Raw genomic sequence first — 115,343 nt, forward strand, 5'->3', positions numbered from 1 at the left:
CCCAATTCCACATCTTCCTATGTCTCTTCACTTAAATATTTGGCCATGTAGGTCAAAAGAATTCGCTGGAAGACTAGTAAATAAATCGCTACCTGCAATTGCTGTTTTTAATAATGTTAAAATTTATTCAAAAAAATCTAAGATATGAATATACTTTCTTTCAACCCAGGACATGATGGTTCAATTGCTTATTTAAAAAATAACAAGCTAATATTTTCAATTGAAGCAGAGAAAAATTCAAATTACCGATATTCACCAATATCTAGTCATGATGTGATTAATATTTTAAGTGAAATCGAGGAAGTTCCTGATGTTATTTGTACAGGAGGATGGTGGCCAAGAGAGGAACCGATACTTGGTTCGGTCCAGCATGTAGGATATCGTGGTATTGATAAAAATGGGATCATGATACGTCAGCAAAGAATGTTAGGAAAAGATATACATTTTTTTTCATCTTCACACGAAAGGTCACATTTGTTTTCTGCTTTTGGCATGTCAAATCTACCTAAAGGAAGCCCCTTTTATGCTTTAATATGGGAAGGAGCAATAGGAGCATTTTATGAAGTTGACTCAGATTTGAACATTAAACTGATTTCAAACGTATTAAATGAGCCCGGTAATCGATATACTGCAATATATGGTCTAGCAGACCCAAGTTTTCCTAAAGATGCTCCTTTTTCCAGGTTTTCTGATGCAGGTAAGTTAATGGCACTATCATCTTTTTCTAAACGAAGCATTCCCTCAGTAAGTGAAGAAAAACTGATGGATTTTCTTTTAGATTCTCCGCACGTTCAATTAAGTTTATATAATAATCTCGAAAACTCGCCATATTATAATGTAGGAATTGATGATGAGGAATTTAGAAATTTTGCGGGTATTTTTAGTGATAGAATTTTTAATATTTTTTATGGATTTGCTAAAAATAACTTGAAGAAAAAATTACCACTTGTTATTGCTGGAGGATGTGGATTAAACTGTGATTGGAATACGAAATGGAAGCAAACAGGTCTTTTTTCTGAGATCTTTGTACCTCCAGTCGCAAATGATTCTGGCTCAGCTATAGGAACTGCCATTGATGCTCAGTTCTATTTTACTGGAAACCCTAAAATTGATTGGGATGTATATTCCGGACAATATTTTGATATTGATTGTAAAATAGATATAGAAGAATATGACATTTTTGAAGCCACTAATGAGAAAGTAGCTGACATGTTAGCAAATGACTTAATTTTAGCTTGGATTAATGGTAAATATGAAATAGGTCCTAGGGCACTGGGAAATCGCTCAATTATTGCAGCTCCATTCAAAGAGGCAACTAAGACAAGACTGAATGATATTAAGCAACGTGAACAGTTTAGACCAATTGCTCCAGTTTGCTTGGAAGAAGATGCTGCTCGATGGTTTGGTTGCGAAAATCCGAGTCCATATATGCTTTATACATATGTTACAAATACTGACGCATTAGCTGCTGTTACTCACGTTAATAAAACAGCAAGAATACAAACAGTTTCACCCACATCAAATATCAACATGTATAATCTACTTATGGCTTTTAAAAATCGAACAGGTTATGGCATTTTATGCAATACATCTTTAAATTTTAATGGAAGAGGTTTTATTAATAGGCTCAGTGATCTTACATTATACACTATTCAACATAAGTTAGACGGTTTTGTAGTAAATGGAAAGGCTTATATTTTAAAGTCATCTCCATTTTACAAAAAATATCAAGAAAAAAACTCTGCTTAAAATCACTTGCTTTTCTATTCATATTTGGAATTTAAATACAATACAAGAATTTTTACCAAGTTTAAGAATCCAATACTCTGAAATTTTTAAAATGATTTTGTTTCCTTTTTAAGAAGCGGTCCCAAAAGCGTTTTCTCTTGACTCATTATCCGATAAATTTTGTCACTTAGGAGAATATCTGAGAATTAATTTATCTTTTGAGACTGCCTCTTTATTTTTAGTTTAATAATGCAACTCTTCCTTTTACAGCTAATTTGCTAATCATTATGTTTATACTTTACAGTTTTCCCTTCAAAACCGCCATATCATCACTCACTTTCTTATCCAGAATCTTCGCATAATGCTGTGTCGTTTTTATATTCGTATGCCCAAGCATCTTACTTACACTTTCAATAGGAACACCATTGGACAAGGTAACAGTTGTCGCGAAAGTATGCCTTGCGATATGGAACGTTAAATCTTTATTGATACCGCAGACGCTCGCAATTTCTTTGAGATAAGAATTCATTTTCTGATTGCTGAGAACAGGAAACAGGACATTTGAATTGACGCATTGCGGATGGTTCTCATACTTTAAAATCAGTTCCTGAGCAACAGGCAATAAAGGAACTCTCGTTGATGTATCGGTCTTTTGACGGTGGGTAAAAATCCATTTGTCGCCATCAATGCCGACATTGATATTAGATTTTGACAGTTGCTTTACATCCACATAGGCCAGGCCGGTGTAGCAACTGAAAAGAAAAATATCGCGAACCTGGTTCAACCGGTCAGATGCAAATTTCTTTTCGTAGATCATCTGAATTTCTTCTTTAGTAAGATATGGACGTTCTACAGCTTTGATCTTTGCTTTGTAGCCCAGAAAAGGATCTTTTGTGATCCAGCCGTGCGCCATACACAAACGGATGATCTTTTTGAAATTCTTGAGGTATTTCACAGCCGTATTGTTTCCGCATTTACGCACACTGCGCAGCCAGAAATCATAATCACTGACAAAACCGTGATCGATTTGCGTGATATCAATATCAGAAACTTTATATTTCCAATTAATGAATTCCTGTGTGTGCTTTAAAGATGTTTTATAACGCTCCAATGTTCCTGGAGCAAAATCCTGACCGACTAAGGCTTCCACCTTGTCATTATGTTCCTGAAAGATGGGAATGAGCATTCTTTTCTCAATATCCGTTCCAAGCAGTTTAGATTTTAAACTCTCTGCAGTTACAACAACTTCCTCTTTCAGCATCAAAAAGTGGAAATCATATACTTGTTGTTCTAAAGTTTTAAGATAGGAGTTCAGTGTCTTAGCTTCTTGGCTATTACCTACAGCTTTCTGTGCTTTATTATCCCATTTCTTTGGGTCTATATACCTTTTAGCCGCAATCTCTGCTGCCTTGCCGTCTATCGTGATTCGTAAATAGATAGGAGCGGTTCCGTTTGTTCTGATCTTATTCTTTTTGATGTAGAATAACAGGTTGAATGTTTTGTTCATTGTGTGATAACTTTAATGGTTTAATAATTTACTTTTTGTTACCACTTTTTGCAAGATGTACAATCTTTGGACTGCCTATTGGTCGGGTTTTCCGAAGATTTCAGTGACCTCTTTTTGATATTTTTACAATAGGTCACTGAATAGGTCACTTTTAATATGGCCTTTTTTGTTTTTTTTGATACCAACGCTAAAACAAAAAACGCTGTAAACATTGATGTTTACAGCGTTTTAGCTTATTTTGGTTTCCAACCTGGCGGAGAGAGAGGGATTCGAACCCCCGGACCTGTTACAGTCAATAGTTTTCAAGACTATCGCAATCGACCACTCTGCCATCTCTCCAAAAACTCCGATTCGTTGTTTTCAGTGGTGCAAATATAGAATGTTTTTGAATTATTACAAAATATTTTTACTACAAATTTTAACAAAAATTAATAATGTACTAAAAATCAGTCTGATTATTTTTTGAAATATTGATTAATACTACAAAAATTAAAAATAAAAAAACGCATCTTTCGGATGCGTTTCATATTCTAACTATACGTAAAATTAATGTAATTCTGCCAGATATTTTTCAGCATCCATTGCAGCCATACAACCGCTTCCAGCTGCTGTAATAGCCTGTCTATAGATATGATCCTGAACATCGCCCGCAGCAAAAACTCCCGGAAGATTAGTTCTGGAAGAACCTTTTTCAGTTTCAATATATCCGTTCTCATCTAAATCGATCTGACCTACGAAAATATCAGTGTTAGGCTTATGACCAATAGCGATAAAAATCCCGTGAACATCAACTGTAGATTTCTCTTGAGTCTGATTATTGATAACAACTGCTCTTTCTACCAAACTGTTTTCACCTTCAATTCCGATTAATTCGTGGTGGAATTTCACTTCAATATTGGGTGTATTCTGAACTCTGTGAATCATCGCTTTTGAAGCTCTAAATTCACCTTTTCTCACCAACATCGTCACTTTATTTACCAATTTTGAAAGATAAGTAGCTTCCTCCGCCGCTGTATCACCAGCTCCGACTACCACAACATCTTTGCCTCTGTAAAAAAATCCGTCGCAGGTAGCACATGCAGAAACTCCTCCTCCATTGTACTTTTTCTCGTCATCAAGACCTAAATATTTTGCAGTGGCACCCGTAGAAATAATCACAGATTTAGCAAAAATTTCTTTATTTCCCGCATATAATTTATGAATACCGCCCACTTCTTTAGAAAACTCTGCCTTGGTAATCATTTCATAATGAACTTTTGTGTCGAATCTCTCGGCTTGTTTTTGCAAATCCATCATCATTTCAGGACCTGTAATTCCTGCCGGATATCCTGGAAAGTTATCAACTTCTGTAGTTGTAGTCAATTGTCCACCTGGCTCTAATCCTGTGTATAATTCAGGTTTTAAGTCTGCTCTTGCCGCATAAATTGCCGCTGTAAAACCAGAAGGTCCAGATCCAACGATCACACAATCTAAAATGTTTTGCTCCATAATTTGCTTTTCAAAAAGATTTAAAAATTTACGAGTGCTAATTTCGTCAATTTTAATATTTAATTAAAGTTATTTTAATGATACTTGTCAATATTTAATATATGAATAGTTAATAGTGAATTTCCTTCATGTGTGAATGTTGAATTTAACGAAGTTTTATTTCCTAAAAAATTCACAAGTCTGACTAATTAACCCTTAACCTTATCACACTTTCATTTTAATTTTATCGACATTAATGATCTTGTAAACCAATTCCTTAATCAATTCAGCTTCATTCATATTAACAGCGCCCAACCCTTTTCCTTTCATATCGAATTCCCTTAAAATAGAAATTACCCTTGTGGCATGCTTTAAAGGATATAATCTCCCCGATTCTGCGTAATCTTTAATGAAATAAGGATTAACTCCCATTTGCGAAGCGATAACCTGCGGTGGCTGACCTACCATAGTCTGATAAATAATAACGTTGGAAAAATAATTATACAGACTCGACAACATCATTACAAATGGATTATTCTTGGGATTTTTGCCCATAAAATGAGCAATTTTAAGTGCTGCATTGGCATTTTTTGTTCCTAATGCTTTTTGTAGTTCGAAAACATTATATTCCTTACTGATACCGATGTGTTCTTCAACAATTTTCCCGTCAAGAAGTTCTCCGGGTTTCAGAATGATTTTTAATTTATTCAGTTCATTGGCGATTCTGGAAAGGTCGTTTCCAAGATATTCTGCCAACAAATGAGAAATATTCGGGGCAGTTTTTATACTTAATTTAATGCATTCGTCGGCAATCCATTTGGGAAGTTGATTTTCTTTGATTGATTCGCTTAAAAATAAGGCGTTGATTTTATCTAAAGATTTCGTAACCTTTTTACGACTGTCTAACTTCTTATGTTTGTGCGCGAAAACTAAAACTGTTGACGGAACAGGATTTTCAACATATGTTTCCAAAGCCTTAGTTTCAGGTTCATTTAATTTTAAATCCTGCGCCTCCTTTACGATAATTACCTGTTTGTCTCCCATCATCGGAAACTGCCTTGCCAATGAAAGAATTTCCTGGTACGTGGTATCTTTTCCATAAACTACCGTTTGGTTAAAAGCTTTTTCGTCTTCGGTTAAAAAGTCGTGTTCAAGAGCTTTTACAGCAAGATCTATAAAGTAAGGTTCTTCTCCGTGGAAAAAATAAATCGGTAAAACTTCTTTATTTTTAATATTTTTGAGGATTAAATCTAATTCTTTCATCTTATAAATGGAACTTCCAAAACTGAATTTTCAGGAAACTTTTGATTTTAAATTCAAGAAAGACAAAGATAAGTTTTTTATTTATGATTTGGTTCGTAAAACTTACCTTTTGCTCACCCCTGAAGAATGGGTGCGCCAGCATTGGGTACATTATTATCTTACGGTAAAATCCTATTCTACATCGGCTTTAATTACTGAAAAGAAGATCGTTCTAAATGGTTTAACTAAAAGAATCGACCTTTTAGTAACCGAAAAAACAGAACCGATTATTTTGATTGAATGTAAAGCACCACAAATTAAATTATCTGAAAAAACTTTTGAGCAGACAGCAAGATATAACTCGATAATTGGTGCCAAAGAAATTATTTTAACAAATGGTTTGCAGCATATTAATGCGTATTATGAAAATGGGGAATATCAGTTTTATAGACCTAATTAAGGTTGAAAATTTATATTTTATTAATATTCTTTCTTATTTATTTTCATTAATTTAGAAGAAATTGTTTACTTGTGAAAAAGTGAAAATCCGACAAATGCCTAGCCCCGATTGCAATGAAAATCCTTTTTTGAAAAAAAAGATTGTAATGGAAAGCGGGAAATAGCTTCAAATAAAAAATTAACTTACAAAATATGATACGTTCAATATTATTATCCGCATTTTTAATGGCTTCAGGAACAATTTTCAGTCAAAACCTCAAAACAGTTTCCTATCAGGACGGTTCGCAAAAATTAAATGGTTTAGTGACTTCCAACGCAGGAAAAAAGCTTCCGGGCGTTTTGGTTCTTCCGGCTTGGAAAGGAATTGATGATGAAGCTAAAAATGCAGCTTTAGAATTAGAAAAACAAGGTTACGTAGCATTTGTTGCAGATATTTATGGAGAAGGAAATATTCCGACAGATAATGACTCTGCAGCTAAAACAGCGGGATATTACAAGAAAAATTATGACGCTTATCAGAAAAGAATTTCTTTAGCATTGGAACAATTGAAAAAAAACGGAGCAATTTCCAGTAAAATTGCCGTGATTGGATATTGTTTCGGAGGAACCGGAGCGTTGGAATCTGCGAGAGGAAGCCTGCCTGTTGTCGGCGTTGTTTCGATTCATGGAAGTATCGGTAAAGATCAGACCAGAAAAAACAATCCTATTTCGACGAAAATTTTAGTTGAAAATCCTGCCGATGATAAAGGAGTAACTCCGGAAGATTACAATAATTTGATTAAGGAAATGAATGATGGTAAAGCAGACTGGCAAATTATTACGTATGCCAATTCAAAACATACTTTTACCGACCCAAAATCAGCAGATTATAATGAAGTAATGGCAAAAAGAGCCTGGAATCATACGTTGATGTTTTTGAAAGAAATTTTGAAGTAATTAAACTAAAATAAATAGAAACAACCTCAGTATTTGAGGTTGTTTCTATTTATAAATCACTGATTTTATTACAATTATAACACCACCAATATTCTTTTTCCTTATCTTTCAATTTAGTTTTTGTATTCTTCTCACAATTTTCACAGATACATGTATCACTCTCATTTTCTTTTGCTTCATAATCGCAATTAAAACAACTCCAACTCGTTACATGAGATTTTCCGTTGATAAACCAAGTAAAAGAACTTTCTTTACACTTTGGACAAATTTGTAATGCCATATTTAAATTATTTCTTCTTCTCTATTCACCAACTCCATCGAAAACGCCGGAAGACAGATCGCAATATATTCACAAGGTTCAGAAAACGGATTACTGTAACGGACCCTTGCTCCTTTTTCGATCAGAATGCTTTGTCCTTTCTCTAAAGTAACCATTTCTCCGTCTATTTCAAATTGCTTTTTTCCTGAAATGATTAAGGTAAATTCATCAAATTCAGGAGTCTGATGCGGTTCACTCCAATCCGGTGGTGCAACCATATGCGCAATTGAAATATTTGAATTTCCTGTTGAGTTCCCCCAGTGTTCTTCAATTAATTTCCCATCTGTTGTTGGAACGACGAAGGGCGATTGTTGAATTTTATATTTTTTCATAGTAATAATTTTCTTTTTAATTTCGTACATAAAATTAGTTCTCGTTGGTTCCCCGAAATAAGCAACTTCCTCTTCGGCAATTTTTTGTCCGCCCAATCTTTCTAATGCAATTTGAGAACGGGAATTTTCTTTCCCTATATGAAAATGCACCGTATCTACAAATTGAAAAATATAATCAAGCATCAATTTTTTGATCTGAGGATTAATTCCTTTACCCCAAGATTTTGTTCCGTAAAAAGTATATCCAATGAAAATGCTGTTTTTATCTTCATCAAAATCATAAAATCGGGTACTTCCTAAAACATCTCCAGTTGCTTTATCAACAATTTTAAAAGCACCTCTACTTTCAATCGCCCCTTTAAAAAAGTTTTCGAAAATTTCTCTCTGATAACGATCTTTATTAGGATGCTGTTCCCAAACCTTCGGATCCGAAGCCACTTCGTATAAAGACTCAAAATCCCCTTGCTGTAAGGGGATTAATTGATATTCTTGATTTTCTAAAATAGTCTGAATAGAAAAATTCATTTCTTAACCTTTTGATTTTGCAGCGTCAGACTCAATTTTTTTGATCTCCTTTAATTTGTCAGCAATTTTAGTAACAGCATCCGGACTTGAAGGTTTTAAAGCCACTTCAGCCTGAGCTGTATCCCATTTGATTACCAAGTTTCCAGAATTTTCACCTGTTGGGTTGAGAGTAATTTCAAACCACTCCTGCTTATCTGCCAATTTATTAACAGGAACTGTAACATCTAAAACATCCTGTTTTGCATCATATGTATACGCTCCCCATTGCTGGAAATCTTTATTTAAGATTACTTTCCATTCTTTCTCTGTAGGAACGATAAATAATCCGTAAGTTCCTGCAGGAACCACTTTTCCACCGAAATTAACAGATTGTCCGAAAGTGATTTTTGTAGATGAATTGGCACCCGCTCTCCAAACCTGTCCGTAAGGAACCAATTCTCCGAATATTTTACGTCCCTTCACACCTGGTCTCCCGTAGTCGACAGAGATTTTAGACATTGAAAACTGCTGCTCTACTTTCTGACGTGGACTTGCTGCCGGTACCGAATAATCCTGAGCAAAAGATAAGGTTGAAGCTGATATGCAAAGTGCAAATAGTAATTTTTTCACGTGTAAATTTTTATCCAAAATTACAAAATCCAAACAGAATAGCCTTCCAATTTCAATAATTTTTCCTTTTTAAAAATCCATTTGAATAAGGTAATAATTAGTTGTATGAACTAATAACAAATGAAATAGTAATCTCAATTAACTACATTAAATATTAGAATTTCTTCTTTAGCAAACTCTAAAATTTATTTTCTTTTGTAAATCTGTCTCAAAAATAACGGTAAATTTAAAGGCTAAAAGAATAACCAATGATTAAAAAATCAATTTTATTACTTTGTTTAATGTTCATTTCTTTAGTTGTCAAAGCTCAGGAAAAGATTCCTTTTCGACTCACAAAACACAATAATATCATCATAAAAACTTTAATAAATGATACAGACTCTCTGGATCTTATGTTTCAAATCGCCATGGAAGATGCATCAATTTCTCCAGAACGAAAAAGAAAAGCAGATCATATTCTATTTAAAAATGACGTCAGCAAAGATAATACTGTAAAAATAGGAAACAGAAAATATGACGGCATCAGATTTTTCAATAACGAATTGACAGGTCATGAAGCTGACGGGAAAATCGGAACCGGAATTTTTAAAGGAAAAACGTTTAAGATCGATTATAACAACAATCAATTCATCGTCTACGATAAAATGCCTGATCTAAAAGGCTATGAAACGATGCCTTTATTTTCAGAAAACGGACAATTTTACATCGTTGCAGACAATGTGATTGACAATCAGCAACAGGAAGTTTATTTTCTTCTACAGTCAGGATATTCCGGTGGATTGCTTTACAGTAATACATTTGCAAACGCAAAAAATTTAGATAAAAAATTGAAAATAACAGGTGAAAAAACCATGAAAAACTCTGCCGGACAAAGTATTGTAACAAAACAAGGTATTTTGCCTTTTATGAAGATTGGCAATTTTGTGTTAAAAGACGTTACCGCAGGATTTTTTGCAGGAGATCCTAAAACTCAAAAAGTAAATTATTTCGGAGCAGATCTGCTGAGAAGATTCAACTGGATTTTTGATGCAGACAGAAACAGGGTCTATATTCAGAAAAGCAAATATTTTAATGCGCCTTATTATAAAACAACTTAGACAATTTTCTTCAAACAACAAAAAAGGTTTTCCATTTGGGAAGCCTTTTTAATTTAAAAATACGTTAACAAATCCTTAATAAATATGAATAATAACTAAACTATCTTGTACTATCCTGCTCCTTCAATTTTTATTTTATAATTTTTTTATACATTTAAAAATCATTAAATGTTTAAATTTTGAATAAGTAAAGTGAATACGAAATTAAATAAATTCACTACATAATAGACTCATTTCATCATTAAACAAAAAAGATCATCAATTATAAATAAACAGATCAATGAACAACATCCCCTCCGAAAGCTCAGTTTCTTCTTTATCAAGAAAGAGAAATTATGGTCTTCCATTAATTCTTATCACGAGTTTATTTTTCTTTTGGGGATTTATTCATAACCTCGATCCAATCCTAATTAAACATCTTCGAAGTGCTTTCCAATTAAATCATTTTCAGGCTTCGTTGGTAGATTCATCAGTTTTTGCAGCATATTTTTTATTGGCAATTCCGGCAGGAATCATCATTCAGAAATATGGTTACAAAACTGGAATTTTAGTCGGGTTATTTTTCTTTGCGGCAGGTTGTTTTCTATTTGTTCCTGCGGCAAATACAGTCAGTTACCCGTTTTTTCTTGGAGCTTTATTTGTTTTGTCTTGTGGATTGGCAATTCTTGAAACGGCAGCCAACCCTTACATTACAGTTTTAGGTCCACCTGAAAAAGCAACTCAACGATTAAATTTCGCACAATCTTTCAACGGTTTGGCAGCATCGATTGCTCCCATTATTGGCGGAATTTTTATTTTGGCTGAGGAACCAAAATCGCAGGAAGAACTAGCAACTTTATCTCAAGCAGCTAAAATAGCCTACATTCAAGCAGAAACAGCTTTGGTAAAAGGTCCGTATATTATTTTAGGGCTTATTCTTTTATTGGTAATGATTTTATTTTTATTCATTAAATTACCAGATGTCACTGAAAGCGAAGAAAAATCAACAAAAAATTATCTACAGGTTTTGGGAGTAAAAAATGTAGGTTGGGGAGTTCTCGCACAGTTTTTTTACATAGGTGCCCAAATTTATATTTTCAGTTTTCTGCTCGTTTTCGCGGAAGATGCAATCAATATGAAAGGTCAGGAAGCTAAATATTATGCAGGCGTTGCAGGATTTTTATTCATGATCGGACGTTTTGCAGGAACTTTTTTCATGAAATATATTCTACCTCAAAAATTATTAAGAATCTACAGTATTATCAGCATTATTCTCAGCATTTATGTCGTTGCAGGAACGGGAATCACCACTTTATATGCACTTGTAGGGCTTACCTTCTTTATGTCTATCATGTTTCCGACAATCTTTGCTTTAGGAATTGAAGGCGCAGGTTCCGAGACAAAACCGGCATCAAGTTTATTAATTATGTCAATCGTGGGAGGTGCAATTATTCCGCCGATTGCAAGTAAAATCACAGATATATCTGGGAATATTCATTTTTCTTATATCGTACCTTTACTCTGTTTTATCATCGTATTTCTGTTTTCATTAAGATTCAGAAATAAAAAATCTTCATTATAATTAAATACGTTTGTGTTCTTCGTTAAAAGAAATGCCTTTGCGGATTTAAAACAATTAATAGTTAAAAAAACTTTGCGGACTTTGCGTTAAAAAGCACACAACAAAAACTAAAAATGAGCAATTTAATTTTAAAAATAAACAATAAAGACAATGTTATGGTCGCTTTGCAGAATATTCCAGCAGCCACTGAAATCATTTTTGAAGGACTTCCTTACATTACTTTAGAGGAAATTCCTGCCAAACATAAATTCTTTATGAATGACATGAAACAAGGCGACGAAATCTTTATGTATGGCGTTTTGGTAGGTAAGGTTCAATACGACTTGGCAGCAGGAACCCGCATGACCACTGAAAATACAAAGCACGCCGCCGAACCATTTTATTATCGCGATGTTGATTACCAATGGACAAAACCTGATGTTTCAAGATTTCTACACAAAACATTTAAAGGATACCACCGTCCGAATGGCGATGTAGGAACGGCTAATTACTGGCTATTTATCCCTACCGTTTTCTGTGAAAACCGTAATCTCGATATTATTAAAGAATCACTTTACAATGAATTAGGATATGCAGTAGACGAAAAATATAAAAGCTACACCCATCAATTAGTAGAAGCTATTTCAAAAGGTGAAAATTTGGACGAAATTGATTTTTCACCATCAAATATTCCTAAAAAAGAAAGAGTTTTCAAAAATATAGATGGCATTAAATTTCTCAATCATACAGGTGGTTGCGGTGGAACGAGACAAGATGCAGATACGCTCAGCAAATTGTTGGCTTCTTACGCAGACCATCCCAATGTTGCGGGAGTTACGTTGTTGAGTTTGGGTTGCCAGCATCTTCAAATTGAAAATTTTAAAAAAGATTTATTTAACCGAAATCCTGATTTTTCTAAACCTCTGCTTGTTTTTGAACAGCAAAAAGCGGTAAGTGAAGAAACTATGATTAAGAATGCTATTTTTGAAACGCTGAAAGGACTTTTAGAAATCAATACAATTGAGCGTGAAGATGCACCGCTAAGCAAACTTTGTGTTGGGGTAAAATGTGGCGGAAGCGATGGTTTCAGCGGAATTTCAGCGAACCCTGCGGTGGGACATTTGGCGGATATTCTTTCTGTTTTGGGAGCTAAAGTTTTATTGGCAGAATTCCCTGAACTGTGTGGAGCAGAACAGGAATTAATCGACAGAGCTGTAGATCAGGCAACTGCAGAAAAATTCATCAGATTAATGACAGAATACGACGAATTGGCTCATGCCGTCGGGTCAGGATTTTATATGAATCCGTCTCCGGGGAATATTAAAGACGGATTAATTACCGATGCCATAAAATCTGCCGGAGCCGCGAAAAAAGGAGGTTCCTCACCTGTTGTAGACGTTTTAGATTATACAGAACCTGCCACTAAACCCGGGTTAAGTCTTGTTTGTACTCCTGGAAATGACGTTGAAGCAACCACAGGAAAAGCAGCGTCCGGAGCAACTTTAATTTTGTTCACAACAGGTTTGGGCACACCAACAGGAAATCCGGTTTGCCCTGTAATAAAGGTGTCGACGAATACAGTTTTAGCTGAGAAAATGTCGGATATTATCGATATTGATACAGGTGCAATCGTAAGGGGTGAAAAAACCATTCAGCAAATGGGTGAAGATATTCTGGATTTCTGTATTGAAGTTGCGAGCGGAAATATTATTCCTAAAGCAGTTGCTTTAAATCAGGATGATTTTATTCCCTGGAAAAGAGGAGTGAGTTTATAAGTAAATTTTAAGTAAAAAGTAAAAGAGCCATGTTCAATACTAATTAGTTAGGTATTATAATAAGAAAATCTTAGTGTCCTTTGCGTCAAAAAATATATAAAAATTTAAACAACAATTATAAAAATGTTTTCATTAAAAAATAAAAAAGCCGTTGTAACAGGTGGAGGAAGCGGAATCGGGCAGGCAATTGCCATTCAGCTTGCAAAAAATGGTGCAGAAGTTCACATTCTTGAAATTACAGAACAGAACGGACAGGAAACGCTAGAAAAAATACAGTCATCAGGTGGAACTGCTAAAATTTATGCTTGTGATGTATCAAAACAAAAAGATGTCGTAGCCGTTTTTGATCAAATTGGTGCAATCAATATTCTTGTCAACAATGCAGGAATTGCCCACATCGGAAAAGCAGATACCACTTCTGAAGAGGATTTTGACAGAATTTATAATGTCAACATCAAAGGAGTGTACAACTGCTTATTTGCAGCAATTCCACAAATCAGAAAGTCTGGTGGCGGTGTCATTATTAATATGGCTTCGATTGCAGCATTGGTTGGAATTCCTGACCGTTTTGCGTACAGTACGGCAAAAGGTGCGGTAAAAGCAATGACGATGAGTGTTGCCAAAGATTATATTGGTGAAAATATCCGTTGTAATTCGATTTCCCCGGCTCGTGTACATACACCTTTTGTAGATGGATTTTTAAAGAATAATTATCCTGATAATATCGAAGAAATGTTTGATAAATTATCTAAAACACAACCGATTGGCAGAATGGCTCAGCCGGAGGAAGTAGCTTCTTTGGCACTTTATTTATGCAGTGACGAAGCATCATTTATTACAGGTGTAGATTATCCTATCGATGGTGGATTTACTACTTTAAATAATTAAAATTTGTAAATTAATCTAAACTTTTGATTGAACTACACTACCCTAGCCCCGATAGAAACGGCATCCTTTTTTAGGATTGGCGCAGCGCAGCGGAGACAAACCCAAAAAAGATATAGTGGATAGCGGGAATAGCTTCAAATAAAAATGTAGATTCTAAAAAATAAAAAATAATATGAAATTAATAAAATTCGGAAAACCAGGACAGGAAAAACCTGGTGTAATTATCAATGATAAAAGATATGATGTTTCTCATCTGGTGAAGGACTATGATGAAAACTTCTTTTCGGGTGATGCTGTTGAAAATTTAAAATCGGAAATCAATACTCAAAATCTACCTGAAGTTTCTCAGGATGAAAGATTGGGAGCCCCGTTGGCGAGACCTTCGAAAATCATTTGTGTGGGCTTAAATTATAAAGACCATGCTGCCGAAACTAACGCTCCAATTCCGCAGGAACCGATTCTGTTTTTTAAAGCGACTTCAGCCATTGTTGGTCCGAATGATGATTTGATTATTCCTAAAAACAGCGTAAAAACCGACTGGGAAGTTGAATTAGCCGTTGTTATTGGGAAAAAAGCGAGTTATGTTTCAGAAGAAAATGCATTGGAACATATTGCAGGATACGTTTTGCACAACGATTATAGTGAAAGAGAATTTCAGCTGGAAAGGAACGGACAATGGGTAAAAGGAAAAAGCTGTGATACGTTTGCGCCGATTGGACCTTTCATTGCGACACCCGATGAGATTGAAGATGTTCATAATTTGCGTTTGTGGCTAAAAGTGAATGGAGAAATTTTACAGGATGGAAACACCTCTAACCTTATTTTCAATATCCCTTTTGTTGTGAGCTATATCAGTCAGTTTATGACTTTGCTTCCGGGTGATGTGATTACGACGGGAACGCCTGCTGGTGTTGGTTTGGGACAAAAACCTGAGCCTTGGTATCTGAAACCGGGAGACGTCGTGGAGTTGGGAATTGACGGTTTGGGAAGCAGCACACAAAAAGTAAAAGCATACGGAGAATGAAAAAATATTGTTTAGCCCTTGATATGGTCGATGATCCAAAATTGATCGCAGAATACGAAAGATATCACGAAAACGTGTGGCCTGAAATCAAGCAAAGTCTTTCGGATTCGGGAATTCAAAACATGGAAATTTATCGTGTTCAAAATCGATTGATAATGATTATCGAGACTGATGAAAATTTTTCTTTTGAAACAAAAAAAGAAATGGATAATAATAATCCGAAAGTTCAGGAATGGGAACAATTGATGTCAAAATTTCAGCAACAGCTGCCCAATTCGAAGCCGGGAGAAAAGTGGCAGTTGATGGATAAAGTATTTTCATTGTAAATTTCATTTCATAAAAACCTGAACCAAATGATTATTGATTCTCACGTTCATTTTTGGAAGTTTAATCCAATTCGTGATGCTTGGATTACGGAAAACATGAACGCTATCCGAAGAGATTTTCTTCCTGAAGATTTTTCACTATATCTTAATGAAAATCAAATTGATGGCTGCATTGCCGTTCAGGCTGATCAAAGTGATGAAGAAACTTCTTTTTTGTTGAATTTAGCTAAAGAAAATTCTTTCATCAAAGGCATTGTCGGTTGGATTGATTTGACTTCTGAAAAATTGGAAGAAAAACTTGAAAACTATCAGTCAGCTAAAATAATCAAGGGATTCCGACATATCGTTGAAAGTGAAAAAATTGGTTTTTTATTACAAAAAAATATACTTGAGGGAATATCTAAACTTCATCATTATGGCTATACTTTCGATATTTTATTGAGACAACATCAACTTTCGGATGCGGTTAAATTTTCTGAGAAATTACCAAATAAACCTTTTATTTTAGACCATTGCGGAAAACCAAATTTGACTACAAATGATTTAAAAGATTGGAAAGCAAATATTTCAGAACTGGCGAAAAATCCTAATGTTTACTGCAAAGTTTCAGGACTTTTAACGCAAGGAAATTTGAATACGATCAATGAAAAATCAATTTTTGAAATTCTGGATTTTGTTTTTTCTCAATTTGGAATTGATCGAACAGTGTTCGGAAGCGATTGGCCCGTGATGCTGTTAGGAGGAAATTATCCGCTGTGGCTGGAATTGATTTCAAAATATGTCAATCAGTTTTCCAAAGAGGAACAGGAACTTTTTTACTCTGGAAATGCAGTGAAGTTTTACAACTTATAATTATTTTTTTAGCATTAAGAATTAAACTTATAATTAAAAGAACATATATTCAAAATATGAACTTAAATTTAGATAACAAAATCATCATCGTAAGCGGCGGTGCAAAAGGTATCGGAAACGCTATCGTGAAAACTTTAGCCGAAGAAAAAGCGTTTCCCATAATTATCGGGAGAAACGAAAATGACAACAAAAAAGCCGTTCAGGAAATTATAGATCACAGAGGAAAAGCAGATTTTGTGACCGCCGAACTTTCTCAACCCGAAGAATGTAAAAAAGCCATTGATGAAGTCATAAAAAAATACGAGATAATTGATGGAATCGTCAACAATGCCGGTGTAAACGATGGTGTTAGTTTGGAAAACGGCTCTTATGAAAAATTTTTAGAATCGTATCACAAAAATGTGGTGCATTATTATCTTTTGGTACATCATGCGCTTCCCTATCTCAAAGAAAGTAAAGGTTCGATTTTAAATATCGGAAGCAAAACTGCAGAAACCGGACAAGGCGGAACGTCAGGTTATGCCGCTTCAAACGGTGCCAGAAATGCCTTAACAAGAGAATGGGCCGTCGAACTTTTACCTTACGGCATCCGCGTGAATGCGATTATCGTTGCAGAAGCATGGACTCCCCTCTATCAATCATGGATTTCTACTTTTGAAAATCCTGAGGAAAAACTGAAAAGTATTACTTCAAAAATTCCTTTTGAAAACAGAATGACAACTTCGGAAGAAATTGCGAATATGGCTACATTTCTTTTATCTGAAAAATCTTCACATACCACAGGACAGCTGATTCATGTGGATGGTGGGTATGTGCATTTGGATAGGAGTTTGGGATTATGAAAAGTATAATTTTATTAAATTCAAATAAATTTATAAATTTGTTTAAAACAAAAAAAGATGGAATCTGCCACATTAAAAAGCATCAATAAAATTCTTAAAGAAGCTCCAGAAAATATTTTGGAGAGAATTTTAGGTTATATTGAAGGAATTTTAGAAGAAGAAAACACTGATTTTGAGCTTTCCGATGAGCAAAAAAAAAGTCTTCAAGAAATAAAAAAAAGATCTTACGAACAACATACAGAAATTGACACTTTTCTTAATGAAATGAGTTCAAAATATGAAATTTAAGATCATCATCTCTGAAGAAGCAAAAGCAGATGTTGAGCATTCTTATCTTTACTATAAAACTAAAGTCACTCAAAAAGTTGCTGATCAATTTTTCAAAGATTTTAAATCTAATTTAGGAACGATTTCCAAAAATCCCTATTTTAAAATTTGGTTTGAGGGTTTTCATGGAAAGTTAATGAAGAAATATCCCTTTCTGATATTTTATACAATCGATAAAATTGCTAAAATCATTGTTATTACAAGGGTTTTTCACACCTCACAGAATCCAGAAAAATATTCATAAAAAAGCGGAAGAAAAAATCTCCCGCTTTTATTACTTTATCTCAATTCGAAAACTACATCGTTTCCATCTTAAAGCTCATGCTTTCAATCACTTTCAAGATTGCTTCTACCGTATCCATTGATGTTAAACAAGGAACACCGTTTTCTACACTCATTCTTCTGATCTGGAAACCGTCTCTTTCGGCTTGTTTTCCTTTCGTAGTCGTGTTCACAACGTACTGAACTTTTCCTTTTTGAATCAAATCAATCAGGTTGACGCTTTCCTCTCCGATTTTGTAACCTATTTTGCAAGGAATACCTTGTTCAGCGAAGAATTTTGCAGTTCCTTCCGTTGCCCAGATTCTGAAACCAACTTCATGGAATCTCGCCGCCAAATCAGCAGCTTCCTGCTTATGTTTATCAGCAACCGTGAACAAAATTGAACCGTGCATCGGAACCTTCATTCCAGCTGCAACCAAACCTTTGTATAAAGCTTTTTCAAGGGTAGTATCTTTCCCCATTACTTCACCTGTAGACTTCATTTCAGGGCCTAAAGTGATGTCAACTTTCGTTAATTTTGAGAATGAAAATACGGGAACTTTTACGAAAACTCCTTCTTTTACTGGAACCAGTCCGTTTTTGTAGCCTAAATCTTCAAGCTTTTGACCTAAAATAGCTTTTGTAGCTAAATTTGCCATCGGAACATCAGTGATTTTAGACAAGAAAGGAACCGTTCTCGATGAACGCGGATTTACTTCAATTACATATACATTTCCTTCGAAAAGAACGTACTGAATATTCATTAAACCTATCACATTCAATCCTTTAGCTAATCTCTGTGTGTAATCAACCAAGGTTTCGATTTCTGCCTGAGAAACATTCTGTGTAGGATACACCGCAATCGAGTCTCCCGAGTGAACTCCAGCTCTTTCGATATGTTCCATAATTCCCGGAATAATCACTGTTTCGCCATCGCAAATTGCATCAACTTCAACTTCTTTTCCAGTGATATAACGGTCAACCAAAACAGGCTGATCCGGACTTGCTTCTACCGCAAACTCCATGTAATGAGCTAATTCTGCTTCAGTGTAAACAATTTCCATCGCTCTACCTCCTAAAACGTAACTTGGACGAACCAATACCGGATATCCGATTTCGTTGGCAATTTTTATTGCTTCTTCTTTTGAAGTGGAAGTTTTTCCTAAAGGCTGAGGAATTCCCATCTCCTGAAGGGCTTTTTCGAATTTATCTCTGTTTTCGGCTCTGTCTAGATCTTCTAATGTCGTTCCTAAAATCTGAACACCGTGAGCTGCCAATTTATCAGCCAAATTAATCGCAGTTTGTCCGCCAAACTGTACCACAACACCTTTTGGTTTTTCCAGTTCGATGATGTCCATTACATCTTCTTCCGTCAGAGGCTCGAAGTATAATTTATCTGAAATGGAGAAATCTGTTGAAACTGTTTCAGGATTATTATTGATTATAATCGCTTCATACCCCATTTCTTTGATTGCCCAAACTGAGTGAACCGTTGCGTAATCAAACTCAACGCCCTGCCCGATTCTGATTGGACCAGAACCTAAAACGATAATTTTTTCTTTATCTGAAGCGAAAGATTCGTTTTCCTCTTCGTAAGTTCCGTAGAAATATGGTGTCTCAGATTCAAATTCTGCGGCGCAAGTGTCTACCATTTTGTAAACCGGCATTATTCCGTTTTCTTTTCTGAAGTTGAAAATCTCACGTTCTTTTACATCCCAAAGAACCGCGATATTTATATCTGCGAAGCCTAATTTTTTAGCCTGAATTAAAGTTTCAATGTCGAATTTATTATCAGCGATAACTTTTTCGAAATCAATTAATTTCTTGATTTTCCAGATGAAGAATTTATCGATTTTACTCCATTCTACGATTTGTTCCCAGTCGTATCCTCTTCTTAAAGCATCTCCGATGATGAATAATCTTTCGTCATCACAAACTCTGATTCTTCTTTCGATCTCTTCTGCTGTAAGCGCTGCAGCCTGTTTAGTTTTTAAACCGATATGTTTGATTCCAGTTTCAAGAGAACGGATGGCTTTTTGTAAAGACTCTTCGAAATTTCTTCCAATGGCCATTACTTCACCCGTTGCTTTCATTTGGGTTGATAATCTTCTGTCTGCCGTTTCAAATTTATCGAAAGGGAATCTTGGGAATTTAGTCACCACATAATCCAAAGCTGGTTCGAAACAAGCGTAAGATGTTCCCGTAACCGGATTCATGATTTCATCTAAAGTCAAACCAACCGCAATTTTTGCAGCGATTTTCGCAATTGGATACCCCGTTGCTTTTGAAGCTAAAGCTGATGAACGGGAAACCCTAGGATTCACCTCGATGATATAATATTCGAATGAATGTGGGTCTAAAGCCAACTGTACGTTACATCCTCCTTCAATTCCTAAAGCTCTGATAATCTTTAATGAAGCATTTCTCAACAGCTGATATTCTCTGTCAGAAAGTGTCTGAGATGGCGCCACAACGATTGAATCTCCTGTATGAACCCCAACCGGGTCAATATTTTCCATGTTACAAACTACAATTGCGTTGTCGTTTGCATCACGCATTACTTCGTACTCAATTTCTTTGAAACCTGCGATTGATCTTTCAATCAGACATTGTGTAACAGGACTGTGTTTTAATCCTAATTCAGCAATTTCCTTCAATTCAGCCTCTGTAGAAGCAATTCCACCACCTGTTCCACCCATTGTGAAAGCAGGGCGAACGATTACGGGATACCCGATTTCGTTAGCGAAATTTAATGCTCCTTCAACCGTATTTACAATGTCAGATTCAGGAACCGGTTCGTTCAATTCTCTCATTAATTCACGGAACAAATCTCTATCCTCCGCTCTGTTGATCGCTGAAAGTTTCGTTCCCAACACTTCAACTTTACATTCTTCAAGAATTCCTGAATTTTCCAATTCTACCGCCATATTCAGTCCGGTTTGTCCACCAAGAGTCGGTAAAAGTGCATCTGGACGCTCTTTTCTGATGATATGACTTACGAATTGAAGTGAAATCGGCTCGATGTAGACTTTGTCTGCGATTTCAACATCCGTCATAATCGTTGCAGGATTTGAATTAATCAAAATTACTTTGTAGCCTTCTTCTCTCAAAGACAGACAAGCCTGCGTTCCTGCGTAATCAAATTCTGCCGCCTGACCGATGATTATAGGTCCTGAACCGATTACTAAAATTGTTTTTATATCTGTACGTTTTGCCATTTTTTTATTTAGATATGAGATGCTAGATGTCAGATTTCAGACTTTTAGCACTAATTCTTAAGTTAGATTTAATTTTTACACATTATCATTCTAGATTTACTGAGATTCTTCCTTAATCAGAATGACAAACTGAATGTTTTATTTATTCTTGAAATCTTCCATTAACTGAATGAAATCATCAAACAAATAATTCGCATCTTCAGGACCTGGACTCGCTTCCGGGTGATACTGAACTGAGAAACAAGGGTGAATCTTGTGTTTCAAGCCTTCGTTTGTTCTGTCGTTCAATGCGATGTGCGTTTCAATTAAATCTGTATCTTTTAAACTTTCCTGATCAACTGCGTAACCGTGATTCTGAGAAGTAATTGCCACTTTATTTTTTTCTAAATCTAAAACCGGGTGATTTCCTCCTCTGTGTCCGAATTTTAGCTTGAAAGTTTTTGCTCCACAAGCCAAACCGATTAATTGGTGCCCTAAACAGATTCCGAAAATTGGAACTTTTCCTAATAATCCACGGATCATTTCTAAAGCCTGCTGATTGTCTTCTGGATCTCCGGGACCATTTGACAACATAATTCCATCCGGATCCATCAACAAAATTTCTTCCGCAGTTGTGTCATGAGAAACAACCGTGATGTCGCAGTTTCTTTGAGATAACTCTCTGATAATTCCTAATTTAGAACCAAAATCTACCAATACAACTTTCAAACCTCTTCCTGGGTTTGCATACGAAGTCTTTGTAGAAACCTGCTCCACCTGATTGGTTGGGAAAGTTGTACCTTTTAATTCTGCAACAACTTCATTTTCATCAGCTTCAGCATTTACAATTTTTCCTTTCACCACTCCTGAATTACGAAGAATTCTTGTCAGTCTTCTTGTATCAATTCCAGAAATTCCTGAAAGTTTTTTCTTTTTAAATAATTCATCTAAAGTAATCTGAGTACGGAAATTGGAAGGCAAATCACAGAGTTCTTTTACAATAAGTCCTTTGATAGCCGGCTCAATACTCTCATAATCATCTCTATTAATCCCATAGTTTCCGATCAGCGGATAAGTCATACAAACAATCTGACCGCAATATGACGGGTCAGAAATCAGTTCCTGGTACCCTGTCATTCCGGTATTGAAAACCACCTCTCCTGCAGTTTCCAATTCTGTTCCGAAACCTTCTCCATGAAACACTTCACCGGATTCTAGTATTAACTTTTTCTTCATTTTTTAAATTAGATATTAGATTTTAGAAATTAGAAGTTAGACTTCTTCATTCTGTTATTTTTATTTCTTTCTATTTTACTTTTTAACCACCCCGTCAAAAATTCTTTGAATTTTCGCCACCCCTCCAGAGGAGGGGAATTTGCGGTTGGTTTTCATTTAACTCTTAAACCCGTATCTCGTTTATTTAAAAGTATACCCTTCTTTTTCCAGGGCTTCTTTTAAAATTGCCATTCTTGCGAAAACACCGTTCTGCATTTGTTTGAAAACTCGTGAACGTTCGCATTCTACCAAGTCTGTGTCAATTTCAACTCCTCTGTTGATTGGAGCCGGATGCATAATGATGGCTTCTTTTTTCATAGCTTTTTCTCTTTCTTTCGTCAAACCATATTTTCTGTGGTAATCCGAAGCGGAGAAACTCATTTTTGCATCGTGTCTTTCGTGTTGAATTCTTAATAACATTAAAACATCTACATCTTTAATCAATTCATCTACTGAAAGATAAGTTCCGTTAATTAAAGCGCCTTCGTCAAACCACTGTTCTGGTCCTGAAAAATATACTTTTGCGCCTAATCTTCTTAATGCTTCTGCATTTGAATTGGCGACCCGGCTGTGTTTTACATCTCCAACGATTCCCACTTTCAAGCCTTCAAATTTTCCGAATTCCTGATAGATCGTTAATAAATCCAACATACATTGAGATGGATGATTTCCCGTTCCGTCGCCTCCGTTGATGACAGGAATGTTGATATTATTTAATTCATCAAAATATCTGTCTTTTTTATCTCTGATTACGACCAGATTTACTCCAAGACTTTCAATCGTTTTTACCGTGTCATATAAACTTTCTCCTTTGTTTACGGAACTGTTGGAAGCATCAAAAGGAACAACTTGCAAGCCTAATTTTCTTTCGGCAATATCAAAACTTGTTTTTGTTCTTGTACTGTCTTCGAAGAAAAGATTGGAACAAAAAACTTCTCCTTCTATTTTAGCAGTTTTTCCGTTTGCAAAAGCTAATGCTTCTGTTACTATACTGTTGATTCTCTCGGTGCTTAGTTCTGTAATCGTAAACATAATATTTTAATTTTTTTACAAAAAAAAAAGCGAAGAAACATCTTCGCTTAATATAAATAAATATCGTAAAGGGCGTCTACGCCCGGTAATTCTAATGATATAAATACTGTGTTATTCATTAGGTGCAAAGATATAACATTTCATTGAATTGACAAAACCAAAATTTGATTTGGCTAAAAAAAAATAATCATACCATATTTTAATTTTTAAATACTATTTTTGTTTCAAACTCAAGCTTATTTTTATATGGATTTAAAAGACAAAATGATTCTCAGTATCATTCAGGAAGACTCTACGCATTCTGTAAAAGAAATTTCAGAAAAGATTGGTCTTACCTTTACTCCAACGTATGAACGTATCAAACAATTGGAGAAACAGGGAATTATTGAAAAATATGTTGGTCTTCTAAATCGTGAAAAATTAGGTTTAAATATTGTTGTGTACTGCAATGTCCGTCTGAAAGAGCAATCCAAAAAAGTGCTGGAAACTTTCGAGAAAAATATTATGCAACATGATGAAGTTCAGGAAATTATCAGTCTTTCCGGAGAATATGATTATATGCTGAAAATTATCGCCAAAGATATTAATTCTTACAATGATTTTACTGTGAATGTGATTTCAAATATTCCTAATATCGGGCAGTACCACAGTTCTATCGTGCTTCACGAGGTAAAGAAATCTACAAAGTTTAAAATTGATTTAGATTAAGCTGAACCATTAAAAAATTAAGGGTTTAAACTCACAGCAATTACCCCATCAACTTATTTTTCAATTTATTAAACTGATATTCTATTTTATCCAGACAAAGATTTCCGATGCTTCCCTGATGTGTATGCTTTAGATTTCCAATCTTAAACTCAAACTCATGATTTTCAATCTCCTGCCCTACTTTTACATAGGCATCTCGGAATGAACTTCCGTTTTTCACCTCTTCATTTATTTTTTCAACACTGAAAAGATATTTGTATTTTTCATCTTCAAGAATCCCATCTTTTACCTGAATATTGGGTAATGTATAACTTAAAATCTCCAAACATTCTTTCAAAGAATCAATTGCGGGGAAAAGAACTTCTTTCGTCAACTGCATGTCTCGGTGATAGCCTGAAGGAAGATTGTTGGTCAACAAAATAAACTCATTCGGTAAGGATTGAATTCTGTTGCAACGTGCACGAACCAACTCAAAAATATCTGGATTTTTCTTGTGTGGCATAATGCTGCTTCCCGTGGTAAATTCTTTAGGAAAACTTATAAAATCAAAATTCTGACTTAAATACAGACAAACATCGTAAGAAAATTTGCTTAAAGTTCCCGCCAAAGTTGCCATTGCCATTGCTAACATTTTTTCAGACTTTCCACGCGTCATTTGAGCATAAACAGAATTATAATTCATCAACTGAAAGCCTAATTGAGACGTTGTACTTTCACGATCAACAGGAAAAGATGAACCATAACCTGCCGCTGAACCCAATGGATTTTTATTAATGATATTTTTCACAGAAAACAACATTTCAACATCATCCAATAACGCTTCTGCATAAGCTCCGAACCACAATCCAAATGATGAAGGCATCGCAATCTGCAAATGGGTATATCCCGGAAGCAGAACATTTTTGTACTTTTCCGCTAATTTAATCAGTATTTGAAAGAATTCATCTGTCAAAGAAGTAATTTCACGGATTTCATCTAATAAATAGAGTTTAATATCCAATAAAACCTGATCGTTTCTTGAACGAGCCGTATGAATTTTCTTTCCTGTATCTCCTAATTTTTCAATTAGAATAGATTCAATCTGCGAGTGAATATCTTCTGCACTTTTATCAATTTTAAAAGTTCCGTTTTCTATTTCGTCCAAAATTTCTTCCAAAACAAAAAGCATTTGCATTGATTCTTCATTGGAAATAATTCCGACTTCTGCTAACATTTTACAGTGCGCCATAGAACCTTTAACATCGTATTTTGCCAAACGTTCATCAAAATCAAGATCTTTTCCTACTGTAAATTTATTGACTAATATATTTGTGGCATTATCGTCTTTTTGCCATATTTTTTTCATAAAATTTCTTTTTTATTTTAAAATTTTCTTTTGCCTTGAAGCAAAAGAAACAAAAGTTCAAGAATGGAAACTCCGGCTAAAAATTGAAATTGAATCCTAAAATTCCCAAAACTTGCGTGAATTCAAAACTTATTCTTCGGTTCAAAATTAATGTAGCGCTTCAAACAATGTGAATTTTTTAACGGACTAAATTTCACTCTTCTTAACGCCTCTGCTTCCTAGTTTTATTTATAGGATTTTCTCAAGGATCTTAATATAAACATCAATCCCCTCTTCTATTTCCTTTATATATATGTATTCGTCTGCGGTGTGGGAGCGTGTACTGTCACCTGGACCGAGTTTCACCGATTTACATGGAATAATTGCCTGATCGGATGAAGTTGGCGAACCGTAAGTTGTCCTTCCAATTTCTAATCCTGCTTCTACAAACGGATGTTCCATTTCTATTTTTGAAGAATTTAGCCTGAAAGATCTTGCCGTCAAATTTGATTTCATCTGCGATTGGATGATTTCAAATGCTTCCTGATTGGAATATTCATCCGTAACTCTAACATCTAACGTAAAAGAACATGATTCCGGAACGACATTATGCTGAACTCCGGCATGAATTCCCGACAAGGTAATTTTAACTTCACCCAAATAATTTGAAACTTTGGGAAATTTAAAGCTCAAAATACTCTGCAAGTCTTCCATACATTTCACAATCGAGTTATCATTATTGGGATGTGCGGCATGAGAAGGAGTTCCTTTCATTTCCCCATCTATCACCAAAAGTCCTTTTTCGGCAATCGCCAGATTCATCTGCGTTGGTTCCCCTACAATGGCGAGCTCCACATTCGGAAGCTGAGGAAATAAAGCTTCGATCCCATCAAACCCTGAAATCTCCTCCTCCGCCGTCAAAGCAATCACTAAATTATATTTTAAATCTTCTTTATCAAAAAAATGCAAAAAAACCTGCGCCATCGAAACCAAAGAAGCACCCGCATCGTTACTTCCCAATCCGAATAATTTTCCGTCTTTTTCAATCGCTAAAAAGGGATCTAAAGTGTATGCTTTGTTCGGTTTTACGGTATCATGATGCGTATTCAGCAAAATTGACGGTTTGAAAACATCAAAATTTTTATTCACTGCCCAGATGTTATTTTTAAAACGTTTTGTAGGAATCTGGTGTTTTTTGAAAAAATTTTCAATTTCCACAGACGTATTAAATTCATCTTTGCTGAATGACGGAATTTCAATCAGTTTTTTTAATAATTCTACTGCATTATTCAGTAATTTTTCTTTACTATAAACAGATTTCAGTTCCTGCATGATGATTTTCTATATGGTTTTTTAGTTCGGTTTCTTTAATTAAAAATACTTTATTCACTTTATTTTTTACGGCTCCCAAAGCATTTTCCAGCTTGGGAAGAATTCCTTTATGAAGTTTTCCTTCTTCTTTTAAGATTGAAAATTCTTCTTCAGAAATATTTTTAATAACAGATTCAGGATTTTCGACATCTTCCAAAACTCCTGATTTATCAAAACAATACAACAATTCAACATCGTATTTTGAAGACAGCGCTTGAGCAATTACCGAAGCAATTGTATCCGCATTCGTATTGAAAAGATGTCCTTTTTTATCGTGAGTAATAGCCGAAAACACAGGAACCAATTCAAGTTTAAGCAACTTTGAAATCAGTTTTTTATGTACACTCTTCTCCGTAATATCTCCTACAAATCCAAAATCAATTTCAGCGTTTTCTCTTTTTTTAGCTTTAATTAAATTCGCATCAGCTCCGGAAAAACCCATGGCTTTGCATTTTTTATGCTGAAGTTTGGCTACAATATTTTTGTTGATTCCTCCTGCATACACCATCGCCACAATATCTAAAGTTTCTTTATCTGTAATTCTTCGTCCGTTGATCATTTTTTGTTCAACGCCTAATTTATCAGCCAATGTGGTGGCTAACTTTCCGCCTCCGTGAACTAAAATTTTCTTTTCTTTAATTTCAGAAAACTGCTCCAGAAATTCGTTTAACAATTCCTCATCATCAATTAAAGCACCGCCGATTTTTACAACAAAAAGCTTTTCCTGCATGATTTAATTATTTTGAATTCAATTCATCTAAAATTTCAGAGAAAACTGCCTGTGCGGAGAAAATTCGGTTTTTAGTCTGCTGATAAATGATAGAATTTTCACCATCCATCACCTCATCGCTTAATTCTACATTTCGACGAACCGGAAGACAGTGCATCACCTTTGCCTGATTAGTATTTTCCAGTTTTTCGTTCGTCAACATCCAGCTTTCTTTCACTTCTGGCATCGCCGCATAGTCATCAAAAGACGACCAGTTTTTTACGTAAATAAAATCTGCATCTTTCAACGCTTCATCCTGATTATGAATTACTTTTACATCTTTTGTAAAGTTTTTATCCAAATCATAGCCTTCGGGATTAGCGATTATCAATTCCACATCCATTTCCTGCATCCATTCTACAAAAGAATTTCCTACCGCATGAGCAATTGGTTTGATATGAGGAGCCCAAGATAAAACCACTTTTGGTTTACGCTCTTCTTTCCAATTTTCTGTAATTGTGATGCAATCTGCCAAGCTTTGTAAAGGATGGCGCGTTGCAGATTCCAACGAAATAACCGGAACTTTTGCGTGTTGCTCGAACTGGCTTAAAATGCTTTCGTTAACATCATCTTCCTTACTTTTCATTCCTGCAAAGCAACGAACTGCAATAATATCACAATATTGATTTAAAACCTCGATCGCATCTTTGATATGCTCAACGGTATCACCGTTCATTACTGCTCCGTCTGCGAATTCCAAGTTCCAGGCTTCTTGAGCTGCGTTTAATGTCAAAACATTCAGTCCTAAATTTTGCGCTGCAATCTGGCTGCTTAAACGGGTTCTCAAACTTGAATTTAAAAATACTAATCCGATGGTTTTTCCTTTTCCTTTCTCGGTTTCCGAAAGAGGATTTTCTTTAATTTGTAAAGCTTTTTTTATAATATCCTGTAAGTTTTCAACATCACTTACAGAGGTGAATTTTTTCATTTTGAATTGATTTTAAAGATTTTCTAAAACATTTTTCAAAGCACTGATGAATATATCAGTTTCTTCCTTTTTAATGGTAAGCGCCGGAAGAATCCTCAACACAGCCTTATCATTAGAATTTCCAGTGAAAATATGATGATTGTACAACAGGCTGTTCCTCACTTCTGAGCAATCCCTGTCAAGTTCAATTCCAATCATCAAACCTTTCCTTCGGATGGTTTTAATATGTGGAAAATCTTTCAATTCATTTTCAATATAAGCGCCCATTTCCTGAGCATTTTCGATTAGATTTTCATCTTTCATCACATCCAATACCGCAATCGCCGCAACACAAGCCAAATGATTCCCTCCAAAAGTAGTTCCCAACAAACCGTTGCTTGCCTTAAATTTCGGGTGAATTAAAACACCGCCGATTGGAAAACCATTTCCCATTCCTTTTGCTATGGTGATAATATCAGCCTCAATTCCGAATTCCTGATGCGCAAAAAAATATCCGCTTCTTCCATATCCTGACTGAACTTCATCCAAAATCAAAACAGCATCATGTTTTTCACATAATTCTTTGATTTTAGTTAAAAATTCAATCGTTGGAATCATAATTCCGCCAACGCCCTGAATTCCTTCAATAATAACGGATGAAATTTCACTTCCTTGTTTTTCAAAAACTTTTTCAAGCTGTTCGATATTATTCCATTCAGATTTAATGAATCTTTCGTCATAATTTACCGGAGCTACGATTTTCGGATTATCCGTCACCGAAACTGCCGCCGAAGTTCTTCCGTGAAATGAACCTGAAAAATATAGCACCTTATTTTTCCCATTATTGAAAGAAGCCAGTTTTAAAGCATTTTCGTTCGCTTCAGCTCCTGAATTACACAGAAATAAATTATAATCTTCTAAACCTGAAAGTTTTCCTAATTTTTCAGCTAGTTCAGTTTGTAATTCATTCTGAACTGAATTTGAATAGAAAGATATTTTATCTAATTGGTTTTTTAATTGAGTTTGATAATGTAGATGGTTGTGACCGATAGAAATCACAGCGTGACCTCCGTAAAAATCAAGATATTTTTGTCCCTTATCATCCCAGAGAAATAATCCCTGAGCTTTTATTGGATTGATGTTGAATAATGGATATACTTTGAATAAATTCATTTTTTAGTTGATTGTTGTTGGTTTGCAATTCGAGTTTTTAAAATTCATATTGACTTATTGACAGCTTAATCTTATTTTTTATTAATTTCTTTTGCCTTGAAGCAAAAGAAACAAAAATTCAAGACTTGGAAACTCCGGCTAAAAATTTAAATTGAATCCTAAAATTCCCAAAACTCGCACGAATTGAAGATTTGCTCTTCGATTGAAAATTTGTCTCGTGCTCAAACAGTGGGAATTTTTTAACGGATTAAATTTCAATTTTCTTAACGCTCCATTTTCCTAGGTCGGTTTTACTTTGAGATTAAAATTCACGATTGGCTTACTGACTATTCACATTTAAAATGCAATCGGCTTTAGATTTAATCCTGAATTTTCTTCCCAACCCATTGAAATATTCATATTTTGAACGGCTTGTCCGGAAGCTCCTTTCAACAAATTGTCAATCGCTGAGTGAATTACTGCTACATTTCCACTCTTTTCTATATGAATCACACAGCGATTCGTGTTGACAACCTGCTTCATATCAATTGCTTTTTTGCTTACCTTTACAAAAGGCGCATCTGCATAAAAATCCTGATACAACTGCTCAATATCCGAAAGATGTAAATCCGTTTTTACTGTAGAACTTGTAAAAATTCCTCTTGCAAAATCTCCTCTCCATGGAACAAAATTCAGACTGACTTCATTATGATTAAAAGAAATTAACTGCTGTAAAATCTCATCCACATGCTGATGTGTCAAAGTTTTATACGCCGAAATATTATCATTTCTCCAGGTAAAATGCGTAGTTGCCTGTAAAGACTGACCTGCGCCTGTTGAACCCGTAATTCCCGTTGTGTAAACTTCATTCAATAAACTTTTTTGAGCTAACGGAAGCAAAGCCAGCTGAATAGCCGTTGCAAAACATCCCGGATTGGCAATACTTTTTGCTCCTAAAAGTTGTTTTTTGTTGATTTCAGGCAACCCGTAGATAAAATTTCGGTTTCCGAAATTTCCATCTAAACGAAAATCATTCCCTAAATCGATAACTACCGTTTCTTCTTTTATGGGATTTTGAGTCAACCAATTTTGACTCTCTTTGTGAGGAAGGCATAGAAATAAAATATCTACTTCTTCCGACTGATTTGTTAAGGTCATATCACAAATCGTCTCTAAATCCGGGTACAAATCTGAAATTTTCGCACCTGAATTCGAACGGCTATATAAAAAACTTAAAGACACATGAGGATGAAAAGCCAGCAGACGAACCAGTTCGCTTCCCGTGTAGCCATTAGCTCCAATAATCCCTACTGTTTTCATACATTTATTCCGTTAATCTGATGGTATATATTTAAAGAATTGCTTACAATTTTTGTGTAGCCTTTCACATCATCGCCTGTCCATACTCTGTTCGCTTCGCCGTAACTTCCGAATTTATCAGACATTAAATCGTGTGAAGATTCAATTCCATTCAAAATAAATCGATAAGGATGCAGGGTTACAAAAACTTTTCCGCTCACGGTTTTTTGAGAATCAACTAAAAAGGATTCGATATTTCTCATCACAGGATCTAAGAAAAGTGCTTCATGAAGCCAGTTTCCGTACCAATCGGATAATTGGGATTTCATCATCTGCTGATATTTTGAAAGCGTATGTTTTTCCAACAAATGGTGCGCTTTGATGATCACAGATGCCGCAGCCGCTTCAAATCCTACTCTTCCTTTGATTCCTACAATCGTATCTCCCACATGAATATCGCGACCGATTCCGTACGAAGAAGCCAATTCTTCGATCTTTTGAATTGCATACACTGAATGTTTAAAATTTTCACCATTTACCGCTACAACTTCTCCATTCTTAAATTCAATTTCAAGTTCTGAAGGCTGAGTTTCTTTAATTTGAGATGGAAAAGCTTCTTCCGGCAAATAATTTCTTGAAGTCAAGGTTTCTTTTCCACCCACCGAAGTTCCCCACAATCCTTTATTCACAGAATATTGTGCTTTTTGAAATTCCATTTCGTAGCCATGACTTTTCAAAAATTCAATTTCTTCTTCACGGGATAAAGACATATCACGAATTGGCGTAATAATTTCTACATTCGGACACATTACCTGAAAAATCAAATCAAAACGAACCTGATCATTTCCGGCACCTGTACTTCCGTGAGCGATCGCATCGGCTCCAACTTCAATAGCAAACTTTGCAATTTCCTGCGCCTGAATTGTACGTTCAGCACTTACAGACAGAGGGTAAGTATTGTTTTTCAAAACATTACCAAAGATCAGATATTTCACACAAGAATTATAATAATCTTCCTGAGCATCTATGCATCTGTATTCTTTAACCCCAAGATTAAAGGCCTTTTTCTCCAGTTCTTTTTCCTCTTCTTTAGAAAAACCTCCGGTATTTACAGTGACGGCATACACCTCATATCCAAGTGTTTCACTCAAATATTTGGCGCAGTAAGAGGTATCCAACCCTCCACTAAATGCTAAGATTACTTTCTTGCTCATTTTGATATTGATTTTCGGGTTGTTTATCTCCAACCTCATTTACTTTATTATTTTCAGGAACGAAAAGCATTGCCGTACAAAGGCAATTTTTACGTTCTTTTTTCATTAAAATTTCATAATTAACACAACTTTTGCAGCCATTCCAGAATTCATCATCTTGTGTTAATTCAGAATAGATAACTGGCTTATACCCCAAATCACTGTTAATCTTCATCACAGCAAGACCTGTAGTTAAACCAAATATTTTCGCATTGGGAAATTTCTCTCTCGATAAGGCAAACACACGATCTTTAATCAAAGTTGCAATTCCACCGTGTCTGAATTTGGGAGAAACAATTAATCCTGAATTAGCCACAAACTGACCATGTGACCAGGTTTCTATATAACAGAAACCCACCCATTCTCCATTTTCAGTGGCAACCACAGCATTGCCTTCTGAAATCTTTTTACTTAAATATTCGATGGACCGTTTGGCGATCCCCGTTCCTCTCCGCTGTGCAGAATCATACATTTCCTGCTGTATTTCACTCACATACATCAAATGTATGGATGAGGAAATTTCTATTTCCATTTATTTATCTGAATTTTTTGGCAAATTTAAAACATAATAACTTTAAAAAACAAATTAAAAAGATAATTTTATTGAATTAAATTAATATACAGGTAATTTTATCTTTACACTAATTTAATATTTTGCTAAATTATTATATATTTGCTAAAAACCTATATAGGTATGGAAAATAACTGTCCGAGGTGCCAAAGCAATAACATTGTAAAAAGCGGAATCATCAATGAGAAACAACGTTTCCATTGTAAGGACTGTAACTATTATTTTACCGTGAAAAAACTCGGAAAACAGATTGATGATTATTACGTAACAAAAGCATTGCAATTATATCTTGAAGGCCTCAGTTATCGTGAAATAGAACGTATTATAGGAGTTTCCCATGTAACGATAAGTTCCTGGATCAAGAAATACAATATTGTAAGACCTCCTCATTCAGAATTTCATCCGGTGTATAAAATTTTAAAGCAAAATGAACTCATTGAATACATGAGTAAAGAGGAAAATATTAAAAACTCAGGATTAATTATTACTCAGTTTGCAGATAAATATATGTTGATTAAATGGGAAAGATTTAAAAAATAAATTTAAACAACTAACTAATAATCAATTAAATAATTTAAAAAATATAGTATTAGCAATAATATATATTAAATTTTCATAACTAAATTATTAATTACAATTTGGCTTTCACAAAAAAAACGCCAAAAATTGATAATTTATGAAGAAAATACTCACATTTATTGGATTAGCTTTAATCAGTAATTCTTTATATTCACAAGGATCTCCCGATTACGGAAGCGGCTTGAAGGTCAACTTAAATCAGCAAGGTGATAAATACGTCAGATTTATTTTATGGGATCAATTCTGGTTAAGATACACAGAAATGAATCCCGGAAGTATGGTTGGCGGAGAACCGACAGACAATTCTTGGAGTTTAGGAAACCGAAGATTACGACTCTTGGCCTACGCACAAATCTCCAAAAGATATATGATCTTAGGGCATTTTGGGATTAACAATCAAACCTTTATCAATGGAGGCGCACCCGGAACCACAGGTACAGGCGGAAATGGAAACGGCAAAAAAACACAATTGTTTTTTCATGATGCATGGAACGAATATGCAGTTCTTTTACCCGGAGAAGCAGGGAGATTCAGTTTAACTTTAGGTGCTGGATTACATTACTATATGGGACTTTCCCGTATGACAATGGCTTCCACATTGAACTTTCTTACGGTTGATTCCCCTATTTTTTCATGGCCTTTGATTGACAATTCCGACCAATTTGCGAGACAGTTGGGAATGTTTGCCAAAGGAAAATATGGAAAATTTGAATACCGTTTCAGTTTAAATAAACCTTTTGCAACAGATTTAATTCCTGCCAATGTTACAGATCCCTCGAAAGCGGTAGCAGTTGACAATAATGGAAATCCAAATTTTTCAAAAGCCGGTTATGTTGAATATCAATTTCTTGACGAAGAATCGAATACACTTCCTTTCAAGGTGGGCTCTTATCTGGGAACAAAGAAAGTTTTCAACCTGGGAGCAGGGTTTTATCATCAAAAAGACGGAACGAGAACTTCCGTTAATTCAACGATAGAAAAGCATGACATTACACTCGTTGCAGTCGATGCTTTTGCGGACATTCCTTTCGGAAATGCTAAAAATAAAATGGCGGTTTCTGCTTATGCAGGATATTACAATTATCAATTCGGTCCGAATTATATGAGAAATCTGGGCATTATGAACATCGCTTCATCTGATCCAAATTTCATTGGCGATAAAGCTATTGCAGGACCAGGAAATCTACAACCAACCATCGGAACAGGTAATATTATCTACGCACAGGCAGGTTTATTATTACCGAGCCAGGCAGAAAAACCGAAAATCAGAATTCAGCCGTTTGCCGCATACACTCATAAAAGTTTTGAAGCGTTTGAAAAATCATCCTCACAATTTGATATTGGTGCCAACTGGTTCTTAGACGGTCATCACGCAAAAATTACCACACAATACTCAACGAGACCCATTTATACAAGTCCAACGGAAAGTCCATCCTCAAAAGGAGAATTTATTGTGCAATTCCAGATTTATTTATAAAAACTCAGAAAACTTAATATCAATTTTAACTAACATCTAAATTCAATCAATATGAGCGAAAATCATCACGATGCTTACGAAAATATGACCGATAAGCAGAAAAACCGCACCATCTGGAGCGTCATCACTGCCTCCTCACTCGGCACATTGATAGAATGGTATGACTTCTACATTTTCGGAAGTTTGGCTATCGTTTTAGCAACAAAATTTTTCCCTGCAGACAATCCTACCGCAGCATTTTTGTCTACCCTTGCCACTTTCGCAGCAGGATTTGTGGTAAGACCTTTCGGAGCTTTATTCTTCGGAAGATTGGGAGATATTATCGGAAGAAAATATACGTTTTTGGTAACGTTGTTAATCATGGGATTCTCCACATTTTTAATTGGATGTATTCCGGGATACGAAACCATCGGATTTATGGCACCGGTTTTAGTTTTAATTTTAAGACTTTTACAGGGTTTGGCTCTCGGTGGAGAATATGGCGGAGCCGCGACTTATGTGGCAGAATATTCGCAGTCGCACCGAAGAGGTTATTGGACTTCGTGGATTCAAACTACAGCTACAGCAGGACTTTTCATTTCATTAATTGTTATTTTAATTACTAAAAATACACTTTCTGCAGAAGAATTTGATTCCTGGGGATGGAGAGTTCCTTTCTGGATTTCAATCTTAATGGTGGGAGTTTCTTATTTCATCAGAAAAAATATGAAAGAATCTCCGCTTTTTGCAAAGGCTAAAAGTGAAGGAAAAACTTCAAAAAATCCTCTAAAAGAAAGTTTTGGGAATAAATTTAACTTTAAGTTTGTTTTACTGGCATTATTCGGAGCTGCGATGGGACAAGGAGTGATCTGGTACACAGGTCAGTTTTACGCTATGAGTTTCCTCCAAAAAGTAATGAATATCAACTCAATGCAAGTTGACTATTTAATGGCAACCGCATTGTTGATGGGAACACCATTCTTCGTATTTTTTGGCTGGCTTTCAGATAAAATCGGACGAAAAGCGATTATGATGACAGGAATGTTGGTGGCAATTTTAGCCTACCGCCCAATCTACGACAGCATGTACAAAAGTGTAAATATCGAAGCTAAAACCGTTGCCAGTAACGGAATAAAAGAAACGAGAACTGCAGCAGTTCACAAAACAATTGCTTCAGACAGTTTGATTTTATTCCATAAAGAAACCGCTTTCACAGACGGAACTTTAGTAAAAAAAGACAGTATCGTTCATTGGTCGGCTACAGGACCGGTGATGAAAGACGGAAAAGCAGAAGAACCAAAAGTTTCAACATCGATTACATTAAACAACGATACGAGATGGTATTTGGTGTTTTTGGTTTTCATTCAGGTGATTTTCGTAACGATGGTTTATGGTCCGATTGCAGCATTTTTAGTGGAAATGTTCCCGGTAAGAATCCGTTATACATCGATGTCTTTACCGTACCACATTGGTAATGGAGTGTTTGGAGGATTGCTTCCTGCAGTTGCCACATATTTGGTTACCCAAGGCAAAGAAGCGGGTCATGCAACCTGGTATTTGGAGGGACTTTGGTATCCGATTGGAGTTGCCGCAGTCTGTTTAGTCATCGGATTGATTTATCTTAAAAATAAGAACAATAATATCCACGATTAATAGACGTAATCACTTAAAAATTTATTAATTTTAAATCTAACAAAATGGACGGATTAAAAAAAATATTAGGCATCGTTTGGATTTTAGCAGCCTTGGTTGTTGCCTATTTCGGAATAACCGTAATGGGGATCCCAAAACTTATATCAGGAAAACAAGAAGATCTTGTATTCGGGATCATCATACTTTTTGTATTGGTACCGATTGTTACAGGCGGATTGGCAATTTTCGGATACTATTCTTTAATTGGAGAATATTCAAATGACAAGCAGTAAATTATAAACGATAGATGATAATTGATGAATGATTTTGTTCATCAATTATCTTTTATCACTGATTATTCAATATTCATGAAAAAGAGACACGAACAAAAATTAATCATCCTGAGCATAGGACTTCTGATTGCATTCAGCATTCCTGTTTCATTGTTGTTTAACAGTGAAAAAGAGGTTTTTGGCTACCCGATGATTCTTGTTTATCTTTTCGTTGTCTGGATGATTTCCATCATTATTTCTTTTGTAATCGTAAAAAAATATGATGAGTAGTTTTGCATTATTTTTTGTGGTTTTGTTTTATCTGGCACTTTTGTTCTTAGTCGCCCATTTGGCGGAGAAGAAAAAGAGCAAGCTATGGATCAACAATCCCTACATTTATGCCTTGTCTTTAGCGGTGTACTGCACAGCCTGGACGTACTACGGAAGCATAGGAGTTGCTGCAACAAGCGGGCTCAATTATCTCCCGATCTACATCGGTCCTATCATGGTAATTCCCGCATGGATTTACATTAATACCAGAATTGTAAGAATCGCAAGAGTGAATAAAATAAGCAGTGTTGCTGATTTTATTTCGTTAAGATATGGTAACAGCAGAAGTTTCAGCGCCATCATCACGATTGTCTGCCTTTTGGCGATTGTTCCTTACATTGGTTTACAGATCAAAGCAATTTCAGAGACTTTCCATTTGGTGACAGAAACACCAATGTCAAAAAATATACTGACCGATAATGCTACTTTTGTAGTTGTTTTAATTGCTTTATTTGCATCTTATTACGGAACAAAATACGTTGATGCGTCAGAAAAACGTCTGGGAATAATTTCCGCAATTGCGCTGGAAAGTTTTTTGAAACTTTTTTTCATTATTATTTTAGGAATATTTGTTATTTATTTCGTGTTTGATGGATTTGAAGATATTTACCAAAAGGCAAGCAGATTTGAAGATTTTAAACAAAAAAATACTTTTAACGGAATTGAAGGCGCAATGAACTGGATGGTTCTTTGCCTTATTTCAGGGACGGCAATCTGCATTCTTCCAAGACAGTTTCATACCGCTATTGTTGAAAACAGACAAGAGAAACATATTAAAACAGCCATTTGGTTTTTTCCACTTTATTTGTTGATTTTCACCATATTTATCTTCCCGATTGCATGGGGAGGAAGACTAATTTTTAATGGGCAGAATGTAAATCCTGAGTTTTACTCTATTTTAATTCCACAATATTTCGGCGATACATGGATTACCGTTTTTGTATTTCTTGGAGGGTTAAGTTCGTGTATTTCAATGATTATTATTTCGGCAATTACCTTATCAATCATGCTGTCCAACAACTTAATTATTCCGTACGGTTTATTGGGAAAATTTAAGTCTGAAAATGAAGTTCAGAATACCAGAAACATTACCAACATCAGGAAATTCAGCATTTTTGCATTAATAATCATGGCATTTGGTTTTTATAAATATTTCATTCTTAAAACCTCTCTGGATTCGGTTGGATTAATTTCATTTGTACTGATCGCTCAATTGGCACCATCTTTTTTTGGAGCTATATTCTGGAGAAGAGGAAGTTATAAAGGTGCCGTTGTAGGATTATTGGTAGGTTTAGCAATCTGTTATTTCGGATTAATCATTCCTCAGTATTATTTCTCATATAATCAAGAACTGAAAGGAGTTTTACGTGAAATGTATGATGCTTTTGACTTCTTTAAAATTTCTTTTTTAGGAAGGATTCCACAGATTTTCTTTTGGTCGATTTTGGTAAACACAGCAATTTTCTCCATAATTTCTGTCAGCGTCAAAGGAGATTATCGTGAAAGAAATTTCGCCGAATTGTATGTTGACATTGATAAATACATTCAAAATCATGAAAATGCTTTTATCTGGCGTGGAACTGCCTATGTTTCAGACATTAAAAATATTTTGGAAAGATTTTTAGGCAAAACGAAAACCGAACAGGCTCTCAGAATTTTTAATCTTAAATACAATATTGATTCTCAGACAGAAACTGCCGATTCAAGATTCATCAAATTCTCTGAAAATCTTTTGGCAGGAAGAATCGGGACGGCTTCCGCAAAAATTTTGATTGAAGGCGTAACCAAAGAAGATAAAATTTCTTTAAAGGAAGTTTTAAACATTTTAGAGGAATCTAAAGAAAATATTACACTTAATAAAAAACTGACAGAACAGTCCGAAGAATTACAAAAATTATCTGATGATTTAAGAAAAGCCAATGAAAGTTTAATCATTAAAGACCATCAGAAAGACGATTTTTTGGATTCTGTTGCACACGAATTGAGAACGCCGATTACAGCAATTCGTTCGGCAGGAGAAATTTTGGCAGATGACGACGATATTCCTTTGGAAATCAAAAGAGAATTTTTAAATAATATCATCACAGAATCCGACAGATTAAGTGAAATCATTAATGACATTTTGTATCTGGATAAGCTTCAACACGGTGAAATTGCTTTAAATGTTCAGGAAAATAACATTATTGAAACCTATAAAAAAGCATTAAATCCGTTATTGCATTTGATTCAGCAGAAAAATATTCATTTGAGTGAAGTCAATCTTTTAAATCAGTATTTGTATGAATATGATGAAGCAAGAATGATTCAATTATTTCAGAATATTTTAGGAAATGCTTTAAAATTTACAGATGAACAGGGAACAATTCAGGCTAAATTAGCGGAAAAAGAAAATCAGTTAATCATCAAAATTTTCAATACGGGAAAAACAATTCCTGAGGAAGATCTGGAACTTATTTTTGATAAATTTTATCAGTCAAAAAACCAAAACATCTTAAAACAAACCGGAAGTGGACTCGGATTGGCTATTTCAAAAAAAATAGTACAGGCGCATGGCGGAACAATAAAAGCAGAAAATAGCGGATTGGGCGTAACTTTTACAGTCACTCTTTCCGAAAAAATAAAAGAGAATAAAAATGAAGTTGAACACATTTAAAACACAGCATGAAAAAGATAATTATTGCGGATGATGAGCACAAAATATTAATGACGCTGGAATACAGCTTTAAGAAAAACGGCTATGACGTATTTATTGCAAGAGACGGAACCGAAGTATTGGAGTTTTTAAAAATAATTACTCCTGACGTAATTCTGCTCGATATCATGATGCCGAATCTCGACGGTTACAGCACGTTGGAAATCATTAAACAAGACGAAAAACTAAAAAATACAAAAGTTATTTTTCTAAGTGCGAAAAACAATCCTAAAGATATAGAAAAAGGATTGGAAATGGGAGCCGATGCATATGTTACAAAACCTTATTCGATTAAAAAACTGATGCAACAGATTGAAGAAATGCTTGAATGAATTTTCACACACCGTCATTGCTAACAAAGTGAAGCAATCTCAAATTTAAATCATTAAGTTTTAAATTAGGAAGTTAAGATTATAAAGTTTCAATCTGCTTTTTAAGAAATTGCTTCGTTGCTTCGCTCCTCGCAATGACCAAAACACAAAAATCGACATGGATACAGATATTTTATTTAAACAAAGCATAGAAGACAAAGAGAATTTCTGGAAGCAACAGGCTCAGGAAATTTCTTGGTTTGAATTCCCGACACAGATTCTTTCAAAAGACGAAAATGAATATACCCAATGGTTTTCCAATGGGAAATTGAATATGTGTTATTTGTGTATCGACAAACATATTGAAGATGGTTTTGGAGAACAGATTGCGATTGTTTATGATTCACCTGTTACCAATCAAAAGGAAACCTACACTTTCAATCAGGCGAAAGAAGAGATTTCAAAATTAGCAGGAGGTTTAGTTTCATTAGGTTTGATAAAGGGAGATATCGCTGTTATTTATATGCCGATGATTCCGCAAACACTTTTTACAATGTTGGCTTGTGCAAGAATCGGAGTGATTCATAACGTGGTTTTCGGAGGTTTTGCGCCGAATGAATTAGTCGTAAGAATTGATGACTGCAAACCAAAAGCCTTAATTACAGCAACTGCTGGAATTGAAATTATCAAAAGAATTCCGTATTTACCATTGGTTGAAAAAGCAATTGAACTCGCTCAGGATAAGGTTGAAAATATTATTGTTTATAATAGAAAATTAGTAAATAATCAACATGAAATGTTTGATGGATTAATTGATTACGAAGAACTGGTTCAACAATCAGAACCCGTTGGCTACATTTCGGTTGAGTCGACTCACCCACTCTACTTATTATATACTTCCGGCACAACAGGAAAACCTAAAGGAATCACCCGTGATACAGGTGGTTATGCAACTGCTCTAAAATTTTCGATGAAATATATTTATGGAATTGAAAAGGGGGAAACATATTGGGCAGCGTCTGATTTTGGTTGGGCAGTCGGTCACAGTTTTTCGGTGTATGGACCATTAATTAACAGAAATACAACGATTATTTTTGAAGGAAAACCTATCATGACTCCAGATGCAGGAACGTTTTGGAGAATTATTTCAGAATACAAAGTTTCCGCAATGTTTACTGCACCGACAGCCATTCGAGCGATTAAAAAAGAAGATCCTAATGGAGAATTGGTTAAAAAATATGATTTAAGCCATTTCAAAAAACAGTTTTTGGCTGGTGAAAGATGTGATGTTGCCACTTTGGATTGGTTCGAAGAACACATCGGAGTTCCTGCGATCGACCATTGGTGGCAGACAGAATCCGGTTGGCCAATGTTGGGTTTAATGACTTTTGATGAAAATTACAAAATAAAAAGAGCTTCTGCCGGAAAACCTATTCCGGGATATGACATTAAGATTTTTGATGAAAACGGATATGAACTTAATGCTCATCAAGAAGGTTATTTAATTATCAAACTTCCACTCCCACCAGGCGCTTTACTTGGAATTTGGAACGATAATGATCGTTTTTACGACAGTTATTTATCACAATACAAAGGTTATTATTTCTCCGGAGATGGTGCCATAAAAGATGAAGATGGCTATATTTTTATTACAGGGCGAGTTGACGATGTGATAAATGTTGCGGGACATCGACTTTCAACCTCTGAAATGGAGGAAATTGTTTCGTCGCATCCAGATGTTGCAGAATGTGCCGTTGTGGGTATTGATGATGAATTAAAAGGACAGATTCCTTTCGCTTCGGTAGTTTTAAAGAATGGTTCTACAATTTCTGAAGAAGATTTAGAAAAAGATATTGTAAAAATGGTTCGTGAAAAAATCGGGGCGGTTGCCTGTCTTAAAAACGTAATGATTGTCAAGCGCTTGCCCAAAACACGCTCAGGAAAAATTTTAAGAAAACTGATCAGAACCTTATTAGACGGAAAAGAATTTCAGATTCCGTCGACGATTGATGATGAAAAAATCATTGAGGAAATTCAACAGAAAATCAATGAATATAAAGCTTAAACAAGAAATTAAACATACATTTAAATAATAAAATTTCAAAAAACGACAGGAATATGAGAAATTATCAAATAGAAGATCTACCACATTATTTTGAAGAATATAAAAAGTCTATTAAAAATCCTAAAAAATTCTGGGACAAGATTGCCGATCAAAACTTTGTATGGTATCAAAGATGGAGCAAGGTCGTAAAATATGATATGAATGAAGCCAAAATCGTTTGGTTTAAAAATGCAAAATTAAATATCACTAAAAATTGTCTCGACAGACATTTGGCCGTAAGAGGAGAAAAAACAGCTATCATTTGGGAACCCAATGACCCGAAAGAGGAAGCTCAACATATTTCTTACAACGAATTATATACAAGAGTCAATAAAACTGCCAATGTTTTAAAGGAAATGGGTATCGAAAAAGGAGACAGAGTCTGCATCTATCTTCCAATGATCCCAGAATTAGCAATTACAATGTTGGCTTGTGCTAAATTAGGTGCTGTTCATTCCGTTATTTTTGCAGGATTTTCTGCTTCTGCCGTTTCTTCCAGAGTGAATGACTGCGGTGCAAAAATGGTGATTACTTCAGATGGAAGTTACAGAGGAAATAAAGTGTTGGATTTAAAGCATATCATTGATGAAGCACTGGAAAAAACTCCGACCGTAGAATCTGTTTTGGTGGTAAAAAGAACGCATAACGAAATCAAAATGAAGGAAGGCAGAGATTTCTGGCTGGCTGATTTGTACGAAAAAGCCTCTCCGGATTTCGTAACAATCATTATGGATGCAGAAGATCCGCTTTTCATTTTGTATACTTCCGGCTCTACAGGGAAACCGAAAGGAATGCTTCACACTTCTGCCGGATACATGGTGTATACGGCGTACACCTTTAAAAATGTATTTAATTATAAAGAGAATGATATTTACTGGTGTACTGCAGATATTGGCTGGATTACAGGACATTCATACATTCTTTATGGACCGCTTTTAAACGGTGCAACCACTGTTATTTTTGAAGGTGTTCCAACATATCCAGAACCAGACAGATTCTGGGAAGTTATTGAAAAACATAAGATTACCCAATTTTACACGGCTCCGACTGCCATTCGTTCTTTAGCTAAAGAAAGTACGGAATGGGTTGACAAACATGATTTAAGTTCATTAAAAGTGATCGGTTCGGTTGGTGAACCTATTAATGATGAAGCCTGGCATTGGTTTAACGATCATGTCGGAAAGAAAAAATGTCCTGTTGTTGATACTTGGTGGCAAACTGAAACGGGAGGAATTATGATTTCACCGCTTCCTTTTGTGACACCAACAAAACCGACCTATGCTACACTTCCTTTGCCGGGAATTCAGCCTGTTTTAATGGATGACAAGCGCAATGAAATTTCAGGAAATCAGGTGACGGGAAATCTGTGTATTCGTTTTCCTTGGCCGGGAATTGCAAGAACGATTTGGGGCGACCATCAACGATATAAAGAAACCTATTTTTCGGCTTTTCCAGGCAAATATTTCACTGGTGATGGTGCTTTAAGAGACGAGGTTGGATATTACAGAATTACAGGTCGTGTGGATGATGTCATTATTGTTTCCGGACATAATTTGGGAACTGCTCCGATTGAAGACAGCATCAATGAACATCCTGCTGTAGCAGAATCTGCGATTGTAGGATTTCCTCATGACATTAAGGGTAGTGCGTTGTATGGGTTTGTTATTTTAAAAGATTCCGGAGCCGACAGAAAGCAGGAAAATTTAGTAAAAGAAATCAATCAATTAATTTCAGATCAAATCGGACCGATTGCTAAACTGGATAAAATTCAGTTTGTTTCTGGGCTTCCGAAAACACGTTCAGGAAAAATTATGCGTAGAATTCTGAGAAAAATTGCGGAGGGTGATTTCAGTAATTTCGGAGATATTTCTACTCTTTTAAATCCCGAAATTGTCGAGGAAATTAAAAATGAGAGAATAGATTAAACATAAAAAAGCGCAGAACGTTCTGCGCTTTTTCTTTATTAATTTTTAATAATTTTAATAGATTGTCTTCCGAGATTAGAATGAATATCCAATAAATAATTCCCTTTCGGATAATTAAAGTCTATTGAATATTTTTTCAGACCTTTTCGATCAACATTATCTCTTAAAATAGTTTTAATAAATTTTCCAGATGCATCAGAAAGACTTACAATAATATGATCAGAATGTATAAAATCTACATTGATTTGAAATTTCTCTTTTACTGGATTTTGAGTTACAATAACATTTAACTTTTTAAATTCTTTTTGTGTAGAAACTTCCTTAGATCCTAATGTACCTTTTGACATTTTGTAAATATTTGTACCTGCAGCGTATGCCAAGCCATCATTAATAATAAAGATTCTATTTAAAGAACCACCTACTCCAGTATCTGTCCATGTATTTCCACCATCAAAAGTTTCATAAAAACCCGAAAAATGACCACCCATCCATCCATGAGTCGGCGATGTAAAACCTACAGCTTGCACATAAGTATCTGGAAAATTTTTTGTTTCCCAAGTTATCCCTCCATCAAAAGTCTTCGCCAATTTTCCGGGCATATGATTCCAAGATTCAACAGAGCCGAAAATTGTATTATTATCAAAAAGCTGCATTTTCCAAACATATTCACCTTCTTCATTACTATTATAAATTTTATTCCAAGTCACCCCCCCGTCTGTTGTTTTTAAGATCACTGCACCATTTACATCACTTCCTGAAACAAAACCGATATTTTCACTAATAAAATTAATTTCAACCAGAGCATCTGCATAAGCAGACATGTCAATAAATTGCCATGTATTACCACTATCTGTCGATTTTATAATGTATGCTGGATAAAAGAATGCTCCGCATCCATAAATCGTTGAAGTTCCAACACAATCTAATCCACAAATGGCTTCAGGATAAGGAGAAATATTATTTACTCTTTGCCAAGACGTTCCACCATCAACAGTTTTATAGAAATTATTATCTAATGTTCCCAGAAAACCAATATCTTCATTAAGAAATTCTATATTTCTATAATATTCATTAGTTGCAGAACTTACAACCTGTTGAGTCCAAGTACTTCCACCATTAGTAGTTTTGTAAACAGCACCATTTCCGCCTTTTGCCGCCCACCCCAGATTATCGTTTAAAAAAAAGACATCATCATATCTTGAATTAGTCCCGGCTGCTGGTGGATAAGAAAAAGCCGACCATGAATATTGCGCTTGAAATAACGCTGAAAATAAAGAAAAAATAAGTGTGATTTTTTTCATAGTTAAAAGTTATTATTGTTTTTGCTTACTAATTGCAAATTTATTTTTTTTATATTAACACACAACACTAAATCAACAAATATAGATTTATTTTATTATTTTTCAATAAAAACAAAACTTAAACTTAATAGACATTCTCAAATAATTCACTAACATTTTATAGATAAAATAACTAATTTTAAATTTTATTGAGAAATAATTAAAAAATTCGGAAAATAATATTACCTTTAAATATAATTTTAAAATTCATTGCTTATGTCAAATATATTAGCTGGATTATTTGAACATCACAGCGATTACAAAAAACTGGAAACCGAACTGGAAAGTTCAGGTTTTGAAAATTCTGATTATATTGTTTATCTGGATGAAAAAAATCACCAATCACAATATATGGCGAGCGTTTCGGTAGAAAATAATGAATATACGGATAAAGCAAAAAATATCTTTACACAAAATGCTGTTAAAAAGACCTACCTGTTTGAGAATATGAATATTGAAAATGAGTCTTATGAAAAACTAAAAAGATATATTAATGCCAGAAACCGAGCTGAAATTCATAACAGTCCGGATGTGAAAATAAAAGTTTCTACACAAGGCATTGACTCCGAAGTAAAATTTTAAACCCCAAGATAAAAACTAACAACCGGAAATCCGTAGAAGATTCTACGGATTTTTCTTATTTGAAAAGTGCAAAAATTTTCGTATTTTCGTTTAAATATAGGCATTTGCACAGATGAGTTACGATTTAGAACAGGAAAACAAAGAGATCCTTGCGAGATATAAGGATCTGATTTCTAACACATATAGAACTTTGGATGAGGAAAATAATAAACTCATCCGAAAAGCATTTGATATCGCTTTAGATGCACACAAAGATCAACGAAGAAAATCTGGTGAACCTTACATTTACCACCCTATTGCTGTTGCCAAAATTGTTGCTACGGAAATCGGTTTAGGAGCAACTTCCATTGCCTGTGCGCTTCTGCATGACGTTATCGAAGATTCAGATTATACCTATGAGGATTTAAAGAAAATTTTTGGTGAAAAAATAGCAAACATCGTGAATGGATTAACGAAAATATCCATCATGAATCATCAGAATATTTCTGTTCAGTCTGAAAATTACAGGAAACTTTTACTTACGCTTTCCGAAGACTTTAGAGTCATTTTAATAAAAATTGCAGACCGACTTCACAATATGAGAACGTTGGAAAGTATGGTTCCGGACAAGCAGAAAAAAATCGCTTCTGAAACAGTTTATATTTATGCCCCGATGGCACACCGTCTGGGTTTATACAATATTAAATCTGAGCTTGAGGACTTATCTTTAAAATATAACAATCCTGAAGTTTATAGCGAAATCACCGAGAAATTGGAACTCGCAAAAGAAAACCGTGAAAGATACATCCAAGAGTTCACTCAGGAAGTTTCTCAGAAATTAGAAGAGGAAGGACTGCATTTTAAGATAAAAGGAAGGGCAAAGGCAATTTCTTCTATTTATAGAAAAATGCTGAAGCAAGGTGTTTCTTTTGAAGAAGTGTATGACAACTACGCTATTAGAATCATCTATAAATCAGACGCTAAGAATGAAAAATTCCTTGCCTGGAAAATTTATTCTATCGTAACTGATGTTTATCACAGTAATCCATCGAGGATGCGTGACTGGATTACTCAGCCTCGTTCAACGGGTTATGAAAGTTTACATTTAACCGTTTTAGGTCCTGATAAAAAGTGGATTGAAGTACAGATCCGTTCTGAAAGGATGGATGAGATTGCTGAAAAAGGGGTTGCCGCACATTACAAATATAAAGAAGGCTACAAGCAAAGTTCCGATGACCGGAATTTTGAAAACTGGGTGACCGAAATCCGTGAAGTTTTGGAACAACAGCAGAATCTTTCCACTTCGGAACTTTTGGACAATATAAAACTTAATTTATATTCAAAAGAAGTTTTTGTATTTACGCCAAAAGGTGAAATTAAAATTTTACCAACTAACGCCACGGCACTCGATTTTGCATTTTCCGTTCACTCCGATTTGGGAATGAAGTGTTTAGGCGCAAAAATCAATGGTAAATTGGTTCCAATCTCTTATGTTCTTCAAAATGGAGATCAGATTGATATTTTATCTTCTCAAAATCAAAAACCAAAATCTGACTGGCTTGAATTTGTAGTTACATCAAAAGCTAAATCTAAGATTAAGAGCTATTTGAACTCACAAAAAAATCAATTGGTAGAAGATGGAAAAGAAATTCTACAGAGAAAACTTCGTCATGCTAAAATTAATTTTAACGATGAAGAAATCAATAAACTTCAAAAATTCTTCAATCTAAAAAGTTCACAGGAATTATTCTTAAAATTCCAAAGTAACGAACTTGATGTCAGCAGTTTAAGAAAATATATTGAAAGTAAAAATGTATTTAACAACTTACTTTCAAGATTCAGAAAATCTCCAACGAAAAATTCGGTTTATATAGAACCAAAGGAGCAAAATCTGGATATGATCGTCTTTGGAAAGGACGAAGAGAAGTTAAATTATACGTACGCAAAATGTTGTACGGTAATTCCCGGTGATAAAATTTTTGGTTTCATTACCATTTCTGAAGGAATTAAAGTTCACAGTGACAGCTGTCCAAATGCGATTAATCTCCGTGCTCAGTACGACTACAGGGTAATTCCTGCCAAATGGGTGAATGCTGAAAGCTTCAAAAACAGAGTGAAAATTGAGATTGAAGGTCTTGACAGAATGGGGATGATTAACGATATTACTACCGTGATCAGCGGATCGATGGGAATGGATATGAAAAGTATGTCGATTGAATCCAATGACGGAATTTTTACAGGAAATATTATTCTTGAAGTTAAAAACAGAAGCCAATTGGAGCAAACATTTAAAAAATTGAACGACATCAACGGTGTATCAAGAATCAGAAGAATACAATCTTAGAAATGAATTTATCTATATACTTTAAGAAATTTTTACAAAGCAATCAATCTTCGGGAATCATTTTGATTTTCTGTGTTTTAATATCACTATTAATTGCAAATTCTTCTGTTGCCGAAAATTTTCAACAGCTTTTAGATCAGGAAATCGGGACAGAAATTTTTCACTTACAATACCCTGTAAGCATTTGGATCAATGACGGATTAATGGCGATATTCTTTCTATTAGTTGGTCTTGAAATCAAAAGAGAGATGTTGGAAGGCGAACTTTCATCTTTCAAAAATGCGTCATTACCAATTTTTGCAGCGATTGGCGGAATGTTGGTTCCGGCAGTTATTTATACCATTTTTAATTCAGGAACAGAATATGCAAACGGCTGGGGAATTCCGATGGCTACAGATATTGCTTTTTCTCTCGCAATTATTTCAATGCTTGGGAAAAGCATTCCGAATTCTATTAAAATTTTTCTTGCAGCGTTAGCAATTGTAGATGATTTGGGAGCAATTTTAGTAATTGCTATATTTTATACCGAACAAATTCATTGGATGTATTTATTATTATCTTTTGGTGTTACAGCTTTATTGTTTTTATTAAATTTCTTAAAAGTTACGAAAATTATTTTCTATATTATTCCCGGATTATTTTTATGGTATTTCCTTCATCATTCCGGAATTCATGCTACGATTGCGGGAGTTGTCTTGGCATTTTCAATTCCGACGAATACTTCTAATGTAGAAATTTCACCATTGGAGAAGCTGGAACATCAACTTCATTTTCCTGTAAGTTTTTTAATCATGCCTATTTTTGCTTTGACTAATACGAATATCACGTTTACTAATGATATGATTTCCGGATTGACAAGTACTTTAGGATTGGGAATTATTTCCGGTTTGGTTATAGGAAAATTAATAGGAATTAATCTGTTTTCGTTGATCGCTATTAAACTAAAATTAAGTTCTTTACCTCAAAACAGTTCGTGGACACAAATGATTGGTGTAGGATTTCTTGCCGGAATCGGTTTTACCATGTCAATTTTTATCGCTTTACTTTCTTTCAAAGGAGAAATTGAAATTCAGGATGAAGCAAAATTTGCGATTTTAATTGCGTCATTTTTGGCAGCAGTTTTAGGATTTATAATTTTAAGAATAAGTTCTAAAAAGAGTAAAATTTTACAGGAAGATTAATTTTTATTTTTATCACTTTTCACAGTAGGTTCAGAATTGGCGATATGATAATTTTCGGATTCCTTTTTTAATTCATCAGACAACAATTTTTCTATCCTCAATTTCCTAAGCGCCATATTTAATTCGTTTCCGAAAAGAAGCAAATATACATTTACATTTACCCAAACCATTAACAATATCATACTTCCAATAGAACCGTAAAGAACGTTGTAACGGGCAATATTCTTTACATACAAAGCAAAACCATACGTTGTTACAACAAATAAAACAGTTGTAAGAATTGCCCCTGGAATTGCCTGTCGGAATCTTGCAATTCTCACCGTTCCCAACCAATAAAACAAGGTTAACAGTATAAAATAGAATACCGGAAAAGAGACAAAACCAATCAGTTTGGAAAGGTTATCAACGAGCCATGAAATCTCATAAACAGGCGTATACGGTCGTAATACAACTTCTGAATAATATACACCAAAAAGAGCTAAAAACACAATACTTATAAAGCCAATGGTAATAAAAAAGGAAAGAATAAATTCTTTAACATCAGTCATTTTTTCTTCCTGATTTTCGTTGAATCCATTAATTAGAGAAAATGTTCCATTTGTGGCAAAAACCAAAGCTAAAACGATTGTTAAATTACTGATTCCTTTCATATTAGGAATAATATTAGTCTCGATATAACCTCGTACATCATTTTCCATTTTAGCAGGAAAAACATTATGGATCAGCACTTCAAAGATATAATACTGAAGCTTGTCGTAATGCGGCATATACGGTAAAATCGACAACAGGAAAAGTAAGAAAGGAAATAAGCTGATCGTAAAACTCCAGGAAATTGCCGCTGCTTTACGACCAATTTTGTCTTTGAAAACTCCTTTAATGTAGATTTGAAACATTTGCCAAAGCGATATTCCCAACAAGGGAATATGGATATCATCAAAGAATTCCTGAACTTTCAAGATAAATTTCGGAAGTTTTATAGCCATTTTACTTTATGATATTATCTATTTTATCAAAATTTTTGTTTACAAATGTAGGGGAATTAAACCGGAAACCAACTCCTACCCTAAACAACCACTGCGTAGTTGAATAAAAATTCTCATTGGAACTGTTGATCCAGTTCAGCTGAGTTCCGCCACCGAAAAACCATTTTCCGTTATCATAACCTACTCGGGCATTGGAATATAATCCGACATTAAATTCATGAAAATCATCATCTATTAATTTAGAATAATAAAATTCGGGATAAACTTCTACGATTGCATACCAATTTGCTTTGATTTTTTTCTGAACACCTCCACCCGATCGTAAAGCAATCCTGATATCTTTTGATGGAGAATCATTTTCATTTTGAGTAAAAATTTCGTTCTGATAAATCGTTTTATTAAGATCACTGAGAATATTATACTGATAAAAAAGCCCGGTACTTATTACAAAAACATCCTTCAATGGTTGGTAAGTCATATTATTAAAGCTTCTGTAATCAGTTTTATTTCCCAGCCACAAATAACTGGTTTCCCCTTTGTATGAACGATATTTTGCATCAGGAAACTGCAGATAACCTTCCTGATTAAAGTCATTTCCATATAGTAGACGCATAAATTCTTTGGTATCCTGAAAATACAAACCAGTCACTTGACTGAAATAAACATACTGTCTAATTTTTGGACCTAAAAAGAATGTAAACCCAAAGTTGAAATATTTTGATTTTCCTTTTTCCGGATCATCATTGTTGATTCTTGTTAGTTTCGGGGCAAAAGAAAAACTTACATCCAACCATCGATACCGCAAAAAAAACTCCGTGTAAAAAGCATCATTAGGTCTCAATCTGAAAATCTTATCCTGATATAATAAGCCAAAATTATTGTGGAGGTAACTCAATCCCGTAACGACTGAAATTTTCTTATCATCTTCCTTGATATGTTTTTGGATCTGATCATCATTAACTTCCTGTGCATAAGAAATTAATGAGAAATATAAAAACAGAGAAGAAAGGATTTTTGCTTTCATCGAGTTGGTGTTACCACAAAAGTAATGATTTTTTTAAACTTTAAAATGTATGAAAACTATTTCTCTAACCCTAAAGGGAATAATACATTATGACTTTCTTTAATTTATGAATATCTTTGAACTTTAAAATAACTAAAGACAGAACATGCAGATTAATTTGCTTTGTATTGGCAAAACAGACGATAAGGAAATCACTTCTTTAATTAATTATTACCTGAAACGCCTTCCCAAACACTGGAATTTTGAAATTATTGAAATTCCTGACGTAAAAAATGCGAAAAACCTTTCTCCGGATCTTTTGAAAAAAGAAGAAGCAAAACTGTTTATGAATCACATCGACAGAACTGATCTCGTGATGATTCTGGATGAAAAAGGAAAACAGTTTACCAGCCGGGAATTTGCACAGAAAATTGATAACTGGATGAATTCCTCAGTGAAAAAAATTCATCTGTTAATTGGCGGAGCTTACGGATTTTCGGAAGAAATATACACCAGAGCCAATGAAAAAATGTCATTATCTAAAATGACATTTACACACCAAATGATCCGGTTATTTATCGTTGAACAAGTCTATCGTGCCGATCAGATTCTACAGGGAAAACCTTATCATAACGATTAAAACTTCAACTAATCTAAACTTTTAAATTAATCTGTCTTTTTGCCTCACCTACCACAAACGCAACGGAATTCGCAATATTAAAACTTCTGATTAATTTTGACATTGGAATGGTCAGATGATTTTTAAAACGATCTAAAACATCTTTACTCAAACCAACACTTTCTTTTCCGAAAACAAGCCAGTCCCCATCTTGAAAATCAGTTTCCAGATAGGACTTTTCAGCGTGTGAACTCATCAGGAAAACACGGGACAAATCAGGAATAACCTTCATCCATTCATCTACATTTTCATATTCGGTAACATCAAGGTGAACCCAATAATCTAAACCTGAACGTTTCAAATTTTTATCATCAATTACAAACCCAAACGGATGAATGAGGTGCAATTTACTTTCGGTTCCTACGCATAGTCTTCCGATATTTCCTGTGTTGTTGGGGATTTCCGGTTCTACAAGAACAATGTTTAGCATGATATTTTTTTACTGACTGCAAAAATAGCTAAAACAAATCAGGTTTTGGCTAAAGCCTATTTTTATTTATAAAAAACGAAAACGGGCTAAAGCCCGTCCCTATTGATGCTTTCAATTAATTTTTAGTATAAATTAAAATTATTTTTTGATTTCACATTTAGCATATTGCTCCAGCAACAAAGGCTTTTCATATCCTAAACTTACCGCTTTATCTAAGCTCGCACATGCCTCTTTTGGTTTTGCTGTTTCAAATAAAATCAACGCTTTATTTACGTGAGCCTGAGCAAACTTAGGGTCAATTGCAATTGCTTTGTTTACATCGGCAAGAGCTTCTTTATTTTTCTTTAATTTAAAATAAACATCCCCTCTCCCGCTGTATAAAAGCGATTCAGGTTTTTCTGAGATTAATGTATTGTAATCTTTTAAAGCACCTTCCAGATCGCGGCTATTCTTTTTAAGATTTGCCAATCCTGTTCTTGCATAGATATTGTCTGGCGCAAAAGTTAAAATATGATTTAAATCTTTTGCTGCTAAATCTTTCTTGCCTAAATTTTCATACACTTTAGCACGGGTAAGATACATATCGGCATTTTCAGGCTCAATTTGAAGACCTTTGTTAAGATAATCAATTGCTGCCTGCTTATTTCCTTTCTGACCGTGAATAGAGCCTAAATTGGCATACACCGCAGCCGACATAGGGTTAGATTTTAAAGCAGATTCATAAGATTTAAAGGCAGAAGTTGTTTTGCCTAGTCTTCTTTGAGCAGTACCCAAATTATTGTAGTATTCTGACTGTAATTTTTGAATTTTTTCACTTTGAGCCAATTTAGAATATTCCTCTTCGGCACATTTATAATCTGCTTTTTGGAAGCAGTCCTCCGCCGTTTTTTTATCCTGTGCGTAGAAATTACCTGCTGTAAAAGCTACTGCCAGAATGAATAGATGTTTTTTCATATAGAATTATTTTGCTTGTTGATCACTTTTTTTGCGAGTGCGCCAAAAATTACGCCCAATAAAGATCCAACAAACGCTCCTACCAAAATATCTATCGGGAAATGCACTCCTAAATAAATGCGGCTATACGATACAACGACAGCCCACACAAATATAGCATAAGGAAACCATTTAATTTTATTTTTTAACAAAATACTAAGGTAAGATGCCAAAAGGAATGTGTTGGAAGCATGTGCAGAGTAAAATCCGAACTGTCCGCCACACTTTACGATTCTCATGTGATGCTCTAAAGTGGGGTCATGACAAGGTCTTAATCTTGCCACTCCAAACTTAAAAATACTGGCTAACTGATCTGAAACAGTAACCCCGATTGCTATGAATATCAGGATAAAAATTAATGATTTTACCTTGTAATTCTTATACAAAAAATAACATAAAATAATGTATAAAGGAACCCAGATCCAGGTGCTGGAAATGAGCATCCAAAATTGGTCGAAAGAAGAATTTCCCAAATTATTGAGAAACAAAAAGACCTTTTTATCTTCCTGAACGATCTCCTCCATGTATTATCTGCTTACAGGACCTTCGTAAGATTCGTCGTCAGAAGGCTTTAGTTTAGGAGCTTCGTCTGATATTTTTGGTTCAGAAATAACATCTTTATCAATATCTTTCATCGGATTAAAATCTTTTGCAGCATCTTTTACCTTTTCGATTTCGCGCTTAATCTCAGAAACGGGATTGTCTGTTTCTTTCATGATTTCAGTTTTGATGTCTTCCACTGCGCCACGCATTTTTCTTACACCCGACCCTAAGTCACGCGCAATCTGAGGAAGTTTATCAGGTCCGAATAATACGACGATCGCAACTGCAATCAATGCCATTTCTCCAATGCTTAATTCCATGATGTAAAATTACAAAAGATATATGAATCTGAATGTGAAATATTAATTTTTAATAAAATATTAAGTTTAGGGTAATTTTACACCTTTCTTTATCAGTTTAATACGTTTAAAATCCTTTAATAATGACGTTTATATGTATTGATACATTATGTTTATTCAACAACATCTTTCCGGATTTCTTTTTTCTTAAAATTAAAATAGGTAAGAAAAACACTTATTGCCATTAAAATAAATGCCAAAAAGAACGGCGCACCCGGAAATCTGAATGATGATGTTTTTTCACTGAAGTGATAAAAAAGATTCGTCATCAACGGTGGACCGATTGTAGAAGTTATACTCATTAAACTTGTTAAAGCACCTTGCAATTCACCTTGCTCATTCGCCGGAACACCTTTAGAAATAACGGATTGCAGCGAAGGACCGCAAATTCCTCCTAAACAATATGGAATAAGAATTACAAACATCATCCAGCCTTCTGTGGCAAACGAAAACAGCAACATTCCTATTGCATATAAAGCAAGACCGATGTAAATACTTTTATAATCACCTAATTTCGGAGCTGTCCATCGTATCAAAAATCCCTGAACAACTGCTACCAAAAAACCGACAACGCCTAATGAAATTCCGACGGTCAATTCTGTCCATTTAAACTCAGCCATGGTAAAATAACTCCAGTTTGTCTGTACGGCATGACCTGCGATATATACCAAGAAAAGCGTTAAAACCAATCCCGAAAGTTCAGGATGCTTTAGTAAAAATTTAAATGAACCGATAGGATTTGCGCGCTTCCAGTCGAATTCTCTTCTTTTGTCTTTATCTAAACTTTCAGGGAGAATAAAATAGCCGTAAAGGAAATTTATCAGACATAAAACTGCCGCTGCATAAAAAGGAACTCTTGCACCGAAATGTCCCAAAACGCCGCCCAAAAGAGGTCCTATGATAAATCCCAGTCCAAAAGCTGCCCCGATCAATCCAAAATTCTTAGAACGGTCTTTATCCGTAGAAATATCTGCGATATAAGCACTTGCCGTGGTAAAACTTGCTCCTGTGATTCCGGCAATGATCCTTCCTACAAAAAGCAATCCGATGGTGGGAGCCAAGGCAAGAAAAATATAGTCGACAGCAAATCCAAAAAGGGAAATCAGAATAATCGGTCTTCTTCCGTATTTATCACTTAAATTTCCGATAACCGGAGAAAAAAGAAATTGAGTAAAAGCATACGCAAAACCAAGCCATCCACCGTATTTTGCCGCTTCATTTACGCTTCCGTGAATGAGTTCCTCGATAAGCTTTGGAATTACCGGTATAATAATTCCCAATCCGATTACATCTATTAAAAGAGTAATGAATATAAAACCAATTGCCGCTTTTTTCTTCGAGTTTTCCATAACCTTGCAAAAATAATCAAATCCAGAAAATAATGATTCTAAATTAAGAACAAATGAAAATGTGAATAGTGAAATAAAAACAACTTACATCCACAAAAAAAGCCTTTCAATCTGAAAGGCTTTTTCTTATTTATTGTAGTATAAATTATTTTGAAGCAAGTACTTCTTTATTAGAAGTCGTTTTTCCGTGTACTTCATCTTCTTTTCCTGTTTTAAGGAAGTCGTAAGCGATTGCCGACGCAACGAAGATGGATGAATAGGTACCGAAAGCAATACCGATTAACATGGCAAACATAAATCCTCTCAGGTTATCTCCACCAAAGATAAAGATTGCCAAAATTACAAGGATCGTTGTAAATGAAGTATTGAATGTTCTACCCAATGTACTTGAAATAGAGTCATCAAACAATCCAGCCAATGTTAAAGATTTTTTCTCTCTTAAATATTCTCTAATTCTGTCGAAGATAATTACGGTATCGTTAATTGAATATCCTAATACCGTCAAGATCGCAGCCACAAAATCCTGGTTAATTTCCATGTTGAACGGCATATATTTGTGAAGCAATGAATACGCTCCCAAAATAATAACCGCATCGTGGAATAATGCCGCAACAGCACCCAATGAGAATTGCCATTTTCTAAATCTTACCAAGATATAGATAAAGATACCTCCCAAAGCAGCTACTACTGCAAGAATACCGTGAGTTTTGATGTCATCTGCTACTGTAGGTCCTACTTTTTCAGAAGATACAATTCCTGCATGTTCTTTGTCGGCAGATTTGAAATCACTTAATGTTATATTTGAAGGTAAACTTGATTTCAAACCTTCATACAATTTCTGTTCTACAGTCTGGTCAGCTTTCAGAGATTCATCTTCAATAAGGTAATCTGTAGAGATTTTCAATTGCTTAGAATTACCAAAAGTTTTAGCTTCTACAGAAGAATTCTTACCATCTTCCGTCTGGAATATTTTTACTAATTTACTTTCAACATCTTCAGCATTTACATCTTTATCAAATCTTACCACGTAGTTTCTACCCCCTGTAAAATCGATTCCGTATTTAAATCCGTGAATCGCAATCGATGCAATACAAACCACTGTTAAAACAGCTGAAACGATGTAAGCATATTTTCTTTTTCCGATAAAATCGATCCAAGTATTTCTGAAAAGGTTCTTCGTTGGAGCCGTCCAAACAGAAAGGCCTTTTCCTTTGTTCAATCTAGAGAAGATCATTACTCTTGAAAGCAATACGGAAGTAAAGAATGTCATTAAGATACCAATTCCTAATGTTAAAGCAAATCCTTTGATTGGACCTGTTCCGAATAAGAAAAGTACACCTGCCGTTAATAATGTCGTTAAGTGACCATCGACAATTGCACTTAATGCATGTTTGAAACCGTCTTTATAAGCCTCTAAGATACTTTTTCCTGCAAATAATTCTTCCTTCGTTCTTTCGTAAATAATTACGTTTGTATCAACTGCCATCGCCATTGTAAGTACAATACCTGCGATACCCGGAAGCGTTAATGTAAAGTCTCCGGAATCCATAATTCCGAAAATATAGAATAAGTTGACAATCATCGCAATTACAGCGTATACCCCTGCACCACCATAATAGAAAATGATATAAACGATAATAATTAAAAATGCAATAGCAAATGACATAACTCCCGCATCAATAGACTCTTGTCCTAATGACGGACCTACCTGAGTAGCCTGAACAACTTTTGCACCTGCAGGCAATTTACCAGCACCTAATACATCAACAAGTTCTTTCGCTTCTTCCTGCGTATAGTTACCGGAAATTCTTGTGCTTCCGTTAGGAATTACACTCTGTACATTCGGTGCACTGTATACTCTGTTATCAAGCGTAACTGCTACAGGCTTCTGAATGTTTTTCTCAGTTAAAGTTTTCCAGTCTTTCGCTCCTTTAGAATCCATCTGCATGCTAACTTCGATTCTTCCAAGTTCGTCATAGCTGATGCTTGCTTTTTCTACAGAACCATCAACCGGTGCTTTTTGGTTGATACTTCCTCTGATTGCATATAGAACCAAACTTTCACGATCTGAATCGTCCGGTTTGTAACCCCACATGAACTGAGTATATTTAATATTAGCCGGACGTAATGTCTGAGCTATTTTACTATTTAAAATTTTGTTTACAACAGCTGTATCAGACAATTTAACGCTTCCTACTGAGCTTGGATTTGCTGATTTACCACCTTGTAATAAATTCATGAAGTTTACATTTTTTGCAACTCCGATAGAATCTCCTTTCGTAGCAACTGCTGCACTTAATGATTGGAAATAAGGCGCAATTTCAGGAATCTGCTGTACTTCCCAGAACTGAAGTTTTGCAGAAGTCTGAAGCATTTTCTTCACCTTATCGATGTCCTTCATACCAGGCATTTCCACAGAAATTCTAGCGGTACCAGGTACTCTCTGAACATTCGGCTGGATTGCTCCCAACTTATCAATTCTTGTTCTGATAACTTCAAAAGCAGTACCTACAGAAGCATCAATTTTTCTTTTAACAATGCTTTTTACCTGATCATCAGGCGTATTGTACTTTACCTCAGAAAGACCAGTGTTTCCGAAAAGTTCCGGATCTGCCAATTTTAGATTTGTACCTTTTGCTTTGTTGATGGCATCAAACTGATCAAAGAAATTATCGATGTAAGCCTTGGTAGAGTTTTTCTGAACTTCATCGGTTTTGTTTAAAGCCTCGATAAGGATCGGGTTGGTAGAATAATTTGTAAGATCATTCACAAGATCTCTCTGATTAATCTCCAAAAGAACGTTAATCCCCCCTTTTAAGTCAAGACCAAGCTTCATTTCTTTGTCTTTAGCTCTTGAATAATAAAGCTTTGTAAAACCAAGATTCAGAGTATCTTCCTTCAGTCGTTTGATCTCTTTCTCGTTTCCGTTCGCAGCCTCAATCTGCGATTCAATTTTGCTGGCGTACCAGGTTGGTAAAAGCTCGTTTAAGCAGATCAACCCCAGGACAATAGCAACAATTGTAATAAGTCCTTTTCCTTGCATTTTGTTATAACTACGTTAAATTAAGTCGGCAAATATAATCATTTTATTGAATTTTATGAATTATTAACAACAGAAATCGTTTATTTTCAGATATATCGGTATTGTTATTTGGATTTCAGATTTAATAATTTTTTGAGAGTATTGTAGTGAATTTTTCAAATTTTGATTGGTATGAAATTTTCATTCAGATTTAATACACTAAATATCAAAATATTATGAAAAAACTACTTTTTATGGGAGGGATTTTTTCTTCTCTAATCCTTAATTCGCAGACAATCGCTCTGCAGGAATTTGCTACCGGGTTTACCGCTCCGGTAGAGATTGTGAATGTAAACGACAACAGGCTTTTTGTTGTGCAGCAGAACGGAATTATTAAAATTGTACAACCTAACGGAACTGTGAATTCGACTGATTTTCTAAATATCAGTTCGAAAATCACTTATGGGGGAGAAAGAGGACTTTTAGGAATGGCATTTCACCCGCAATACTCGACTAATGGGTATTTTTTTGTGTATTATAATAATACAGCAGGAAATATTACGGTAGCGAGATACACGGTAACTGCCGATGCAAATGTTGCTGATCCTGCCACCGAAAAGATTATATTAAACATTCCAAAACCTTTCGATAATCACAATGGAGGAAGTATTCATTTTGCTCCAGACGGAAATCTGTGGGTGGTAACCGGTGATGGAGGAAGTGGCGGAGATCCCAACAATAATGCACAGAATAAAAATTCTTTGTTAGGAAAAATGTTAAGAATTGATGTAAATGCTACAGGAGCTTATAATATTCCTTCGGGTAACCCTTTTGTGGGTGTAGATGGTGCTGATGAAGTATGGGCTTACGGATTGAGAAATGCCTGGAAATTTAATTTCGATACCGTTTCAGGAAATGTGATGATTGCCGACGTCGGACAGGGGCAGATTGAAGAAATCAACAGAATGCCGATAACTCAGGCAGGAATCAATTACGGATGGCGTTGCTATGAAGGAAATAACAGTTACAATACAACAGGTTGTGCGGCTCAGTCAACGATGACTTTTCCGGTTTCGGTCTATGATCATTCGGGAGGTAAATGTTCTATTACGGGAGGTTATGTGTACAGAGGCTCGCTCTATCCCGCATTACAAGGAAAATATATTTTCGCAGATTATTGTTCTACACAAATTGGAATATTAAATACAGACAATTCAATTACGTGGACGCCAGCTTTTACAGGAAATAATTTCTCAACCTTCGGAGTTAACAATCAAAATGAATTATTTGTAGCAGCAGTGAATAACGGAAAAATATTCAGAATAACCACAAGCGGGACTTTATCATCTTTAGAAACAGATAATTTATCACAGATCAGAATTTATCCTAATCCTGCTTCTGAAAAAGTTTTCGTTGAAGGATTAACAGACCAAAATATTTCCGCTGATATCATCAGTACGGAAGGAAAAATTATATTAAAATCTGCTAAAGTCGAAAATGATGGAAGTATTGATATCACAGGAATTCCTGCGGGCGTTTATTATCTCAATTTAAAATCCGGGGATTTACGATCTTACAGTCAGAAATTAATTATCAAATAAAAATATTTTCAGACATTTTTGAAAGCCTCAAACATTTGGTTGGGGCTTTTTTAATAGATATAAAATAAAAAATATCGGCAAAATCAATAGTAATCTGATGGGTAAAGAGAATCTTTCCACTTCATTATCGAACAAATAATTGGGAACAAGCGTTACAAGTAGAAAAGAAATAATAAAAAATGCGATTTCTAAATTTGATAATTTTCCTGTTTTTTCTTTTTTCATTGTAAACTTTGAACTTAAGATCCAAAAAGCCAAAAATAAAATCATAAAAGGAAATGTCCAGATTCTATAGGTATCATATGCTACCGCATGAAGCAATAAAGGAAGAATTGAAATAGCCACTACAATACCAAATAGTTGTAAATTATATTTCAGCTTAAATTCTCTAAAAATCATCCATATTGAAAATAAAATTGGAATACCATAAAAAATCGTTCCTTTTGAGAGAAATATCCTTTGTATAAAACTACTACTTTCCTCTTTGAAGTAATAGCTGAAACTTTTGGTATATGCTGAGGAAACTGAATCAGCAGTTTTTTCTGAGATAAAAGGAACTTCTTTTAAATACTTAACAATCACAGAAAAATGGATTTCATTATTAGTTTCCTGAAAAGTAGAAATTAAAATTGTCGTTGCAACGGGCAGTGCTAAAAAAAGGATGAGCTTTTTTAAAATAATACTAGAAAATATATTTTTCAAAGAAAATCTTTCAACAGAAATTTCATTGACTATTAAAGCAAAGCAACTGATTGGCAGCATCAAAAAAAATGAAATTTCATGAATAAAAATACTGAACATTGCGACGATTGGTGCAAGAAATAACTTCTTTCGTTTGATCAGAAAAATAACTAAAATCGTTAGCAAAAAAACCACATGATCCAAATATCCAATCAGATGTGCAGAAAAAATAATGTACTGTGAAAGAAAAAACATCAGAAAAAACAATATTCTGTAAAAACTATTTTCCTGTTGATAAATTTCCTTTAACGCAATATTGAAAATCAAAACATACAACAGAAACAATATTCCTGCAGAAAGAATTAAAATAGAAAATTCAGTTTTCTCAAAAAGTAATCCGAAAATTTCTCCTGCCAGCCCTCTTTTAGTAAAACCAAACCTGTAATCCATCATCCAGTGAGCTTCAGACCAGTCGTTTGGTGACCTCAACGTTTTTAAAACACTAAAAATCAGTGAATACACAAAAAGTACAAACAAGAGAACTTTCCTGTTCATCTATTTAGATTGTCATTGAGAAAATTCTCGTTTCCGGTTTGTTCCTCATCATTCTAAGATCAAAAACCATTGCTACATTTCTTGTAAATGCTCTCCCTTTTTCTGTTATCTGAATATGATGATCATTAATTTCAACCAATTCATCTTTTTCCATTTCCTTTAACATTTCAAAGGCATTTTCTAATTCAGGGAAAGAATTATTAACATCGAAAGTTGTTTCAAGCTGACACATTAAATTCAAAATATGTCTTCTTACCGTAAGATCTTCTTCATTCAGAATATGCCCTTTTACAACAGGAATTTCACCTTCTTCAACTGCTTTTTGATACTCCTCCACCGTTTTTACATTTTGTGCAAAAGCATACCAGGAATCTGAAATGGCAGACATCCCCAAACCAACCATCAGCTGGGTTTTGCTTGAAGTGTAACCCATGAAATTTCTGTGAAGCTTTTTTTGAATTAAAGATTGGTACAAGTCATCATGTTCCAAAGAAAAATGATCCATTCCAACTTCGATATAGCCTAATTCTTCCAGCAGTTTTTTACCATCCTCGTATAAACGGCGCTTTTCTTCACCGCTCGGTAAATCATTTTCATCAAAACCTCTTTGTCCAACCCCTTTTACCCACGGAACGTGTGCGTAAGAATAAAATGCCAGACGATCAGGCTTTAATTCCATTGTTTTGCGGATGGTATTTTCCATGGCTTCCCAGGTCTGGTGCGGAAGTCCGAAAACCAAATCATGACTTATTCCTCTATAACCAATTTCCTTAGCCCATTCCGTCACTTCCTTCACCTTCTCAAAAGGCTGAATTCTGTTGATGGCTTTCTGAACTTTCGGATCATAATCCTGTACTCCAAAACTCACTCTTCTGAAGCCAAGATCATACAAAGTGGTAAGATGTTCTCTCGTTGTATTATTTGGATGACCTTCGAAAGAAAATTCCTGATGTTCTGCAATATCAACCGTTTCGAAAATTCCTTCCAATAAAGTTTTTAAATTCTTAGGAGAGAAAAAAGTCGGAGTTCCTCCACCTAAATGAAGTTCCTTCAGTTTTGGTTTTTCATTGAAAAGCTTCAGGTATAGGTACCATTCTTTCAATACACTTTCAAGATATGGAATTTCAACGCTGTGCTGTTTTGTAATACGCTTATGGCACGCACAAAACGTACATAAAGCCTCGCAGAAAGGCAGGTGAATATAAATAGAAATTCCTTCTTCTGCATTCGTTTCCTTAAAAGTTCTGATTACACTTTGTTTCCACTGTTCCGGAGAGAAAGAATTTTCGTCCCAATAAGGAACTGTAGGATAAGATGTATATCTTGGTCCCGGAATATTATATTTATCTATTAAAGAATTCATTGTAAATGTAAAATTTTAACATGAACTTCCAAATGGAAATTCATTATGCAAAATTAAATATATCTGATGAATTTTGAACTATGAAATATATTAGTCTCTTTTTTCGAAATTTATAATGAGTCTAAATACTTTTATTTAATTTAATTAGCAGATTTCAGCTTCATCACGGAGATTTTATCCTTTCCTGCAAAGACAATTGTATTTCCATCAACCCATTCGCAGACAAAAAATCCTTTTTCATCAGAAATTTTTTTCCACGTTTTTCCAAAGTCTGAGGAATAACTGATGTGTTGATCGCCAACAGAAATTATTTCTTTTCCTTTAGAATTTGGTTTAATTTTAACACAAGTCGTATATCCTGCATTTTTTCCGGAAGCCTGAATCTGCCATGTTTCACCACCGTCGTTGGTCGTTGCAATATTATTGATGTTTGCCTCTTGTTTTGTGTAATCTCCACCGACTGCAATTCCGAATTTATCATCCAGAAAATCTATAGAATACATTCCCTGAGAAGATTCTCCCTGAATAATCGGAGTGTTGAAAACTTCAATTTTTCCACTGCTTAAATTCAACCTTAAAATTCTTGAAGCTTTTCCTCCTGTTGCAATCCAAACATTTTTTTTTGTTGAAGCAATATTTGTATTACTTGCAGCAAAAGCGGCTTCGCCCTGATTCAATTTTACATTATTTGAAAAAAAGCTCCATTCTCCATTTTTGTACATTATTAATTTCAATCTATTATCATCAGTATCACTAAATGCAAAAGCCAATTTATTATTTACAAAATGAAATGCATCATAAAACGCTGCTTTACTCACATCCGAAAACTTATTTTGATATTTTAAAGTTTTTTTATCAATTGTAAAAAAATAAGCTGGACTTTCAATATTTACCGTGTAAAAAGAATCCTGATCCTGTGCCAGTGTCCTAAACTGTAGTTTTTCATCAGATAATTTAATCTGTTTTTGATTTTTAGAATCTTTTAAATCAACAAAACCAAATTTAGAATCGGTTCCGCTGTACCAGACTTTGTTGTCATAGATTTCTAAAGCTCGGATGCTTATTTTATCATTTAAAATCGTTTCGAAACTTTCGATCTGTTGAGAAAATGTAGAAATTCCTAAGAATATCAATAAAAAGGGTAAAATCTTTTTCATACTCACAAAAATAAAAAATCCACAGAATTCTGTGGATTTTAAGTTGATATTTTTTAATCTAAATCATGTTTTTCTAAAGGCTCCTGTTCTGCTTTGAACGTTTCGCCATAACCGACTTTATGAAGTTTACTGTTTCTAAGACTGTAGCCGAAATAAATAACTACTCCTAAAGCAAGCCACGCTAATGAAAGGTATTTTGCTTCATGGCTTAAGTTCCAGATCAGATAAAGATTGATACAGATTCCTAACGTTGCAATAACAGGTAAAGCAGGAACTTTAAATGTTCTCGGCATATTTGGTTCTTTTTTTCTTAGGATCCATACTGCTACACACACCATTGTAAAAGCAAACAAAGTTCCGAAACTTGTCATATCCGCTAATTTACTAATCGGCGTTAATGATGCAACCGTTGCAATAATAATCCCTAAAAGCATTAAGCTTTTTGCCGGAGTTTTTCTTACCGGATGAACATCGCTGAACATTTTAGGAATTAAACCGTCTTTAGACATTCCTAAGAAAATTCTTGACTGTCCCATTATCATAACCATTAATACAGAAATCAAACCTACTGTCGCTGCAATCGTAATGATGTAACCAGCCCAACCTTGCCCTGCAATTTCAAATGCATAGGCTACAGGAGCTTTAATGGCATCAGGAAATTTCCCCTGAGGATTAAAGTCTGTATAATGCATCATCCCTGTAAGTACCAGAGAAACTAAGATATAAAGAACTGTACATACCAAAAGTGAAACGATAATCGCAAAAGGAACATCTTTCTTAGGATTGATAGCTTCCCCTGCCTGTGTAGAAACCGCATCGAAACCTACATAAGCAAAGAAAATTGCTGCAGCACCTGAAATAATTCCTTGAATTCCGTATGCTTCTTTAATATTATCACCTTCCATAACCTTTGTTACAGCAGGAATAAAAGGACTCCAGTTATCTGTATTAATAAAGAAAACACCAGCAATAATAACAAATAAAACTGCAGAAACCTTCATAATTACAATCATGTTATTCGCTTTTGCTGCTTCTTTTGTTCCTTTGATCAAAATAGAAATTACAAATAATACAATTAGAAAAGCAGGAAGATTTAGCATCAATTTATAACCAAATAATTCAGGTGCTGAATTATAGCTAGTAATAATCTCTTGAAGCTGATTAAACTTTTCAGTGCTTAAATTACTTTCTTTTATCGCTTTTGTAGCTTCTATAAACGCACCTCTTCCTGTTCCGGGATCAGTCGTTAACCATGTAGGAAGATGAAGACCGAACATTTTCAGCAATTTATTAAAATAACCTGACCAGGAAACCGCCACCGTCATAGAACCCATCGCATATTCGAGGATAAGACCCCAACCGATGATCCATGCAAAGATTTCACCTACAGTTCCGTATGCATAAGCATAAGCCGAACCTTCTACAGGCAAAATAGATGCAAATTCTGAGTAACATAATGCTGCAAATACACACGCAATTCCGGCAATAACGAAAGAAAGTGCTAATGCGGGTCCTGCATGATAGTATGCTCCTGTACCTGTAAGTACAAAAATTCCACCACCGATAATAGCTCCGATTCCGATAGCTGTAAGACTCCATTTACCGAGTACTCTTTTGAGCTGACTGCTTTTCATATCATTTTCGAAAGCACTCATCGGTTTTTTGGTCCAGATTTTAGACATATTTTATTATTTATTAAAGATTTACGAAAATATAAAAAATTTAGAAACATTAACGTTTATTGATAAACTTTAAACATTAATTTTAAATATTAAAACTTAAAAATCTGATTTTCATATTGGTTAAACCATTTTCAGAACTCTTATTTTTTGTTTATTTTTGACGTCATGAATGTATACGATCTTTTCGTAAAACCCTACGAAAGCTACACTATGACACAGATTCTCATGGAAGCCACCGCTTCAGTTTTCGGAATTCTGAGTGTTTATTTTTCTATTAAAAAAAATATATGGGTATATCCTACGGGAATTATTTCTACTTTACTTTATGTTTATATTCTTTTCAACTTCGGATTGTTGGGAGATTGTCTTATTAATGTTTATTACACGGTGATGAGCATTTACGGATGGATCTTGTGGGGCAAAAACTCTAAAGACAACATTCATGTCGAAGTAACCTGGGCTTCAAAAAAAGAATGGCTCTATGGAATTTTACTTTTTGCTTTTAGTTTAATCTTAGTAACCGTAATCTATTATTACAAACCTTATATTGATAATCATTTTTCGATGGAAGGCACAACGCTCGGATTGTATCATCTGGATTGGGGAAATTGGCTCGACGTGATTACTACCTCCATATTCTTAGTCGGAATGTGGTTTATGGCGAAAAGACGCATAGAAAACTGGATTTTCTGGATAGTAGGAGACTTTATCTGCATGCCGATGATGATTTATAAAGAGCTCGGAATCACTTCGGTTCAATATTTGGTATTTACTATAATGGCGATCATTGGATACGTCAATTGGAAAAAAAGTTTTAACAAAAAAAGTACAATAAAGTCATGAAAAATTTATTAAAAATAGCATTCAGCATTTTCACAATAGCTAGTTTAACCTCTTGTGTAGCCTATTCAGACGGATATGCAAGCGGATACGGAGATCCATATTATGATAACGGAAATTATTATGCCCCACAGGGATATTACGGGGATGGCGGATATTGGGGTAACGACGGATATTATTACAGAAATAATTACAATTATTACTATGATAGTGGTATGCCTTATTATTATCAAAACTATAATAATTCGAGAAGAAAAGTTTACATTGATAGAAGATCGAACAGCGGAACAAATTCTAACGGAACAGTTTCTGCAAGACCCAATAACGGTTTTAGAGGTGGTGTGAACGACGGAACAAATGGTAATTACAGAAACAATAGTAATTCGAATAGTGGAAGTTTTAGGAATCAGAATAATCAGGGTGCAGCGCCTGTAAGAAATCAAAACAGCAATAGCGGAGGTTTTAGAAATAATAATTCTACTAATTCTAATACCAACTCTAACAGAGGTTTCAGAAATAATTCAACAAACAGCAATACCAATACAAACAATAATTCCAACAGTGGCGGTTTCAGAAATAATTCAGGAACAAGCACACCGCAAAATTCCACTCCTCAGCAAAGTACCCCAACTAGAAGCGGAGGTGGATTTAGATAAAACGATTATAAATAAGAGAACGGGCAGCTAACACTGTTCGTTTTTTGTTTTAATTGTAGTAATTTTGCACGTTCATTTTTACACAAAAACAATATGGAATTTTATAAATATCAGGGTACAGGAAATGACTTTGTCATGCTGGACAATCGTTCCGGGGAATGGGATGATCTTTCAATCGAAAATATTCAAAAATTGTGTGACCGACGTTTCGGTATTGGTGCAGACGGATTAATTAAAATTAATTCGGCAGATGGTTATGATTTTGAAGTTGATTATTATAATTCCGACGGCTCTAAGAGTTTCTGTGGAAACGGTGCCCGCTGCTCGGTTGCTTTCGCTTTTTTCCTTGATATTTTTGAAGGCAACTGTAAATTCACTGCAATTGATGGAGAACACGTTGCCGAAATTCACAACGGCATCGTAAAATTGAAAATGTCTGATGTAAATACCATTTCTAACGACGGTGAAGATACAGTAATGAATACCGGTTCACCACATTATGTAAAATATGTGGATGATTTGGTAAATTACAATGTTTTTGCAGAAGGAAACGGCATCAGAAATTCTGAAAATTATAAAGAAAAAGGCATCAACGTCAACTTTGTTGAGAAAATTACGAACGATGAAATTTTCGTAAGAACCTATGAACGAGGCGTTGAAGATGAAACTTACAGTTGCGGAACAGGAGTTACAGCTTCAGCTTTAACTTTTCTTGAAAATAACAATCTAATCTCCGTAAAAGTTAAGACTTTAGGCGGAAATCTTAAAGTATATGCTGAAAAAAGCGGAAATTCTTTCCAGAACATTTGGTTGGAAGGTCCCGCAAAACAGGTTTTTAAAGGGAAAATTGATCTTATTTAAAAACAAAAACTTTTAATCGACATTCAATGAAAAAAGCTATTCTCATAATCATCCTGCTTGTATTTGTAGTAGGCGGATTTTTTGGATTTAAATTTTATAATAAATATTACGGAAACAATATTGAAAAAGACGGATATGTTTTGATTCCTCACAATGCGAATTTTAAACAAATCCTTGATTCTGCGGCAAAATATGTTGACGATAAAGAATCTTTCGAAGCTGTTGCTAAAGAAAAAGATTTAGAAAAATCTTTCAAAGCAGGTCGTTATCATTTTCAGAAAGGATTGGGAAACTCCAATTTGGTGAATATGATTAAAGCAGGAAATCAAAGCGAGAACAGTTTCAGAATCGGTGATTTTGGAGATATGTATCAAATGGTGGGCAAAGTCACAAAAAAAACAGAACTCGATTCTTTACAATTTGTACAAGATCTTAACGCAATTGCTGAAGAAAAAGGTTACAGCAACGCTGAGGATTTAAAGAAATATTTTTTTATTGATACCTATAATTTTTTCTGGACCGTAACTCCGAAAGAATTTTTCAAAAAATTCGACGATCAGTATAATGAATTCTGGAACAGCGAAAGAAAAGCACAGGAACAACAATCGGGTTTAACGCGAGATCAGATTTATGCTTTGGCATCTATTGTGTATAAAGAATCGGGGGGCAAAAAAGATGAAATGAGAACCATTGCAGGATTATATCTTAACCGTTACAGAAAAAATATGAAATTACAATCTGACCCGACGGTGATTTATGCTATTAATAAACAAACCAACTTTAAGGAACAAATCAAAAGGGTTTTTTACAAACACCTGAAAACTATGTCTCCATACAATACTTATGCAAATAAAGGGATTCCTCCGGGACCGATTTGTATCGTAGATAAAAACTCGGTTGATGCTGTTTTGAATGCTGAAAAAAATGACTATATTTTTATGTGTGCCGATCCTGCAAGATTCGGATATCATAAATTCACAGCGAGTGCAGAGCAACATGCAATCAATGCAAAAGCCTATCAGGACTGGCTTAATTCTAAAAATATAAAATAGAAAGTAAATTTAACTTTATTTTAACAATATAATAATTAACATTTAGCTTCACAGAGCGACATATACCTTATAAATAATAAACTTAATCTTAATAATACGAGCATAATCAATTAACACATTCGTAATATTAAGCAAAATCTTTCACGATTTTACACAAAAAAATACCTTATGAATCAGACGGAAATCATTAACATTTTTACAAAAAAAACCTTGGGGCTTACTTTTGTACTTTCGGCAGCAGCTTTTGCTTTTGCCCAGGATAAAGTGGGAACAACAGGAACTATTGTAAATAAAAGTAATCAACCGGTTCCTTATGCTTCTGTTACCTTCAGTAATAAAGCGAATAAACTGCTCAGCGATGCAACGCTAACCGACGAAAAAGGACAATACAAGCTTGAACTTACTCCAGGAAACTATGATATCATCATAGAAGCAATTGATTACAAGAAAAGTGTTATTAATAAGCAAATTACTGCAGCAGGAAACATCGGAGCCCTATCCATCGAGCCTGAAGTAAGCGCTACCAATATCAAAACAGGAGACATTCAGGGAGTTGTCATTACTGCACAAGCTACCAAACCTTATAAAGTAGAATTAGATAAAAGAACATACGACCCTTCTCAGGATATTGTAAGCAGAGGAGGAAATCTTCAGGATGTACTTTCTAACGTACCTTCTGTTTCTGTGGATACTGACGGGACTGTTTCTATGAGAGGAAGTTCCAATGTGAGATTCTTGATTAACGGAAAACCTTCTGCTCTTCTTGGAATTGATGATGGTGCTAATGCTTTGCAAAGTATTCCTGCCGATCAGATCGAAAAAATTGAAGTAATTACCAACCCTTCTTCGAAATTCGAAGCAAGCGGAACTGCAGGTATTTTAAATATTATTTTAAAGAAAAGCAAAAAGACAGGATTTAATGGAAGTGTAACAGGTACATTAGGATATTTACCTCAAACGAACTTAAATGCTAATCTTAACTGGAGAAAAGGAAATCTTACATGGTTTTTAAACGGTGGCGGTGGCTATAGAGAATCTAAAAATACCCAGAGAAATAATGCTACTTACTTTAATGCCGTAAATCTTACAGACCGATTAAAAGCAGACCAAGAATCTATTACGAAAAGTAAAAACGATAACTATAATGCTTCGACAGGTTTCGTATATGATTTTTCTGATAAAACATCAATCAATGCATCCGGAACAGTAAGAACTTTTGATAGCCAAAATGATGGAACCGTTGATTATAATTATCTTTTATTAAACGGAAGTACCCCTTTTACACTAAGAAAAAGTACCGGTTCTAATAACAATCTTGCCTTTCAGGGAGATTTTGGTTTAGATCATAAATTTGATGATAAAGGACAGAATTTATCATTATCATTAAGTTTGCAAAGAAGCAGATCGTATAACGATACAGATGTTTTACAGACAGATAACAACATTTTCACGCTACAAAATATTATTGATCAAAATACGGTTAATAAAACTTTAATCGGAAAGGCTGATTACGAACTTCCTATCGGTGAAAATTCTAAGTTGGAAGCTGGTTATAGATTAGACATCAATCAGAATACCTATAGTAATGATGTTTCACAGAAAACTCCTATTGTCAATGCTTTTTTCTTCTTGCCTGACTTTACGTATGATGCTCTTTATAAAGAGACATTTAATGCAGGTTATGTTCAGTTTAAAAGTAAAATCGGTAAATTGGGTTATCAATTAGGTTTGAGGAACGAAAATTCTCAGGTAGAAATAAAATACCAAAACTTAAATCCGCTATCGCCAATTATTGATAAATCTAAGAATTATAATAACTTATTTCCAAGTGTTTTCTTAAGTTACGAAATTGCCAAAGACAATCAGTTCTTGGTTAATTATTCAAGAAGAATTGATCGTCCTAGATCTTTCTTTTTAATTCCAAATCCAAGTTATAATGATAACCAAAACATTTTTGATGGAAATATTGATCTGAATCCTTCCTATGTAGATTCTTATGAATTCGGCTATAGTATTTCGAAAAATAAATTTACGATTAATCCTACTCTATATTTCAGACATTCTACAGATGATGTAAAAATGTTGGTTTTTGCCGCTGATGATGGAGCTTTTCATACAAAGCCAATCAATTTAGGAACAGATGATCGGTATGGTTTAGACTTAAACTTTAATTGGGATGCTACAAAATGGTTAAAATTATTAGGAAATGTTGATTTATTCGGATATAAAACGACAGGAATTTTTTCTGATCCTAATGTAGTTGACAAACCGTTATCTTTTGAAGGTTCTGGTTTCTCTACAAGAGCAAGATTAACGACAACTTTTAAAGTTGATAAAACGTTTAGTTTCCAATTTCAGGGAAATTACAGAGGAGCGCAGAAATCTCAAAATCAAGATAGAAAGGATTTGTATTCTATCAACTTTGGGGCTTCAAAAACAGTGCTGAATGGTAACGGAACAGTAAGTTTCAACATTCAGGATATTTTCAATACCAGAGCAATGAGAAGCGTTACAAAAACAGCTGATTTCGATAGAGAATCTTATATGCAATGGCAGCCTAGACAGTTTGCTTTATCCTTCACTTACAGATTCAAACAGGGTGAAAAAATAGAGCAGCCGAAGAGAAAGAAAGATGTTAATTCTAATGCTACAGGCGACGACCAACAAGGTCCGATGTAATTTTATAACATACAAACAAAAATCCCGAAATTACTTTCGGGATTTTTTTATTTTACTGTTTCGGCTTTTTCTAGTTTTGCCATTTCCGCTTCATAGATTCTTTTTCTCAAATCGCTGGAGGAAAATCTGTGGTCTCTTTTGTTATAAAAAATTTCGATTCCTTTTTCCTCACAGTATTTTTTTCCTGTGAAATCTCTGTCAAGATAGTCATCACCGATGATTCTTACATCAATTACGAAAGACTTTAAAATATCCTGAAGATCTTCTTCCGTATAGTAAGGAATAATCTCGTCTACTGCGTTTACCGCTTTTAGCTGAATATATCTTTCTACGATAGTCTGAGTCGGTTTATTTTTAGTCGGACGGTCATGAGACGGATCGATCTGCAAACCTACGATAAGATAATCGCAAACTGTTTTAGCCTCTTCAAGCATCTTAATGTGTCCCGCATGAAGCAAATCGAATGAGGAAAACGTAATACCTATTCTTTGTGTTTTCATAAATAAATTCTTTTTTAGTTTAAAATTTCGCCGAAATAAATGTTCTTTTAAAAGGGTAAAATACAGGAGATTCGGGGAAAGTATTTTTCAATTCTTTTTTGTAGTCTTCTTTAAATTTTTCTTTCAGATCTTCATCTGTAAGCTTTTCTATGTAAGGAATCATTGCGGTTCCTGAAGCCCATGTAAAAATAGCTTCTGCATCCTGCATTACGTGAGGATATACTTTTTCAAAAACCGTGATTTCGCTTCCTTTATTATCAAATAATATTTGAGCATAATCTTCAATTTTTAATACCGTATATTCTCTTGTCCAGGAATTGTAAGCTGATTTGTAAGGCTCGGTTTCAGCCACTTTTCTCAGTAACTGATGAACGATAAATTCATGATTAGACGGAATCTGAACTGCCAATTGTCCGCCTTTATTAATTTTACTGATGATTCCCGGAAACAATTCTTTATGATTATTACACCATTGAATTGCCGCATTGGAAATAATAAGATCAAAAGTATCATTTATATTCAATTGATCTTCAATGCTTCGCTGAATAAATTTCAGTCGGCTGGTTTCAAAATGATTAGCCTTCTCAAGCATTTCTGCAGAAGAATCAATTCCGGTAACTTTAGAATCCTGTAAATAATCAAGCAATTTTGATGTCAATTCACCTGTTCCGCAACCTAAATCGATTACAGAAAGATTATCTTTCGATTCAACCAAATTCAGCAGATCAACAAAAGGCGCTGAACGTTCGTTTTTAAACTCGTCATAAACTTCAGGATTCCAAGCCATATTTATTTTTTAAGAGTTTTTTGATTCTAAATATTTCTGCCATTGCCAAACTGTTCGCAAAGCTTCTTCCAATGAAGTTTCAGACTTCCAGTTGAGTTCTTTTTCAGCTTTATCTACGTTCGCATACGCAACAGTAATATCACCTTCCCTTCTTTCACAAATTTGATAAGGAACTTCCACCTTATTGGCAATTTCAAAAGCTTTTACCACTTCCAAAACAGATGAACCATTCCCTGTTCCAAGGTTGAAAATATCAATTAAAGCCTCATCAGAATTATCATTTATGAGTTTCTGTAATGCCTTAACGTGAGCTTTAGCAAGATCTACAACATAAATATAATCACGAACCGCCGTTCCGTCTTCCGTAGGATAATCATCACCCCAAATACTCAATTTTTCACGTATGCCTGCAGCAGTCTGCATTACATAAGGAACCAGATTATTGGGAACTCCGATTGGTAATTCGCCAATTAATGCTGAAGAATGTGCTCCAATTGGATTAAAATATCGTAACAACGAAATTTTTCGGTGATATGCTTTTGCAAAATCAATTAAGATTTCTTCGCCCATTTGTTTTGTCTTTCCATAAACGCTTTCAGGCATTTTTAATGGTGTATTTTCATCAATCGGCATCGTTTCAGCCTGACCGTAAACCGTGCAAGAAGAACTGAAAATAAAATTAGAAATTCCCCTTTCTTTGAATTCCTGCAAAATATTGATTAACGAAAACAAGTTATTTTCATAATAATCAACCGGTTTCAGCTGACTTTCGCCCACGGCCTTTGAAGCTGCAAAATTGATACATCCCTCAATCTGGTGCGCATCGAAAACCTGCGTCAATAATTCTTTTCTCCGAAGATCAAAAGGATAAAAAATGGGCCTTTTTCCTGTAATTTCCTCAATATTATATAAAATAAATTTCTCTGAATTTGATAAATCATCAACGATTATCACTTCAAAGCCGTTATTAATCAGCTCAACAACTGTGTGAGAACCAATATATCCTAAGCCTCCCGTTACGAGTATTGCCATTTTTTTAATTATATTTTTTAATCATTATGTGTTCCTATTGAATCTATTTCGTTTTTTGTTGGATGATGTTTACAATAATTTATAAATATTGCTGGTCCAACAACAAATAATATGCTTACAAATAGAAAAGACCTGATGTATAATCCTAAATCTGGATTTTTTCCATATTTACCATACCAAAAACAAAGAAACATTTAAGTACTTAAACATATTTCTAGATTCTTTAAAAATACATACAAAAGCAGTAATTAATAATGGCAATATTGTAAAATACAATATATAAATAGGTATTTCAAATGCAGCATAAGCCTCTTCGATTCGATAACCTCTTAATAAAATATTAAATACATGGCATATATAAAATATCATCCAACATAGAATAAATATTATTGTAAAAAAATAAGTAAACTTATTCTTTAATATTCTTTCATCGTGAAGCATATCTTTAGCTCATAAATTCCAACACAGCATCCGTAATATACTTCAACTGCTCATCATCCAATTCCGTGTGCATCGGAAGAGAAATTACCTGATCCAACAACTTATCTGTATTTACAAAATCTGCATCGTTACTTTCCTGATAATATGCTTTTTGCTTTCTCAATGCTACAGGGTAATAAATCATTGCCGGAATTTCTTTTTCCGTTAAAAATTTCTGTAATTCGTTACGTTTGCCGTTAAGAATTCTTAGTGTATATTGGTGAAAAACGTGACTTGAATATTCCGCTCTTTTCGGCGTTAGAATATTTTCGTTCTCAGCAAAAGCTTCATCGTAATAATCTGCGGCTCTTCTTCTCGCATCGTTATAAGAATCAAGATTCGGAAGTTTTTTTCTTAAAATTGCAGCCTGAATACTGTCTAATCTTGAGTTTACTCCAACCTCATCATGATAATATCTTTCATACATTCCGTGGTTTACAATTCCTCTTAAACGGTGAGCCAACTCATCATTATTCGTGAAAATCGCTCCACCGTCACCGTAGCAACCTAAGTTTTTAGATGGAAAAAAAGAAGTAGTTCCTACCGTAGACATGGTTCCTGCCTGTCTAACCATCCCATCAGAAAAAGTAAATTCAGAACCGATTGCCTGAGCATTATCTTCGATGACGTATAAATTATGTTCTTCAGCAATCTTTAAGATTTCTTCCATATTGGCACACTGTCCGAAAATATGTACTGGAATAATCGCTTTTGTTTTTGGAGTAATTGATTTTTTAATCGCCTCTGTTGAAATGGTAAAAGTATCATAATCAACATCCACCAAAACTGATTTAAGTTTCAATAAATGAATTACTTCCACAGTTGCCGCAAACGTAAAATCTGCCGTAATTATCTCATCTCCTTCCTGTAAATCCAATCCCATTAAAGCAATCTGCAACGCATCTGTCCCGTTAGCACAAGGAATAACGTGTTTTACATCCAGATAAGTTTCCAATTCATTCTGGAAAGACTTTACTTCAGGTCCGTTGATAAAAGCTGCCGAATCCATTACATTTAAAACTGCATTATCTACATCATTCTTTATCTTGTAATACTGACTTTGTAAGTCAACCATCTGAATTTTTTTCATAAACAAATATTTCTGTAAAAATAAGGAATTTAAAATCCTTTCAAAAATTTTATTGATTTTGTTTTATCTTTATACAAAATAAATACATGAAAAAACTTTTACTCTTTTGTGTCTTAGCAGGTTATTCTTCTGTTCTCGGGCAAACTTCACTTGTTTTTGTTTATTTTAATGACAAACCGAACAAGGCTGCTTTTTATGCAAATCCGTTGTCTGAACTAACTCAGAAATCCCTTGACAGACGTACTTCATTGGGGGTTTCATTAAATGATCAAGATGCTCCGATTGAACCCACTTATATTCAGAATATTCAAAGTTTAGGATTTACGGTGACTGATTATTCCAAATGGCTGAATGGTGTAGCTGTAAATGCCACTCCGGCTCAAATTACAACGCTTCAGGCTCAGACCTATGTACAATCTGTGGAAAGTTTTGCTAGAAATTCATCAACTGTTCCCAAATTTGGTCATAAAAATAAGTGGGAAAATCAAACAGATGCTACCAATAAGAACCTGACAGTTTTTGATTATGGCTCTGGCTCTGATCAGATTGATCAGATTAATCTTCGTCCGCTTCACTTAGCAGGTTACACCGGAACAGGCGTTACTATTGCGGTAATCGATACCGGTTTTCCGAATGTGAATACAGGTTCTGCTTACTCAAGATTACTTACAAACGGTCATATTAAAGGCGGTTATGATTTTGTAACAAAAAGTGCTGATATCTATAATACTTCTTTAAATAATCACGGATCGGTAGTGTTAGGAGCCATCGGCGGTTATATTCAGGATACTTTTGTAGGTTCTGCGCCTGATGCCGATTTTTATCTTTACAGAAGTGAAAATGCGACTATAGAAATTCCGGAAGAGGAATTATACTGGATTGAAGCTGCGGAAGAAGCTGACAGAAAAGGGGTTGATCTTATTACCACATCTTTAGGTTACGCTACTTTTGATGATCCAAAATATAATTATACATACGCCAATATGAACGGAAGCACTTCGTTTATCTCAAGAGCGGCAGAAATCGCAGTCAACAAAGGAATTTTTGTTTTGTTTGCAGCAGGAAATTCAGGAGCGTTACCTTGGCATTATATTTTAACTCCGGCTGATAATGCGAAAGTATTTACGATAGGATCTGTAGATGCTGCGGGAGTTTCATCAGGCTTTTCATCTTTCGGTCCTAATTCTCTGGGAGTTATCAAGCCAGACGCAAGCGCCAGAGGAACAGCAACGACTACAGTAAATAATAATTCTACGACAACCGTAAGCGGAACATCCATTGCAACACCTGTTGCTGCGGGTGGAGTTGCCTGTCTGATTCAGGCTTTTTCTTCCATGAACAGAGATTTGATGAGAGATAAACTAAGACAGACTGCTTCTCTTTATCCTAATCACACAGATCAAATGGGTTATGGAATTTTAAATTTCGGAAGTCTTTACAATTCAGTTTTAAATACTTCTGAATTGGTTAAAAATAAAAAACTGGCAATTTTCCCGAATCCTGTTAAAAACATTCTAAATATTGCTACCGAAGCAGAAGTTCATTCTTTGGAAATCTATGATAATTTAGGCAGACTGATTACTAAAATCAACAATCAGAAATCTGTGAAAGTTGAAGACTTTGCAAAAGGAGTTTACTATTTGAAAATTCAGACTAAAGATAAAATTTACTACGAGAAATTTATAAAAGAATAATAAAAAAGAGCTGTTTAAAATTTAAACAGCTCTTTTTTTATTTTACACCTTAATTAATAAGCCTCAAATTCATCAAAATCCTTAATCTCCGACAGCATAATCGGTTTCTGAGCAGGAATTTTACTCCATGATTCTTCAAAAACTTCTTCACCGCTATCAGCATTCGGATTTGTATTTTCTTTATACTGCTTTTTTCCTGTCAAATAATTAATACTTGTTTCATTATTCACCACAGGACCATGATTGTCACTTGCATCGTAACCAATTAATTGAAAATCTGCACCTTTCAGCCTAAAAGTATATTTCCAGTAGCCATATCTTCCGTGAGCATAATGTACAAAAAGATTACCTTTTTCTGCATAAACCATTAATTCAGGAGCATAATACACCCCACCTTCTTCATTTTCTGAGGAAAAACAGTTGTCATTTTCAACTATTAATCTATAATTATCATTTTTAGTTTTAAGAAGAACAATAATCCCTCTGCGGTTGCGGTCTAATTTTCCACGGTTTTCATCTACGATTATATTCTCTTTATCGGTTGCTTTGATGATTAAAATACAGTCTTTCAGTCCATCATTATTCAAATCTCCGTACACTTCTTCAAACAGTATATACTCTTTTGGTAAAAAATCAGCTGGCTTTTTCTTACTTCCTATTTCAATATGATCTTCTATTGCTTTTTCTACGGATAAAGTTTCATTTTTCGCAGCCGGAGGCAGTTGATCCTTCTTTGAATCTTTACAGCCGACAGAAAGTAACAGAATTAAGAAATACAACAAATTTCTCATACATATTATTTACGCCGAGTTCCTGCTCGCATTAATATTTCCAAACAGAGAACGTGTCACCAATTTTTCGTAGGCTTCTTTATTGCCTTCTCCTTTTTGCAATTTCATTAATGCATATTGCTGAATACTTAACAACGGCAATACAATTTTTTCACGAATTTTCACGGATTTTCTTGATAACGGATCTTCCTGTTGAAGCATTTTAAATCCAGTCAGTTCCAGCATAATTTCTTTAGATAAGGAATATTCGTCGAACAAAACATTCCAGAAAGCACCGAATTTCGGATTATTTTTAATATAGTAGGTTAAAGGGAAATATGTTTTGTTCATACTCATCATTGAGTTTAACACCAATGTTTTAAAGAAGTCCGAACCTTTATATAATTCTCTTACTTCTTCAAACCTTCCCTGCTCTTTCATTTTCTGCATGGCAAAACCGAAACCGAAAAATCCGGGAACATTCTGCTTCAACTGCGCCCAAGAACCCACAAACGGAATCGCTCTCAAATCTTCAAATTTAAGTTCATTTCCACCACCTCTTTTGGACGGACGGCTTCCGATATTGGTTTTTCCGTAATATTCCAATGTACTCATTTCCTGAAGATAAGGAACAAACATTGGATGTGCTTTCAAATCTGAATATTTCTGATAACTAATATCCGCCAATTTTATAATTAAAGCTCTTTCTTTCTCTGTTAATTCTTTCTTTGCATTTTTGAAAACATCATTCTCAACTCCTGCGGTTAAAAGTTGTTCAAAGTTATATTTTGCCTGTTCTTTATTCCCAAAAATACTGGTAATCGTCTGTCCCTGAATCGTTAATTCAATTTTATTATTGGCGATTGTTTTTCCTTGTGAAGCGTAGAAATCGTGGGTTTTTCCACCACCCCTTGCCGGCGGACCTCCTCTACCGTCGAAGAATACGACTTTAATTCCGTTTTGTTCGGAAAGCTGAGTTAAAACTTCTTTTGCTTTGTAAATTTCCCAGTTGGCTTTCAAATAACCGCCGTCTTTCGTTCCGTCTGAGAAACCTAACATAATCGTCTGCTGATTTCCTCTTTTCTGCAAATGTTTTTGGTAAATCGGGTTTTGGTATAATTCCTTCATCACACTTTCTGCGTTGGCAAGACCTTCCATCGTTTCAAAAAGCGGAACAATATCCATATTTATTTCTTCGTCCTGATATCCACAAACTTTGAAAAATGCATATACATTCATCACATCTTTTACCGCATCGGAATTGGAAATAATATAACGGTTCATACCTCTCGATCCGTTCAGTTCCTGAATTTCTGAAACCTGAGAAACTGTCAACAATGTATCTTTTACAATGTCTTCAAAATCATCAGCATTCACTTTTTCTGAGATTTGAATTAACTGATTAAATTTATCTTCGTAACTCGCTTCCTTGGTACCAAAAACTTTAGTAAAAACTTCATCAATCACCTGCTGATGAATTCTGCTGTCCTGACGAACATCCAACGTTGCAAAATGAGTCCCAAAAATTTTCACACGATCTCTGAAATCATGCAAAAGATTTACAAAAAGCGAATTATGTTGGGTAACCAAAATTTCTTCAGCCTCGTCTAACCTTTTTATAATATCTCCGGCTTCAATTTTTTCATTTCTGAAAATCGCAGTGTATAATTCAGAACTTAATATGCCTAAAACCTCTGAAACTCCTCTGAAGCTCAATCTTCTTCTGACAGATTTAAGATTATTGTAATACGCTTTCAAAATGGCAGAACGTAATTCTTCCGCTACTCTTTTAGTAACATCTGCGGTCACAAAAGGATTTCCGTCTCTGTCGCCACCCGGCCAGAATCCTAACTGAATCAAATCTTCGTGCAGATGAAAATGCTCGCTCCCGAAAGTTGACTTAATTTTAGTAAAAAGTTCTCCGATAGAATCATAATATACATATCTCAAATAGTAGATGATACTCAAGGCTTCATCAATTGGAGTTGGTTTTTCTTTATTGACGAATGGCGTTTTCCCTAATTGCTGCAACAGCATATCGATATTCGTAACAGAATCTGTTGTGATGGCATTTCTAAGATCGTGGAGAATTCTCTGAACTGAATTCGGATAAAACTGTGTCGGGTGAGCTGTAAAAACAATTTTCACACTAAAATCCTGCAGTTTTTTACGAATCTTTTTCAGTTTATGAACCTCGAGAGAACGTTCATACATATTGGTTACCGTTCCGTTATCACTTTCAGAATGAAGATTCGGAAAGGCAGCATCTTCGATACTGTCAAACAAAACCACCTGTCTTTCAATATATTGTATGATTTTAAAAAGCAGTTCCGTTTTTTGCTCTTCGGTCTGTAAATCGGTGTGATTTTTAAAGAATTCTTCAACGATTTCTTCGGGGGTTTTTCCTGCTTCGTAGCCAATCTTGCTTTCTTCATAAAGAAACGGAAGCAACATTCCGATATTCGTCATTTTATCATAAGGCAGGCTCATAAATAATGAATTATAGATCTGGAACTTATTTTCCACAATCTGCCTGAATTTTTCTGCGCGCTGGTCGTGTCTCATATAACAAATGTAGGGGATTTTGTTTTGAATTAATTAGGTTTTAATTTTAAAAATAACTAATTCTCTAAATATTTTACAAAATAAAAATAAGCTAAAGTTTAAAATGTATCTTCGCAGAAACTTTAATCATAAATGAAATTCGGAATTATTTTCTATTCAATCTTAGGAATTTTGTCCTTATTAACAGGTGTTTATTTATTACAATATTTCATTCCTCTGTCAATTATCTTCTTCATTGGTGCTTTTATTAATGGTGTTTTTATTCACAAAGAATATTCTATTCACAAAAATGAAAAAATTGAATACGATGAAAATTCAGTTCCCGATGAGGTTATTGTTAAATATTCTCGTTCGGGCAGAATTATTGCTATCGCAACTTACAGTATTTTTGTGATTTTGGGACTATTTTTTCTTTTAGGTCTTAAGTTCAAATTAAATGTAATAGCAATATTAGTATTAATTATACTTCTGGGATTTACCGTTTATTTTATTTTTAAAATAATTTCAGAAATAAAAAAAATATCACAAATTATAATTTCTATCAACATACAAGGAATACAAATAAAGAATAATTCAACATATTTGTGGAACGAAATTCAGCTTGAAAAAATTATTGTGAAACGTCTTGTAAGTCGTGAAACTAGACATGACTACAAACCCGAAGTTAACTATTTATACTTTTTTCACAACGACGAAAAAGTATAAATCAAAATTGATGATTTTGATATTACAGATTCTCAACTTGCACAAATTCTAAAAATATTTAGAGCTCGTCATAATAATTCAGGCTTATTATAATTTTGAATCCAAAATTTTATTGATTAATTTTACATCTTACACCAATCAATATCCAATGAAAAAAATATTCTTCTTTTTTATATTAACTTTTATTCTTACTGCCTGTGGTAAAGATTGCTATAATGCTCCGCAGCCTATTGCTTTTGAATTTGTGGATTCTAATGATGAAAACCTGATCACAAACGGGACACTTACGACATACTCAATTCAGGACGAAAATAATGTTGCTGTACAGTTAACCAGAACATCTGATGATCTGGTTATTTTAGAAAATGTGGGCGCTTATAATGGTGTGAAAAATTATAAATTTTATTCTAATGTGAAGAATTTAAGTTTTGCAATACACTCATCAGAATTTAAAGGCGGTTGTGATGGTTTTCAAATCAATAAATTAACATTCACAGGAGTTGGTATCGACGTTACTGACGAAAAAGGGTACTATAAAATTGTATTGCAATAAATTTTCACTTTCTTACCTTTGCAAAAACATCAGAATGAAATTATTATTTCCGATTTTATTATTCTCAGGTTTGGTTTTCAGTCAGAAAACTATTCCTAATGATTTCAAAAAAATCCCGGAAATATTAGATAATGCCGATATGCTCTACCCTTTCATTCAACCGGAAACTCAATACGAATATTGGTCGGTTCAGCGAAAAGATACCAAAGATCCGATCTATGAAAGTCAATCTCCTTTGAATATTGGAATTTACGATATTCCTTTCAACGGACAAGGTTTTTTCGACGAATGTGAACCGAATGGTTGTTTTACCTACTTAATTGCCTGCCAGAATAACCAACCTAAATATTTTACCAGCAAACAACAGTTAAGGGATTTTATTTCTACCATTGATAATCTTTCTGAAGCCATTTTAATTGCCAAAACGTATGGTTTTACCGTTGATTCATCAGACAACATTGGGAATTCATATAAAATCGATGACAAATTCGTTTCATTATATCTGTCAAAAACAAAAAATTGTCCTGAAACAAAAGAATCTTTCCTGATTAAGATTAACAGAAAAAATGGAAAACTGGAAAGTAAAAGCAATGGAGTTTATGTAAAAAGTAAAGATTGCCATTGATTAAAGTAAAAGTTTCATCCTATCTTTAATTATAACTAAAAAAACCTATATTTTTGTTTCGTTCTTAATGACAGTCTGCATATTCTTTATTGATAAATAAATCAAATTTCAATAGTTTAAACTAAATACAATCATCATAATTTTAAAACTTTCTTAACTCAATTTCTGTGATGCATTGCGTACATTTGGTTTAAAATAAATTTAAGAACAATGCTTAATTTCGAGTTTAAAAATCCAACAAAAATACTTTTCGGGAAAGGTGAAATCGCAAAAATTTCAAACGAAATCCCTAAAGATTCTAAAGTTTTAATTATCTACGGTGGCGGAAGCATCAAAAACAACGGGGTTTACGATCAGGTAAAAGAAGCTTTAAAAGATCATGAAGTTCATGAATTCGGTGGTGTTCCTGCTAATCCGGAATATGAAGTTTTAATTAATGCTTTAAGCTTTATTAAAGAAAAAAATATCACTTTCCTTTTAGCCGTGGGTGGCGGGTCTGTCATCGACGGAACAAAATTCCTTTCTGCAGCAGCAAATTATAATGGTGAACCTTGGGAAATCCTGACCAAACCTGTAAGAACATTTGAAGGAGAAGGAATGCCTTTCGGAACAGTTTTGACGCTACCGGCAACGGGTTCTGAAATGAATTCAGGATACGTAATTTCACGAAGAGAAACCAATGAAAAATTGTCGACGGGCGGTCCCGGACTTTTCCCTCAGTTTTCTGTATTAGATCCTGAAGTGGTAAGATCAATCCCGCCAAGACAGATTATTAATGGTCTGACAGATGCTTATACCCATGTTTTAGAACAGTATATGACAGCACCATCTTCGGCAGATTTGCAGGAAAGAATTGCTGAAAGCATCCTAATCAGCTTACAGGAAACAGCTCCAAAAGTATTGGCAGACGAGTTTAATTATGATGCCGCAGGAAACTTTATGTGGTGTTGTACAATGGCACTGAATGGGTTAATTCAAAAGGGAGTAATCACAGATTGGGCTGTTCATGCGATGGGACACGAATTAACGGCTTATTTTGGTATTGATCATGCAAGAACCTTAGCGATTATTGCACCATCTCATTACCGTTATAATTTTGAAGATAAAAAAGGAAAATTAGCGCAATATGCAGAAAGAGTTTGGGGAATCAAAGACGGAACTGTTGAAGAAAAAGCAGAATTAGGAATTAAAAAACTGGAAGAATTTTTTCACAGTCTGCATATTCAAACCAGACTTTCAGAATATACAGAAGACTTTAGTGGCACGGCTGAAAGAGTTGAAAAAGCTTTCACAGAAAGAAATTGGCTTGGTTTAGGAGAATATAAAAAACTGACTCCGAAGGATGCTTATAAAATTGTAGAAATGAGTTATTAAAACAGCTTTTAGGTGATAGAAATTAGTACTTATACGTATTCTAAATTATTTTTTCTACAAACATTTGTTTAAAAAACCTAAATTTCATTACGGATATTTCAAATTTATTTATATTTTAGCATATTCTAAAATTTGTGAAAATGAAAAAACAATTACTTCTACTTGCCTTTTCCGCATTAGCGCTAACTTCTTGTAAAGATGATGATGATATCCAGGCTTACGAAATGGACATGATGAAAGGCGAGTGGAAAATTAGTAAAACAGAAGTAATATCCGGAAAAGATGATAAAACAGTAATCCAGACAAGTGTTCCTACCGGTTGTTCTACAAAAGACAATATATTTTTCAGAACAGATTATTATACTTCTTATACTTCTTATGCAGGAGTGGGTGCCGACTGTCAGGTAAACGGCTCTAGTGAAGGGACCTATACGTATAATAGCGAAACTAAGGATCTAGTAATCAACTATACAAATGATAGCCCAAGACCATACAAGATCGTAATACTTACCAGCTCTGAAATGAGAATTAAGCAGATGTTTGGCAATATCGATCAGGATGGTGATCTGGTTCCGGATGTAGAATATATTTCTTATAAAAGATAAATACAGAACTCCCGAAAGATTCGGGAGTTTTTTATGAAAAAGAAATTTTAATATTAACTAAAATTATTAAAACAATGAAGAAGATGTTATCAGCATTATTATTGCTGACTTTTACCCTTTTCTTTTCACAAGAAAAAAAGCCAATGTTCTGGCAGGACATTCAGAATTTCAAACAACTGGATCAGGAAAGTAAGCCAACAAAAGATGCTATTCTGTTAATTGGAAGTTCGTCTTTTACAAAATGGACAGATGTAGCTAATTATTTCCCAACCAAAACTATCATCAACAGAGGGTTTGGAGGATCAAGATTGACTGATCTTAATTATTATGCCAATGATCTTTTAAATTATCAACCTAAGCAAATTATTATCTACTGTGGTGAAAACGATTTCGCTGATAATGATCAATTAAAGGCAGATGTTGTGGTCGACAGATTTAAAATTTTTTATAAAAAGATAAGAACAAAATTTCCGAATATCGAAGTTGATTATATTTCCATAAAATATTCTCCGAGTCGAGAAAAGCTTTGGCCTCAAATGAAAGAAGCGAATAAAAAGATTGCAGCTTTTATGAAAAAACAGCCTCATTCAGAATTCATTGACATTACAAAAGTGATGGAAGATTCCAATGGGAACATCAGAAAAGATCTTTTTGTGGAAGATATGCTGCACATGACACCGGAAGGTTATAAATTGTGGACTTCGGTGATGAATCCTTATATGAAATGATTATGTTTTAAAATATAATTCCAATATTAGCTCCCGTTTTTCGGGAGTTTTTTATTGGCAACTTTACATAATATAATTTATTTGGAGTGTTCTGTTTATTTTCATTTCTTTGCGAAAATTAATAATTTTAAATTAAACAATGAAAAAAATCTTATTTCTGGCAGTAGCTTCTACTATTGCTCTTGGATCATGTAGCAGTAATGATAGCGAAGAAAATATTTCAACAACAATTGTTGGAGTTTGGAAACCTTCTATGGAAAAGGTAATTTCCGGAAGCAACGGAAACGTACTTTCAACCGATAATTTTGATACTTGCTATAAAAAAAGCACATTCAATTTCAAGGCTAACAATACTTTAACATCCAATACATATGAAAATGTAAGTGGTACATGCAGTAATGGCGGAGAAGATACCATGTCTTATTCGTACGATTATTCAAATAAAAAAATCACAATAGATGGTGACGAATATGAAGTGATAAGCCATACACAGAACGAGTTTCAATTAGTGGGCGATTATGATGATAAAAACGGTGACAGTATTGAAGATAAAATTGTTTTGGTTTTAGCGAGATAAATTGCTTCACAATATAAAAAAGAAATAAAAATATCCCTCAGTATTTGAGGGATATTTTTATTTCTTTTTCTTAGATTTCGATATTGATTTCTGCTGAGCCCTGTTTGCTCCGAATTTCTTAGGAGCTTTTCTTTTTGAAGGTCCGCCCCAGTTTTCTTTCTTATTTTTATCCTTTTTCTCATGGAAAGCTCCTCCTCCATCATTCAGTTTTACCTGAGCAGGATTTTTCATAATAATCAAATCTTCTTCAGAAGCAATCTTTTTAGGATTAATTTTAACCTCTTCAGGGAAATCGATGTATTTTAATTCTTTATCCATCAATAACTCGATCTCAAGTGCCAAAACCTCTTCTTTCTTCGTTACAAAAGTTACTGCTTTCCCGTCTTTATCAGCTCTACCCGTTCTACCAATTCTGTGGATATATTGTTCAGGAATCTCAGGAGTTTCAAAGTTGATGACATGTGTAATGTTAGAAATATCCAATCCTCTTGCCATTACATCTGTTGTAATTAAACCTCTTACTTCCTCATTTTCAAAGCTTTTCATTGCTTTCAATCTGTAGTTCTGAGATTTATTCGAGTGAATTACATCAAACTGTTCAGGAAACAGTTCATCAATTTTAGTAAATAAAAGATCTGCATTTTTCTTATTATTCGTGAAAATCAAAACCTTAGACATATCTGTGTTTGTTTTCAATAAGTGCTCAAGCAGATTAATTTTAGTATTGAAATTCTCTACTTTATAAGCAGTCTGTTCAATTTTTTCAAGCGGAGTTCCAGATTTCGCCAATGAAATTTCAATAGGGCCAGCAAAATACTGATCCAGCATTTCATCAACAGCTTCCGTCATGGTGGCAGAGAAAAGAATATTCTGTCTTTTATCTTTCATCATTTCGAAAATGTGGGTTAATTGCGGTCTGAAACCTAAATTCAGCATTTCATCAAATTCATCGATGATCAATTTCTGAACTTCTTTTAAAGAAATAGCATTATCAATAGCCAAATCCATGATTCTGCCGGGAGTTCCTACCAAAATATCGCAACCATTGTTGAACAACAGTTTTTGCGTATTGATATTTTTTCCACCATAAATTCCTATTACTCTTGCAGTAAGATTTTCCGTCAGTTTTTCTACGATTTCTGTTACTTGAACCACTAATTCTCTTGTAGGAACCAGAACAACCACGGTAGGATTTCCATTTTTGTTATACTTCCAGGTTTTTAAAACCGGTAATAAATACGCTAACGTTTTTCCTGTTCCTGTCTGTGCAATTCCCATCACGTCTCTTCCCGAAAGAATCGGTCCGATAGTTTTTTCCTGAATGGGTGTTGGTTCAAATAAATTTAAATCTGCTAAAACATCAAGAATTTTAACCGGAAGGTCAAAATCTGCAAAAGTGAGTTGTTCCATTTTGCAAAGATAAGTAATTAATTTTTGTGGTTATTACAAGAAATTTATATGCTTAATGCTTCGACTCCGCTCAGCATGACATCGATAGAAATATCCTGTTAAATATAGAAAGATAACATTAGAAATGTCTTGTTTATCGCAGTCTAATCATCTCAAATATCATTAATTTTAAATTGATATTTTATCATTTTTACCATTCCGGAGGAATCTGAGAATTTTTATTTAATAAATCTTACTTTCTGGTGATCCTCAACAAAATTACAATCATCAACAGTATTGAAAAGAAAAATCCTAATACTGCAACCAAAGACATTTCTCCGATTCTCGGTCCGGATTCTGAAGTGAAAACAATTGCCGTTGCGATAATATTTGCGCCCAAAATCATTGCTAAAATCAAATTTACAATACTTGATTTTATTAACTGATTCGTTTTTTCAATATTTTTAATTTCACTGGAAACTGTGAATTTATTTTCATCTAATTTTTGCAGTACAGAACGTAATTCTTTCGGAATTTCATCCACATTATCCGTAAAACTCATCATTCTGTCCATTCCCATTTTTGCGAGATTCTTCGGATTGAGTTTCCTTGTAAATATTTTTTTTGTGTAGGGATGAAGACTTTTTACAATATCCAATTCTGGATTTATAGTTCGCCCAACACCTTCTATCAAACCGATTCCTTTAAATAAAAGATAAAAATAATCCTGCATATAGAGTCGGTTATCTTTTAAAACATCTTTCATTTTGTTGATAATTACATGAGGATCAATTTCTTTTAACGAAGAACTGTGAACGAAATTCAGAATATCTTCTACATCATTTTCAAACCTTTTTTCATCCGGAATCTGATAGCTCACTGCCATTTTTTTCAGATACCTAACGATTTTATGGGCATTTTTGGCTACGAAACTGATGATTAAATTTTCAAGAACTTCTTTATCGTTAGGCGGAATTTTTCCGACTGCACCGAAATCAATAAAAACAATTTTTCCGTCTTTTTTTACCAGAATATTCCCTGCGTGCGGATCTGCATGAAAAAAACCGTAATCTAAAATTTGAGATACAAAAAGCCTCAATCCAACCTCAGAAACATTCACCGGATCAATATCATGAGCTAAAAGTGAATTTTTATCCGTCACTTTTATTCCATCAATAAATTCCATACAAAGAACATTATTGTTGGAAAATTCTCCGTAAACATTTGGAACGTATGTTTCTTTATTGTCTTTAAAATTCCTTTTGAATTGTAGAATATTTTCTTTTTCGTTGATAAAGGAAACTTCTTCCAGCAAAGATTTTTCGAAGGTGGAAATCGCTTGTTTGAGATTCAGTTTTTCGCCAATCTCTGAATATGATGAAACGAGTTTTTCAAGATCTTTAATTAATAAAAGATCGTCCTCAATCAACGTTTGAACATCTGCTTTTTTAATCTTTAAAATAACTTCAGTCCCATCCAGTAAAGTTGCTTTATACACCTGCGCAATTGAAGCCGTCGCCAACGGAACTTTCTGAATGTCTGAAAAATGCTCTTCAACAGAAATATCAAATTCATTTTCCAGAATTTCCTCAACATTCATATCAACAACATCCACTTTATCCTGCAATTTCTGCAGCTCCTGAATCAGTTCTGCAGGAAGAAGATCTTCCCTGTTACTGAATGTCTGACCAAGCTTTACAAAAGTAGGTCCCAATTCTTCCAAAACCAATCGGATTCTTTCGTAAACTGTTCCTTTTGAAACAATTTCATTAGAGTTACTGGGAATTTCTATCTGCTTATTTCCGCTGTTCATTCTCGCCAACAGATCTTTAAAACCGTATTTACTTAACACGGAAATCAGTTTAGCGGATCTTTTCAATTTTCTTTGCTGCTTGTCGAACATAGTGTAAAATGTAGTTGCAAAGTAAGTCAAAAATTGTTCCTAACGACAATCAATTACACTATAAAAAGCTTTTTCCATTTTGATACTGTGTTACGGCTCAGTTTATAATGACGTGCAAGTTTGGTATTGTTCATTCCGGTCTCCTTCTGGAATTCCAAAATTTTTATAATAGTTGATTTACAGTAAGACCGATGACGTTGGTTTGATTTCACAAGATCTTCGGAAAACGGAGCAAATATCATATTATTAATGGCGATAACATCCAGCTCTGTCAATACTTTTTTATTAAGAATATTTTGGCAAGCCTTTTCCTTTTCAGGAAATTTTTTCTGAATAATATCGGTGTAAATCTTTTTAAAATCGGGTTGGGAATTATTATTCATTTTGATCAGTGTTTGTTTGGTTATACTTTTTTGTCCATCTGTGCAATGTAGACTTAGGAATTTTATATTCCTTGATGATCTGAGCCATTGTTTTTTCCTGAGTTTCTATAAGTTCTACAATGAAATCAATGACTTCACGGGTATAAATACTTTTACGGAAAGTCGGAAGCATTATTTTCTTTTCCTGTGGCTTATCAACTTTTGAAGGAGGTGAATACAGGATGAGGTGCTGGGAATATAATCTGAAGAAATCGTATTCAAGAAGTTTACTCCATCTCAATAAGACATCACTATCAATACTTTCAGATTGATACATTTCATTTATTTCATCCTCTGTACGGTTCATAAACTTGCAGATACGTTCAATTTTGATATCTGTTTCGGCTACACGAATTTTTATTATTTCACCAATGTGGATTATTTTATAGTCAAATTTCATCTTAATTTTTTTTCTATAGTGTGTAAAGAAATTACGTTAGTAGTCTAGTTTGTTTGGTAAACCGTTCATCAAAGATTAACGTAATGAATATTGTTATTTTCGTCTTTTTTAGCTCAAGAATAAAGGAAGCTATCTGTGTTGCTATTTTGATTTATTTTAAATCTATTAATCTGAAAAATTTATTATTTGCGGTTTGATACATTTTTATTTCTAACAAAAAAAACAATAATGATGACCGCTACAATAAATAATACAGGAATATAAGAATCGATATTGGCCGCATAAATTTTAGAATCTGAGGCCTGCGGTGGCGGAGGCAATACTTTATTATTCGTATTAATTATTTTATCCCTTTTATCCTGCGATTTATCTTTTTTACCAAGACTGTCTTCATTTTTATCATTACTCTTTTCAATATTCGCCAAAACAATATAATATGTCTCTTTTGAAATTGAAAATTTTCTCACTATAATAGGATTTATTAACAATAAAAATAACATAAACGCAATTACGTAAAAAATTTTATTTTTTTTCATAGACTTTGTTATTAAATGTTTAATTTTCCTTAATAAGTTTCTTAATAACAGTAGTCCTACTTAGACTATTCTTACGTGGTATAAAGCTAAGTACCAGTTTATTCATAATGAAGCAAAGAGATTTGGTATGATAATATTGTCATAAAAACCACTCAAGACATGTGAATACCATAATCATTTTTACGATGTGAATAATTCTGTATCAATGCTTTAATACGTGTTGTATTATAATTATAATTTGTTTACATTTGTTCAAAACGTAGTCTAAGTAGGACTATTTTTTTTATTAAATTGCGCTGATAATTAACATTGTAAATTATCGATAATGACATTTCAGTTTTTTCTACCCAAGAGAAGCCTCTCAAAAAATCTGTATTTAAACATCACCGATGCGTCCAGGAACATTAATTATCATTTTAATACGCATCTTTCGATGAATGAAAACGAATGGGATTTTCACCTTGAGAGACCAAAGAACATCTATCTCAAAAAACAAAAATTACTTAATGAAAAAATCAACCTTCTTAAAATTGAAATTAAAGAGTACATAGAGAAGAAAAGTACTCAGGTAAAGAGTGTAAGCCAACGATCACTCACCAAAAAAATACGTGAGATCTGTGCACGAAGGGAAAATCAATTTCCCGAAAATTCACTGCTTTATTATATGCAGGCTTATATAAAATCTAAAGAACATTTAATCTGCAAATCTACGTTTAAGAGATACAATGTTTTTTTTAAACTTCTTGTAAGATTTGAAGCTCATATGATAGAAAGAATGATGGTAGATACGCTTAATTCAGATTTCACCAAGGATTTCATCCAATTTGGAAAAAAAGAAAAATACAGCGACAACACTATCTATAGAACGATACATTTTGTAAAAACAATCTTAAACTTTGCAGAAAGAAAAGGTATCCGGACGAGCGTACGAGAAATAGTGGTAAAAAGAGAAAAACAGAATAAAGAAATGATCACGCTTACGGAAAAAGAAATAGTAAAGATCAAAAGTACCACTGTTCCGTCTGTCCTTGAAATAGCAAAAGACTGGCTGATTATCAGCTGTTATACCGGTCAGAGATTTTCAGATTTCATCAACTTTTCTTCCAAACAGCTTGTGGAAATAGAAAAAAAAGCCTGTATAAAATTTACTCAGCAAAAGACCAGGAAAAGTGTCACGCTTCCTTTACACCCTGCCGTTCTGAATATATTAAACAAATATAACGATCAGTTCCCGAGGCGTATGGATATTAATGAGTACAATATTGCCATAAAAGAGATTGCAAAACTAAGCCATCTTGATGAGTTGGTAAATACAAGGAAAAGATGTGGCTTCCGGACAAATGATATTGAGGTTGAAAAATGGAAAGCCCTCAGCAGCCATATCGGCAGAAGAAGCTTTGCCACAAACTTTTACGGAAAAATCCCTACTCCGCTTTTGATGGAAGCTACCGGCCACAGTACAGAACAAATGTTCTTAAAATATATTAATCCTGTAAACACGGACAGAATTTTATCTCTCGGTAAATATTTTGACCAAACTCATGCAGATCAAGGATTAATACCCAACTAAACCAATCCAACTGATGAAATTTTCGATAAAAAAATACCCTCTCCTAAATTGAGAGGGCAGAATATTATTGACTATTAACAAATAAGAAAATAAAAAAATTATCTTAAATAGGTTTCGTATAAATCATTTCTTCGGTCTTTCATTACCTGAACAGATCCGTGATAGTGAAGATCTTTCAGCAAATTCAAATCGACATCTACGATTAACGTCATTTCGGTATTTGGTGTTGCTTCCCCTTTTACGGCATTGGATGGAAAAGCAAAATCCGAAGGTGTGAACACTGCCGCCTGCCCGAACTGAATATCCATGTTATTAACTCCCGGTAAATTCCCTACACAACCGGCAATGGCGACATAGCATTCATTTTCAATAGCTCTTGCTGCAGCACAATGGCGTACTCTGATGTACGCATTTTGAGTGTCGGTAAGGTAAGGAACAAATAAAATTTTCATTCCCTGATCTGCCAGAATTCTTGGGAGTTCAGGAAATTCCACATCGTAGCAGATTACAAGACCTACCTTTCCACAGTCGGTATCGAAAACTTTGATTTCGCTTCCGCCTTTCATGCCGTAATATTTCCGTTCATTAGGCGTAATATGAATTTTACGGTATTCATCTACACGACCATCACGGTGGAGAAGATAACTGATATTGTAAAGATCATTATTTTCAAAGACAGGCATACTTCCTGAAATAATATTCACATTATAGCTGATTGCCAACTCTGAAATTCGATTCTTAATTTCTTCGGTAAGTTTTGCCAATTCAATCATACTGTCTCTTTCAGAAAGTTTGTTGAACGGAGCCAATAACGGCGTGTTAAACAATTCAGGGAAAAGAACAAAATCTGCCTTATAATCTCCCATTACATTCACAAAAAACTCTACCTGCTCGTAAAAAGCATTAATATCTTTGAAATGTCTCATCTGCCACTGCACCAAGCCCAAACGGATAATGCTGTCCTGCATCGTATTGGGTTTTTTGCTGTAATAAACGTTGTTCCATTGAAGAAGAACAGCATTTTCTTTTGAAGATTCATCTTCCGGAAGATACTTTTTCAGCACTCTAATCGGCAAGAAATTATTAGATAATTGAAAAGACAACACAGGATCGTAAATTTCTTTGTCTCTTACTTTTCGGATATAATCTCTTGCCGAAAGTTCATTGCTATATTTGTGATAATTTGGAATTCTCCCTCCAAGAACAATTGATTTTAAATTTAATAATTCACAAAGTTCCTTTCGGGCATCGTATAATCTTCTTCCCAATCTTAGTTCACGGTATTCCGGATCTACAAAAACCTCGATCCCGTATAAAACATCTCCTGTCGATAAGTGAGTATTAAACGTATAATTTCCTGTAATATCGCTATATGTATGTTCATCTCCAAACTCATTATAATCAACAATTATGGAAAGTGCGACCGCAGCTAATTTTCCGTCTACCGTAATGCATATCTGCCCTTTAGGAAATATTTTTGTTAGCTTTTCAATACTTTTTTTGGACCATATTGATTCTGACATTTGTGGATAGGCACGCTTCATCGTAACAACCAATTCTTCATAATCCTGAACAGTCAGAGGTCTTGTTTCTATTTGCATTTGATATAATTTTATTTAAATTTAGGGAAAAAATTACAGCTGATCAAGCATCAACAAAAACATAACTTTAATAACCGTTCGTTTCTATAAGTTTGTTAACAAATATTTTTCTTTCTCTAAAAAATGAAAATGATTGGCTTATTAATTTTGTTGTGAAAGGATAGTATTCTTTAACTTCCGCATTATTATAAATCCGTCGTATATTGGAGCCATCTGTTATTGTAATATGAATTGGAGCACCGTGTAAAACAACCATCCTTTTATCTATATTTTCCAAATCTTCATCACTACTGTTTTCTATTTTATCAATTAATTCTGTGAAATCTTTATGCTCTGATTTTTTAATAGAAAGATTGTAATAGCTATAATATGAATTACGCTCGGTAAGATCATCCATTTTTTGGATCCAATAAAAAGACTTTTTATAATGACCAGTTTTTTTGTAAACTCTCTGTTTCTTGTTCTCATATTTAAAGAATTTCTGTTCATATTTTTTATTAGATGAAATACTGTCCAAAAAAAGTATCTCAAAATTATATTGATCATTTTTATCTTCAATCTGAATTTTAAATTTTTTGTCCGGAAAAGTTTCAATTATCATTGTTTGAGCCTCAAATAAAATTGTAGTCAGAAAAGAAATTATAATAGCTAAAAAGATTTTCATAGTATCAGTTCAATTTTAAAATAACTAAACTTATTTATTGAAAATTTATTATTCATAAACAAAAAATCCCGCCCAAAGGCAGGATTTGTATTTAAAATTCAAGTCAAAATTATTCCCACTCGATGGTAGCAGGTGGTTTGCTCGAAATATCGTACGCTACTCTGTTGATTCCTCTTACTTCGTTGATAATTCTGCTTGAAACAGTATCTAAAAACTCGTAAGGAAGTCTGCTCCACGTTGCGGTCATGAAGTCGATAGTATTTGCAGAACGAACTACCGCTGTATATTCGTACGTTCTTTCGTCACCCATAACTCCAACAGATTTTACTGGAAGAAGAACTACAAAAGCCTGAGAAACTTTTTCATACAAATCATTTTTGTATAATTCTTCGATGAAAATATCATCAGCTTCCTGTAAAATTTTCACTTTTTCAGCATCAACAGCTCCTAAAATTCTGATTCCCAAACCAGGACCAGGGAAAGGATGTCTGTGTACCAAATGATGAGGAATTCCCAATTCTTCACCCACTTTTCTTACTTCATCCTTGAATAATTCTCTTAAAGGCTCCAATAATTCAAACTCCATATCTTCCGGAAGTCCGCCAACGTTGTGGTGAGATTTGATTACTGCAGAAGGACCGTTTACCGACTGGCTTTCAATCACATCAGGATAAATTGTTCCCTGCGCTAAGAATTTTGCCCCTTCGATTTTATGAGATTCTTCATCAAAAACATGAATAAATTCGTTTCCAATGATTTTTCTTTTAGCTTCAGGATCATCAACTCCCGCTAATTTTGATAAAAATCTTTCTTTAGCATCAACCAATTTAATGTTCATATGGAAATGTTCTCCATAATTATCCATTACTTTTTTGTCTTCATCTTTTCTCAACAATCCTGTGTCTACGAAAATACAAGTCAATTGATCACCGATCGCTTTATGGATCAAAACGGCAGCAACAGAAGAATCTACACCTCCTGAAAGACCCAAGATCACTTTTTGATCACCTACTCTTTCACGGATTTCTGCCACTGTTTTATCTATATAATTTGTCAGTTTCCAGTTTTTCTCTGAATTACAAATGGCAAAAACAAAGTTTTCCAACATTTTCCCACCTTCTTCTGTGTGAGAAACTTCCGGGTGAAACTGTACACAGTAGATTTTTTTCTCTTCATTCGCAATCGAAGCGATAACTCCTGATGTCGCATTTAATTCAAAACCTGCAGGCAATTGTCCAACCTCATCAAAATGGCTCATCCAGACAACAGAATTGTTGGTTACGCCTTTTAGTAAAGAAGATTCTTTTACAATTTCTAAATGAGCTTTTCCGTACTCACCTTTTACTCCTTTATGAACTTTTCCGCCTAAAAGATGTGCCGTTAACTGCATTCCGTAGCAAATTCCCAATACAGGAATTCCCTGTTCATACAATTCTTTTTCAACCAAATGAGCGTTTTCTGCGTTTACAGAGCTTGGTCCACCGGAAAGGATAATTCCTCTCGGCTGTTTTTCTAAAATTGTTTCTAATGGTGTATTGAAAGGCAAAATTTCAGAATATACACCCATCTCACGGATTCTTCTTCCGATAAGCTGATTGTACTGTGATCCGAAATCTAATATGATAATACCGTTGTTCATTTTTATAATTAATTATTTAAAATGACATCAGATGTGAGATATCAGACTTTAATCTGAAATCTTTTATCTGAAATCTAAATTTCAATTTCTTTACAAAAAAAGACCTGGATTTCTCCAAATCTTTTTTCGTGATTTTATTTTAAAACTTTCCGATGTCTTCTCTGTAGAAGCCGTAATCGAAATGTACGTGACTTGCGTCTTCGTAAACTTTCTTGCGGGCATCTTCATAGGTAGCTCCTGTAGCTACGATGTTCAGAACTCTTCCACCGTTTGAAACTACTTTGTCGCCTTTTCTGATAGCTCCTGCGTATAAAAGCTGGCTGTGCTTTAATTTATCTTCACCTGTAATTTCAAAACCGGTTTCGATATTTCTTGGATAACCACCGGAACACATTACAAGACAAACTGCTTTTTCGTCTTTAAATTTAAGTTCGATGTCTTTTCCTTCCATACAATCGTTGATTACATCTAGAAGATTGTTTTCCATTAAAGCCATTAATACCTGAGTTTCAGGATCTCCGAATCTCATATTGTATTCAAGAAGATACGTTCCTTTTTTAGTAATCATCAATCCGAAGAAGATAATTCCTTTAAATCCAAAACCTTCTGCTTTAAGACCCTTTAAAGTCGTTTCAAGAATATTTTTTTCAAAATCAGCATAATGCTCAGCAGTAAATTCAGGGCTTGGTGCTACGGTACCCATACCTCCTGTATTTGGGCCAGTGTCGCCATTTCCTGCTTTTTTATAATCTTTAGCTGCAATGCAAGGGAATAATTTTTCACCGTTTGAGAAAGCAATAATAGAAGCTTCAAAACCTTCCAGATATTCCTCCACCACAATACGGATTCCTGCATCACCAAAGATTCTTCTGATCATAAAATCATGAACTGTTGCTTCTGCCTCTTCTAATGTTTCGCAAATAACTACCCCTTTTCCTCCTGCAAGTCCGCTAGCCTTAATTACTAAAGGATATTCCTGAGTCTGGATGTATTCTTTTGCGTCGTTATAAGCATCAAAAACAACTGCTTTTGCCGTTTTGATATCATAGGTCTGCATAAATTTCTTAGAGAAAGCCTTACTTCCTTCCAAGCTAGCCACTTTTTGATTAGGACCGAAAACTTTAAGATCGTGCTTTTTGAATTCATCCTTCAAACCAGCTACTAGCGTTGCTTCAGGACCTACAATTGTAAGATCTACCTTTTCTTTGATAGCAAAATCTCTCAGTTCTTTAATCTCTGATAAATGAACATTTTTTCCTATTACATCAGTGGTAGCATTTCCGTTTGCGAAAAACATTTTAGAAATTCTTGCGTCCTTCTGAAGTTTTACAGCCAAAGCAGATTCTCTTCCACCTTCACCTATGATTAATATTCTCATATTTTATTTAATTAACAAGTCTATTTTACAAATATATAATTTAAAATTAAAATTGAAAGATTAAGGAATTAAGAAATTATCATGATCTAATTTTTGAATTTCTAAATATCTGAATCTCTTAATCTTTTAGTGAAAAAAATGTCTAACACCTGTAAACATCATCGGGATTTTGTGCTCGTTGGCCGCTTCGATGCTGTCTTGGTCTTTTACACTTCCTCCCGGCTGAATAATAGCTGTAATTCCTTCTGCAGCACAGAAATCCACTACATCACGGAAAGGGAAAAACGCATCAGAAGCTAATACCAAATCTCCTGTGAATTTTTCTTTAGCTCTTTCAATCGCCTGTTGAGTTGCCCAGATTCTATTTACCTGTCCGCCTCCGATTCCGAAAGCCTGAATCCCGTTGGAAACAACAATAGCATTAGATTTCACGTATTTTACCACTCTCTGAGAGAACAATAAAGCTTTTCTCTGCTCTTCTGTAGGTTGCGTTTCAGTTACAACTTTAATATCATCAGAGAAGATACTGTCGTTGTCCTGAACTAAAATTCCGCCATCAACCTTCACCCAAGTTTGTTTGTCAGAAACAGGGTTTACGATTTTTATAATTCTTACATTCTTTTTCTTTCTTAAAATTTCCAGAGCTTCTTCGTCAAACTCAGGAGCCATTACGATTTCAAGGAAAGTTTTGTTCAATTCTTCCGCTGTTGCTGCATCGATTTTGTAGTTCATTGCAACAATTCCGCCAAAGATTGAAACCGGATCACACTCGAAAGTTTTCTGATACGTTTCCAGTGCTGAAGTTCCGATCGCCACGCCACAAGGTGTAGAGTGTTTTACTGCGCAACAAGCCATTTCTTCTTTGAATTCAGTCACCACTTTCCAGCAAAGATCCATATCACGAAGGTTATTGAAAGACAATTCTTTACCTCCCAATTGTTCGAAATCTTTCATGGCACCGTTTTCAAAAGTAGAAACATAGTAAGCCGCCGTCTGATGAGGATTTTCACCGTATCTAAGGTCAGAAACCTTTTTATAAGAAGCACTTAAATACGTCGGATAATCCTCTTCTAAAAGCATTCTTGAAATCGCTGCATCATAAGCAGAAGTTAAGTTGAATACTTTTCCTGCAAGCTTTTTACGCGTCTCGATATACGTGTCACCGTTTTGCTCCATTTCGATTTTTACCTTTGTGTAATCTTCAACATCAGTAATTACTGTTACAGAATCAAAGTTTTTAGCAGCAGAACGAAGCATTGAAGGACCTCCGATATCGATGAATTCTACCTTTTCGTGAAGAGAAATGTCTTTGTTTACATTTTCAAAGAAAGGGTAAAGATTTACGATTACCATGTCGATCAGATCAATTCCGTGTTCCTCAACCGTTTTCATGTGTTCTTCGCTTGAACGAACTGCCAACAATCCACCATGAACTTTCGGGTGCAAAGTCTTCACTCTTCCGTCCAACATCTCAGGGAAATTGGTCACCTCATCAATCTGAATGGGATTTAAACCAGCGTCTTTCAAATGTTTGAAGGTCCCTCCTGTAGAAATTAATTCATAATTTTGGGCTTCCAAAAACTGTGCGAATTCGATCAATCCGCTTTTGTCTGAAACACTGATTAAAACTCTTTTTTTGCTCATTTTACTTTCGATTTTTTACTTTTTACAGCTATTTCAAACTGTAGACCGGTTCTTTCACCTCCGATCTTACTTTTTATTTTACTTAGATTTTTCAAATTTTTCGAAATAATTAAAATCTAAATGTGTTTTTTACATTCTATTTGTCATATTGAAAGCATCTTAACTATACTTAGATTCTACGGAATGACAAACTGTTATTTTTAACGCAAAGGGCGCTAAGTTTTTTTAAATTTCTTGCCGAATATTTTTGTTCGCAAAGGCGTTTCACTCAGCAAAGGGTTGATGTATTTAATGCTTTATCTTTTTTAACCACCCTGTCAAAATTCTTCCTGAATTTTTGCCACCCCTCCGAAAGAAGAGAGTTTTGTACCTGTAATAACTTTTGTTTAATTATTATTCAATACTTTATTGATTGCTTTTGGGAAAATTTCATATTCAATTAAATGAACTTTTTCTGCCAAGGTTTCGGGAGTATCGTTTTCTGTGACTTCGAATGATTTCTGAAGAATAGCTTCCCCTTCGTCGATTCCTGAAGTGACGAAATGTACCGTTGCTCCGCTTTCTTTTTCTTTAGCTTCAATCACAGCATTATGAACATGATGTCCCCACATTCCTTTTCCTCCGTATTTTGGAAGTAACGCCGGATGAATATTGATTATTTTTCCTTTCCAGTTTTCACAAGACTCAGGTTTTAGAATAGATAAAAATCCTGCCAGTACAATTAAATCTGTGTTTTGCGGGATGATTTTAGTCAATTCGCTGCTGAAATTTTTTCCTCTCGGAATCAGAGCGCTTTCTATGTTATGATTTTTTGCTCTCTCCAGTCCGTAACATTCTCTGTCAGCAACCACTAAAGATACTTTTGCATTCTGGATTTCTCCGTTATCAATCGTATCAATAATTCGCTGAAGATTGCTTCCTGAACCTGAAACGAGTACAACAATGTTTTTCATTAATTAGAAGTTAGAAGTTAGAAGCTAGAAATTAGTTTAACCCAAATCTCTAATACTAAATTCTATTTTATTTAAAATTTCAAATCAATTTTTTCGCTTCCTTCTGTGATTTCTCCGATTTCGTAAGCATCATCCAAAAGGTGCAATACCTTTTCTGCGTGTTCTGCATCTACAACAACGATCATCCCAACACCCATGTTGAACGTTCCGAACATTTCTTCGTGCGCTACACCACCTCTTTTTTCCAATTCTACCATGATCGTTGGAATTTTGATTTTTGAAGCGTCGATTGAAGCACAGAGTCCATCACCGATAATTCTTGGGATATTCTCATATAAACCTCCTCCAGTGATGTGAGCAATACCTGCAACTTCTACTTCTTCGATTACTTTATGAATATCTTTATAATACAATCTTGTAGGAACTAAAAGTGTTTCGTACAAAGGTTTTCCTTCGAATTCCTCGTTGAAATCAGGGAACACTTTTCTTACCAGAGAAAATCCATTCGAGTGGAATCCTGAACTTGGAAGAGCGATAATTTTATTCCCCGGTTTGATTTTAGAACCATCGATAATCTGATCTTTTTCAACAATCCCTACACAGAATCCTGCAACATCATAATCTCCTGGCTGATACATTCCCGGCATTTCTGCAGTTTCCCCACCTATTAATGCGCAGTTGTTGTCTTTACAGGCCGCTACCATTCCAAGAACGATTTCAGCAGCAATTTCAGAATCTAATTTTCCACAAGCTAAATAATCAAGGAAAAATAACGGTTTTGCCCCGTGACAAAGGATATCGTTGGCACACATTGCAAAACAGTCTACACCGATAGAATCATATCTTTTTGAGTCTAAAGCTACTTTCAGCTTCGTTCCCACTCCATCCGTTCCTGAAACCAAAACAGGATTTTTGTACCCTCCGATTTCGTAGAAAGCCCCAAAACTTCCCAAATGATTCAATACATTGGAATTGTGAGTTTCGCCAACCGCTTTCTTGATCTTGTCAACGGTTTTGTATCCTTCTTCTTTGTCTACTCCTGCTGATTTGTACGTGTTGCTCATGTTTACTTTTAGAAATTTATTTCAAACTTTTTATTCAAATTTAGAAAACAAAAAAGCCGACAATCTTAGTAGATTATCGGCCGTTATTTTATCTCAGAATTTCAGAGTCCACAATATTCCCTTTCTCGGAGAAACATTCTTTAAAAGTGGTCTGAATTTTCATCTTTTTTCTTTTTGCAAAGATATTAATTTTATATTAATTTTCAAACCTATTTTTCAAGGATAGATTCGATAGCCGAAATTTTCTGAATTTTCTCTTTTAATTCGCTGTTTTTCTCTTCATTAGAAATTTTGTTTGATTCTTTATCAAAATTATCATTGAAGAAAGGAAGGGTAAAAGTATCAATAATGTTTCCTCCATGTGATGGGAAACGTTTTTCTGCCGCTTCCAAAACGCCCAATCCACCTCTTCCTCCCGGAGCTGTAGCCATCAACAACATCGGAACTTCGTTCCATACTGATCTGGGCTTTATTCTTGAAGTCCAGTCAAACACATTTTTGAATGCCGTTGAATATGTTCCGTTATGCTCAGATAAAGAAACTAAAAGTACGTCTGCCGCGTCTATTTTCGCCGCAAAATCTACTGCTTCCTGCGGAATTCCGCTTTCTACTTCTCTTTGATGTTTGTAGATTGGCATTTCAAAATCGTTCATATCAACGATTTCTACTTCTGCATTTTCAATTAATGAAGCTGCGTAAGAAACTAATAATTTATTGATCGATGTATCGGAGTTACTTCCTGCTACTGCTAAAATTTTCATTGTATATTATCTGTTTTAAAGTAAATTTATGTTCTTAATTATTTATGCAAAGGTCGGGAAGTTTTTTTATTAATCCGAATATTTCAACCACCCCTTCAAAAATTCTTTGAATTTTCGCCACCCCTCCAGAGCAGGGGAATTTTTACTGTGCGAAATTATTTTTTAATTTTTTAATTATCTTAAATATGAGGGCAATTCCATCGGAACTTCCATTAATAGGATTCCTGTGTCTTCTAATGCTTCAATATTGAAACTTTGAGTGTCCCAGATTCCTAAACCGTCTCTTTCATTTAAAATTCTGTCGCCCACTTTTGCACTTCCTTTTAATACAAAAGCATAAACGCCATTTCCTTTTTTATTAAGTGTATAATTTTTGCCGTTTCCTTTCGTAAAATTGGCTAAATTAAACCACGCATCCTGATGAATCCAAACACCGTCGTCATTTTTATTCGGCGATAAAATTTGCTGGAATCCGTTGATTTTTTTACCTTCTTTGATACTTTTCTGATCATATCTTGGTTCAACATCAACTTCTTTTGGAAAAATCCAAATCTGTAAGAATTTTACTTCCTCATCTTTATTTTTGTTGTATTCGCTGTGCTGAACTCCTGTTCCGGCACTCATCACCTGAATTTCTCCTTTTTTAATAACAGCAGTTGTTCCCATAGAATCTTTATGTTCCAGATCGCCTTCCAACGGAATGGAGATAATTTCCATGTTTTTGTGAGGATGTGTTCCAAATCCCATTCCCTGGTAAACGGTATCGTCATTTAACACTCTTAACACTCCGAAATGTGTTCTGTCATTGTTCTGATAATTGGCAAAACTGAATGTATGGTAAGAATTCAGCCAACCGTGGTTCGCATGACCTCTTGTATCTGCTTTATGATATACTGTTTTCATATTGTGATTATTTATGGTACAAATGTACGGTGGTGGGATCGGAAAAATGTTGATGTAAGGTAAGAAAGGGTTTTATAGGAACTTAGAACATAAAAAGACTAATATTCAATTTAAACCAACTTCTACTTTTTAAAAATTATAGTTGTATGACCTTCATTATAAGCTCTTGATTCTATATTTAACTTATTCAAAAGAGTTTCCGCATTGGTTCTTATGTCTTTCCATATTTCATTGGTATCTAATATTTCCCAATCCCAAAGCTCTCCAGGAATTTCATCGACTTTCTTTTTAAAATTCAGAAGTTCTTCTTTAAAACTTTCATCAATCAATCTATTTCTGAAAACAGTTTCAAAAAGAACGGGTAAAAATGCGTAATCAAGCTCTTCATACAATTCTGCTAATGGATCTATTAAAACAGGAACCATTTTAAACAATTCCTTCGTATCGTAGGTATGGAGAATCAATGAATTGATGATATTTGTATAATAAAACTTCACATGATTATCATGTTCTTCTCGTTCAATTTCTATGAACTCTGAATCATTGATTTCTTCAAAATTCTCAGAATTTTATTTTTCTACTTTTATTTTAAACAAGTTACCAAAATTGATTTTCATACTATTTAATGTCCAATAAAGTTAAGAATAAGATATTTAAATGAGATTATAAGTTTTGACCCAATTTAAAAAAGCGGACTAAAGTCCGCTCCTATTGATGATTTTATTCAATTTAATGAAATTCTATTTTGTAGAAGTTTTTAACTGTTGCAACAAAACATCTTCTATTGCAGTTTTCTCAGCAACAACTTTATCTACAACTTCATTAGGCACAGTTACGGATAAAACATATTGCTTTATCTTCCATTGTCCGTTTATTTTTTCGAGAACTCCCGAACCTCGGCAGATTTTCATCTGAGTATCCAGCAATTCATCAAACCAAGCCATTTTTCCGTCTCTGCTGAAATAAACATTTCTTTTTAAAGAGGTGAAGTCCCAGGTTTTCTTTTTGTCAAAGTGAGGTTTTGCCCAGGTTTTAAATTCCTGCTTATTCCATACTTCTGTAGCATCAGTGCCAATAAAAGTAGATTCATCCGCAAAAAAACTGAAGTATTTCTCAAATTCCGCATTTGCTGCAGCCACATTAAAATCATCGAGCATTTTTGAAATTGCTACCTTTTCATTTGCAAATTTCGATGTTTTTGATTGCGCTGAAAGATTCGCAAAGGAAAAAAGAAATATCACAAAAGTGAAGAATAGTTTTATCGTTTTCATAGGTCTAATTTTCTTTAAATATAATTAAATTTAAGCTTCAACAACTTCGCTGCGTTTTGCAATTCTATTTGCCAGCCAACTTACATAAAATAACTGGAAACTGTGATAAACCATTACCGGAAGCAGAAACAAGACTTTTTGATCATCCGGAATTCCTAAAACGAGTAGAAATAAACTGCCGTGAACGAGTGATTTTTTGGAACCGCAAAACGTTGTTGTGATGACATCTTTCGGTTTAAAATTCATTTTTTCAGCAATAAATTTTAAAATATAATAAGTCGCAAAAAATAGAAATATAACACTGAATGCCAAAGCTACAAACACATACGATGGAACGGCAGCGAAGATATTTTCAATAAATGCGGTAGAAAAACTTTCGTACACAATCAATAAAATGATCAATCTGTCAAATTCTGAAATTACATTAGAATATTTTGTCACCCATTTTTTGAAAAATGGATTCAGCAAAACGCCTAAAATAATGGGAAGTAAAACTTTTAATAGTAGCTGTTCAATAATCTCCGTTTGATTTCCACCTTCACCATTTGAAGTCAGAAAAAAACTCATCAGAAGCGGCGTCATCACAATTCCTATAATTCCTGATATCGATGCATTAAAAATTGCGGAAGTCACATTCCCTTTTGCAATCGAAACCATGACCACCGATGAAGAAACCGTTGATGGTAAGCTTGCCAGGAAAAAGACCGAAAGCCAGATATTGTAATACTCGGAATCTTTAATGAAAGGATAAAAAGACAATGCCAGTAAAGGAAAAATGATAAAAGTTCCGGACTGAATCAGCAGATGTAATTTCCAGTTGGATACATCTTTTGCGACTTCTTTCAAATTCAGTTTTAAACCATACAAAAGGAAAATCCCTGCAATTCCCCAATCGATAAAACCCGAAAGATTAAAATACTGATTATAAGATTCGTAAAAAGGAATCAGCTTTGCCATGAAAACCATCCCGATGAGCAAGAAAAGAAAAATGTTTTGCTTGCTAAAAAGTGTTTTAATCAACTTCATTGTATAAAATTTAATGTTACAAAGGTAAGGCACAAAAAATTGTCGAAGGAAAAACCTCCGACAAGTATATATGACTGTTATCAGCTTTAAAAGCAGCAAACAGCTTCCTCAAGTTGGTTTACGATTTTTTCAATTTTTCACAAATTTGACAAGCTTATTTTAAAGGCTTTACGGAAACTGCAAAACCTCCACTTCGAGCCATTTTAAATTTGATTTTAGATGTATTTTTGATTTGCTTTTTGTAGATATTATAGCTTTGAGAATTTTCGATATAATCTGCGTCTTTTCCATCCTCATAAATGGTTGCTTCATACTTTTTTCCTTTATCTAAAAATGAAAAATCTACAGTGTACTCCCTTTTATTTTCGTCGGTAATTCCGCCAACAAACCAATTTTCAGTTCCTTTGGCTTTTCTTGCCGTGATGATGTAATCTCCAGGTTCTGCCGACAAAATTTTGGTATCGTCCCAATCTGCCGCCACATCTTTGATAAACTGAAAAGCATCCATATGTCTTTTATAATTTTCAGGTAAATCCGCAGCCATCTGCAAAGACATATACATCACCACATATAGCGCCAATTGTTTTGCCAACGTTGTTTTTACAAAACGTTTATCTCCCGGAAAGTAATAATCTAATTTGGTCTGAAAAATTCCCGGTGTATAATCCATAGAACCTCCCATCCATCGTGTGAACGGAAGAATTGTCTGATGTTCAGGATTATTTCCTGTAAAAGCTTCATACTCAGTTCCACGGGCAGCTTCTGCCGAAATCCAGTTCGGATATGTTCTGCTCTCACCTCCCGGACGTACCGATTCATGCGAATTTACCATGATTTTATATTCATTGGCTTTCTCTGCAATTCTGTAATAATGATTGATCGTCCATTGCGAATAATGATGCTCACCTCTCGGAACAATATCACCAACATAACCCGTTTTTACTGCATCATAACCATATTTATTCATTAGTTGAAATGCTGTGTCTGCCCATCTTTCATAATTCGTTGCAGAACCTGAAGTTTCGTGGTGCATAATCAGCTTAATGCCTTTTGAATGAGCATATTCATTCAGCATTTTAATATCAAAATCAGGATAAGGGGTGATAAAATCAAAAACATATTCTTTTGCATGACCGAACCAGTCTTCCCAACCGACATTCCAGCCTTCAATCAACAATCCTCCGAAACCATTTTCTGCAGCGAAATCTATGTATTCTTTAACTTTTGTATTGTTGGCTCCGTGTTTGCCATTGGGTGTTAATTTTGAAAAATCCGTCACTCCAAGACGGACATTAGATTCCGGTTGTCCGTAAGCCCATTGGGATTTCCCAATGATCATTTCCCACCAGACGCCCATATATTTTGTAGGATGAATATAAGAGGTGTCGGTATATTTTGTCGGCTCATTCAGGTTAAACATCATTTTTGAAGCTAAAACTTCTTCTGCCTTTGGTGAAACAATAATTGTTCTCCACGGCGAAACCATTGAAGTCTGAATATATCCTTTAGCTCCCTGTTTATCGGGTGTAAGATGTGTTTTAAATTTAAAATTAACTGCATCCACTTCCAGATGAGAAGCCGGATAATCTAGAACCGCCGCTTCTCCGACATTGATATATAAAGGTGATTTTCCTTCTTTTTTCAGCATTAAAGGCGATTGCACCGTATTTTTCACCATCTGTTGCGAAACATTGCTGTCAAAAGAAGTTGGCCATCTTGCCGGAATTTCGGAGATTTTAGAGGTCTGCGGAAGATATTCCTGAGAATCGTAATCGGCTGCAATCCACCAGGCTTTCATATCGGTTGGAAAATCGATTTCGGAATCTTCTTCACGAATGGTAAAATAATTCAGGTTTTTCTGCTGAGGAAATTCATACCTGAAACCCAATCCATCATTAAATAATCTGAACTTAACGATAATATATCTGTCAGTTTCCGCCTGATTCAGCGTAATTGCTAGTTCGTTGTAATGATTGATGTAATTTTTCTTTTCCCCTAAAATCGGCTGCCAGGTTTCATTTTTAGCATCTCTTTTTTCGTCTGTTTTTGTAAAACCATTATTTAAATCAAATTTTTTGTCCTCAGGTTTCACAATTTCCGAAGCAAATCCAACAGAAGTATCTTTGAATAATCTTAGACCTAATTTAGAGTCTTCAACGACAACATTTCCCTCATATTTAAGATTATAATAAGGAATTCCTCCTTTCAACTGAAAATTCATTTCAAACTTTCCGTCGGGAGACTGTAAAGACTGTGCATGAGCAAAAACACCCATCATCGAGAACAATAATGCTCCTATTGTCAATTTCTTCATAATGATTATTTACAGGTTTAAAAATAAGAAAGTACTACTGAAAAACAATAATTTCTATCATAAATTAACCACAAAACTGAATTTTACAATTAACTATCTGCTAATAAATTCACCACCATTACCCCTGAACGAAGCGCTGTATTTCCACAGATATTCCGTATCTTTGCAAATTAAATTAAACTATAAATGTCAAACAGAAAGATGATTACGGCAGCTTTGCCTTATGCAAACGGACCGGTTCATATAGGACATTTGGCGGGTGTATATATTCCTGCGGATGTTTACGCAAGATTTCAGAGAAGATTGGGAAAAGATGTAGCGTTTATCTGTGGTTCGGATGAGCACGGAATTCCCATTACCATCAGAGCAAAAAAAGAAGGAGTTACCCCTCAGGATATTGTTGATAAATACCATGAAATCATTAAAAAATCTTTTTCAGATTTAGGGATTTCTTTTGATGAATATTCAAGAACAACGTCAGCAAACCATCGTGAGACGAGTCAGGATTTCTTTAAAGTGCTGTACGAAAAAGGAAAGTTCACTGAAGAAATGTCTGAGCAGTATTTTGATGAGCAGGCTAATGAATTTTTGGCTGACCGATATATTGTGGGAACTTGTCCGAACTGCGGAAATGAAAATGCTTACGGAGACCAGTGTGAGAGATGCGGTACTACCCTTTCACCGTCTGAATTGATCAATCCAAAATCAATGTTAAGCGGAAATGTTCCTATTTTAAAAGAGACAAAAAACTGGTATTTGCCTTTAAATGAATACGAAGATTTCTTGAACGAATGGATTATTGAAGGTCACAAAGACGACTGGAAACCGAACGTTTACGGACAGGTTAAATCTTGGTTAAACGACGGCTTAAAACCTCGTGCAATGACGAGAGACCTAAACTGGGGCGTTCCTGTTCCTCTCCCTAATGCCGAAGGGAAAGTGCTTTATGTCTGGTTCGACGCACCGATTGGATATATTTCTTTTACGAAAGAATGGGCAGCCAAAAACGGGAAAGACTGGAAAGATTACTGGCAAAGCGAAAATTCTGATTTAGTTCATTTTATCGGAAAGGATAATATTGTGTTTCACTGTATTATTTTCCCTGCGATGATGAGGGCTCACGGCGATTATATTATGCCGAAAAATGTACCTGCTTTTGAATTCCTGAATCTTGAAAACGATAAAATTTCAACATCAAGAAACTGGGCAGTTTGGGCGCACGAATATGTTCAGGATTTCCCAGGACAGGAAGATGTGTTGAGATATGCTCTACTTTCATCAGCTCCGGAAACAAAGGATAATAATTTTACCTGGAAGGATTTTCAGACGAAAAATAATTCTGAATTAGTTGGGATTTTTGGAAATTTCATCAACAGAGTTGCCGTTTTAATTCATAAATATTATGATGGAGTAATTCCTCAAGGTGATGTGAATTCTCCTGAATTGAGTGAAATTAATAAATCTGCGAAAGAGATTTCAGACTTCCTGGAAAATTATGAATTCAGAAATTCTTTAACGGCTTTAATGAATTTAGCACGTTTCGGAAACCAATATTTACAGGCAGAAGAACCTTGGAAAACTATTAAAGATAATCCTGAAAAAGCGGCTCAGTCTCTATTTGTAGGAGCTCAGATTGCTGTTGCCTTGGCTCAGTTGTGTGAACCGTTCATGCCATTTAGTTCTGCAAAATTATTGAATATGTTCAATGTTCAACAGACAACTTGGAACGATGTTGAAACAAAATCTGTTTTAATTGAAACAGGTCATACAATCAACGAATCATCTCTTCTTTTCTCGAAAATTGAAGATGATGTAATCGAAGCTCAGATCCAAAAACTGGTAGACACAAAACAAAACAATAAAAAAACAAACCCTAACGCCAATCCTATGAAAGACGAAATCACTTTTGATGATTTTACGAAAATCGACTTGAGAACAGCTACGATTACTGAAGCTGAAAAAGTAGAAAAAGCAGATAAATTATTAAAACTTACGGTTGATACGGGTGTTGACGTAAGAACGGTGGTTTCAGGAATTGCAGAAAGCTTCACTCCTGAAGAAGTAATTGGTAAGCAGGTAATGATTTTATTAAATCTTGCGCCAAGAAAAATCAGAGGAATTGAATCTCAGGGAATGTTGTTATTGACGACAAAACCAGACGGAAAATTATCTTTCGTAACGCCTGACGACAGCAATGTTGAAAACGGTATTGAGATCGGATAATTCTTATTCTTTATAAAAACAAATCCGCTGAAAAATATTTTTCAGCGGATTTTGTTTTTTGGATTCAATAAATGCAAACGTCTTGAGATTCTCACTTTTGATAATTTTCACTATACTTGGTTAACAGATAAATAGTTGCTGCCGAAGAATTATCTTCATCATTCATGGTCAAAAACTTATAAGGATATGAAGATTTTGCAAAATGAAATTGCTTATAATCACGGTTTACAAATCCATGTTGGACTAAGTTTGTCTGTATATCAATTATTACAGGAAAATCTGATGTGATTCTCATAACGATGTTCACAAGCTTTTTAGACTTGTTGTATTCAATTTTCATCATGTAAGAATTAGGTCCCATAAAATAATAAGTTTTTCCTCCATCTTCTTCAGATTCGGATACTTTTTCATAGTCTGCCTTTTTCAAAAATTCAACCACATTTTTTTGTTCTGAATTCATGGCAATATTTTCCATCAAGGCTAATGTTTTATTCTCAAATTTTTCCTGTGCTCTTGCAGTAGTAACAGCAGATAACAACATCATCAGAGTCATTAGAATTATTTTTTTCATAACGTATAGGTTTAATAATAATTATTACAAAACTACACTACCGCCAATCATAAAAAAATAACCCGTTTTGGGTATTTTTATTTAAAATATAAAGAATAATACAATGTATTTCTTACAATTATCTTTCTTTTAGAAAGCATAAATTTGTTAAAAACACGATCTTTCAAAAGAAAAATACTGAATATTCTATTTAATTCTTAAATTTGACTAATGCAAAAATATCTTTATTTCATCATCATATCATGTTCTCTTGTAAGTTGCTATACCTATCAGGTAAAAAAACAAGTGGATCCGGCAGCCGATCAGCAGGAATCTAAAAAAGGTGCATTTGTTGCCAATAATACTTCAGCGCCGACGAAAACTGATTCCCAAAGCCCGAATTCACAGCAAGCACCTGCCCCGATTAATGTTAAAGAGAAACTTGCAGCTAACAAAAATGTAAAAATTGACGTTGACGGTAAAACCTATAAAGTAATTGTTGACCGTTGGGAAAGTGACAGTCTCGTCGCACATCCGGTTCATAATCCCAAAAAAATTCTGAAATTCCATAAGAACCAGATTAATAGTGAGAAAATTGCTGAAAAACGTTTTTCACAACCTATCGCTGATATTATTACTATTGTTGCTTATGCCGGAATTGGCGTTGCTATTTGGGCACTTGTCCGTTAATTAAAGATTACTATTTTTTAATTAGTTTAGCCAAATAAGAATCTTCATCCTGCATCACTTTTTCAATGTGGAAACCATTATTTTCCGCAGCATTTTTCAACGTATTAAAATCAAGGTACAGCCATTTAATCGGGTCTTCAGATTCACCTTTATAATGAACAGTGTAATCTAATTCGCCATAATATCCTTCAGCAGGAATATATACTCCGCCGTCTTCATCTTTGTCGAACATATACAGAATATCTGTGCTGTCGATCAAAATTTGACCGTTTTTATTTAATAAAGAATATAATTTTTTAAGATAAATATCGATTACTGTAAGACTTTGGAAAATCCCTGTTCCATTCATTAATAAAAGAATCGTATCGAAAGCTTCGCCTGAAAAATGAAGCATATTTTCCGCAACCGCTTTTTTAATTCCCCTTAATTGACAAACTTCAATTGATTTTGGTGAAATATCTAAAGCTGTAATATCCAGCTTTCTTTCATTCTGAAGATATAAAGAATGTGAACCTGCTCCTGCTCCGATATCCAGTATTTTTCCCTGAGATAATTTCAACGCTTTTTGTTCGATCTTATTCATATCCTGAAAATCACGAAAAAGATAATCAACCGGAAGTTCATCCATCTCGGAAATTGAAGTTTCTGTCTGCAAATCTTGTGGATCTTCGTTGTGATAGTAATCCCAGATTGCTTTTCCCATTAGGTCTTTCATAGTGCAAAGATAGGAGTTTGATTTAAAAGTTTAAACTTTAAGACTATTCTTATCAACTGTAAAAATTTGTATATTTGAAAGAACTCAATAATTTATAACATGAATGACGATAATTTAAAAGTGGATTTAATATCCTATCTAAAAGAAAATTACTTCTTTATAAAACCAGAAATATATTCTTATTTTAACTCAGACACAATATTATTTTTTGTTCACAAAAAAGATTTATATTACAATGTAAATAAAGAAAGAATAGAAAACTTTAATCATATTGAATTTTTAGAAGAAAAAATTTCTAACGAAAATTGGAGAAAATATATTGAATCTAATCATCTCAAATGGTTTGCAGATGAATTTAGATTGATAAGACGACAATATAAATCTAATAATGTAAAAATATCATTAAAAGAAATTTTTAAAACTCATGAATTTGTCAAAACTCTCAATCTTCCTAATGAAATTAAAGATATTCTAAAAGGTGAACAAGCTTATTGTGCTAACACAAAAGTAATTAATGAAACTGAAAGGATATTTCAAAATTTTGTAAAAAATGAAAAAATTTACTTTAACCAAAGTGATTCTAATTATGCTAATCCAGGAATTATTATTAATAAAAATTCTGATGATGACATTAAAATATTGTACTTTACAAATATCGGAAAATTTGAACTTGAAACAAATCTAAAAGAAATAAATGGTTGGTCATTCATTCGAGTAAATAATAAAGAAATTGGTAAAACTCCTTCACAAGCCAAACAAAATTCATATTTATAAGTTAATAAAACTTCTCATAAAAGCAAAGCCCAATCTCAAAACAAGAAAGGGCTTTGCAAATGAAAAACAAGGTTTCTTTATAGCGCAGGTCCTGCTGCGTCTTTTATTTCTGATGATAATTTTCTTTCTCTGATTCGTCTTCTGCCGATCACCGATTTTCCTCTTACCAATCTTATCAATCTTGGATAGGTAAATTGTTCTTTACCGAAATGATGGGTGAAAACATAAATTAAAATTCCGATACCTGCTACAATGATGTATCCGAAAATCTTTTTATTGGAAGCAATAATCGCGTTCAACTGAATGGTTTTCATATTGCTCATTACATTTTGCGGGCTCACCGTAAGACCATCCATATACACAGCCATATCTCCCAAACTTACGATCTGAAACTGATATTGAAACCATGAAAATATTGCAGAAAATAAGCCGACGGTGAGAAATGTTCTCCAAACCAGAGCCAATCCGATGGCAGCCAGCATATCGTTTAATTCAAGTTTGTCTAACGTGTAATACCAAACCGAAATGAATAAAGCCGTCATTCCAAAACCTTTTAAAAACATCGGCAGATACCAGTTTTCATAATTAAATTCCAACACCATTGAAAAATACATAATGATTGAATATCCTACCATTCCTGAGAACCCTGCAAATATGTACATCTTTAAAGGTCTGTCATTTTTAAACCAGAAAATAGCAATAACTCCTGCCAGGATAATTCCGGGAATCATAAGTAAGTTTAATTTTGTGTTTGTCAATTGATCATAACCCAACACTCCCACAGTGAAAATATTTTGAATGGATGCTGTTGCCATGAACATTCCCAGACACAGCAGCATAAATAATCCGTGCAAAACGTTATTTCTTGAGAAAATTTTAAATGACAAATAGGGTCTTTTTAAATGAATCTGTCGAACAACCAATAATGAAAAGCTTATAAAAGCGGCAATTCCTGCATTCATTATATTTGAAGAATTCAGCCAATCCTGTTGTTTCCCGAATGCAAAAACATACGCCGAAAACATAAATGTTGAAACAAAAAACAGAATACTCAGCCAGTCGATATAATACAACGGAACTTTGAGCGCAAAATATTTATCGTGCATAAAAATCCACTGAATCAATGCCAGAATCACGCATAAAATTGAAATAATAAGAAAAAAATACTGCCAATTATACAAAATGGAAACTTCGACTGCATAATATCCTGCTACCTGATTCATTATTAATACAAATGTGTAAAATACACCGTAAAACATTCCTCTGTTTCCGATCATTGCCATTAGCGGTAAAAATAATTCTATGGCGACCACCATCTTACAAAAACCTATGAATAAAGAACTTGCAATAATAACACTTGGTTCAAAAGTTGTTGCATTAATATAATTTAGGATTCCTAAAAGAACCAAAACCGTTGTGATTTTATCCCGTATTTTGAATCTCATTTTCAGTCTTAATACAATCGGCATTGCTGCTCCCATCCCAATGGTTGTGGCATAATTAGCAAACATATAATATTCCGAAAGTGAACCCGTTCCGCCGACCATATAGCTGATATTTCCTGTGTAAACCCCACCAATCGGCATCACCACAGTCATTAATAAAACGATTAATAAAAGCTGTATCGGCTTGGGTACCCAATCGTGATATAATCCTTTGTTGTACATATTTTTTAGATATTAGATTTCAGATGTTAGACATCAGATTTATTATTACTCCTTCATTTTCTTACATCCTCTAAAATCTGATGTCTGAAATCTTTAAGTCTTTAGTTAATGGTTATATTCATATTCATTCCGGCGCTCAATTTTGCTACATCTTCTTTCTTATTGGAAGCCGTAAACTCGATTCTCACAGGAATTCTCTGTTGAACTTTAATAAAATTCCCAGTCGAATTATCCGTCGGCACACTTGAATATCTTGATCCGGTTGCCGCAGAAATTGCTGTCACTATCCCTTCAAATTTTTGTCCGCCAAGCGCATCCGCCGTCATCATCATTTTTTCTCCGATTTTAATGTTCGGCATCTGACTTTCCAGAAAATTTGCCGTTACCCATTTTTGACCGTTAAGGACGATAGTTGCCACTTGCTGTCCGGGTTGAATTAATTGTCCTTCCGAGATCGTTCTTCTTCCCATAATTCCATCGTAAGGTGCTGTAATTACCGTATAAGAAAGATTGATCTTTGCCATATCCAAAGCCGATTTTGTTCTCTTAATTTCAGCATCAATGATTCCAAATTTACTTTTCACTTCGGTTGTTGAAAGGTTGGCAGACTGTTTTTGATTAACCAACGTTTCGTAAGCCGCTTTCTGCGCATCATATTCGGTTTTTATCTGGTCGTATTGCTGTCTTGTCACCGCTTCAGAAGCGAGCAAGTTTTTATATCTGTTCAAATTTTGCTCAGCGTTCCAAAGTCTTGCTTTTGCTCCGGCAATATTAGATTCCATCACATTTACATTGTTGGAAACTGTATTCACAGACGAATTGGTAGCCGTTCGTTGAGCCAATGCATTTTGATACGCCGCTTCCGCTTGCCCTACCTGTGTTAAAATTTCACGATCATCCAGAATTGCCAATGTATCTCCTTTTTTAACCTGCTGGTGTTCAATGAATTTAATTTCTTTGATATAAGCCGAAACTCTTGTATTAATTGGATTGATAAATTCCTCAACCTGAGCCGCTTCCGTATACGTTTTATCTCCAACGTGAAAATATTGACGAACGAGCCAGTACAATC

General features: G+C 34.4%; 104 protein-coding genes, 1 tRNA gene and 1 pseudogene (2 of these 106 cut by a window edge). 46 read left to right on the forward strand and 60 right to left on the reverse strand.

What is annotated here, in order from left to right:
• Both ASG22_RS02060 and ASG22_RS02065 read left to right on the forward strand, forming a co-directional pair.
• Positions 1-148: the 3' end of a family 16 glycosylhydrolase gene (locus ASG22_RS02060; RefSeq protein WP_055979762.1), read on the forward strand. Its footprint begins 2,006 nt before the window's first position; the window shows 148 of its 2,154 coding nt (coding positions 2,007-2,154); its start codon lies beyond the left edge, outside the window; it ends in the stop codon at positions 146-148.
• Positions 145-1,749 (forward strand): carbamoyltransferase C-terminal domain-containing protein, encoded by a 1,605-nt coding sequence (locus ASG22_RS02065; RefSeq protein WP_055979765.1) that lies wholly within the window; start codon positions 145-147, stop codon positions 1,747-1,749. The genes ASG22_RS02060 and ASG22_RS02065 overlap by 4 nt, the downstream gene beginning before the upstream one ends.
• A 277-nt stretch (positions 1,750-2,026) precedes the next feature.
• On the opposite strand, the gene ASG22_RS02070 is transcribed toward ASG22_RS02065, so the two are convergent.
• The 4 genes from ASG22_RS02070 to holA all read right to left on the reverse strand — a co-directional run bounded on the left by ASG22_RS02070 (position 2,027) and on the right by holA (position 5,965).
• Positions 2,027-3,235: a site-specific integrase gene (locus ASG22_RS02070; RefSeq protein ID WP_055979768.1), complete on the reverse strand. Its 1,209-nt coding sequence runs from the start codon at positions 3,233-3,235 to the stop codon at positions 2,027-2,029.
• Between the two features lie 251 nt (positions 3,236-3,486).
• Positions 3,487-3,574, reverse strand: a tRNA-Ser gene (locus ASG22_RS02075).
• A 207-nt stretch (positions 3,575-3,781) separates the two neighbouring features.
• Positions 3,782-4,723: a thioredoxin-disulfide reductase gene (trxB, locus tag ASG22_RS02080; protein ID WP_055979771.1), complete on the reverse strand. Its 942-nt coding sequence runs from the start codon at positions 4,721-4,723 to the stop codon at positions 3,782-3,784.
• Positions 4,724-4,927: 204 nt separating this feature from the next.
• Positions 4,928-5,965, reverse strand: coding sequence for a DNA polymerase III subunit delta (gene holA / locus ASG22_RS02085; RefSeq protein ID WP_055979774.1), 1,038 nt, complete (start codon positions 5,963-5,965; stop codon positions 4,928-4,930).
• 7 nt (positions 5,966-5,972) lie between these two features.
• Here holA and ASG22_RS02090 point away from each other — a divergent pair, with 7 nt between their 5' ends.
• Together ASG22_RS02090 and ASG22_RS02095 are read left to right on the forward strand one after the other, a co-directional pair.
• Complete coding sequence (locus tag ASG22_RS02090; protein WP_055979775.1) at positions 5,973-6,404, forward strand: type I restriction enzyme HsdR N-terminal domain-containing protein; 432 nt, start codon at positions 5,973-5,975, stop codon at positions 6,402-6,404.
• Between the two features lie 191 nt (positions 6,405-6,595).
• Positions 6,596-7,339: a dienelactone hydrolase family protein gene (locus ASG22_RS02095; RefSeq protein WP_055979778.1), complete on the forward strand. Its 744-nt coding sequence runs from the start codon at positions 6,596-6,598 to the stop codon at positions 7,337-7,339.
• Between the two features lie 49 nt (positions 7,340-7,388).
• On the opposite strand, the gene ASG22_RS02100 is transcribed toward ASG22_RS02095, so the two are convergent.
• From ASG22_RS02100 to ASG22_RS02115, 4 genes and pseudogenes are all read right to left on the reverse strand, one after another.
• Complete coding sequence (locus ASG22_RS02100; RefSeq protein ID WP_055979781.1) at positions 7,389-7,619, reverse strand: hypothetical protein; 231 nt, start codon at positions 7,617-7,619, stop codon at positions 7,389-7,391.
• Between the two features lie 2 nt (positions 7,620-7,621).
• Complete coding sequence (locus ASG22_RS21095) at positions 7,622-7,990, reverse strand: cupin domain-containing protein (RefSeq protein WP_055980253.1); 369 nt, start codon at positions 7,988-7,990, stop codon at positions 7,622-7,624.
• 99 nt (positions 7,991-8,089) lie between these two features.
• Positions 8,090-8,515: pseudogene (locus ASG22_RS21100) on the reverse strand (GNAT family N-acetyltransferase); the annotation flags it as partial.
• A 3-nt stretch (positions 8,516-8,518) separates the two neighbouring features.
• On the reverse strand, positions 8,519-9,124 hold the full coding sequence (locus ASG22_RS02115) for a DUF2911 domain-containing protein (RefSeq protein ID WP_055980256.1): 606 nt from the start codon (positions 9,122-9,124) through the stop codon (positions 8,519-8,521).
• A gap of 248 nt (positions 9,125-9,372) precedes the next feature.
• Here ASG22_RS02115 and ASG22_RS02120 point away from each other — a divergent pair, with 248 nt between their 5' ends.
• The 10 genes from ASG22_RS02120 to ASG22_RS02165 all read left to right on the forward strand — a co-directional run bounded on the left by ASG22_RS02120 (position 9,373) and on the right by ASG22_RS02165 (position 18,039).
• The gene (locus ASG22_RS02120; protein WP_055979784.1) at positions 9,373-10,221 is read left to right on the forward strand and encodes a hypothetical protein; all 849 of its coding nucleotides are present in this window, start codon (positions 9,373-9,375) and stop codon (positions 10,219-10,221) included.
• Positions 10,222-10,501: 280 nt separating this feature from the next.
• Complete coding sequence (fucP, locus tag ASG22_RS02125) at positions 10,502-11,782, forward strand: L-fucose:H+ symporter permease (RefSeq protein ID WP_055979787.1); 1,281 nt, start codon at positions 10,502-10,504, stop codon at positions 11,780-11,782.
• Between the two features lie 113 nt (positions 11,783-11,895).
• Positions 11,896-13,536 (forward strand): UxaA family hydrolase, encoded by a 1,641-nt coding sequence (locus ASG22_RS02130; protein WP_055979790.1) that lies wholly within the window; start codon positions 11,896-11,898, stop codon positions 13,534-13,536.
• Between the two features lie 123 nt (positions 13,537-13,659).
• Entirely contained in the window at positions 13,660-14,424 is a 765-nt protein-coding gene (locus ASG22_RS02135) for an SDR family NAD(P)-dependent oxidoreductase (protein ID WP_055979793.1), read from the forward strand.
• A 172-nt stretch (positions 14,425-14,596) separates the two neighbouring features.
• The gene (locus tag ASG22_RS02140; RefSeq protein ID WP_055979796.1) at positions 14,597-15,448 is read left to right on the forward strand and encodes a fumarylacetoacetate hydrolase family protein; all 852 of its coding nucleotides are present in this window, start codon (positions 14,597-14,599) and stop codon (positions 15,446-15,448) included.
• Complete coding sequence (locus tag ASG22_RS02145) at positions 15,445-15,774, forward strand: L-rhamnose mutarotase (RefSeq protein ID WP_055979799.1); 330 nt, start codon at positions 15,445-15,447, stop codon at positions 15,772-15,774. Before ASG22_RS02140 ends, ASG22_RS02145 begins: the two co-directional genes overlap by 4 nt.
• Positions 15,775-15,801: 27 nt before the next feature.
• Positions 15,802-16,626, forward strand: coding sequence for an amidohydrolase family protein (locus ASG22_RS02150; RefSeq protein WP_055979802.1), 825 nt, complete (start codon positions 15,802-15,804; stop codon positions 16,624-16,626).
• Between the two features lie 56 nt (positions 16,627-16,682).
• Positions 16,683-17,468, forward strand: coding sequence for an SDR family oxidoreductase (locus ASG22_RS02155; protein WP_055979806.1), 786 nt, complete (start codon positions 16,683-16,685; stop codon positions 17,466-17,468).
• 57 nt (positions 17,469-17,525) lie between these two features.
• A complete protein-coding gene (locus tag ASG22_RS02160) occupies positions 17,526-17,756 on the forward strand; it encodes a hypothetical protein (RefSeq protein ID WP_055979810.1) in 231 nt (76 codons plus the stop codon).
• A complete protein-coding gene (locus ASG22_RS02165; RefSeq protein ID WP_055979812.1) occupies positions 17,746-18,039 on the forward strand; it encodes a type II toxin-antitoxin system RelE/ParE family toxin in 294 nt (97 codons plus the stop codon). The genes ASG22_RS02160 and ASG22_RS02165 overlap by 11 nt, the downstream gene beginning before the upstream one ends.
• A gap of 52 nt (positions 18,040-18,091) precedes the next feature.
• Here ASG22_RS02165 and carB read toward each other — a convergent pair whose 3' ends face one another.
• The 3 genes from carB to ASG22_RS02180 all read right to left on the reverse strand — a co-directional run bounded on the left by carB (position 18,092) and on the right by ASG22_RS02180 (position 23,560).
• Positions 18,092-21,274, reverse strand: a complete 3,183-nt coding sequence (gene carB, locus ASG22_RS02170; protein ID WP_055979815.1) for a carbamoyl-phosphate synthase large subunit — start codon at positions 21,272-21,274, stop codon at positions 18,092-18,094.
• 138 nt (positions 21,275-21,412) lie between these two features.
• Positions 21,413-22,489: a carbamoyl phosphate synthase small subunit gene (locus tag ASG22_RS02175; RefSeq protein WP_055979818.1), complete on the reverse strand. Its 1,077-nt coding sequence runs from the start codon at positions 22,487-22,489 to the stop codon at positions 21,413-21,415.
• 180 nt (positions 22,490-22,669) lie between these two features.
• Positions 22,670-23,560 carry an aspartate carbamoyltransferase catalytic subunit gene (locus ASG22_RS02180; protein WP_055979820.1) on the reverse strand — a complete coding sequence of 297 codons (891 nt, stop codon included), beginning with the start codon at positions 23,558-23,560 and terminating at the stop codon, positions 22,670-22,672.
• A 246-nt stretch (positions 23,561-23,806) separates the two neighbouring features.
• On the opposite strand from ASG22_RS02180, the gene ASG22_RS02185 reads away from it, so the two are divergent.
• On the forward strand, positions 23,807-24,268 hold the full coding sequence (locus tag ASG22_RS02185) for an Lrp/AsnC family transcriptional regulator (RefSeq protein WP_055979823.1): 462 nt from the start codon (positions 23,807-23,809) through the stop codon (positions 24,266-24,268).
• 40 nt (positions 24,269-24,308) lie between these two features.
• Here ASG22_RS02185 and argH read toward each other — a convergent pair whose 3' ends face one another.
• The 8 genes from argH to ASG22_RS02225 all read right to left on the reverse strand — a co-directional run bounded on the left by argH (position 24,309) and on the right by ASG22_RS02225 (position 32,875).
• Positions 24,309-25,613: an argininosuccinate lyase gene (gene argH, locus ASG22_RS02190; protein ID WP_055979832.1), complete on the reverse strand. Its 1,305-nt coding sequence runs from the start codon at positions 25,611-25,613 to the stop codon at positions 24,309-24,311.
• Positions 25,614-25,841: 228 nt separating this feature from the next.
• Positions 25,842-26,924 carry a M20 family metallo-hydrolase gene (locus ASG22_RS02195; protein ID WP_055979834.1) on the reverse strand — a complete coding sequence of 361 codons (1,083 nt, stop codon included), beginning with the start codon at positions 26,922-26,924 and terminating at the stop codon, positions 25,842-25,844.
• Complete coding sequence (argB, locus tag ASG22_RS02200; RefSeq protein ID WP_055979836.1) at positions 26,899-27,693, reverse strand: acetylglutamate kinase; 795 nt, start codon at positions 27,691-27,693, stop codon at positions 26,899-26,901. Before argB ends, ASG22_RS02195 begins: the two co-directional genes overlap by 26 nt.
• 7 nt (positions 27,694-27,700) lie before the next feature.
• Complete coding sequence (locus ASG22_RS02205; RefSeq protein WP_055979839.1) at positions 27,701-28,660, reverse strand: acetylornithine carbamoyltransferase; 960 nt, start codon at positions 28,658-28,660, stop codon at positions 27,701-27,703.
• Between the two features lie 12 nt (positions 28,661-28,672).
• Positions 28,673-29,812 carry an aspartate aminotransferase family protein gene (locus ASG22_RS02210; protein ID WP_055979843.1) on the reverse strand — a complete coding sequence of 380 codons (1,140 nt, stop codon included), beginning with the start codon at positions 29,810-29,812 and terminating at the stop codon, positions 28,673-28,675.
• Positions 29,813-30,148: 336 nt separating this feature from the next.
• Positions 30,149-31,111 carry an N-acetyl-gamma-glutamyl-phosphate reductase gene (argC, locus tag ASG22_RS02215; protein ID WP_055979846.1) on the reverse strand — a complete coding sequence of 321 codons (963 nt, stop codon included), beginning with the start codon at positions 31,109-31,111 and terminating at the stop codon, positions 30,149-30,151.
• Positions 31,108-32,304 (reverse strand): argininosuccinate synthase, encoded by a 1,197-nt coding sequence (argG, locus tag ASG22_RS02220; protein ID WP_055979849.1) that lies wholly within the window; start codon positions 32,302-32,304, stop codon positions 31,108-31,110. Before argG ends, argC begins: the two co-directional genes overlap by 4 nt.
• The gene (locus tag ASG22_RS02225; protein ID WP_117590773.1) at positions 32,276-32,875 is read right to left on the reverse strand and encodes a GNAT family N-acetyltransferase; all 600 of its coding nucleotides are present in this window, start codon (positions 32,873-32,875) and stop codon (positions 32,276-32,278) included. The genes argG and ASG22_RS02225 overlap by 29 nt, the downstream gene beginning before the upstream one ends.
• 162 nt (positions 32,876-33,037) lie before the next feature.
• Here ASG22_RS02225 and ASG22_RS02230 point away from each other — a divergent pair, with 162 nt between their 5' ends.
• The 9 genes from ASG22_RS02230 (at position 33,038) to acs (ending at position 44,215) form a co-directional block, all read left to right on the forward strand.
• Positions 33,038-33,454: a helix-turn-helix domain-containing protein gene (locus tag ASG22_RS02230; RefSeq protein WP_055979852.1), complete on the forward strand. Its 417-nt coding sequence runs from the start codon at positions 33,038-33,040 to the stop codon at positions 33,452-33,454.
• A 136-nt stretch (positions 33,455-33,590) separates the two neighbouring features.
• A complete protein-coding gene (locus ASG22_RS02235) occupies positions 33,591-34,970 on the forward strand; it encodes a hypothetical protein (protein ID WP_055979854.1) in 1,380 nt (459 codons plus the stop codon).
• Between the two features lie 51 nt (positions 34,971-35,021).
• Positions 35,022-36,602 carry an MFS transporter gene (locus ASG22_RS02240; RefSeq protein WP_055979857.1) on the forward strand — a complete coding sequence of 527 codons (1,581 nt, stop codon included), beginning with the start codon at positions 35,022-35,024 and terminating at the stop codon, positions 36,600-36,602.
• Between the two features lie 44 nt (positions 36,603-36,646).
• A complete protein-coding gene (locus ASG22_RS02245; protein WP_055979860.1) occupies positions 36,647-36,874 on the forward strand; it encodes a DUF6814 family protein in 228 nt (75 codons plus the stop codon).
• Between the two features lie 75 nt (positions 36,875-36,949).
• Entirely contained in the window at positions 36,950-37,144 is a 195-nt protein-coding gene (locus ASG22_RS02250) for a hypothetical protein (RefSeq protein ID WP_055979863.1), read from the forward strand.
• Complete coding sequence (locus ASG22_RS02255) at positions 37,137-39,836, forward strand: ATP-binding protein (protein WP_055979866.1); 2,700 nt, start codon at positions 37,137-37,139, stop codon at positions 39,834-39,836. The genes ASG22_RS02250 and ASG22_RS02255 overlap by 8 nt, the downstream gene beginning before the upstream one ends.
• An 8-nt stretch (positions 39,837-39,844) precedes the next feature.
• Positions 39,845-40,207: a response regulator transcription factor gene (locus ASG22_RS02260; protein ID WP_055979868.1), complete on the forward strand. Its 363-nt coding sequence runs from the start codon at positions 39,845-39,847 to the stop codon at positions 40,205-40,207.
• 157 nt (positions 40,208-40,364) lie between these two features.
• A complete protein-coding gene (locus ASG22_RS02265) occupies positions 40,365-42,251 on the forward strand; it encodes an AMP-binding protein (RefSeq protein WP_055979871.1) in 1,887 nt (628 codons plus the stop codon).
• A 32-nt stretch (positions 42,252-42,283) separates the two neighbouring features.
• Entirely contained in the window at positions 42,284-44,215 is a 1,932-nt protein-coding gene (acs, locus tag ASG22_RS02270) for an acetate--CoA ligase (RefSeq protein WP_262483939.1), read from the forward strand.
• Positions 44,216-44,253: 38 nt separating this feature from the next.
• On the opposite strand, the gene ASG22_RS02275 is transcribed toward acs, so the two are convergent.
• Positions 44,254-45,516 (reverse strand): photosystem II stability/assembly factor-like protein, encoded by a 1,263-nt coding sequence (locus ASG22_RS02275; RefSeq protein WP_055979877.1) that lies wholly within the window; start codon positions 45,514-45,516, stop codon positions 44,254-44,256.
• Between the two features lie 255 nt (positions 45,517-45,771).
• On the opposite strand from ASG22_RS02275, the gene ASG22_RS02280 reads away from it, so the two are divergent.
• The 3 genes from ASG22_RS02280 to nhaA all read left to right on the forward strand — a co-directional run bounded on the left by ASG22_RS02280 (position 45,772) and on the right by nhaA (position 49,641).
• Positions 45,772-46,137, forward strand: coding sequence for a hypothetical protein (locus ASG22_RS02280; RefSeq protein WP_055979880.1), 366 nt, complete (start codon positions 45,772-45,774; stop codon positions 46,135-46,137).
• Positions 46,138-46,249: 112 nt separating this feature from the next.
• A complete protein-coding gene (locus ASG22_RS02285) occupies positions 46,250-48,460 on the forward strand; it encodes a RelA/SpoT family protein (protein ID WP_055979883.1) in 2,211 nt (736 codons plus the stop codon).
• A gap of 2 nt (positions 48,461-48,462) precedes the next feature.
• Positions 48,463-49,641, forward strand: a complete 1,179-nt coding sequence (nhaA, locus tag ASG22_RS02290; protein ID WP_055979886.1) for a Na+/H+ antiporter NhaA — start codon at positions 48,463-48,465, stop codon at positions 49,639-49,641.
• Here nhaA and ASG22_RS02295 read toward each other — a convergent pair.
• Both ASG22_RS02295 and ASG22_RS02300 read right to left on the reverse strand, forming a co-directional pair.
• Complete coding sequence (locus ASG22_RS02295; protein ID WP_055979889.1) at positions 49,638-50,624, reverse strand: YihY/virulence factor BrkB family protein; 987 nt, start codon at positions 50,622-50,624, stop codon at positions 49,638-49,640. The genes nhaA and ASG22_RS02295 overlap by 4 nt on opposite strands.
• Position 50,625: 1 nt before the next feature.
• Positions 50,626-51,648 (reverse strand): DUF4421 family protein, encoded by a 1,023-nt coding sequence (locus tag ASG22_RS02300; protein ID WP_055979892.1) that lies wholly within the window; start codon positions 51,646-51,648, stop codon positions 50,626-50,628.
• 145 nt (positions 51,649-51,793) lie between these two features.
• Here ASG22_RS02300 and ASG22_RS02305 point away from each other — a divergent pair, with 145 nt between their 5' ends.
• Entirely contained in the window at positions 51,794-52,267 is a 474-nt protein-coding gene (locus ASG22_RS02305) for a 23S rRNA (pseudouridine(1915)-N(3))-methyltransferase RlmH (protein ID WP_055979894.1), read from the forward strand.
• A gap of 13 nt (positions 52,268-52,280) precedes the next feature.
• On the opposite strand, the gene ASG22_RS02310 is transcribed toward ASG22_RS02305, so the two are convergent.
• From ASG22_RS02310 to ASG22_RS02335, 6 genes are all read right to left on the reverse strand, one after another.
• On the reverse strand, positions 52,281-52,736 hold the full coding sequence (locus ASG22_RS02310) for a tRNA (cytidine(34)-2'-O)-methyltransferase (RefSeq protein WP_055979897.1): 456 nt from the start codon (positions 52,734-52,736) through the stop codon (positions 52,281-52,283).
• Between the two features lie 138 nt (positions 52,737-52,874).
• The gene (locus tag ASG22_RS02315; RefSeq protein WP_055979899.1) at positions 52,875-53,690 is read right to left on the reverse strand and encodes a tetratricopeptide repeat protein; all 816 of its coding nucleotides are present in this window, start codon (positions 53,688-53,690) and stop codon (positions 52,875-52,877) included.
• The gene (locus tag ASG22_RS02320) at positions 53,687-54,253 is read right to left on the reverse strand and encodes a phosphatase PAP2 family protein (RefSeq protein WP_055979902.1); all 567 of its coding nucleotides are present in this window, start codon (positions 54,251-54,253) and stop codon (positions 53,687-53,689) included. Before ASG22_RS02320 ends, ASG22_RS02315 begins: the two co-directional genes overlap by 4 nt.
• A gap of 3 nt (positions 54,254-54,256) precedes the next feature.
• The gene (locus ASG22_RS02325; RefSeq protein WP_055979905.1) at positions 54,257-54,592 is read right to left on the reverse strand and encodes a twin-arginine translocase TatA/TatE family subunit; all 336 of its coding nucleotides are present in this window, start codon (positions 54,590-54,592) and stop codon (positions 54,257-54,259) included.
• A 152-nt stretch (positions 54,593-54,744) separates the two neighbouring features.
• Entirely contained in the window at positions 54,745-56,055 is a 1,311-nt protein-coding gene (locus ASG22_RS02330) for a TCR/Tet family MFS transporter (RefSeq protein ID WP_082504903.1), read from the reverse strand.
• Positions 56,056-56,125: 70 nt separating this feature from the next.
• Positions 56,126-59,023, reverse strand: coding sequence for a protein translocase subunit SecDF (locus ASG22_RS02335; RefSeq protein ID WP_055979911.1), 2,898 nt, complete (start codon positions 59,021-59,023; stop codon positions 56,126-56,128).
• Positions 59,024-59,238: 215 nt separating this feature from the next.
• Here ASG22_RS02335 and ASG22_RS02340 point away from each other — a divergent pair, with 215 nt between their 5' ends.
• On the forward strand, positions 59,239-60,603 hold the full coding sequence (locus tag ASG22_RS02340) for a PQQ-dependent sugar dehydrogenase (protein WP_055979916.1): 1,365 nt from the start codon (positions 59,239-59,241) through the stop codon (positions 60,601-60,603).
• A gap of 27 nt (positions 60,604-60,630) precedes the next feature.
• On the opposite strand, the gene ASG22_RS02345 is transcribed toward ASG22_RS02340, so the two are convergent.
• The 4 genes from ASG22_RS02345 to ASG22_RS02360 all read right to left on the reverse strand — a co-directional run bounded on the left by ASG22_RS02345 (position 60,631) and on the right by ASG22_RS02360 (position 66,041).
• Entirely contained in the window at positions 60,631-61,839 is a 1,209-nt protein-coding gene (locus tag ASG22_RS02345) for a hypothetical protein (protein WP_055979919.1), read from the reverse strand.
• Positions 61,840-61,843: 4 nt separating this feature from the next.
• Positions 61,844-63,202 (reverse strand): oxygen-independent coproporphyrinogen III oxidase, encoded by a 1,359-nt coding sequence (gene hemN / locus ASG22_RS02350; RefSeq protein WP_055979921.1) that lies wholly within the window; start codon positions 63,200-63,202, stop codon positions 61,844-61,846.
• A gap of 140 nt (positions 63,203-63,342) precedes the next feature.
• A complete protein-coding gene (locus ASG22_RS02355) occupies positions 63,343-64,359 on the reverse strand; it encodes a WD40/YVTN/BNR-like repeat-containing protein (protein ID WP_055979924.1) in 1,017 nt (338 codons plus the stop codon).
• A 53-nt stretch (positions 64,360-64,412) separates the two neighbouring features.
• Complete coding sequence (locus ASG22_RS02360) at positions 64,413-66,041, reverse strand: APC family permease (protein WP_055979928.1); 1,629 nt, start codon at positions 66,039-66,041, stop codon at positions 64,413-64,415.
• Between the two features lie 165 nt (positions 66,042-66,206).
• Between ASG22_RS02360 and pnuC the strand changes: the two genes are divergently transcribed.
• The 5 genes from pnuC to ASG22_RS02385 all read left to right on the forward strand — a co-directional run bounded on the left by pnuC (position 66,207) and on the right by ASG22_RS02385 (position 72,129).
• Positions 66,207-66,884, forward strand: coding sequence for a nicotinamide riboside transporter PnuC (pnuC, locus tag ASG22_RS02365; RefSeq protein ID WP_055979931.1), 678 nt, complete (start codon positions 66,207-66,209; stop codon positions 66,882-66,884).
• Complete coding sequence (locus tag ASG22_RS02370) at positions 66,881-67,537, forward strand: hypothetical protein (RefSeq protein ID WP_055979933.1); 657 nt, start codon at positions 66,881-66,883, stop codon at positions 67,535-67,537. The genes pnuC and ASG22_RS02370 overlap by 4 nt, the downstream gene beginning before the upstream one ends.
• Before the next feature lie 93 nt (positions 67,538-67,630).
• On the forward strand, positions 67,631-68,398 hold the full coding sequence (gene dapF, locus ASG22_RS02375) for a diaminopimelate epimerase (protein WP_055979936.1): 768 nt from the start codon (positions 67,631-67,633) through the stop codon (positions 68,396-68,398).
• A 26-nt stretch (positions 68,399-68,424) separates the two neighbouring features.
• Positions 68,425-69,450, forward strand: a complete 1,026-nt coding sequence (gene mltG, locus ASG22_RS02380; RefSeq protein WP_055979940.1) for an endolytic transglycosylase MltG — start codon at positions 68,425-68,427, stop codon at positions 69,448-69,450.
• Positions 69,451-69,618: 168 nt separating this feature from the next.
• Positions 69,619-72,129 (forward strand): TonB-dependent receptor domain-containing protein, encoded by a 2,511-nt coding sequence (locus tag ASG22_RS02385; RefSeq protein WP_055979943.1) that lies wholly within the window; start codon positions 69,619-69,621, stop codon positions 72,127-72,129.
• A 47-nt stretch (positions 72,130-72,176) separates the two neighbouring features.
• Here ASG22_RS02385 and ASG22_RS02390 read toward each other — a convergent pair whose 3' ends face one another.
• The 4 genes from ASG22_RS02390 to ASG22_RS02405 form a co-directional block, all read right to left on the reverse strand.
• Positions 72,177-72,629 (reverse strand): adenylyltransferase/cytidyltransferase family protein, encoded by a 453-nt coding sequence (locus ASG22_RS02390; RefSeq protein ID WP_055979946.1) that lies wholly within the window; start codon positions 72,627-72,629, stop codon positions 72,177-72,179.
• Between the two features lie 19 nt (positions 72,630-72,648).
• Positions 72,649-73,416: a methyltransferase domain-containing protein gene (locus tag ASG22_RS02395; protein WP_055979949.1), complete on the reverse strand. Its 768-nt coding sequence runs from the start codon at positions 73,414-73,416 to the stop codon at positions 72,649-72,651.
• 9 nt (positions 73,417-73,425) lie between these two features.
• Positions 73,426-74,448, reverse strand: a complete 1,023-nt coding sequence (gene galE, locus ASG22_RS02400) for a UDP-glucose 4-epimerase GalE (protein WP_055979951.1) — start codon at positions 74,446-74,448, stop codon at positions 73,426-73,428.
• A gap of 445 nt (positions 74,449-74,893) precedes the next feature.
• Positions 74,894-76,018, reverse strand: coding sequence for a DegT/DnrJ/EryC1/StrS family aminotransferase (locus ASG22_RS02405; protein ID WP_055979954.1), 1,125 nt, complete (start codon positions 76,016-76,018; stop codon positions 74,894-74,896).
• 86 nt (positions 76,019-76,104) lie between these two features.
• Here ASG22_RS02405 and ASG22_RS02410 point away from each other — a divergent pair, with 86 nt between their 5' ends.
• Positions 76,105-77,712, forward strand: a complete 1,608-nt coding sequence (locus ASG22_RS02410; protein WP_055979957.1) for a S8/S53 family peptidase — start codon at positions 76,105-76,107, stop codon at positions 77,710-77,712.
• Between the two features lie 53 nt (positions 77,713-77,765).
• On the opposite strand, the gene ASG22_RS02415 is transcribed toward ASG22_RS02410, so the two are convergent.
• Positions 77,766-78,503, reverse strand: a complete 738-nt coding sequence (locus ASG22_RS02415) for a hypothetical protein (protein ID WP_238586840.1) — start codon at positions 78,501-78,503, stop codon at positions 77,766-77,768.
• 9 nt (positions 78,504-78,512) lie between these two features.
• Positions 78,513-81,047 carry a phosphoenolpyruvate carboxylase gene (locus ASG22_RS02420; protein ID WP_055979960.1) on the reverse strand — a complete coding sequence of 845 codons (2,535 nt, stop codon included), beginning with the start codon at positions 81,045-81,047 and terminating at the stop codon, positions 78,513-78,515.
• Between the two features lie 132 nt (positions 81,048-81,179).
• On the opposite strand from ASG22_RS02420, the gene ASG22_RS02425 reads away from it, so the two are divergent.
• The 7 genes from ASG22_RS02425 to ASG22_RS02455 all read left to right on the forward strand — a co-directional run bounded on the left by ASG22_RS02425 (position 81,180) and on the right by ASG22_RS02455 (position 86,214).
• Positions 81,180-81,752, forward strand: coding sequence for a hypothetical protein (locus ASG22_RS02425; RefSeq protein ID WP_055979963.1), 573 nt, complete (start codon positions 81,180-81,182; stop codon positions 81,750-81,752).
• 148 nt (positions 81,753-81,900) lie between these two features.
• Positions 81,901-82,305: a lipoprotein gene (locus tag ASG22_RS02430; RefSeq protein WP_055979966.1), complete on the forward strand. Its 405-nt coding sequence runs from the start codon at positions 81,901-81,903 to the stop codon at positions 82,303-82,305.
• Positions 82,306-82,339: 34 nt separating this feature from the next.
• Entirely contained in the window at positions 82,340-82,930 is a 591-nt protein-coding gene (locus tag ASG22_RS02435) for a hypothetical protein (RefSeq protein WP_238586841.1), read from the forward strand.
• 210 nt (positions 82,931-83,140) lie between these two features.
• A complete protein-coding gene (locus tag ASG22_RS02440) occupies positions 83,141-84,304 on the forward strand; it encodes an iron-containing alcohol dehydrogenase (protein WP_055979968.1) in 1,164 nt (387 codons plus the stop codon).
• 140 nt (positions 84,305-84,444) lie between these two features.
• A complete protein-coding gene (locus ASG22_RS02445) occupies positions 84,445-84,909 on the forward strand; it encodes a lipocalin family protein (RefSeq protein WP_055979971.1) in 465 nt (154 codons plus the stop codon).
• Positions 84,910-84,983: 74 nt separating this feature from the next.
• Positions 84,984-85,637, forward strand: coding sequence for a GDSL-type esterase/lipase family protein (locus tag ASG22_RS02450; protein ID WP_055979973.1), 654 nt, complete (start codon positions 84,984-84,986; stop codon positions 85,635-85,637).
• Between the two features lie 139 nt (positions 85,638-85,776).
• Positions 85,777-86,214 carry a lipocalin family protein gene (locus tag ASG22_RS02455; protein ID WP_055979976.1) on the forward strand — a complete coding sequence of 146 codons (438 nt, stop codon included), beginning with the start codon at positions 85,777-85,779 and terminating at the stop codon, positions 86,212-86,214.
• A gap of 57 nt (positions 86,215-86,271) precedes the next feature.
• Here ASG22_RS02455 and ASG22_RS02460 read toward each other — a convergent pair whose 3' ends face one another.
• The 5 genes from ASG22_RS02460 to ASG22_RS02480 all read right to left on the reverse strand — a co-directional run bounded on the left by ASG22_RS02460 (position 86,272) and on the right by ASG22_RS02480 (position 90,795).
• On the reverse strand, positions 86,272-87,624 hold the full coding sequence (locus ASG22_RS02460) for a DEAD/DEAH box helicase (protein ID WP_055979978.1): 1,353 nt from the start codon (positions 87,622-87,624) through the stop codon (positions 86,272-86,274).
• Between the two features lie 232 nt (positions 87,625-87,856).
• Positions 87,857-89,506: an ABC1 kinase family protein gene (locus ASG22_RS02465; protein WP_055979981.1), complete on the reverse strand. Its 1,650-nt coding sequence runs from the start codon at positions 89,504-89,506 to the stop codon at positions 87,857-87,859.
• A gap of 53 nt (positions 89,507-89,559) precedes the next feature.
• Positions 89,560-89,889 carry a hypothetical protein gene (locus ASG22_RS02470; RefSeq protein ID WP_055979985.1) on the reverse strand — a complete coding sequence of 110 codons (330 nt, stop codon included), beginning with the start codon at positions 89,887-89,889 and terminating at the stop codon, positions 89,560-89,562.
• Positions 89,882-90,328 (reverse strand): transposase, encoded by a 447-nt coding sequence (locus ASG22_RS02475; protein WP_055979989.1) that lies wholly within the window; start codon positions 90,326-90,328, stop codon positions 89,882-89,884. Before ASG22_RS02475 ends, ASG22_RS02470 begins: the two co-directional genes overlap by 8 nt.
• 182 nt (positions 90,329-90,510) lie before the next feature.
• Positions 90,511-90,795 carry a hypothetical protein gene (locus ASG22_RS02480; RefSeq protein WP_131726137.1) on the reverse strand — a complete coding sequence of 95 codons (285 nt, stop codon included), beginning with the start codon at positions 90,793-90,795 and terminating at the stop codon, positions 90,511-90,513.
• Positions 90,796-91,189: 394 nt separating this feature from the next.
• On the opposite strand from ASG22_RS02480, the gene ASG22_RS02485 reads away from it, so the two are divergent.
• On the forward strand, positions 91,190-92,434 hold the full coding sequence (locus ASG22_RS02485) for a phage integrase SAM-like domain-containing protein (protein WP_055979995.1): 1,245 nt from the start codon (positions 91,190-91,192) through the stop codon (positions 92,432-92,434).
• Between the two features lie 98 nt (positions 92,435-92,532).
• On the opposite strand, the gene ASG22_RS02490 is transcribed toward ASG22_RS02485, so the two are convergent.
• From ASG22_RS02490 to ASG22_RS02555, 13 genes are all read right to left on the reverse strand, one after another.
• Complete coding sequence (locus ASG22_RS02490; RefSeq protein WP_055979997.1) at positions 92,533-94,035, reverse strand: carbon-nitrogen hydrolase family protein; 1,503 nt, start codon at positions 94,033-94,035, stop codon at positions 92,533-92,535.
• A 67-nt stretch (positions 94,036-94,102) separates the two neighbouring features.
• The gene (locus ASG22_RS02495) at positions 94,103-94,699 is read right to left on the reverse strand and encodes a hypothetical protein (RefSeq protein ID WP_055979999.1); all 597 of its coding nucleotides are present in this window, start codon (positions 94,697-94,699) and stop codon (positions 94,103-94,105) included.
• 109 nt (positions 94,700-94,808) lie between these two features.
• Positions 94,809-96,338, reverse strand: coding sequence for a glutamine-hydrolyzing GMP synthase (gene guaA, locus ASG22_RS02500; protein WP_055980001.1), 1,530 nt, complete (start codon positions 96,336-96,338; stop codon positions 94,809-94,811).
• A 139-nt stretch (positions 96,339-96,477) separates the two neighbouring features.
• The gene (purD, locus tag ASG22_RS02505; protein ID WP_055980003.1) at positions 96,478-97,716 is read right to left on the reverse strand and encodes a phosphoribosylamine--glycine ligase; all 1,239 of its coding nucleotides are present in this window, start codon (positions 97,714-97,716) and stop codon (positions 96,478-96,480) included.
• Positions 97,717-97,842: 126 nt separating this feature from the next.
• The gene (purH, locus tag ASG22_RS02510; protein WP_055980005.1) at positions 97,843-99,360 is read right to left on the reverse strand and encodes a bifunctional phosphoribosylaminoimidazolecarboxamide formyltransferase/IMP cyclohydrolase; all 1,518 of its coding nucleotides are present in this window, start codon (positions 99,358-99,360) and stop codon (positions 97,843-97,845) included.
• Positions 99,361-99,746: 386 nt separating this feature from the next.
• Entirely contained in the window at positions 99,747-100,313 is a 567-nt protein-coding gene (gene purN, locus ASG22_RS02515; RefSeq protein ID WP_055980008.1) for a phosphoribosylglycinamide formyltransferase, read from the reverse strand.
• 71 nt (positions 100,314-100,384) lie between these two features.
• Positions 100,385-101,377 carry a phosphoribosylformylglycinamidine cyclo-ligase gene (purM, locus tag ASG22_RS02520; protein ID WP_055980012.1) on the reverse strand — a complete coding sequence of 331 codons (993 nt, stop codon included), beginning with the start codon at positions 101,375-101,377 and terminating at the stop codon, positions 100,385-100,387.
• A gap of 209 nt (positions 101,378-101,586) precedes the next feature.
• Complete coding sequence (locus ASG22_RS02530; protein WP_055980019.1) at positions 101,587-102,138, reverse strand: NADPH-dependent FMN reductase; 552 nt, start codon at positions 102,136-102,138, stop codon at positions 101,587-101,589.
• A 174-nt stretch (positions 102,139-102,312) separates the two neighbouring features.
• Positions 102,313-103,041: a pirin family protein gene (locus ASG22_RS02535; protein ID WP_055980022.1), complete on the reverse strand. Its 729-nt coding sequence runs from the start codon at positions 103,039-103,041 to the stop codon at positions 102,313-102,315.
• A gap of 122 nt (positions 103,042-103,163) precedes the next feature.
• Positions 103,164-103,538, reverse strand: coding sequence for a hypothetical protein (locus ASG22_RS02540; RefSeq protein ID WP_131726138.1), 375 nt, complete (start codon positions 103,536-103,538; stop codon positions 103,164-103,166).
• A gap of 243 nt (positions 103,539-103,781) precedes the next feature.
• A complete protein-coding gene (locus ASG22_RS02545) occupies positions 103,782-104,312 on the reverse strand; it encodes a nuclear transport factor 2 family protein (protein WP_055980029.1) in 531 nt (176 codons plus the stop codon).
• Between the two features lie 30 nt (positions 104,313-104,342).
• On the reverse strand, positions 104,343-105,338 hold the full coding sequence (locus ASG22_RS02550; RefSeq protein ID WP_055980032.1) for a bile acid:sodium symporter family protein: 996 nt from the start codon (positions 105,336-105,338) through the stop codon (positions 104,343-104,345).
• A 154-nt stretch (positions 105,339-105,492) separates the two neighbouring features.
• Positions 105,493-107,652, reverse strand: coding sequence for a glycoside hydrolase family 97 protein (locus ASG22_RS02555; RefSeq protein WP_055980035.1), 2,160 nt, complete (start codon positions 107,650-107,652; stop codon positions 105,493-105,495).
• A gap of 186 nt (positions 107,653-107,838) precedes the next feature.
• Between ASG22_RS02555 and metG the strand changes: the two genes are divergently transcribed.
• Entirely contained in the window at positions 107,839-109,875 is a 2,037-nt protein-coding gene (gene metG, locus ASG22_RS02560; protein WP_055980040.1) for a methionine--tRNA ligase, read from the forward strand.
• 91 nt (positions 109,876-109,966) lie between these two features.
• Here the strand turns inward: metG and ASG22_RS02565 are convergent, their stop codons facing one another.
• On the reverse strand, positions 109,967-110,446 hold the full coding sequence (locus ASG22_RS02565) for a hypothetical protein (RefSeq protein WP_055980043.1): 480 nt from the start codon (positions 110,444-110,446) through the stop codon (positions 109,967-109,969).
• 210 nt (positions 110,447-110,656) lie between these two features.
• On the opposite strand from ASG22_RS02565, the gene ASG22_RS02570 reads away from it, so the two are divergent.
• Positions 110,657-111,115 (forward strand): hypothetical protein, encoded by a 459-nt coding sequence (locus tag ASG22_RS02570; protein WP_055980046.1) that lies wholly within the window; start codon positions 110,657-110,659, stop codon positions 111,113-111,115.
• A 10-nt stretch (positions 111,116-111,125) separates the two neighbouring features.
• Here the strand turns inward: ASG22_RS02570 and ASG22_RS02575 are convergent, their stop codons facing one another.
• The gene (locus tag ASG22_RS02575) at positions 111,126-111,830 is read right to left on the reverse strand and encodes a class I SAM-dependent methyltransferase (protein WP_055980050.1); all 705 of its coding nucleotides are present in this window, start codon (positions 111,828-111,830) and stop codon (positions 111,126-111,128) included.
• 99 nt (positions 111,831-111,929) lie between these two features.
• Here ASG22_RS02575 and ASG22_RS02580 point away from each other — a divergent pair, with 99 nt between their 5' ends.
• On the forward strand, positions 111,930-112,604 hold the full coding sequence (locus tag ASG22_RS02580) for a hypothetical protein (RefSeq protein WP_055980053.1): 675 nt from the start codon (positions 111,930-111,932) through the stop codon (positions 112,602-112,604).
• Positions 112,605-112,681: 77 nt separating this feature from the next.
• On the opposite strand, the gene ASG22_RS02585 is transcribed toward ASG22_RS02580, so the two are convergent.
• Positions 112,682-114,271: a hypothetical protein gene (locus ASG22_RS02585; protein WP_055980056.1), complete on the reverse strand. Its 1,590-nt coding sequence runs from the start codon at positions 114,269-114,271 to the stop codon at positions 112,682-112,684.
• A gap of 101 nt (positions 114,272-114,372) precedes the next feature.
• Positions 114,373-115,343: the 3' portion of an HlyD family secretion protein gene (locus ASG22_RS02590; protein WP_055980059.1), read on the reverse strand. 142 nt of this gene lie beyond the right edge of the window; only the last 971 of its 1,113 coding nucleotides appear in the window; its start codon lies beyond the right edge, outside the window — the gene reads right to left on this strand; it ends in the stop codon at positions 114,373-114,375.

Source organism: Chryseobacterium sp. Leaf405 (genome assembly GCF_001425355.1).
GTDB lineage: Bacteria > Bacteroidota > Bacteroidia > Flavobacteriales > Weeksellaceae > Chryseobacterium.

What these genes read in the sequence shown, in the direction of transcription:
- ASG22_RS02065 (WP_055979765.1), top strand. Translation starts at nt 145, where the DNA reads ATGAATATACTTTCTTTCAACCCAGGACATGATGGTTCAATTGCTTAT.
- ASG22_RS02070 (WP_055979768.1), bottom strand. Translation starts at nt 3,235, where the DNA reads ATGAACAAAACATTCAACCTGTTATTCTACATCAAAAAGAATAAGATC.
- trxB (WP_055979771.1), bottom strand. Translation starts at nt 4,723, where the DNA reads ATGGAGCAAAACATTTTAGATTGTGTGATCGTTGGATCTGGACCTTCT.
- holA (WP_055979774.1), bottom strand. Translation starts at nt 5,965, where the DNA reads ATGAAAGAATTAGATTTAATCCTCAAAAATATTAAAAATAAAGAAGTT.
- ASG22_RS02090 (WP_055979775.1), top strand. Translation starts at nt 5,973, where the DNA reads ATGGAACTTCCAAAACTGAATTTTCAGGAAACTTTTGATTTTAAATTC.
- ASG22_RS02095 (WP_055979778.1), top strand. Translation starts at nt 6,596, where the DNA reads ATGATACGTTCAATATTATTATCCGCATTTTTAATGGCTTCAGGAACA.
- ASG22_RS02100 (WP_055979781.1), bottom strand. Translation starts at nt 7,619, where the DNA reads ATGGCATTACAAATTTGTCCAAAGTGTAAAGAAAGTTCTTTTACTTGG.
- ASG22_RS21095 (WP_055980253.1), bottom strand. Translation starts at nt 7,990, where the DNA reads ATGAAAAAATATAAAATTCAACAATCGCCCTTCGTCGTTCCAACAACA.
- ASG22_RS02120 (WP_055979784.1), top strand. Translation starts at nt 9,373, where the DNA reads ATGATTAAAAAATCAATTTTATTACTTTGTTTAATGTTCATTTCTTTA.
- fucP (WP_055979787.1), top strand. Translation starts at nt 10,502, where the DNA reads ATGAACAACATCCCCTCCGAAAGCTCAGTTTCTTCTTTATCAAGAAAG.
- ASG22_RS02130 (WP_055979790.1), top strand. Translation starts at nt 11,896, where the DNA reads ATGAGCAATTTAATTTTAAAAATAAACAATAAAGACAATGTTATGGTC.
- ASG22_RS02135 (WP_055979793.1), top strand. Translation starts at nt 13,660, where the DNA reads ATGTTTTCATTAAAAAATAAAAAAGCCGTTGTAACAGGTGGAGGAAGC.
- ASG22_RS02140 (WP_055979796.1), top strand. Translation starts at nt 14,597, where the DNA reads ATGAAATTAATAAAATTCGGAAAACCAGGACAGGAAAAACCTGGTGTA.
- ASG22_RS02145 (WP_055979799.1), top strand. Translation starts at nt 15,445, where the DNA reads ATGAAAAAATATTGTTTAGCCCTTGATATGGTCGATGATCCAAAATTG.
- ASG22_RS02150 (WP_055979802.1), top strand. Translation starts at nt 15,802, where the DNA reads ATGATTATTGATTCTCACGTTCATTTTTGGAAGTTTAATCCAATTCGT.
- ASG22_RS02155 (WP_055979806.1), top strand. Translation starts at nt 16,683, where the DNA reads ATGAACTTAAATTTAGATAACAAAATCATCATCGTAAGCGGCGGTGCA.
- ASG22_RS02160 (WP_055979810.1), top strand. Translation starts at nt 17,526, where the DNA reads ATGGAATCTGCCACATTAAAAAGCATCAATAAAATTCTTAAAGAAGCT.
- ASG22_RS02165 (WP_055979812.1), top strand. Translation starts at nt 17,746, where the DNA reads ATGAAATTTAAGATCATCATCTCTGAAGAAGCAAAAGCAGATGTTGAG.
- carB (WP_055979815.1), bottom strand. Translation starts at nt 21,274, where the DNA reads ATGGCAAAACGTACAGATATAAAAACAATTTTAGTAATCGGTTCAGGA.
- ASG22_RS02175 (WP_055979818.1), bottom strand. Translation starts at nt 22,489, where the DNA reads ATGAAGAAAAAGTTAATACTAGAATCCGGTGAAGTGTTTCATGGAGAA.
- ASG22_RS02180 (WP_055979820.1), bottom strand. Translation starts at nt 23,560, where the DNA reads ATGTTTACGATTACAGAACTAAGCACCGAGAGAATCAACAGTATAGTA.
- ASG22_RS02185 (WP_055979823.1), top strand. Translation starts at nt 23,807, where the DNA reads ATGGATTTAAAAGACAAAATGATTCTCAGTATCATTCAGGAAGACTCT.
- argH (WP_055979832.1), bottom strand. Translation starts at nt 25,613, where the DNA reads ATGAAAAAAATATGGCAAAAAGACGATAATGCCACAAATATATTAGTC.
- ASG22_RS02195 (WP_055979834.1), bottom strand. Translation starts at nt 26,924, where the DNA reads ATGCAGGAACTGAAATCTGTTTATAGTAAAGAAAAATTACTGAATAAT.
- argB (WP_055979836.1), bottom strand. Translation starts at nt 27,693, where the DNA reads ATGCAGGAAAAGCTTTTTGTTGTAAAAATCGGCGGTGCTTTAATTGAT.
- ASG22_RS02205 (WP_055979839.1), bottom strand. Translation starts at nt 28,660, where the DNA reads ATGAAAAAATTCACCTCTGTAAGTGATGTTGAAAACTTACAGGATATT.
- ASG22_RS02210 (WP_055979843.1), bottom strand. Translation starts at nt 29,812, where the DNA reads ATGAATTTATTCAAAGTATATCCATTATTCAACATCAATCCAATAAAA.
- argC (WP_055979846.1), bottom strand. Translation starts at nt 31,111, where the DNA reads ATGAAAACAGTAGGGATTATTGGAGCTAATGGCTACACGGGAAGCGAA.
- argG (WP_055979849.1), bottom strand. Translation starts at nt 32,304, where the DNA reads ATGAGCAAGAAAGTAATCTTAGCATTTAGTGGAGGGTTGGATACCTCT.
- ASG22_RS02225 (WP_117590773.1), bottom strand. Translation starts at nt 32,875, where the DNA reads ATGGAAATAGAAATTTCCTCATCCATACATTTGATGTATGTGAGTGAA.
- ASG22_RS02230 (WP_055979852.1), top strand. Translation starts at nt 33,038, where the DNA reads ATGGAAAATAACTGTCCGAGGTGCCAAAGCAATAACATTGTAAAAAGC.
- ASG22_RS02235 (WP_055979854.1), top strand. Translation starts at nt 33,591, where the DNA reads ATGAAGAAAATACTCACATTTATTGGATTAGCTTTAATCAGTAATTCT.
- ASG22_RS02240 (WP_055979857.1), top strand. Translation starts at nt 35,022, where the DNA reads ATGAGCGAAAATCATCACGATGCTTACGAAAATATGACCGATAAGCAG.
- ASG22_RS02245 (WP_055979860.1), top strand. Translation starts at nt 36,647, where the DNA reads ATGGACGGATTAAAAAAAATATTAGGCATCGTTTGGATTTTAGCAGCC.
- ASG22_RS02250 (WP_055979863.1), top strand. Translation starts at nt 36,950, where the DNA reads ATGAAAAAGAGACACGAACAAAAATTAATCATCCTGAGCATAGGACTT.
- ASG22_RS02255 (WP_055979866.1), top strand. Translation starts at nt 37,137, where the DNA reads ATGAGTAGTTTTGCATTATTTTTTGTGGTTTTGTTTTATCTGGCACTT.
- ASG22_RS02260 (WP_055979868.1), top strand. Translation starts at nt 39,845, where the DNA reads ATGAAAAAGATAATTATTGCGGATGATGAGCACAAAATATTAATGACG.
- ASG22_RS02265 (WP_055979871.1), top strand. Translation starts at nt 40,365, where the DNA reads ATGGATACAGATATTTTATTTAAACAAAGCATAGAAGACAAAGAGAAT.
- ASG22_RS02275 (WP_055979877.1), bottom strand. Translation starts at nt 45,516, where the DNA reads ATGAAAAAAATCACACTTATTTTTTCTTTATTTTCAGCGTTATTTCAA.
- ASG22_RS02280 (WP_055979880.1), top strand. Translation starts at nt 45,772, where the DNA reads ATGTCAAATATATTAGCTGGATTATTTGAACATCACAGCGATTACAAA.
- ASG22_RS02285 (WP_055979883.1), top strand. Translation starts at nt 46,250, where the DNA reads ATGAGTTACGATTTAGAACAGGAAAACAAAGAGATCCTTGCGAGATAT.
- nhaA (WP_055979886.1), top strand. Translation starts at nt 48,463, where the DNA reads ATGAATTTATCTATATACTTTAAGAAATTTTTACAAAGCAATCAATCT.
- ASG22_RS02295 (WP_055979889.1), bottom strand. Translation starts at nt 50,624, where the DNA reads ATGGCTATAAAACTTCCGAAATTTATCTTGAAAGTTCAGGAATTCTTT.
- ASG22_RS02300 (WP_055979892.1), bottom strand. Translation starts at nt 51,648, where the DNA reads ATGAAAGCAAAAATCCTTTCTTCTCTGTTTTTATATTTCTCATTAATT.
- ASG22_RS02305 (WP_055979894.1), top strand. Translation starts at nt 51,794, where the DNA reads ATGCAGATTAATTTGCTTTGTATTGGCAAAACAGACGATAAGGAAATC.
- ASG22_RS02310 (WP_055979897.1), bottom strand. Translation starts at nt 52,736, where the DNA reads ATGCTAAACATTGTTCTTGTAGAACCGGAAATCCCCAACAACACAGGA.
- ASG22_RS02315 (WP_055979899.1), bottom strand. Translation starts at nt 53,690, where the DNA reads ATGAAAAAACATCTATTCATTCTGGCAGTAGCTTTTACAGCAGGTAAT.
- ASG22_RS02320 (WP_055979902.1), bottom strand. Translation starts at nt 54,253, where the DNA reads ATGGAGGAGATCGTTCAGGAAGATAAAAAGGTCTTTTTGTTTCTCAAT.
- ASG22_RS02325 (WP_055979905.1), bottom strand. Translation starts at nt 54,592, where the DNA reads ATGGAATTAAGCATTGGAGAAATGGCATTGATTGCAGTTGCGATCGTC.
- ASG22_RS02335 (WP_055979911.1), bottom strand. Translation starts at nt 59,023, where the DNA reads ATGCAAGGAAAAGGACTTATTACAATTGTTGCTATTGTCCTGGGGTTG.
- ASG22_RS02340 (WP_055979916.1), top strand. Translation starts at nt 59,239, where the DNA reads ATGAAAAAACTACTTTTTATGGGAGGGATTTTTTCTTCTCTAATCCTT.
- ASG22_RS02345 (WP_055979919.1), bottom strand. Translation starts at nt 61,839, where the DNA reads ATGAACAGGAAAGTTCTCTTGTTTGTACTTTTTGTGTATTCACTGATT.
- hemN (WP_055979921.1), bottom strand. Translation starts at nt 63,202, where the DNA reads ATGAATTCTTTAATAGATAAATATAATATTCCGGGACCAAGATATACA.
- ASG22_RS02355 (WP_055979924.1), bottom strand. Translation starts at nt 64,359, where the DNA reads ATGAAAAAGATTTTACCCTTTTTATTGATATTCTTAGGAATTTCTACA.
- ASG22_RS02360 (WP_055979928.1), bottom strand. Translation starts at nt 66,041, where the DNA reads ATGTCTAAAATCTGGACCAAAAAACCGATGAGTGCTTTCGAAAATGAT.
- pnuC (WP_055979931.1), top strand. Translation starts at nt 66,207, where the DNA reads ATGAATGTATACGATCTTTTCGTAAAACCCTACGAAAGCTACACTATG.
- ASG22_RS02370 (WP_055979933.1), top strand. Translation starts at nt 66,881, where the DNA reads ATGAAAAATTTATTAAAAATAGCATTCAGCATTTTCACAATAGCTAGT.
- dapF (WP_055979936.1), top strand. Translation starts at nt 67,631, where the DNA reads ATGGAATTTTATAAATATCAGGGTACAGGAAATGACTTTGTCATGCTG.
- mltG (WP_055979940.1), top strand. Translation starts at nt 68,425, where the DNA reads ATGAAAAAAGCTATTCTCATAATCATCCTGCTTGTATTTGTAGTAGGC.
- ASG22_RS02385 (WP_055979943.1), top strand. Translation starts at nt 69,619, where the DNA reads ATGAATCAGACGGAAATCATTAACATTTTTACAAAAAAAACCTTGGGG.
- ASG22_RS02390 (WP_055979946.1), bottom strand. Translation starts at nt 72,629, where the DNA reads ATGAAAACACAAAGAATAGGTATTACGTTTTCCTCATTCGATTTGCTT.
- ASG22_RS02395 (WP_055979949.1), bottom strand. Translation starts at nt 73,416, where the DNA reads ATGGCTTGGAATCCTGAAGTTTATGACGAGTTTAAAAACGAACGTTCA.
- galE (WP_055979951.1), bottom strand. Translation starts at nt 74,448, where the DNA reads ATGGCAATACTCGTAACGGGAGGCTTAGGATATATTGGTTCTCACACA.
- ASG22_RS02405 (WP_055979954.1), bottom strand. Translation starts at nt 76,018, where the DNA reads ATGAAAAAAATTCAGATGGTTGACTTACAAAGTCAGTATTACAAGATA.
- ASG22_RS02410 (WP_055979957.1), top strand. Translation starts at nt 76,105, where the DNA reads ATGAAAAAACTTTTACTCTTTTGTGTCTTAGCAGGTTATTCTTCTGTT.
- ASG22_RS02415 (WP_238586840.1), bottom strand. Translation starts at nt 78,503, where the DNA reads ATGAGAAATTTGTTGTATTTCTTAATTCTGTTACTTTCTGTCGGCTGT.
- ASG22_RS02420 (WP_055979960.1), bottom strand. Translation starts at nt 81,047, where the DNA reads ATGAGACACGACCAGCGCGCAGAAAAATTCAGGCAGATTGTGGAAAAT.
- ASG22_RS02425 (WP_055979963.1), top strand. Translation starts at nt 81,180, where the DNA reads ATGAAATTCGGAATTATTTTCTATTCAATCTTAGGAATTTTGTCCTTA.
- ASG22_RS02430 (WP_055979966.1), top strand. Translation starts at nt 81,901, where the DNA reads ATGAAAAAAATATTCTTCTTTTTTATATTAACTTTTATTCTTACTGCC.
- ASG22_RS02435 (WP_238586841.1), top strand. Translation starts at nt 82,340, where the DNA reads ATGAAATTATTATTTCCGATTTTATTATTCTCAGGTTTGGTTTTCAGT.
- ASG22_RS02440 (WP_055979968.1), top strand. Translation starts at nt 83,141, where the DNA reads ATGCTTAATTTCGAGTTTAAAAATCCAACAAAAATACTTTTCGGGAAA.
- ASG22_RS02445 (WP_055979971.1), top strand. Translation starts at nt 84,445, where the DNA reads ATGAAAAAACAATTACTTCTACTTGCCTTTTCCGCATTAGCGCTAACT.
- ASG22_RS02450 (WP_055979973.1), top strand. Translation starts at nt 84,984, where the DNA reads ATGAAGAAGATGTTATCAGCATTATTATTGCTGACTTTTACCCTTTTC.
- ASG22_RS02455 (WP_055979976.1), top strand. Translation starts at nt 85,777, where the DNA reads ATGAAAAAAATCTTATTTCTGGCAGTAGCTTCTACTATTGCTCTTGGA.
- ASG22_RS02460 (WP_055979978.1), bottom strand. Translation starts at nt 87,624, where the DNA reads ATGGAACAACTCACTTTTGCAGATTTTGACCTTCCGGTTAAAATTCTT.
- ASG22_RS02465 (WP_055979981.1), bottom strand. Translation starts at nt 89,506, where the DNA reads ATGTTCGACAAGCAGCAAAGAAAATTGAAAAGATCCGCTAAACTGATT.
- ASG22_RS02470 (WP_055979985.1), bottom strand. Translation starts at nt 89,889, where the DNA reads ATGAATAATAATTCCCAACCCGATTTTAAAAAGATTTACACCGATATT.
- ASG22_RS02475 (WP_055979989.1), bottom strand. Translation starts at nt 90,328, where the DNA reads ATGAAATTTGACTATAAAATAATCCACATTGGTGAAATAATAAAAATT.
- ASG22_RS02485 (WP_055979995.1), top strand. Translation starts at nt 91,190, where the DNA reads ATGACATTTCAGTTTTTTCTACCCAAGAGAAGCCTCTCAAAAAATCTG.
- ASG22_RS02490 (WP_055979997.1), bottom strand. Translation starts at nt 94,035, where the DNA reads ATGCAAATAGAAACAAGACCTCTGACTGTTCAGGATTATGAAGAATTG.
- ASG22_RS02495 (WP_055979999.1), bottom strand. Translation starts at nt 94,699, where the DNA reads ATGAAAATCTTTTTAGCTATTATAATTTCTTTTCTGACTACAATTTTA.
- guaA (WP_055980001.1), bottom strand. Translation starts at nt 96,338, where the DNA reads ATGAACAACGGTATTATCATATTAGATTTCGGATCACAGTACAATCAG.
- purD (WP_055980003.1), bottom strand. Translation starts at nt 97,716, where the DNA reads ATGAGAATATTAATCATAGGTGAAGGTGGAAGAGAATCTGCTTTGGCT.
- purH (WP_055980005.1), bottom strand. Translation starts at nt 99,360, where the DNA reads ATGAGCAAAAAAAGAGTTTTAATCAGTGTTTCAGACAAAAGCGGATTG.
- purN (WP_055980008.1), bottom strand. Translation starts at nt 100,313, where the DNA reads ATGAAAAACATTGTTGTACTCGTTTCAGGTTCAGGAAGCAATCTTCAG.
- purM (WP_055980012.1), bottom strand. Translation starts at nt 101,377, where the DNA reads ATGAGCAACACGTACAAATCAGCAGGAGTAGACAAAGAAGAAGGATAC.
- ASG22_RS02530 (WP_055980019.1), bottom strand. Translation starts at nt 102,138, where the DNA reads ATGAAAATTTTAGCAGTAGCAGGAAGTAACTCCGATACATCGATCAAT.
- ASG22_RS02535 (WP_055980022.1), bottom strand. Translation starts at nt 103,041, where the DNA reads ATGAAAACAGTATATCATAAAGCAGATACAAGAGGTCATGCGAACCAC.
- ASG22_RS02545 (WP_055980029.1), bottom strand. Translation starts at nt 104,312, where the DNA reads ATGAAAACGATAAAACTATTCTTCACTTTTGTGATATTTCTTTTTTCC.
- ASG22_RS02550 (WP_055980032.1), bottom strand. Translation starts at nt 105,338, where the DNA reads ATGAAGTTGATTAAAACACTTTTTAGCAAGCAAAACATTTTTCTTTTC.
- ASG22_RS02555 (WP_055980035.1), bottom strand. Translation starts at nt 107,652, where the DNA reads ATGAAGAAATTGACAATAGGAGCATTATTGTTCTCGATGATGGGTGTT.
- metG (WP_055980040.1), top strand. Translation starts at nt 107,839, where the DNA reads ATGTCAAACAGAAAGATGATTACGGCAGCTTTGCCTTATGCAAACGGA.
- ASG22_RS02565 (WP_055980043.1), bottom strand. Translation starts at nt 110,446, where the DNA reads ATGAAAAAAATAATTCTAATGACTCTGATGATGTTGTTATCTGCTGTT.
- ASG22_RS02570 (WP_055980046.1), top strand. Translation starts at nt 110,657, where the DNA reads ATGCAAAAATATCTTTATTTCATCATCATATCATGTTCTCTTGTAAGT.
- ASG22_RS02575 (WP_055980050.1), bottom strand. Translation starts at nt 111,830, where the DNA reads ATGAAAGACCTAATGGGAAAAGCAATCTGGGATTACTATCACAACGAA.
- ASG22_RS02580 (WP_055980053.1), top strand. Translation starts at nt 111,930, where the DNA reads ATGAATGACGATAATTTAAAAGTGGATTTAATATCCTATCTAAAAGAA.
- ASG22_RS02585 (WP_055980056.1), bottom strand. Translation starts at nt 114,271, where the DNA reads ATGTACAACAAAGGATTATATCACGATTGGGTACCCAAGCCGATACAG.